This window comes from Pseudomonas sp. BIGb0164 (assembly GCF_024810135.1).
Classification (GTDB): Bacteria; Pseudomonadota; Gammaproteobacteria; order Pseudomonadales; family Pseudomonadaceae; genus Aquipseudomonas.
In genome coordinates, this window is sequence record NZ_JANUEA010000002.1 from 574,189 (window position 1) to 687,753 (window position 113,565).

Consider the following 113,565-nt stretch of genomic DNA (forward strand, 5'->3'; position numbering starts at 1 on the left):
GTACGTACCGGCACTGTGCATGCCCGCGCTTATGAAGCCGACGGCCAAACCCTGGCCGCCGCGCGCGAACGCGTAGCCATGGCCCCGCTGCTCAGCGGTGATGCGGCTAAAAACAACCATGAAGCCATCTGGGCGCTGATTGCCGCCCTGCCGGCCGAGCAGTTGCAAGCCAGTGGCAACCCGACCCTGGACGGTTGGATCACCCTGGCCCAGGCGGTTAAGGGTGCCGGTACCCTGGAACAGCAACAGGCCGCCATCGACACCTGGCGCGCGCAGAACCCGGGCCACCCGGCCGCAGTGGAACTGCCATTGCCGTTGACCAAACTCAAGGAGCTGGCCAGCCAGCCCCTGAACAAGATCGCCCTGCTGCTGCCACAGGACGGCCCGCTGGCCTCCGTCGGCAAAGCATTGCGTGAAGGCTTCATGGCCGCTCACTACCAGGCCGAACAAGCCGGGCAGAAGCCACCAGTCATCGAGTTCTTTGACAGCTCGCGCCTGACCTCCCTTGACGACTTCTACACCAAGGCCAAGGCTGCCGGCGTGCAACTGGTTGTCGGCCCGCTGGAGAAACCACTGGTCAAACAACTCGCTGCCCGCCCTCAGTTGCCGATCACCACCCTGGCCCTGAACTACAGCGAGACCGATCAGAACCCGGCGCAGCTGTTCCAGTTTGGCCTGGCCGCTGAAGACGAAGCCCGCGAAGTCTCGCGTCGTGCCCGCGCCGACGGCCTGCACCGCGCTGCCGCCATGGTGCCGCGTGGCGAGTGGGGCGAGCGTGTCTACAAGGCCTTCCGCCAGGATTGGGAAGCCAATGGCGGCACTGTCGTCGGCGTCGAGTACGTCGACCAGCCAGTGGCCCTCGCCCAGCAGATCGCCGACCTGTTCCAACTACGTAAAAGCGAAGGTCGCGCCAAGAGCCTGCAAAGCACGGTAGGTACAGACGTAGCAGCACAGCCGTCGCGTCGTCAGGACATCGAGTTCATCTTCCTGGCCGTGACCCCGCAACTGGCCCAGCAGATCAAGCCGACCCTGAACTTCCAGTACGCCGGTGATGTGCCTGTCTACGCGACCTCCCACGTGTTCAGCGCCAGCGGCGACAAGAACCAGTACCTGGACATGACCAACGTCATGTTCTGCGAAACCCCTTGGCTGCTCAGCACCACCGACCCGCTGCGCAACCAGGTCGCCGCACAATGGCCGCAAGCCAATGGCAGCCTGGGCCGCCTGTATGCGATGGGCGTCGATGCCTACCGCCTGGCGCCGCGCCTGGGCCAGCTCAAGGCACTGCCGGATACTCGTGTTGATGGCCTGTCGGGCAGCCTGGGCATCAACGCCAACCAGCGCGTTGATCGCCAGATGCCATGGGCGAAGTTCGTGGGCGGCGACATCCAGCGCCTGCCAGACACCCCGCGCTGATGCCCGAGCGGTCCAGCGCACAAAGCGGCAAGGATGCCGAACTACAAGCGCTGAAGCACTTGCAACAACAGGGTCTGCGCCTCCTGGCGCAGAACTGGTTGTGTAAACGCGGTGAGCTTGATCTGGTCATGCTTGACGGCGATACAGTAGTATTCGTCGAAGTCCGCTACAGAAAACACGCACAATGGGGTGGCGCGCTCGCCAGTATCGACGGGCGCAAGCGTCAGAAGCTGATACTCGCCGCGCAGTTTTTCCTGCAAAAAGAGCATCGCTGGGCTGATTCCCCCTGCCGTTTCGATGTGGTTGCCATAGAAAGCACACCGTCTGGTCAGGCTGATCTGAGTTGGCTCCAAGATGCCTTCGACAGCTGATTCACCGGGCACCTTCACCACACACTTTTGCTCTTTGCTTTGCGGGCTGCACATTCCTGTGCCAAACAGCCGCGCTACTTAAGGTCACACAGATGGACATGCAATCCCGAATTCGCCAGCTTTTCCAGGCCAGCATCGACACCAAGCAACAGGCGATGGACGTACTTGCACCGCACATCGAGCAAGCCAGTCAGGTCATGGTCAATGCCTTGCTCAACGAGGGCAAAATGCTTTCGTGCGGCAACGGCGGTTCGGCCGGCGATGCCCAGCACTTCTCCTCGGAGCTGCTCAACCGCTTCGAGCGCGAGCGCCCGAGCCTGCCCGCCATTGCCCTGACCACCGATTCCTCGACGATCACCTCGATCGCCAACGACTACAGCTACAACGAAATCTTCTCCAAGCAGATCCGCGCCTTGGGCCAACCCGGCGATGTATTGCTGGCGATCTCCACCAGCGGCAACTCGGCCAATATTATTCAGGCGATCCAGGCCGCACATGATCGAGAAATGATTGTCGTAGCATTGACCGGCCGCGATGGCGGCGGCATGGCGTCACTGCTGCTGCCAGAGGACGTAGAAATTCGCGTCCCGGCCACTGTCACCGCACGTATCCAGGAAGTCCACCTGCTGGCGATCCACTGCCTGTGCGATCTGATCGACAGCCAACTGTTTGGGAGTGAAGAATGACCGTTAACCGCCTCAGCCTTTTGGCCATCACCCTGTGCCTCGCTATCAGCGGCTGCAGCACGGCCATCACTGCAACACGTGACACCCCTATCCAGGACGACAAGGGCACTCGTACTTTCGGCAGCAAGATCGATGACTCGCTGATCGAAACCAAGGTTGAAGTCAACGTCGCCAAGGCCGCTACCGACCTCGGCAATGGCGCTTCGCGCATCGTGGTCACCAGCTTCAACGGCGTGGTGCTGCTGGCCGGCCAGACGCCGCGTGCCGACCTCAAGGCGCAGGCCGAACAAGCCGCCTCGACCGTGCAGCGCGTGAAGAAGGTGCACAACGAACTGCAGGTCATGGACCCGATCACGCTGCTGGCCATCAGCAACGATGCTTTGCTGACCACCAAGATCAAGGCGCAGATGCTGACCGACAACGCCATTCCCGGCTCGCGGATCAAAGTGATCACCGATAACGGCATCGTCTACATGATGGGCCTGCTGACCCAGGCAGAAGCCACCCGCGCCGCCAACCTGGTACAGGGCGTGTCGGGCGTGCAAAAGATCGTGAAGCTGTTCGAATACATCGACTGATACAGCCGAGCAATAAAAAAGGGCGCCGTGCATTGACTGCACGGCGCCCTTTTTAGTGGCCAGCGTTTACTGGTACTGCTGGTACGGGTTGCCCTGGAACTGGTTGTTCTGCTGTGGCGCCTGTTGCTGCTGTTGGGCAGGCTGGCCATATTGCTGACCAGGGATCGGCCCCAGGTTCACCTCTACACGACGGTTCTGGGCACGGCCATTGACGTCGGCGTTGCTGGCGATCGGGTTATCCGGGCCGGCACCGCGTGCGCTCAGGTTGGTCGGGCTCACGCCTTGGGACGTCAGGTAGTTGGCCACGCTCTGAGCACGACGCTGGGACAGGTCCATGTTCAGTTGGCGACTGCCGGTGCTGTCGGTGTAGCCGACGATCTGGATGGTGTTCTGGTTGAACTGCTTGAGCGAGTTGGCCAGGTTGTTCAGCGGCTGATAGAAGCTGCTGGAGATCGCGTCCGAGTTGGTAGCGAAGGTGATGTTACCCGGCATGATCAACTTGATCTGGTCACCCTGGCGCTGAACTTCAACCCCGGTGTTGGCCATGCTGGCCCGCAGTTTCTTTTCCTGCTGGTCGGCGTAGTAGCCATAACCCGCGCCACCCAGGCCGGCCACGGCGGCGCCAATGAGGGCACCTTTGCCACGGTTGTTATGGTCGATGGCGGCGCCGGCCAAACCACCGGCCAGTGCAGCCAGGCCGCCGTACTTGGCTGTGTTGCTGATACCCGATGAGCCGTTCGCCTGTCCTTGGCTGCCATCGTATGGATTAGGAGACGCACAGCCGGACAACAAGGCAACAGCCGTGGCAACGACAAGCAGACGACGCGAAGTGAACATGAAGGAAGCTCCTACTTTTGCATTCTGTGATGCAGAGGACATTGGCAATGGACCTGTGCCGAGCTTGGAACACGACAAACGGCAAAAATTCCCTGCCCGGCAGACCCCCGCTCCACAACAGGTGGGCACACTAAAACCCTAGCAGACGCTTCCTGAACGGTGATTGTCATTTTCTCTATAAGAGTCGTAGGACAGTCGCCTCTTGGTATCCGGAAAAACACCGAGTCGCGGCCTATGCCCGCACAAAAGGGTTCTCACGCATCTCATCGCCCAACCGCGTGTCCGGACCATGACCCGCCACGACCGTGGCGCCCTCATCCAACGTGTACAGGCGCTGCTTGATCGACCGCACGATAGTCGCCTGGTCCCCACCCCACAGGTCCGTTCGCCCCACGCCACGGCGAAACAGGGTGTCGCCGGCAATCAACAATTTGGCATCGGCAAACCAGAAGCTCATAGAGCCCGGTGTATGCCCTGGGGTATGCAGCGCCACGCCGCAGCCGCAGGCCAGTTCCTCTTCGTGCTCAAGCCAGCGATCCGGGGAAGGCACTGGCGTGTAGGGCACACGAAACATCTGGCATTGCATTTCCAGGTTATCCCAGAGGAATTGATCCTCCTTGTGCAGATGCAAGGTGGCACCGGTCTTCTCTTTCAACTGGCCGGACGCGAGGAAATGATCAAGGTGGGCATGGGTATGGATGATGCTCACCACCTTGAGGCCCAGCGCGTCGAGACGGGCCAGGATCAGTTCATGGTTGCCGCCCGGGTCGACCACGATGGCGTTTTTGGTGATCGGATCGCCAATGATGGTGCAGTTGCACTGCAACGGACCGACGGGGAAGGTTTCGCGAATAAGCGTCGGCAGTTCAGGTTGCATCAGAAGGCCTCAAGTGCAAGTGAATGGGCATTTTCGGGCGTTCTCGCCAGAATAATTGCACCAGTAAACCAGACTGGGCAGCCTCCTTCCTAGCCAATCAACCGCAACTCCTGCGCCCTTGCCACCGCCTGCGTGCGCCGCTCTACGCCCAGCTTGCTGTTGATATGGCTCGCATGGGTCTTCACCGTGTGCAGCGAAATGAACAACCGATTGCTGATTTCCTGGTTGGAACAGCCTTGGGCGATCAGCTGCAACACCGCCAGTTCGCGGGCGCTCAAGGTTTCGTGGCTGGGTGAGGTTTCGACAACCGCAACCACCGGAAGCAGCCCCAACAGGCTTTGATTCAACAAGCCATGGGGGTCTTTGCCCAACTGCTCGCGCATCCAGTCGGGGTGGCTCTCCAGCAAACGCTGGAAGGGTTGCAGCGCACCACCGGCTCCCGCTTCAAGAGCACGGGCCAGCACCGGCCGCGCCTTGGTTTCCTGGCCGGTTTCGAGCAGCAGATGCGCCTGTTGGGTCAGCGCCATCAGGGCAATCATCTGGCGGCCGTCGTTGTGTGCCTGTTGCGCCAGTTCATCAAGCCGTTGCAGGGCGGCGGCAGGTTGATGGCGCGTGGCGTCCAGCGCGGCTTGCTGCAGGCCGATGTGTTGCGGCAGGTGCGGATGAAACTCCGGGGCCGCAGCGGCATGCTCGCCGTTGTAGGTCTGCCCCAACCGCGCCAGCCAGGCATCGGCCAGGTCGGTGCGGCCCTGGGCCAGCCACAGTTCGCATTTGATCAGGGTGATCATCGCCAGGTAGTAGATTGGCGGCACATCCCAGATATGCATCAGGCGCTCGGCTTCGGCGAGTTCGGCGAACGCCGTGGGAAAATCATTGCGCCGCCCTTCGAAGTTGGCGATGACACAATGCCCGATCAGCACACTGATATCCCGGCAGGCACGGGCTTCGGCCAGGCCGGCACGCAAGCGCGCCAAGCCGGTTTCAGGCTGATAGCGCGCCAGCAGCAAATAACCTTCGTAGAGCGATAAGCGCGCACGCACGGCGTACAGCCGCTGGGGCGCCAGGCCATGCAAACGCTGCAGGCCCTGACGCACCTCATCGAGCGAGCGCAGGATTTCGCCCCGGGCCTGCAACACGCGGGCGCGGTCGTAATGGGCCAGGGCTTCGAACAACGGGTTGCCGACGCGCTGCGCCAGCTCCAGGGACTCGCGGTTCAGGCCACGGGCGCGCCACAGGTCGGCGTCGACAATGGCCAGGTTGGACAGCGTCGACAGGCACATCAGGCGCTGGCCGTAGCGCTTTTGCGGCAGGCTTTCCAGGGCCTCGCCGCAATAGCGCTGGGTCAGTTCGCGGTCGCCGCGCCCCCGGGCGATGATCCCGCTCAGTGCCAGCCACTGGGCCAGCATCGACTTTTGCGCGGTGGCCGACGGTGCCGGCAGGAAGCGACTGAGGTAGCCGGACAACTCTTCTGCCGCATCCAGCTGGCACGCCAGCCCCAAGGCCCAGCTGTAGAGCACGATCAAGCGCGGCGTGCTGATCAGCAGGCTGTCGGGCAAGTCCATCTTCCAGCGCAGCAGCATGCCCACGTTCTGCTCGGCCAGCAGTTGCTCTTCGGACAGGTTCTGCACCAGGTTCGCGGCTACGTCGAGATGGCCGGCGCGCAACGCCTGCTCCACCGCTTCATCGATCAGGCCCTGGGCGTTGAACCAGCGGCACGCTCGCAGATGCAGACTGGCCACCGGCAATGTGGCGTTTTTTGCACGACGGGTGCGCAGCAAATCGGAAAACAGATGGTGATACCGGAACCAGTGGCCCTGCTCGTCCAGTGGTACCAGGAATACTTGATGTGCCTGAAGGTAGCGCAGGGTTTCGGCACTGTCGTGGGCATCGCGCACTGCGTCGCACAGTTCGGCGCAAAAACGTTCCTGGGGGGCGGTGTCGTAGAGGAACGCCTGGACTTCGGCAGGCAGGCAATCGATCACCTCTTCAAGCAGGTAATCACGAATCAGCCCTTCCCCGCCGTGCAGGCTCTGCGGCAAGGCACCTTCATTGCCGGCCTCAGAGGCGGCCAGCAACCAGAAACGCAGGCCCGCCACCCAGCCTTCACTGCGCCGGATCAGGTTATCCAGCGCCTCGCCGCGCAGTGAGTTGCTGTGCTGGTGCAATACGGCCAACGACTCATCGTGAGTCAGGCGCAGGTCTTGCTCGTGCAATTCCAGCAGATGCCGTGACAGGCGCAACCGCGCCAGATGCCAATCCGGACGCTGGCGACTGGTGACCAGTACCACCAGGCCGTCGGGCAAATGGTTGAGGAAAAACTGCAGGCAGCGATCCAGCACCGGCCCCTGGGCCAAGTGGTAGTCATCCAGCACCAGCAACAACGGCGCGCGCGTGGAAAGGTGCAGCGTCAGCTCGTCGAGCAAGCCATCGAGCCATTCTTCAAAGGCAAACGGCTGGTGACGCTGGCGCATTTTCAGCAACCCCAGGGATTGGGCGCCGATCTGGGGGAAATATTGCTGCAAGCCGTCGAGCAGGCGCTCGAGGAAACGGCCGGGGTCGTTATCCCGGGGGCTCAGCCCCAGCCACAGGCTTTGCCAATGGGCCGGCAGGCCCTGGCAGAACTCCACCGCCAACGAACTTTTGCCGAACCCCGCTGGCGCGCTGACCAGCAGCAAGCGCCCTTCCAACCCCGCACCCAGCCGTTCGCACAGGCGAGGCCGCAGCACGTAGCCGTCAGGCAGCGGTGGCCTGAAAAAGCGTGCTTCCAGGGTCGGAATCACGACGCTTGCAGGCCCTTGGATTCGGGACAGATCAGTCATCGCCGGGCTCTTGTAGAAGGCTGTTGTCGGCATTGCAGATGTCCGCAGACTAGCGGTAAAAGCGGCGGGTTTGTAGATCTTTGCAACATTTGCCTGAAAAAGAACTGCGACAAAAAATCTCAACACAAACAAATGTGGGAGCTGGGCTTGCCCGCGATGCAGCCACCTCGGTCTGTCAGACCTACCGAGGTGATGCTATCGCAGGCAAGCCAGCTCCCACACAAGCCCAGCTTCTACATTGGCGAATTATCGCGGGTTAGCGGACGCCATCCTGGCGCAGGGCCGCCGGGGTGAAGTCGCTGGTGGTGGCGGTGAAGCCGAAGTCATAGGCCTGTTTCTCTTCGTTCTTCATGCCCAGGGCCAGGTAGCGGCCGGACTGCAGGTCGTAGAGGGTTTCCAGGGCGTACCACGGCACTTGCTTGTCGTAGTAGTTCTCGGCATGGGCTTCGGCGACGCGCCACAGTTGGCCACGGCCATCGTAATGGTCGATCACCGCGGCTTGCCAGGTGTCTTCGTCGATGAAGAAGTCACGCTTAGCGTAGATGTGGCGCTGGCCTTCCTTCAAAGTGGCGACTACGTGCCAGACGCGGCGCAACTCGTAACGCGCCAGGTCCTGGTTGATGTGACCGGCCTTGATGATGTCGGCGTACTTGAGCTTCGGATCGTCGATCTTGTAGCTGTTGGAGGCGATGTAGATTTCTTTCTTGCCTTCCAGCTTCCAGTCGTAGCGGTCCGGTGCGCCGTTGTACATGTCGAGGTTGTCGGAAGTACGCAGGCCGTCGGCGGCAGTACCCGGGCCGTCATACGACACTTGCGGCGCCCGGCGCACACGGCGCTGGCCGGCGTTGTAGACCCACGCCGAACGCGGCTCCTTCACCTGGTCCAGGGTTTCGTGCACCAGCAGCACGCCACCGGCCAGGCGGGCCGGCGCGGTCACTTGCTGCTTGAAGTAGAACAGCACGTTGCCCGGGTTTTTCGGGTCAAAGTCTTTCATCTTGTCGCGGAACACGAACTGGTCTTTGAAATACACCAGGCTGAAGGAGCCGTTGGTTTGCGGCGTGGCCTGGGTTACCAGGCGGGTTACGCTGCCACCGCGATAACGGGTGATGTGGTTCCAGATGACCTCCACGCCGCTTTTTGGAATCGGGAACGGTACGGCGGTTTCGAAATTCTCCAGGCCGTTGCCGCCCGACACCAGGTTAGTGGTGGTGGCGTTCTTCTTGATGGCCGCGAACACATCCGCCGGCACGGTGGCGCCGCGATGGGTCGGGTAGACCGGCATCTTGAAGGTGTCCGGGTAGCGCTTGAACATTGCGTACTGCCCCGGCGCCAGCTTGTCTTTGTACTGTTCGACGTTTGCCGCGGTGATGGTGAACTGCGGTTGTTCACTGGCATACGGGTTGGCCAGGAAACCACGGGCGTCGACTGCGCCGGCGTTGGTGGGCAGCGGCGACCATTTCGGAATGGTGCCCGCCGCGTTACCGGCCATCTCGGCGCCCATCGGCGTCAGGGTCGTGCCCAGCTTGGCGGCTTCATCCGCCGACACTGCCGCCATGACGTTGCTCGCCAGGATCGACAGCCCAAGCACACCCACGTGCAACAGACTTTTGGTTATTTTCATGTTCTGGTCTTCCTGAAATACAGACTGCAAAAAGAGTGTGTGCTTAGAAGTTCACGCCGAAGCTCAGGGCGACAAAGTCGCGGTCATTCACGGTGCTGTAGTCGCCGCCGAAGAAGTTGGTGTAGTTCAGGCTGGCGGTGTAGGTGTTCTGGTATTCCGCATCCAGACCCAGGCTGACCGCTTTACGACCTTCTTCGAAGTTGGCACCAGGACCTGGCGAATAACCTTTGACGTCATGGGACCAGGCAACGCTCGGCTTGAGGTTCACGCCGGCGAACACATCCGGGTATTCCCAGATGGCACGACCACGGTAGCCCCACGAGGTGGACGTGGTGAAACCGTCGTTGTTGCAGTTGGCGGAGACGTTGCTGGCATCGGCCCCCGGGCCTGCACCGGCGACAGTCCGCCCGTTGAGCGTCGGGCAGAAACCATTGGGCAAGGTGCCAGGGCCGAACACTGGATCGCGGCCATAACGCACATCATTTTTGCTTTCCAGGCCACCCACGTGAGTAACCCCGACTTCGCCCACCAGCGTAAGGCGGCTGGCGCCCATGACCTGATCGAAGAAGTGCGTAAAGGTCGTCTGGAACTGGGTGATTTCCTTGCGGTTGTAGCCGTGGAGCAGTTGGCCCGGCGAGCCTTTGATGATCGACGCATCACCCAGGCCTGGCAAAGGCGTAACACCGGCATACAGGATGTCAGTGGAGCTGATTTGAACCGGCGCATTCGGGCGATAGCTCAACTCACCACTCCAGGCGGTGCCGGTAGGCAGCGTGGTGGAGAAACTCAGGCCATAGAGGCGAATATCTTCCGGGTATTCCATGAAGTACCGGGAGTTACCCGCCACGACCAACGGTGCCAATTGGCCCAACGGTGCCGCACTGTTGAACGCCGCCTGGGAAGCCGCTTGCGCGCTGAAGATCGGCGCACGGCTGTGGTAGTTCATGAAGTACGCGCCGAACTCGGTGTCCAGTGGTTCGAAGTTGTAATGCAGCGCCGCGCCCCACTGGCCGCTGTCACGCGCATCGTCGTCGCCACCGCGACGCACCAAGACGCCTTCGTTGTTGATGTCTACGCCACGGGCAGCCAGTGCCGGCAGGAATGCCGTCGGGATGGTCGAGCGCTTGTTCAAGACACGCAGGTTGTTGTTGCAACCGTCGGACACGATATCGGGCTGCGAGAAGAACGTGCCGCAGTTGTCGGTCACCGTCTGGTCCCATTCCAGCTGGTAAAACGCCTCGGCCGACAGGTTGTCGGTGAGGGTTTGCGACACGTAGAACATGTTGACCGGAATCAAGCCTTCCTTGATCTCGGCCCCCGGGCGACGGAATGCGGACACGTCGATCGGGTTGATGGAGTTGATGCCGCCGCCGATGAAGGTACTTTCACCCCAGCTCACCACCTGCTTACCGAAACGCACGTTGCCCGGCAAATCGGCAATGTTGTAGTTGTGGTAGATGAAGGCGTCGAGGATCTGCCCGCCAGAAGACTTGGCGCCTTCCTTGCGGTTGTTGTCGCTGATGTCCTTGAACGGACGGCTTTCGTCCTTGAGTTCGAAGTCGTACCAGTACTTGCCGCGCACAAACACGCCGGTGTCGCCGTATTTCAGTTCCAGGTCATGAATGCCCTTGAAGATCTTCGAGAACGTCTCCCCGCGCTTGAAGTTCAAGTGGCCGTCATCGGAGGTCTGGGACAGGCCCTTGCCGCCGTTGTTGACCCCGATCAGATCCTGGTTGGGTTTGGCCGTCGACCAGCTCGCCCCCACCGACAGGGAGGAGTCAAAGCTGCCTTCGATTTCACCGATGTTGAAACTGACGCCGAATGCGGGCCCGGCGAGCGTAGAAGCGAGACTGACGGCCAAGGGCAGTCTTGCCCGGCGCCAGAACTGGTTTACTGAGGTCATCGACGCTACTCCATGTGCATTATTGTTATGGCAGTGAGCTTTTTCTTACAGATGCATGTAACGGCCGGAATACAACGATTCCAATGCCGGACGGCAACCGAGCCCCCATGGCCCGAAGCGCAACATCCTTGAAAAACTCTGGGAAGGACTATAGCCAGCAGGGGGTATCGCTTGATCCCTCTAAAGTGTGATTTGCATCACCGACCCGTCTGCCGCAACCCTTTCGCCATGCCGACAAAGGTCGGCGGGGCAAGGATGGCTGAAAATCGGCAAATCACAAGTGAAGGCGCCAGATAGAGCATTGCCGCGCCCGAACGGGCGCGGCGGAAAGCATCACAGGGTGGACAGGAACGTACTGTTGTTGGCCTGCCATTCGATGATGTCGATGCGGATACGTTTTTTGTCGAGCTTTCCTACGCTGGTCTTGGGAATTTCAGTAACAACCGCGATCTGGCTCGGAATCGCCCACTTGCTCAGGTGGCCCAATTCAACGAAGGGCTTGAGGTGTTCCTTGAGCTCCCGCGCACCTATCACATGGCCATCACGCACCACCAGCAAGGCAAACGGACGCTCGCCCCACTGCGGGTCGGCAATGCCCACTACCGCTACTTCACGTACCGCCGGGTGTCGGCTGACCAGGTCTTCCAGGGCCAGGGACGAGATCCACTCCCCGCCCGTCTTGATCACATCCTTGATGCGGTCACGGATATCGATCACGCCAAATGCATCCAACGTGGCCACGTCACCGGTGTGCATCCAGCCGCCTTCCCACAGCTCGGCGCCCTTCTGAGGCTCGTTGAAATAACCTTCGCTGAGCCACGGCGCCCGCAGTACCAGCTCGCCCTGGGACTCGCCATCAGCAGGCAGGAAGTTGCCGTCAGCGTCGATGATTGCCGCCTCCACCAGCGGCCCGGGCACACCGGCCTTGATGCGGTAGGTGGTGCGTTCATCCTCGGTGCCGGCCATCAGCTCTTCATTGAGGTGGGCACAGGACACCAGCGGCCCGGTCTCGGACATACCGTACGCGGCCGTCAGCTGAATCCCACGGGCCTTGGAGGCTTCGTACAAGGTCCGATTGAGCGCACTGCCGCCAATCACTATTTTCCAACCACCAAAATCCACGCCCTGGGCCGCCTTGGCATTGAGCACCATCTGCAGGATGGTCGGCACGCAGTGGGAAAACGTGACCTTTTCCTTGCGCCACAGCTCCACCAGGTACTCGGGGTCGTAGCGGCCGGGGTAGACCTGCTTCAAGCCAAGCATGGTCGCCACATACGGCAGGCCCCAGGCGTGTACGTGGAACATAGGCGTGATCGGCATGTACACGTCGTTGGTGCCCAACAGGCGCACGCTGTCGACGCTGCCCATGATCGTCGCCACGCCCATGGTGTGCAGGACCAGTTGGCGGTGGGTGAAGTACACGCCCTTGGGGTTGCCGGTGGTGCCAGTGGTGTAGAAGGTGGTGGCGACCGAGTTTTCGTCAAAATCCTGGAAGTCGTACGTGGGGCTGGCGGCGGACAGCAGGGTTTCGTACTCGCCCACCAGGCCTGGCAGCTCGGCGGTCTTGGCGTCACCGTCGGTGAGCAGCAGGGTCTTGTCGACGGTCGTCAGGTGCCCGGCAATCGCCTGGTAGAGCCCCACGAACTCGCTGTTGACCAGCACGAAGCGGTCTTCGGCGTGGTTCATGGTGTAGAGGATCTGTTCCGGCGACAGGCGCACGTTGATGGTGTGGATCACCGCGCCGATCATCGGGATGGCGAACATGCATTCGAGGTAGCGATGGCTGTCCCAATCCATCACTGCCACGGTATCGCCGGCCTTCACCCCGGCCTCGGTCAGCACATTGGCCAGTCGGGCCACCCGCTCGATCAGGGTGGGGTAGGTGTAGCGCAGTTTGTCGCGGTAGATGATTTCCCGGGTTTTCTCGTAGCGGGTCCCGGACATCAACAGGCGTTTGATCAACAGCGGGTATTGGTACGCGCCTTCGGCGGGTGGGATAACACGGGTCTGCAACATACGAATCCCTTATCTGACTGCACGGTCTTGGCTTGAAGACTTGCACTTTAGAGACCTTATGTTTCAGCCAAATCAGCCAAAGGAATGATTTGCAGCGCCCAATGAATGCTAGCTTTGAGCCATTACCGATACCTTACACAGATCCAATGTGGGAGCGGGCTTGCTCGCGAATGCGGTGTGTCAGGCAATACCTTCATTGCTGATCCACCGTATTCGCGAGCAAGCCCGCTCCCACATTTGGACTGTGCTCATCCAGAGATATCGTTTACTTCATGCTGGTAAACGCCAGCTTCACCCCAATCGCAATCAGCACCGCGCCCATGGTGCGGTCAAACCAGTGGCCCATGCGGGCAAAGCCGGCGCGCACGCGCTGCTGGCTGAACAGCATGGCCACCAGGCAGAACCACAGCGCTGTCGCCACCGCCAGGTACACGCCGTAACCGGCCTGGATCGCCAGCGGGGTGTGCGGGTTGATCACCACCGTGAACAGCGACAGGAAGAACAGCGTGGCCTTGGGATTCAAGCCGTTGGTCACGAAGCCTGCGGTAAACGCGCCGCGCGGGGTGCGCTCGCCCGCTTCGCGGTGCAACTCGCCTTCGACCGGTGGTTTGGCGGGCTGCGCACGCAGGGCCTTGAAGCCGATGTACAGCAGGTACGCCGCGGCCGCCCATTTGAGTGCGTTGAACAGCACGATGGACTGGGACACGATCAAGCCAATGCCAAGCAACGAGTAACCCACATGCAGAAAAATCGCCGACCCCACACCCAGGGCTGTCCAGGTTCCGGCGCGACGGCCATGGGTCACACTTTCACGCACCACCACGGCGAAATCCGGGCCGGGGCTGGCCACCGCCAACAAGTGAATCAAGGCTACGGTCAAAAACTCGGCGACGTACATGCTCACTCCATTAAGTAACTGATTATTTCATCTGATAGGCTCCGGAGATTACGCCTTCAAACCCTGTCGCAAAAGGTACAGTTGATGACGAACAATCGCCGTGCGGTCTTCCTTGATCACCCTTCCCTGGACCTGGGGGACCTTGACCTCAGCGAGCTGCGAGACAGCTTCAGCGAGTTGCAGTTGTACACGGATACCACGCCACAGAACGTGGTTGAACGGGTGCAAGGCGCCCACGTCGTCATCAGCAACAAGATCGCCCTCAGCACCGACACCCTGGCGGCCTGCCCGGAACTCAAGCTGATCCTGGTGTCGGCCACCGGCACCAACAACGTCGACCTCGACGCCGCCCGCGCGCACGGGATCACCGTGAGCAATTGCCAGGGCTACGGCACGCCGTCGGTGGCGCAGCACACGCTCATGCTGTTGCTCAACCTGGCCACGCGCTTGAAGGACTATCAACGGGATGTCAGCGCCGGCAAATGGCAGCAAGCCAAGCAGTTCTGCCTGCTGGACCACCCGATTGTCGAGCTGGAAGGCAAAACCCTCGGCCTGCTCGGCCACGGCGAGTTGGGCGGCGCGGTAGCGCGCCTGGCTGAGGCCTTCGGCATGCGCGTGCTGCTCGGTGCGATTCCAGGGCGCCCTGCCCGCGCCGATCGCGTGCCGTTGGATGAGCTGCTGGCCCAAGTGGACGCACTGACCCTGCACTGCCCGCTCAACGAACATACCCGCGACTTTATCGGCGCCCGTGAACTGGCGCTGCTCAAGCCTGGCGCGTTTGTGGTCAATACCGCACGCGGCGGCTTGATCAACGAACAGGCGCTGGCCGATGCGTTGCGCAGCGGTCACCTGGGCGGCGCGGCCACCGATGTGCTGAGCGTGGAGCCGCCGGTCAATGGCAACCCACTGCTGGCCGGCGATATTCCTCGGTTGATCGTCACCCCGCACAACGCCTGGGGCAGTCGCGAGGCACGCCAGCGCATCGTCGGCCAACTGGCGGAAAACGCCCGGGGCTTTTTCAGCGGCGCACCGTTGCGCGTCGTGAGTTGATAAACTGCGCCCCTTTTCAAGGAGCAGACCATGGATCCGCGCAGTGAAGTACTGCTTCGTCAGGCCGAACTTTTTCAAGGCAACCTGCTGCTGGTCGGGTTGCCTGCCGACGACTTGCTGGGCCGCCTGCCCAATGCCCACGGCTGGAGCTGGCACGCGGGCGACCAGGCAGCCCTGGACGCACGCTTCCCCGAGCGCAGCCAATTCGGCGTAAACGTGCCCGACCGTGCGTTCGATGCCGCCGTGATTTTCCTGCCCAAATCCAAGGACCTCACCGACTACCTGCTCAACGCCGTGGCCGCACGCCTGCCCGGCGCCGAGCTGTTTCTGGTAGGGGAGAAAAAGGCCGGCATCGAAAGCGCCGCCAAACAGATGATCCCGTTTGGCAAGCCACGCAAGCTGGATAACGCGCGGCACTGCCAGTTGTGGCAAGTCACCGTGGCCAATGCCCCGCACGCGGTCGAACTGGAAAGCCTGGCCCAGGTGTTCGATGTGCCGCTGGCCGAAGGCCCCCTCAAGGTGGTCAGCCTGCCCGGCGTGTTCAGCCACGGGCGACTGGATCGCGGCACCGAATTGCTGTTGGAACACTTGGACAAGCTGCCCAGCGGCCACCTGTTGGACTTCGGTTGCGGCGCCGGCGTGCTGGGGGCTGCGGTCAAACGTCGCTACCCGCACAACAACGTGACCCTGCTCGATGTGGATGCCTTCGCCGCCGCCAGCAGCCGCCTGACGCTGGCTGCCAATGGTCTGGAAGCCGAGGTGCTGACCGGTGACGGAATCGACGCCGCGCCAATGGGTTTGAACGCGATTTTGAGCAACCCGCCGTTCCATGTCGGGGTGCACACAGATTATTTCGCTACGGAAAATCTGCTGCGAAAAGCGGCGAAACACCTGGCAAAAGGCGGCGAACTTCGCCTGGTTGCCAACAGCTTCCTCAAGTACCAACCGCTGATCGAAGAGCATCTGGGCGTGTGCGCAATCAAGGCCGAAGGCAATGGTTTCCGCATTTACCGTGCCAAGCGCGGCTGACGGGCGTTTGAAAAAGAAGGCTTGCCGAATGGGTTTTGCCTAGGCAGAATCCGCTCCGTCCTAGGGGAGTAGTCTCCCACGAGCGCCACGCTCGTCCGGCATACGTCAACATACTTGGTCAGCAGACCATGGCGTATGCGACCCAGGAGTCCGCACAGACGGACCGGGGTTTGACAAGACCTATGACACGCACACCTTACCCGGGGCGGGAAGGCTGTACGTGTCATAGCCGTGTCGACCCGCCCCTGGAAACCTACCTGATGCTGGATTCATTACTCGTACCTACCGCAATCGTTGCCTTGGCCGAAATCGGCGACAAGACGCAACTGCTCGCGCTCATCCTTGCCGCACGCTTTCGCAAGCCCTGGCCGATCATCGCCGGCATCGTCGCAGCGACCCTGGCCAACCATGCGGCGGCCGGTGCCGTGGGGGCCTGGTTCGGAAGCTTCTTCTCGGATGCGGTGCTGCATTGGATCCTCGCGGCGAGTTTCTGCGCCACGGCCTTGTGGACCCTGGTACCCGACAAGCTCGACGATGACGAAGCCAGCACCACGCGCAAATTCGGGCCGTTCCTGACCACGTTGATTGCGTTCTTCCTGGCGGAAATCGGTGACAAGACGCAGATCGCCACGGTGATGCTGGCGGCGCAGTACCCGGAGTTGTGGCTGGTGATCATCGGCACCACCCTGGGCATGCTGATTGCCAACGTGCCGGTGGTATTGGCGGGGAATTTCGCGGCGGAGAAACTGCCGCTGACCTTGATTCGCCGACTGGCAGCCACGGCGTTCTTTATCCTGGCCGTGGTGGCGGTGTACAAGGCCATGCAGAGCAGCGGCTGGATCTAGATCTGTAAACCCAATCCAATGTGGGAGCTGGCTTGTCGGGTCGCCGCATCGCTGCGATGCAGGCAACTCGGTCTAGCAGATGAACCGAGCCGATGCTATCGCAGCGGTGCGGCGACCCGACAAGCCAGCTCCCACATTTGGATCATCAGCGAACCTGGAGCATCAGGATTTTTTGGCCTGCTGGTACAGCGGCATCACTTTTGGAATCGCGGCTTGCAACGAAGCGATTCGGCTGTCGGAAGCCGGGTGTGTGCTCATGAACTCAGGAGGCGCGCCTTCCGAAGCCTTGGCCATCTTGTTCCACAAGGTAATCGCTGCGTTCGGGTTGTAGCCGGCACGAGCGGACAACTCCAAACCAATCAAGTCAGCTTCGTTTTCATTGGCGCGACTGTTGGGCAAGGTCATGCCGTACTGAACGGCTGCATCACCGAGTGCCATGCTGTTCTGACCCAGGCCAAAGATCGCGGCAGCACCCTGCTTGGCCATCTCGATACCGTATGCCTTGGACATGGCTTCACGGCTGTGCTCGCGCAAGGCGTGGGCGATTTCATGGCCCATTACCGCCGCCAACTCATCGTCGGTCAGCTTGAGCGTTTCGATCAGCCCGCTATAGACAAAAATCTTGCCGCCCGGCCCGCAGTTGGCGTTGATCTCGTCACTCTTGATCAAGTTCACTTCCCATTGCCATTGCGCCGCATCCGGGCGGAAAGCCGGCACCTGGACGATCAAACGCTTGGCAATGGCCTGCACGCGTTTGGCATTGGCACTGGTCTTGTCGACAACGCCCTTGCCACTGGCCTCGGTCAACGTCTTTTGGTAGGACTGCGCGTACATCTGGTCGACTTCCTGGCTCGACAACATGCTGTACATATATTGCTTGCGCTCAACGCCTACTGCGCCGCCACTGGTGGTGTTGACCGCCTGGCAACCCGCCATGAGCAACGCCGCAACCAAACCACTTACCGCCCAAGACTTCTTCATGAACACGCTCCCTGAAAACATGCCGCGTATCGTAGGCGGTCAATTGTATTGGCGCCAGATACACCAGACGTGTAACCGCTGGATTTCGGATACATCCCACACCTTCACTGCGGCAACGAAAGTCTCATTTGCGACACCCCGCACTATTTTGTAGGACAAGCCTTAAGCCTCCCGACCCCGTGGCCGATACAAAAAAGCAGCCAATCTCCCCCTGCGTCCGGAGCGTTCATGAAATTCAAGTCGATTCAGTTTTCTGTCGCGGCACTGACCGGGGCCATCGTGCTGAGCGTGGTCGCAGTACTGGTGCTCTACGCCTTGTTTGCCGGCGCACGCACCCAGGAAATGGTGCAGGAACGCACCCAGACGCAGTTCGAGCAAATCATCGAACAACGCCTCACCACCCTGGCGCAAACCCAGGCCACGCTGATCCAGCGTGAATTGGAAGCGCCCCTGGTGACGGCCAAGGGCCTGGCCACCACCAATGCCCTGCTCGGCATGAAAGACGCCAAGGGCGAGCCGGCCCTGCAGATCGGCCGCGAACAGTTGATCGGCCTGCTGCATGAAACCGTGGTGCGCAACCCGAAGATCCTCGGCGCCTACATCGGCTGGGAACCCAACGCGATCGACCACAACGACGCTGCCTACATCAACAGCCCCATCGTCGGCATGGCCGCCGACGGCCGCTTCCTGCCGTGGTGGTACCGCAACGCCGATGGCAGCCTGGGCCTGGACAAGCTGGCCGACGTCAACGACCAGAACATCCTCTCCACCGGCGTGCGCGCCAGTGAGTACTACCTGTGTTCCAAGGAAACCAAGAAACCCTGCGCCATCGACCCCGCCCCTTATAAGGTGGGCAACGCCATGGTGATGCTGGCCTCGTTTATCGAACCGATCATGATCGATGGCACCTTCCAGGGCATCGTCGGCGCCGACCTGTCGGTGAACTTCATCCAGGAAATGCTCACCCGCGCCGACCAGAACCTCTACAACGGCGCTGGCGAACTGGCCCTGATCTCCAGCAACGGACGCCTGGTGGCCTATACCAAGGACGCCAGCAAGCTCGGTGAAAAAGCCTCCGACCTGCTCGACAGCAACGAACTGGCCAACCTCAGCCAACTGAAAGTCGGCGAAGTGCGCTACGACATCGACAAGGCACACGGGCACATCGAACTGTTCCTGCCGTTTAACATCGGCCAGGCCGAAGCCCGCTGGACCCTGATGCTGCAACTGCCGCTCAGCGCGGTGATGGCCGACTCGCAGAAGCTGCAAAGCGACCTGCAAGCCCAACGCAAGACCGACACCTTCGGCATGGCCATGGTCGGCCTGCTGATCGCCGGCATCGGCTTGCTGGTGATCTGGCTGGTGGGCCACGGTATCGCCCGCCCGCTCAAACAAATGGTGGCCATGCTCAACGATATCGCCCAGGGCGAAGGTGACCTGACCCGCCGCCTGACCAGCGATCGCGCCGATGAGCTGGGCGCAATTGCCAGCGGCTTCAATACCTTCCTGATCAAGCTTCAGGGCATGATCACCCAAGTGGTGAGTTCGGTGCAGAAGGTCAGCGACTCGTCGGAACATACCGCCGACATCGCGATTCGCACCAACCAGGGCGTGCATAAACAGATGGTGGAGATCGACCAGGTCGCGACCGCCGTGCATGAGATGACCGCCACTGCGCAAGACGTAGCACGCAATGCCACCCAGGCCGCTCAGGCCGCCAGCCATGCCGACCAGGCGGCGAGCCAGGGCATGCGCATCGTGCGCGACACCTCCACCTCCATCGGCGCCCTCGCCGAGGAAATCGGCAAGGCAGTGGGCGTGGTGCAAACCCTGGCCAAAGACAGCGAGAACATCAACGCCATCCTCACCGCGATCCGTGGGATTGCCGAGCAGACCAACCTGCTGGCGCTCAACGCCGCCATCGAGGCGGCGCGGGCCGGCGAGCAGGGCCGTGGTTTTGCCGTGGTGGCTGATGAAGTGCGCAACCTGGCGCAGAAAACCCAGAAGGCCACCGAAGAAATCCAGACCATGATCCAGCAGCTGCAACAAGGCACGCGGGACGTGGTGCGGGTGATGGAAGACAGCCAGAACCGCACCGATGAAAGCGTGCAACATGCGGCCAAGGCGGCCGAGGCGCTGGAGACGATCACTCAGGCGGTGTCGGTGATCAACGACATGAACACCCAGATCGCCAGCGCGGCCGAGGAGCAAAGCGCAGTGGCCGAGGACATCAACCGCAACGTGATCAATATCGGCCAAGTGGCCAATGAAGTGGCGGGCGGCGCGGATGAGTCCAGTGCGGCCAGTGCGGATTTGACCAAGTTGGCGGAGCAGCAGCGGAGGCTGATCAACCAGTTCAAAGTTTAAAGAGCTGCGGCGTTCATCAGGCCGCCTTCGCGAGCAAGCCCGCTCCCACATTTTGATCTGTGAACGCCTTCAAAATGTGGGAGCGGGCTTGCTCGCGAAGAGGCCAGAACAGACAACAGAGAAATTCAAGCCGGGGTCAGGCACTCCGGCCCATTGAGCTTGGGATCATTGACCATATTGGCCAACACCCGTTCGCGCAATGCGAAGGGCTCACTGGCCAGCAACGCTTGCAGCGCATGCAGCGGTGTCTCCGGGTTCAACCAGGCCTCCTGCCCCGCCGCATCCAGGATCAGCGGCCGCCGCTGGTTCTGCGCCGGCTGCGTCACCACCGCCGTGCTCAGCCACACTTGCTCCTGCACCGGGTAGGCTTCCCAGATCGCCGCAAAAAACAGCGTGGAGCCCTCCCCCGGGGTCAGCCAATACGGGCGCTTGCGCTGGGTACCGCGCCATTCGTAGAAGCCATTGGCGGGCAGCAGGCAACGGCGCTGGCGAAAGGCTTCGCGAAACATCGGTTGTTCGGCCAGGGTTTCGGCACGAGCGTGGGCGGGCGTGCGGGAAAGGTCCGTCAGCCACGGCGGCGTGAGGCCCCAGCGTGCACGGGCCAGGGTGCGCTGGCCGTCGATGGCGCGCTGAATCAGCACCGAATCATTCGGAGAAATATTCCACTGGGCCTGCTGGTCGGCCGGAAAGCCCGGCAAGGCGGCAAAGGCAGGGTTCCAGCGAAACAGGGCATAACGTCCACACATGGGGCAACACGACTCTTGGGTAAACCGAACAACAGCCTAACAGACCAGCACGTCGGGGAAGCTGTCGGGTTCATCGCCGGGCAGGGGTTGTGCGCCGATATAGGCCGTGATCAGCTCACGGGCATCGGCCGCACGGTCGTTGTCCACTTCCAGGCCCAGCAGCCCGAAAATCGGCAGCTCGCCGGTGCCGCCGAGCAAATGCCGGCCCACCAGGTGCGCCTCGATGCCCTCGCTGGCGAGCATCTGTTGCAACAGCTCGCCCTCCATCAGGTTTTCCGGCTCGTAGATTCGCTGCATGGGCGTACCTGTCAGTCGTTTTCAGTACGGGTTTCAAGCATCCACTCATCCCCGTGGACCTGCAGATCAAAAACGATCGGCCGACAACAGACCTGGCAGTCCTCGATATAGGTCTGATCCCCTCCAGACAGGTCCACCGTTGTATCGACCGCTTCACCACAATAAGGACAATCGTACGTCGCGTTTTCCAGCATCGCAGCCTCCAAGGTGACTTGTGCGTATAATCGCCGGTCTATTTACAGGGCTATTTTCGGCCGAGCCCATTACTCGGGCCGCACCCTGGTATTTCCTTTACTTACCCTAGCCGTTTCTAACAAGAGAGCATGATGGGCGAATTCGATACCATCCGACCTTACAACGACAGCGAAGTCCCGGCAGTGCTGGCACGTCTGTTCAGTGACAAGGCCTTTCTGGACATCCTGACCCACTTCCGCTTCCCGCGCTTTGCCGGCGCCCTGGGCTGGCTGCTCAAGCCGATGATCGCCCGCAAACTGCGCCGTGAGTTCGCCGGCGTCACCACCGTGGCCACGCTGCAGGACAAAGTCGAGTATTACGTCGACCACACCATCGACCGTGCGACCGACGGCGTGACCTACACCGGGGTCGAGCAGCTCAAGTCGGGCACCGCCTACCTGTTCCTCGCCAACCACCGCGACATCGTGATGGACCCGGCCTTCGTCAACTACGCCGTGTACCACGCCGGCCTGCCAACGCCGCGTATCGCCATCGGCGACAACCTGCTGCAAAAGCCGTTTGTCAGCGACCTGATGCGCCTGAACAAGAGCTTCATCGTGCACCGCTCGATCACCGGGCGAAAAGAGAAAATGGCGGCCTACCAGTTGCTGTCAGCCTATATCAACCACTCTATCCGCAATGACGGCGCGTCGATCTGGATCGCCCAGGCCGAAGGCCGTGCCAAGGATGGGGACGATCGCACTGAGTCGGCGATCCTCAAGATGTTCCACGTCAGCCGCAAGGACGAGCCGTTTGCCGAGGTGATCCAGTCGCTGAACCTGACGCCGGTGTCCATCAGCTACGAATACGACCCCTGCGATTCAGCCAAGGCCCGCGAGCTGTACATCCGCGCCACCACCGGCACCTACAGCAAGGCGCCGGGTGAAGACGACGTGAGCATTGCGCTGGGCATCACCGGCTACAAGGGCCGCGTGCACGTGAACTTCGCGCCGCCGATCACCGAACGCTTCGAGGACACCAAGTTGCTGGCGGTGGAAATGGACCGACAGATTCTCGGCGGTTATCGGTTGTTCCCGGTGCATTACCTGGCTTACGCCCAATGGAGCGACGCCGACCCACAATTGCAGGTGCCGACGGCAGCCGAGGTATTCCCGGCCGATGAGCTGGCCAAGGCCAAGGCGGAGTGGGAGCGACGCTTGAACGAATGCCCGGCCGAGCACCGGCCGTTCCTGGTGGTGCAATATGCAACGCCAGTGCGCAATCAGTATCGGGTGAAGGCAGGAATCCCCCTGTAAACACCGATTCAAACGGTGGGAGCTGGCTTGCTGTGGCGAGGGAGCTTGCTCCCGCTCGACAGCGTAGCTGGAGCCGGCTCTTTGGGGGCGCTTCGCACCCCAGCGCAAGCAAGCTTGCTCGCCACAGCAAGCCAGCTCAGTTGTTTTGTGGTGTTTTTTACAGGCGGGTGCTGATCCAGGAAACAGCCAGCGCCAGGCCCAGGCAGGCAAACCCGATGCGGTAAGCCAACCGGTGCGCCCGCTCGGTGCGCACATCCAGAAACAGCATCGGCTGGTCGATCGCGCGATCTTCGCTCTGGGCGGTCAGGTCGGCCATCGCTCGCTGCTCTCGCAGACGGGTAATAAACAGCAGCGCGGCAGCCGGGCAGGCCACCAATAAAGCAACAGCATTGATCAGCAGTGCGGGCAGCGCCATCGCAAACCTCGGTGAATCAGTATCCAGGTATCAATTCAGATACAAACCTGAACGATAGTCGCCTCCTGCGCCTAACCACTCCGTCCCCCATTAACGGCTAATGTATCCAGTAATTTACATCGTCACCTGAACGTCACCTTAACAAGCCACTCTGTTGCCCTTCGAACGTTCGGGAGCTTGTCATGCTGCATGCGCAAAACCAGGATCGGCTGTATCTGATTGCTCAAAGCGATGAGCAGGAGGCCCTCGTCGGCGGCCTCGCCTTCAACGTTCAGGACCGTCATTGGCTGGTGTATTGCGCGCTCGGCGGACACCAGCACGCCGACCTGCCGGAGCAGGACCTGCTCACTGGCGTGAGTGTGCTGGACTTTTATGTCGAAACGGCTGCATGAACGCTACAGGCGTAAAAAAACCGGGCTCATCACTGAGCCCGGTTTTTTTATAAGCGGTTACTGCGAGCTGAGCAGTTGGCCGATGCTTGGGTCCTTGAACAGGCGGGTCAAGGCATCGCTCAGCACATCGCTAACCAGCTTGGTGTTGGTTTCCTGGTTCGGCGCCATGCCGAAGCGCTGGTTCAGGGACGCACCGTAACGGCCGCTGTAGCGGCGGGTGCCGGCGGAGACGTCGGACTTGAAGGTGGCGCCAATGGACGCCTCGGTCACGTACAGGCCTTCTTTAGGCGACTGGTACTTCAGCTCGGCCAGGGTGATGGTCAGCTGCGGCGCACCCGGCGCATTGGGGCTTGGCGTGAAGCCCAGCAGGCGCACGGCGGCTTCCGCCTGGGCCTGCAGCTTGGGCAGTACGTCCTGGGCATTCACAGAAACCAAAGCGGTTTCAGGGTACAGGCCACCGCGCGAACCGAGGGTAGGCGACGGACGGCCATCGACCACACGCACCGACACCGGCTGGCCATGCCCGACCGGCGCCAGCTGCGAGGTGACTTTCGGCTCTGGGCTGAGTTGTTGCGGGCTGTTGGCGCAGCCAACCAGGGTCAAACTGGTCACAGTGATCAAACCGAACAACAGGCGTTGCAACATACTCATTTCTCCAGGACTAGGCGCAAACAGGCCAGCAGTATAACGGTGCACGCCCGCCACTCACCAGCCATCCTGAACGGCGGCTGAAGCCGGGTTGAAATTACAATTTCGCATAAATCCGTCATTTCAATGTCATGGCACACTGGCAACCTTCGAGCATGTAACGTAATAGGTACAAAGCCATGCGCCTTCTCAAATCGCTGTTCATGCCAAACGCCCGTCATCGCCACTATGCCCTGCTTGACGCACACGGCCATTGCCTGGCGTTCAAGCAATGCAGCTTGCCACCGGTCGGCGAAGGCTGGGTGGAAGTGGCCGAGACCCATCTGGGCTGGATGCACCGTCCGCTGCCGGCCAGCGCCCGGGTGAACACGAGGGTGGCACACGAGCATCCACGTCACGCGCTGGCTTCCTGACCAAAGCCTTAATAAAAGTCATAAAACACGCCCATTTCCTTGGCGTTCTTCGCTACAATCTCCCCCCGATTATAAGGACGTCTCCTGATCGGGCCTCGCAGCATCGTTAATGCCTCGGCATTAACCCCCAATCGCCCACAGAGAGCCGCCCACACAGATCGAATAGAGCTGGCGTGCTTGCTGCTGTCGTTGCACACCACCCCTCTGTATCGCATCTGCCAGAGCTGCCATTGCGCTCGGCCACTTGTGTTGTTTGCCCGTTTTTGCCGCGTGTCGGCAAGGTATCCGGGCCAGGTGCCAGGCTGGGGCAGCCCTTTTTTGAGGTTCACGTCTTCAAAAGAGCGTGAAAAAACGGGTTTTCACAACTTCACAAGAGTGTGGCGAGCAAATGAATAGTTTGGCGTTTGTACAAGCACCATCAGCGTCTGGAACAGCCCAACCACACAGGACCGAGCACGCCTCAACAACCGGAGCTTGAGCCTGTCCGCTACGGATTGGTTGCACGAATCACACGCTTTGACCATAAGTCGAATTGCCACAGGCGCCCATGAATGCGTTCATAGGCAGATTAGCCCGGCAGGAAGCGTGTGCTGAAGGTGCAAGGAATTGCGAATCGGACATGGCGATCCTGGCCATGGGTAATCTGGGGCAACACGTGAACCGCCCCATCACTCCTGGCAGCCATGCCGTCAATTTGGTGCTGCAGATTTTGGAGACGCGTTAAATGGCGCATAACGAAGCAGTCGACGTAGTACTGGTAGGGGCCGGCATCATGAGTGCCACCCTGGCCGTACTGCTCAAAGAGCTCGACCCCGGCCTCAAGCTGGAAGTCGTTGAGCTGATGGATTCGGGTGCCGCGGAAAGTTCCAACCCGTGGAACAACGCCGGTACCGGCCACGCCGGGCTGTGTGAGCTGAACTACACGCCGCAGGCCGCCGATGGCTCCATCGATATCAAGAAAGCCGTGCACATCAACACTCAGTTCGAGGTGTCGAAGCAGTTCTGGGCATACCTGACCAAAAAGGGCACCTTTGGCTCGTCCAAATCCTTTATCAGCCCGGTACCGCACCTGAGCTTCGTGCAGGGCGAAAAAGGCGTGTCCTTCCTCAAGAAGCGTTTTGAATCCCTCAGCCAGCACCACGCGTTTTCGGACATGCACTACACCGAAGACCGCAGCGAGATGGCTGAGTGGATGCCGCTGATGATGCCGGGCCGCCCGCTCGATGAAAAAATCGCGGCCACCCGTGTCATGAACGGCACCGACGTCAATTTCGGTGCGCTGACCAACCAACTGCTGAGCCACCTGACCAGTTCGCCCGACGCGCAGGTCAAGTACTGCAAGCGCGTGACTGGCTTGAAGCGCAACGGTGCCGGCTGGACCGTGAGCATCAAGGACGTGAACAGCGGCAACAGCCGTGAAGTGGATGCCAAATTCGTGTTCCTCGGCGCCGGTGGCGCTGCCCTGCCGCTGCTGCAGGCCTCGGGCATCGAGGAAAGCAAAGGCTTTGGCGGCTTCCCGGTCAGTGGCCAGTGGCTGCGTTGCGACAACCCGGACGTGGTCAAGCACCACCAGGCCAAGGTCTACAGCCAGGCTGCCGTAGGTTCGCCGCCGATGTCCGTGCCGCACCTGGACACCCGCGTGGTCGATGGCAAGAAGTCTCTGCTGTTCGGGCCATACGCTGGCTTCACCACCAAGTTCCTCAAGCACGGCTCGTTCCTTGACCTGCCCATGTCGATTCGCGCCGGCAACATCGGCCCGATGCTGGCGGTAGCCCGTGACAACATGGACCTGACCAAGTACCTGGTCAGCGAAGTGCGCCAGTCCATGGAACAGCGCCTGGAATCCCTGCGTCGTTTCTACCCGGAAGCGAAAGCCGAAGACTGGCGCCTGGAAGTGGCCGGCCAACGGGTGCAGATCATCAAGAAAGACCCGAAGAAAGGCGGCGTGCTGCAATTCGGCACCGAGCTGGTCGCGGCCAAGGACGGCTCGCTGGCCGCTCTGCTGGGCGCCTCTCCGGGTGCTTCGGTGACGGTTTCGATCATGCTGGAGTTGATCGAGAAGTGCTTCCCGCAGAAAGCCGCCGGCGAATGGGCTGCCAAACTGCACGAGATCTTCCCGGCGCGGGAAAAAGTCCTGGAAACGGACGCCGAGCTGTATCGCAAGATCAACGCGCAGAACAACATCAGCCTGGAGCTGGTTGCGCCTGCCGCCGAGACCGAGAGCTACGCTTGAGGCCTTGAAGCCATAAAAAACGCCCCGTCCTCTGCATGAGAACGGGGCGTTTTTTTATGCCTCGGATAATCAGCCGCGAGCGTTTTCGATCAATTCGATGTACTCGTCCGCGTTGCGCTGGTCCTTGATCAGGTCGACGAAGGTCTGGCCATGCTCGTCCTTGCCGTCGAGGTCCAGGCCGGCCTCCTTGAAGAAGCCCAGGAATCGCTCGAAATCGTCGATACGCAGGCCACGGTAGGCCTTGATCAGTTTGTGCAGGGACGGCGACGTCGCATCAACCGGTTCGAAGTCCAGGAACAACTTGATCTGGTCGTCGCCGATCTCGTCACCAATCACCTGTTTCTTATCTTTACGCATTACCGACTCCAGCCTGCAGACATTTACACGGGAAAAGCAGTTTACCTGCGGCGCGCGTGCTTCGGAAACAATGAAGATCCAATGTGGGAGCGGGCTTGCTCGCGAATGCGGAATGTCAGTTAAAGATAAGTTGACTGACCTATCGCATTCGCGAGCAAGCCCGCTCCCACAATTGGATCTACTGTGTTCTGGCTACTGGGTACGCACGGCGCCGGTATGCAGATCCGCCCAGATATGCCCATTGGCGTAGCTCAGGAATTGCACATACACCGTTTCATTGCGCAGCAAGTCGACGATCACACGGTACTGGGCCACGGGGTAGGACAAGGTCAGGGTCTTGCTCTTGTCGTCGTAGGCCGGCTTTTTCAGGCTTTTGCTTTCGGCATCGAAGTTGAGCACCACCTGGGCGATGGTAGCGCCCTTGTTCAAGGACTTGCCCTTGAGGCGGATCATCAGCGGCGAGGTCACCGGAATCGGCTGCTGGGTGGACTGACGCTGGTTGCCGACGACAACCGCGTACTCCGTGACTTGCAACAGTTGCTGCTGGTCGGCAGCCTCTGCGCGCAGGGTCAGGTCGTCGGGCGGCAAAAACTGGCTGTGCATCACCGCAGGCGCAGCCGCCAGTGGCAAGCTGAGGGTCAGCGCCAGGGCAGCGCAGGTGCGTATCAACAGGCTCATGGGCCGCTCCAGAAAAGGTGGCCGAGCACTGTAGCTCAATCGAACTGGGCAAGCATCCAGCGTTGATACTCGGCCACGCCGGCATCGCCTTCGCGAGGCGCCCATTCAGGCTGCTCGCCCTCCCCCACCGGCCGATAGGGGCCGGCCTTGCATTCGAACATCACAGTGCCGGGCTCAAGCACCACCAGGCCGTGGAAAACCCCGGGCGCAAGATCGACACCGGAGCACTCGCCGCCCGCCTGCATCACGCGCTTGGCAATCACTTCGCCGGCTTCGCTGAACACCAGCAGGCCCAGGCGCCCTTGAAGGACCAGCAAGGTTTCTGCCTTGTCAGCCCCCAAGTGTCGGTGAGGCGGAATATAGGTACTGGGCTGCAGCCCCACCGCCATGCGATGGCACGGCTCTTCCATCTGGTGGAAGTTGTGGTGGGTCCGGCCACGGGGGCTGGCGCCCGCTTTCTCGGCCAATTCGGCAAACAGCGTCTGATCAAGAAAGCGAGTCATGGCTTACATCCCTTTGACGGCATAGATACCGTTGGCGTTGCGCCAGTAACCTTTGTAGTCCATGCCGTAACCGAAGATGTAACGGTCGATGCACGGCAGGCCCACGTAATCGGCTTTCAGGTCTGGGCGAGCCTTGCGGTCGTGGTCCTTGTCGATCAGCACGGCGGTGTGCACTTTGCGCGCGCCGGCGTGTTTGCAGAAGTCGATGATCGCGCCCAGGGTGTGACCTTCGTCGAGGATGTCGTCGATGATCAGCACGTCACGGTCGATGAACGAGACTTCTGGCTTGGCTTTCCAGAACAGGTCGCCGCCACTGGTCTCGTTGCGATAACGGGTGGCGTGCAGGTAGGACGCTTCCAGCGGGAATTGCAGGTGGGTCAGCAATTTGCCGGCGAAGATCAGGCCACCGTTCATCACGCAGAAGACCACCGGGTTGGTGTCGGCCATTTCGCGAGTAATGTGTGCGCCGACCTCGGCGATCGCTGCTTCGACTTGCGCTTCGGTGTACAGGCAGTCAGCCTCACGCATGATTTGACGGATATGCTCAAGATCAGCGGACATGGCGCTCTCCAAGGGGGTGCTGTGGCAAGAAAAGCGGGCGAAGGTACGCTTCTCGTGCGCTCCGAGCAAGCCTTAATGGACTAACGTACTAGATGTCTATAGGACAACACCCTCGGATAGATTAATCTAGGCCGGTTTTTTTGCCCGCCGCCGGAGCCTTTCCCATGCCCACTCGCGAGATCCGCCACCCGCTGATCCGACACAAACTCGGCCTTATGCGCCGCGCCGACATCAGCACGAAGAATTTCCGTGAGCTTGCTCAGGAAGTCGGAGCGTTGCTCACTTACGAAGCCACCAAGGATCTGCCCCTGGAAACCTACGAGATCCCCGGTTGGGCCGGTCCCGTCCAGGTCGAGAAGATCGCTGGTAAGAAAATCACTGTGGTGCCTATTTTGCGCGCCGGTATCGGCATGCTCGAAGGCGTCCTCAGCCTGATTCCGGGCGCCAAGGTCAGCGCCGTAGGCGTGGCCCGCAATGAAGAAACGCTGGAAGCCCATACCTACCTGGAAAAACTCGTCCCGGAAATCGACGAGCGCCTGGCCATGATCATCGACCCGATGCTCGCCACCGGCAGTTCCATGGTCGCCACCATCGACCTGCTGAAAAAAGCCGGCTGCAAGGACATCCGCGCCATGGTGCTGGTGGCTGCGCCGGAAGGTATCGCCGCTGTCGAGAAAGCCCACCCGGACGTGCAGATCTACACCGCGTCCATTGATGAGCGCCTGAACGAGCACGGCTACATCATCCCGGGCCTGGGCGATGCCGGTGACAAGATCTTCGGCACCAAGCAGAAGGACGCGTGAGCATGCAGGATGAATTCAACGACCCGCTTTGGCGCCAGATCCTGTCTGGCGCACAAATGCTCTTCGTGGCATTTGGCGCGCTGGTGTTGATGCCGCTGATCACAGGTCTTGATCCAAACGTTGCACTGTTCACCGCCGGCCTGGGCACGTTGTTGTTCCAGCTGGTGACAGGTCGGCAGGTGCCGGTTTTCCTGGCGTCGAGCTTTGCCTTCATCACGCCGATCATTCTCGCCAAGGGCCAGTTCGGCCTCGCCGCGACCATGGGCGGGGTGATGGCGGCCGGTTTCGTTTATACCTTCCTGGGCCTGGCGGTGAAGATCAAGGGCACCGGGTTTATCGACCGGTTGCTGCCCCCTGTGGTCATCGGCCCGGTGATTATCTCCATTGGCCTGGCGATGGCGCCGATTGCGGCCAATATGGCGATGGGCAAGGCCGGTGATGGCAGCGAACTGATCCATTACCAGACGGCAATGATGATCTCGATGCCGGCGCTGCTGACCACGTTGATCGTGGCGGTGTTCGGCAAAGGCATTTTCCGCCTGGTGCCGATCATCTCCGGCGTGCTGGTCGGTTTTGCCATGTCGTTCTACTTTGGCGTGGTCGACACCGCAAAAATTGCCGCTGCACCGTGGTTCGCCCTGCCCCACTTCACTGCGCCGGAATTCAACTGGCAGGCCATCCTGTTTATCGTCCCAGTGGCCCTGGCCCCGGCGATCGAACACATCGGTGGCGTGATTGCGGTGGGCAGCGTGACCGGTCGCGACTACCTGAAGAAGCCCGGCCTGCATCGCACCCTGCTGGGTGACGGCATCGCCACGACGGCAGCCGGTTTGTTTGGCGGCCCGCCGAACACCACCTACGCCGAAGTGACCGGTGCGGTGATGCTGACCAAGAACTACAACCCGAAGATCATGACCTGGGCGGCCATCTTTGCCATCAGCCTGGCGTTTATCGGTAAGTTCGGCGCGTTGCTGCAGAGCATTCCGGTGCCGGTGATGGGCGGGATTCTGTGCCTGCTGTTCGGCTCGATTGCGGCGGTGGGGATGAACACACTGATCCGCCACAAGATCGACCTGGGCGAAGCGCGCAACCTGGTGATTGTGTCGGTGACGCTGGTGTTCGGGATTGGCGGTGTGCTGGTTGGCACCGGCACCGGCCCGGATGATTTCGGCCTCAAGGGCATTGCCCTGTGTGCGGTGGTGGCGATTGGTTTGAACCTGCTGCTGCCGGGCAATGATGGTTGGAAGAACAAGAAGTCGGATGAGCCGTTGATCTAACTGCCTCAACGCAAAACCAAATGTGGGAGCGGGCTTGCTCGCGAATGCAGTGTGTCATTCAGCACATCAGTGACTGAACCACCGCATTCGCGAGCAAGCCCGCTCCCACATTTTTTGATCTTCAGGGAGCTTAGAGCTCGCCCAGGCCGTCGATCAGCGCCTGATTCTGCTCCGGCGTACCGATGCTGATCCGCAGGAACTGGGCAATCCGCTCCTGCTTGAAGTGCCGCACGATCACACCCTGCTCACGCAGTTTGGCCGCCAGGCCGGCAGCGTCGTGCTTGGGATGACGGGCAAAGATGAAGTTGGCCGCCGAAGGCAACACCTCAAACCCCTTGCCTTCCAACTGAGCGACCACCTTATTGCGGCTGTCGATCACCAGTTGGCATGTCTTCTCGAAATACTCACGGTCCTCAAACGCTGCCGCCGCGCCGACAATCGCCAGGCGATCCAGCGGGTAGGAGTTGAAGCTGTTCTTGACCCGCTCCAGCGCTTCGATCAGGTCCGGGTGGCCCACGGCCAGGCCCACGCGTAAACCGGCCAGTGAGCGCGATTTGGACAGGGTCTGGGTCACCAGCAGGTTCGGGTAGCGGTCCACCAGGCTGATCGCGGTCTCACCGCCGAAGTCGATATAGGCTTCATCGACCACCACCACCGAATCCGGACTGGCCTTGAGGATCTGCTCCACCGCATCCAGCGCCAGCACGCAGCCCGTCGGCGCGTTCGGGTTGGGGAAGATGATCCCGCCGTTGGGCTTGGCGTAATCCGCTACCCGGATCTGGAACTGCTCGTCCAAGGGCACAGGGGCCGACCGGATGCCGTACAGGCCGCAGTAGACCGGATAGAAGCTGTAGCTGATGTCCGGGAACAGCAGCGGCAGATCGTGCTGGAACAAACCGTGGAAGATGTGCGCCAGGACTTCGTCGGAACCGTTGCCGAGGAACACCTTGCCGGCATCCACGCCGTAATACTTGGCCACGGCCTGCTTGAGCAGGTCGCTGTTGGGGTCCGGGTACAGGCGCAGGTTGTCGTTCAGCTCGGCCTGCATCGCGGCCAACGCCTTGGGCGATGGGCCGTAGGGGTTTTCATTGGTGTTGAGCTTGACCAGCTTGGTCAGCTTCGGCTGCTCGCCGGGCACGTAAGGCACGAGGTCCTTGACGAAAGGGCTCCAGAATTTGCTCATGTCTCAGTTCCCCTTCTGTTCAAGGATGCGGTATTCGGCGCTGCGGGCGTGGGCACTCAGGGACTCACCGCGGGCCAGTACCGAAGCGGTCTTGCCCAGCTCGGAAGCGCCCTGCGGCGAGCAGAAAATGATCGACGAACGCTTCTGGAAGTCGTACACCCCCAGCGGCGACGAGAAGCGTGCAGTGCCGGAGGTCGGCAGCACGTGGTTCGGGCCCGCGCAGTAGTCACCCAGGGCTTCGCTGGTGTGGCGGCCCATGAAGATCGCACCGGCGTGGCGAATCGACGGCAGCCAGGCCTGAGGGTCGGCCACGGACAGTTCCAAGTGCTCCGGCGCGATACGGTTGGCCACTTCGATGGCCTGCTCCATGTTACGCACCAGGATCAGCGCGCCGCGGCCATTGATCGACTTCTCGATGATCTCGGCGCGCTCCATGGTGGGCATCAGCTTATTGATGCTGGCGGCGACCTTGTCGAGGAACTCGGCATCCGGGCTGACCAGGATCGCCTGGGCGTCTTCGTCGTGCTCGGCCTGGGAGAACAGGTCCATGGCAATCCAGTCCGGATCGGTCTGGCCATCGCATACCACGAGGATTTCCGAAGGGCCGGCGATCATGTCGATACCAACCTGGCCGAACACATGGCGCTTGGCAGTGGCAACGTAGATGTTGCCAGGGCCGACCACCTTGTCGACCTTCGGCACGCTTTCGGTGCCATAGGCCAGGGCCGCAACGGCCTGTGCGCCACCGATGGTGAACACACGGTCGACACCGGCGATGCACGCTGCCGCCAGCACCAGTTCGTTGATTTCACCACGCGGGGTTGGCACCACCATGACCACTTCGGTCACGCCGGCCACCTTGGCAGGAATGGCGTTCATCAACACCGACGATGGGTAGGACGCTTTACCGCCTGGCACATACAGGCCGGCACGGTCCAACGGCGTGACCTTCTGGCCCAGCACGGTGCCGTCGGCCTCGGTGTAGCTCCAGGAGTCCTGCTTTTGCTTCTCGTGGTAGCTGCGCACCCGCGCCGCCGCCACTTCCAGGGCTTCGCGCTGGGGCGCAGTGATGCGCGTCAGGGCCAGCTCCAGGCGTTCGCGGGGCAGGATCAGGTCGGCCATGGACTTGACGTCCAGGCCATCGAACTGGCGGGTGAAGTCCACCAGCGCCGCATCACCGCGCTCGCGCACGGCCTTGATGATGTCGAGCACCCGCCCGTTGACCGAATCGTCGGACACGCTTTCCCAGCTCAGCAGATGATCCAGATGATGGGCGAAATCCGGATCGGCAGCGTTGAGTCGGGCAATTGCAGTGGACGTGGTCATAGCGAGGGCCTCATAGGATTGGCAAAAATGCTCAGGCGCCGAAAGTTAGCAGTCGATCCGCTTGGGCACCTGAGAATTCTGGCTATGAGGCGGATAGACGGGCGCAGCTGTTCAGCTACGCGGGTAAGTCAACCGCGGTGTCGCGACTCCACTGCCTTGCGCAGGGTGTCGATCAACGCCTGGATACGGGCGTGCTGCATCTTCATCGACGCTTTGTTGACGATCAGGCGGGAGCTGATGTCAGCAATGAAATCCTGAGGCTCCAGGCCATTGGCACGCAGGGTGTTGCCGGTGTCGACCACGTCGATGATCTTGTCGGCCAGGCCGATCAACGGGGCCAGCTCCATCGAACCGTAGAGCTTGATGATGTCGACCTGGCGACCTTGCTCGGCGTAGTAACGCTTGGCAACGTTGACGAACTTGGTGGCCACGCGCAGGCGCCCCTTTGGCTCGACATCACCGACACGGCCGGCAGTCATCAGCTTGCACAGCGCGATACGCAGGTCCAGCGGCTCGTACAAACCCTGGCCGCCGTATTCCATCAGCACGTCCTTGCCGGCGACACCCAGGTCGGCCGCGCCATGCTCAACGTAGGTCGGCACGTCGGTAGCCCGCACGATCAACAGACGGACGTCGTCCTGGGTCGTGGGGATGATCAGCTTGCGGCTCTTGTCCGGATTCTCGGTCGGCACGATGCCCGCTTCAGCCAGAAGCGGCAAAGTGTCGTCAAGGATGCGGCCCTTGGACAGTGCGATGGTCAACATGGGAAACGTCAGTCCTTCATCAGGCTATTGCTGTCCGGTCGCGAACGGCGCCAGACACAGTTCGAGGCCATTACAGCCTCGATTTTAAACAAATTCAGCATATTGCTTCTTCAACTTGTAGTGAGCGGGCTTGCCCCGCAACGTGGTGTGTCAGGCGCCTTAACCCTCCCTGATACACCGCGGCGCGGGGCAAGCCCGTTCACTACAAACAGCAACTAGCCCGGTACGCGGCGGATTTTCGCGCCGAGCATCTGCAGTTTCTCTTCGATGCACTCGTAACCACGGTCGATGTGGTAGATGCGGTCGATCAGGGTGTCGCCCTCGGCGATCAGCGCCGAGATTACCAGGCTGGCCGAGGCGCGCAGGTCGGTGGCCATCACTGGCGCGCCCTTGAGCTTCTCGGTGCCGGTCACGATGGCGGTGTTGCCTTCGACCTGGATCTTGGCGCCCATGCGGTGCAATTCGTACACGTGCATGAAGCGGTTTTCGAAGATGGTCTCGATGACCGCACCGGTGCCTTCGGCAATGGCGTTCAGGGAGATGAACTGCGCCTGCATGTCGGTCGGGAACGCCGGATAGGGAGCGGTACGCACGTTGACGGCCTTGGGACGCTTGCCGTGCATGTTCAGCTCGATCCAGTCTTCGCCGGTGGTGATTTCGGCACCGGCTTCGCGCAGTTTCTCAAGCACCGCTTCCAGGATGGTCGGATCGGTGTCCTTGACCTTGACGCGGCCACCGGTGACGGCAGCGGCAACCAGGTAAGTGCCGGTCTCGATACGGTCCGGCATTACTTTGTAGGTGGCCGAGTGCAGGCGTTTCACACCGTCGATGGTGATGGTGTCGGTGCCAGCGCCGGTGATATTGGCACCCATGGCGATCAGGAAGTTGGCCAGGTCGACCACTTCCGGCTCGCGCGCGGCGTTTTGCAGGACGCTGCGGCCGTTGGCCAGGGCAGCGGCCATCATGATGTTCTCGGTACCGGTCACGCTGACGGTATCGAAGAAGAAGTTGGCACCACGCAGGCCGCCTTCCGGCGCCTTGGCCTTGATGTAGCCGCCTTCGACGTCAATGGTCGCGCCCATGGCTTCGAGGCCACGGATGTGCAGGTCAACCGGACGCGAACCGATGGCGCAACCGCCAGGCAGTGCCACTTCGGCTTCGCCGAAACGGGCAACCATCGGGCCCAGTACCAGGATCGAGGCACGCATGGTTTTCACCAGCTCGTACGGAGCGACCAGGGTCTTGATGGTGCGCGGGTCGATTTCGACGGCCAGCTTCTCGTCGATCACCGGCTCAATACCCATGCGACCGAACAGTTCGATCATGGTGGTGATGTCGTGCAGGTGCGGCAGGTTGGCCACGGTAACCGGGCCATCGCACAGCAGGGTCGCCGCCAGGATCGGCAGAGCGGAGTTTTTCGCACCGGAAATGCGAATCTCGCCATCAAGGCGGGCACCGCCGGTAATAATCAATTTATCCATAAGAATCTCGACGCCTTGGGGGCTCAGGTGCGCTCGGCCCAGGCCGCGCGGCTGAAAAATTTCATAGTGACCGCATGGATGCTGCCATCGGTGATCCATGGGTTCAAATGGGCATAGATCTGCTGCTGACGCTTGACCGGGCTCAATGCCGCCAGTTCATCGCTAATCACGTTCAGCTGGAAGTTGCAGCCTTCGCCTTCAACTTCTACGTTCGTATCCGGCAGCTTTCCTTCAAGGAAGCGCTTAACTTCTAGGGCCTGCATGCTCAACCTCTATCGGCGCCCAGTGCGCACGGGTCGCACATCATACAAAAAAGCCCCGCGCCTGCGAACCCCGCATAGCAGGACTCTGACGGGGGGCTTTCCTGAAAATGGCTATTAAGGATGCGCCAACAGCTCGGTCAGGCCAGAAACCTCGGCAATTTCCCGCATGTCCTCGGGCATTGCACGGATGCTGACCGGCTTTTTGATCGCCTCGGCATCTCGGATAAAGCACAGCAATAACGACAAGCCAACGCTGCTGGACTTGGTCACCGCCGAGCAATCGAGCACCAGTGCAGGCGCGGTGCTGGTCTTGATCAGCGCCTGGCCCTGCTTGCGCAGGTCAGGCCCGGTGCGGTAGTCCAGCACGCCGCTGAGGAACAACTCGCCGGCGTCGCCGAGACGAACAGCCGACTCGGTCATTGTGCGGACTTCCCGGCAGCTTGCTTGTCAGTTTCTTCCTTGGCCTTGGCCACTTCACCGGCCCAACCGTTGATGGTCTTGTCCAGGTCGTTGCCGTTGCGCTGCATGGCGTCAGCGAACTGATCACGGAACAGCTTGCCGATGTTGATGCCGTTGATGATCACGTTGCGCAGTTTCCACTCGCCGTTGACCTTCTCCAGCGTGTACTGCACAGGGTAGACCGCGCCGTTGTTGCCTTTGACAGTCATGCCGACGCTGGTACGGTCGCCCGACTCGTCCTTGGCAGGGTCCACGGTGATGCCCTGGTTGTTGTACTCAAGCAGCGCGTTGCCGTAGAACTGGAACAGGCCCTTCTTGAAGTTTTCCTGGAAGGTCTGCATCTGCGCCGGGGTCGCCTTGCGCGAATACTTGACGGTCATGATGCTGCGGGAAATGCCTTCGGCATCCACCACCGGGCCCACGATCGAGTTCAGCGCGTCGTAGAACTTACTCGGGTCCTGCTTGTACTGCTCTTTGTTGGCAGTCAGGTCAGCCAGCATCTTGCTGGTCGTATCCTGCACCAGATCGTGCGCAGAACCTGCCGCGTTGGCCAGCAGCGGCAGCGCTGCAAGCAATACCAGCAGGCCACGTCGCAAGGTAGAGATCATGAACAGATTCCTCATTTGGCGTCTTTATTGACCGTATTGAGCAGGAATTTACCGATCAGGTCTTCAAGCACCAGCGACGACTGCGTGTCGTGGATGGTCGAACCATCCTTGAGCAGGGCTGTTTCCCCGCCCACGCTGACACCGATGTACTTCTCGCCCAGCAGACCCGCTGTGAGGATAGATGCAGTGGAGTCAGTCGGCAGATTATCTACCTTCTTGTCCACCTGCATGGTCACCCGGCCGGTGAAGCTGTCGCGATCCAGATCGATTGCCGTGACCTTGCCGATGGTAACGCCGGCCATGGTCACTTTAGCTCTGACCGTCAAACCGGCGATATTGTCGAAGTACGCATAAAGTTTATAAGTATCGGCGGTGGGGCTGGCCGACAGGCCACTGACCCGCAGGGCCAGCAACAGTAAAGCCAGGATGCCAGCCAGCAAGAAAAGGCCGACACCGATTTCCACAGTGCGGTTTTGCATCAGAAATCTCCAAACATCAAGGCGGTCAAAATGAAGTCAAGGCCCAGTACCGCCAGCGAGGCGTACACAACGGTCTTGGTGGTGGCGCGACTGATCCCTTCTGAGGTGGGCTCACAGTCGTAGCCTTGGAATACGGCGATCCAGGTCACTACAAAGGCGAAAACGATGCTTTTGATGATGCCGTTGAGCACGTCACCACTGAAGGTCACGCTGTTCTGCATGTTGGCCCAGTAGGAACCGTCATAGACGCCCAGCCAGTCAACCGCCACCCACGAACCGCCCCAGATACCGACCACGCTGAAGATCATTGCCAGCAGCGGCAGGGAAATGAAGCCGGCCCACAGGCGCGGGGCGACGATGTACTTGAGCGGGTCCACGCCGATCATTTCCAGGCTGGACAGCTGTTCGGTGGACTTCATGTTGCCGATTTCTGCCGTCAGGGCAGAACCGGCGCGCCCGGCAAACAGTAAGGCGGTGACCACCGGCCCCAGTTCACGCAACAGCGTCAGGGCGACCATCTGCCCCACCGCCTGCTCCGAACCGTAACTGGACAGAATGTTGAAACCCTGCAGCGCCAGCACCATGCCAATGAACACGCCGGAAACGACGATGATCACCAGGGACATCACGCCCACCGAGTGCAACTGCTTGATCAGCAGGCCAAAACCGCCGCCGATGCCGCCACGACCGAGCAAGGCATGAAACAGGAAGAGGGTGGAACGGCCCAGCACTTCGACAATGTCGATGCCCGAGCGGCCGAAAAGGCGAACCTTTTCGATAAGAGATGTCTTGCGCATCAGCGCTTCCCCAGAAGATCTGAGCGGTAGTCCGCTGCCGGAAAATGGAAAGGCACCGGGCCATCAGGATCGCCGGTCATGAATTGGCGAATGCGCGGGTTATCGGCGTTCATCAACTCTTCTGGAGTGCCCTGCCCCAACACCTGGCCATCACCGACGACATAGAGGTAGTCGGCGATGCTCGCGGTTTCGGCCAGGTCATGGGAAACCACGATACTGGTGATACCCAGCGCATCGTTGAGCAATCGAATGAGGCGTACCAATACGCCCATGGCGATCGGATCCTGACCCACGAACGGTTCGTCGTACATGAGGATCTGCGGGTCGAGGGCGATGGCCCGCGCCAGTGCGACACGGCGCTTCATGCCACCGGACAGTTCGTCAGGCATCAGGTCGACGGCACCGCGAAGGCCCACGGCCTGCAGTTTCAGCAACACAATGTCACGAATCATTTCATCGGACAGCTGGGTATGCACCCGCAGCGGAAACGCCACGTTTTCGAATACATCGAGATCGGTGAACAACGCACCGCTCTGGAACAGCACACCCATGTGCTTGCGCGCATCGAACAGGTCGCTGCGCGACAGCGTCGGCAGGTTCTGTCCATTGACCCACACTTCGCCGGCACTGGGCCGCAATTGCATGCCCATCAGGCGCAACAGAGTGGTCTTGCCACAGCCTGAAGGGCCCATGATGCCCGTGACCTTGCCGCGGGGAATGCGAATATCGACGTTATTGAAGATGCTGCGCGTCCCGCGCTTGAAGGTAAGGCCCTTCAGCTCGACCGCGTAGGCGTTATCGGCACTCATCTAAACTCCTTGGGATGCAGCCTCTCACTCAGACACCATGTGTACGACATTCGTTTGCAACGGATGTGCAAGCAGGTAGCCACATGGGTTGGGTGAACCGAACTGGCGGCGAACTATATCACTGCTGGTGCGGCGCCCCCAAGGCCGGAACTGCGCTTGTTCAGATTGACGACAGGGAAAAACATTGCCGACTGTGTTGGGCGGGAGCGGAATCTCTGACGCCTTGTGAATAAAGCCTGACGAACTTGCGTGAGGGAATTGATCATTACCGCTATAATCGCCGACTTTTCGTCAGGCTATACGATTTCAGACATGAGCCAATCCAGCGACCTTATTCAATCCGCACAGCGCACCATCCGCCTCGAGCTCGAAGCCGTAGAGGGCTTGCTGGCCCATATCGACGCGGATTTCGTACGCGCCTGCGAGATGATTCTGGCCAGCAAAGGCCGCGTTGTTGTGGTCGGCATGGGTAAATCCGGACACATCGGCAACAAGATCGCCGCCACGCTGGCAAGCACCGGGACCACCTCGTTTTTCGTGCATCCGGCAGAAGCCAGCCACGGCGACATGGGCATGATCACCAAGGATGACATCATCCTGGCGCTGTCCAACTCCGGCACCACCAACGAAATCGTCACCCTGTTGCCGCTGATCAAGCGCCTGGGCATCAAGATGATCAGCATCACCGGCAACCCGGAATCGACGCTGGCCAAGGCCGCCGAAGTGAACCTCAACGTTCACGTGGCCCACGAGGCCTGCCCGCTGAACCTGGCGCCGACGTCATCGACCACCGCCGCCCTGGTCATGGGTGATGCGCTGGCCGTTGCCCTGCTGGAAGCCCGCGGTTTTACCGCAGAAGACTTCGCTTTCTCCCATCCCGGTGGCGCCCTGGGCCGCCGCCTGCTGTTGAAAGTGGAAAACGTCATGCATGCAGGCGATGAATTGCCTCACGTCCAGCGCGGCACGCTACTGAAGGACGCGCTGATGGAAATGACCCGCAAGGGCCTCGGCATGACCGTTATCCTGGAAGCCGATGGCCGCCTGGCCGGGGTATTCACCGACGGCGACTTGCGCCGCACCCTGGACCGCACCATCGACATCCACACCGCGACCATCGATGCGGTCATGACCCCTCATGGCAAGACCGCACGCCCGGAAATGCTGGCTGCAGAAGCGCTGAAGATCATGGAAGACCACAAGATCGGCGCGCTGGTGGTGGTCAATGAAGATGACCGCCCTATCGGCGCCCTGAACATGCACGACTTGCTGCGTGCGGGAGTAATGTAATGACAGGCGACCTGTTGCAACGCGGCAAGAACATCAAGCTGGCGATTTTCGACGTCGACGGCGTGCTGACCGATGGCCGCCTGTACTTTCTCGAAGACGGCAGCGAATTCAAGACGTTCAATACCCTCGACGGTCAGGGCATCAAGATGCTGATGGCGGCAGGAGTGCAAACGGCCATTATCAGCGGTCGCAAGACCCCGGTTGTGGAACGTCGTGCACAAAACCTGGGGATTCCTCACCTGTATCAGGGCCGTGAGGATAAACTGGTGGTTCTGGACGAGCTTCTTGGCCAACTCAACCTAAGCTATGAGCAGGTCGCCTACCTCGGTGACGACCTGCCCGACCTGCCGGTCATTCGCCGGGTAGGCCTGGGCATGGCTGTCGCCAACGCGGCAGCATTTGTTCGTGAACACGCCCATGGCATCACCACGGCCCGTGGCGGCGAAGGTGCCGCGCGTGAGTTCTGCGAATTGATCCTGCGCGCCCAGGGCAGCCTTGAAGCGGCCCACGCCGCCTACTTATAGAGCGTTTTATGCTGAGCAAAAAGATTCGCAACTTCCTGCTATTCGGGGTCATCGCCGCGCTGTTCCTCGCGGTGGGCTACTGGAATATCAGCCCGGAGCGCTTCCTCGACAAGCCTGTAGCGCAGGTTGACGACGGGGCCATCGACTATTACGCCATCAACGCCAAAAGCGTGCAGTTCCTGCCCGACGGCAAGGTGCAGTACGAAATGACGTCGGACAAGGTCGAGCACTTGAAGGCTACTGAAGTGACCTTGCTGACCAACCCCGACATGAACATCTATCGCGGCACCGAGTTTCCGTGGCACGTCACCAGCAAGCGTGGCGAGGTCAACCCGGACGGCACCCAAGTAGAACTGATCGACTCGGTACGCGTTGCGCGCACTGACGACAAGAACCGCGACACCGTGATCACCACCAGTCGCATGACCGTATTCCCGCAGAAGCAATATGCGCAGACCGAGCAAGACGTTAGAATCGACGGCGCTGGCGGTGTATCGACTGGCAAGGGAATGAAAGCGTATTTGAAAGAAAGCAGGATACACCTGCTATCGAACGTAAGAGGACAGTATGAGGCTCGTTAAAACTCTCCCTATTTTGCTCGGTCTGGGCGCAGCACTGGGAAGCGTGAGCGCCTGGGCTCTGCCGAACGATAGCCAGCAACCGATCCACATCCAGGCTGACGATGCGCAGTTGGATGACAAGCAAGGCGTGGCGACCTACACCGGTGGCGTGATCATTACCCAGGGCTCGATGAAGATCACTGGCAACACGGTGACACTGACCCGCACCAAGAGCGGCGATATCGACGTCGTGACCTCGGTGGGCAACCTGGCCTATTTCGAACAGAAGCAGGCACTTGCCGACACCGCCCCGATGAAGGGCTATGGCAAGACCATTCAGTATCACGCCCAGCAGAACCGCATTGTCCTGATTGACCAGGCCAAGGTCGTCAGCACCGACGGCAACACCACGGAAGGTGAAAAAATCACCTATGACACCGTGAAACAGGTCGCCAACGCCGGTCGCGCCAATGGCAACAAGGTCACCGCACCTCGTCCGCGTATCGACATGGTTATCCAGCCGAAGAAGAAGGCCGAGTAATGGCAACCCTGAAAGCCCAGCATCTGGCCAAGGCCTACAAAAGCCGTCAGGTCGTGCGCGACGTCAGCCTGTCGATCGACAGCGGCCAGATCGTCGGCCTGCTCGGCCCCAACGGTGCCGGCAAGACCACCTGTTTCTACATGATCGTCGGCCTGGTCCAGGCAGATCAGGGCCGCGTACTGATCGACGACCTGGATGTCAGCCACCAGCCGATGCACGGTCGTGCTCGCGCCGGTATCGGCTATCTTCCCCAGGAAGCGTCGATCTTCCGCAAACTGTCGGTTTCGGACAACATCATGGCGATCCTGGAGACCCGCAAGGAACTCGACCGTGACGGCCGCCGCAAGGAGCTGGAAAGCCTGCTGCAGGAATTCCATATCAACCACATCCGCGACAACCTGGGCATGAGCCTGTCCGGTGGCGAGCGTCGCCGTGTGGAAATCGCCCGCGCATTGGCCACCGCGCCGAAGTTCATCCTGCTGGACGAACCGTTCGCCGGCGTCGACCCGATTTCGGTGGGCGATATCAAACAGATCATCCACCACCTCAAGGCCAAGGGGATCGGCGTACTGATCACTGACCACAACGTTCGCGAGACCCTCGATATCTGTGAAACCGCTTATATCGTCAACGATGGCCAATTGATCGCCGAAGGCGACTCCGCCACCATCCTGGCCAACGAACTGGTCAAGGAAGTGTACCTGGGCCACGAGTTCCGCCTGTAAGCGTCGCGGTGTCAGGCCGAACGCCAGCGCGCGCGGGAGTCAATAAAAACCTCAGTTTTTTTATTGTTACCGCGCTCTAGGCAAAGCCCCCGATATCAGGCATATAATTTGCTTATGTTTGGCGCTCACGCGCCCTGTCGTGGATGGCGCATTGCGCCGGCGAATAAGGTGTTAAGCCCCTGCCATGAAACCATCGCTAGTCCTGAGAATGGGCCAGCAGCTGACGATGACACCGCAGCTGCAACAGGCCATCCGCCTGCTCCAATTGTCGACCCTGGACCTGCAACAGGAAATCCAGGAGGCCCTGGAGTCCAATCCGATGCTCGAACGCCAGGAAGAAGGCGACGACTTCGACAATGCAGACCCGCTGGCTGACAACATCGAGCAAAAACCCAATTCCGACGTGCAGGAACCCTCCTATCAGGAAACCGCCCCGACGGTGGACAACCTGGAGGACGGCGAATGGAACGAACGCATTCCCAACGAGCTTCCCGTGGACACGGCCTGGGAAGACGTCTACCAGACCAGTGCCAGCAGCCTGCCAAGCAATGACGATGACGAGTGGGACTTTACCACCCGCACGTCCGCCGGCGAGAGCCTGCAGAGCCATCTGCTGTGGCAACTGAACCTGGCACCGATGTCCGACACCGATCGCCTGATCGCCGTCACCCTGATCGACTGCATCAATAACCAGGGCTACCTGGACGAAACCCTTGAGGAAATCCTTGAGGCATTCGACCCGGAACTGGACATTGAGCTGGACGAGATCGAAGCCGTCCTGCACCGAATCCAGCAATTCGAACCGGCCGGCATTGGCGCCCGGACCCTCAGCGAGTGCCTGCTGCTGCAATTGCGCCAACTTCCGGCCAAGACGCCTTGGCTTGCCGAGGCCCAGCGCCTGGTCAATGACTACATCGACCTGCTGGGCAGCCGCGACTACAGCCAGCTCATGCGCCGCATGAAGCTCAAGGAAGACGACCTGCGCCAGGTCATCGAGCTGGTCCAGAGCCTCAACCCACGCCCCGGTTCGCAGATCGAGTCCAGCGAAGCTGAATACGTCGTCCCTGACGTGATCGTACGCAAGGACAACGAGCGCTGGCTGGTGGAGCTTAACCAGGAGTCGGTACCACGCTTGCGCGTCAACCCGCAGTACGCCGGTTTTGTACGTCGTGCCGACACCAGCGCCGACAACACCTTCATGCGCAACCAGTTGCAGGAAGCGCGCTGGTTCATCAAGAGCCTGCAAAGCCGCAACGAAACCCTGATGAAAGTCGCCACCCAGATCGTCGAGCACCAGCGCGGCTTCCTGGAATACGGCGACGAGGCGATGAAGCCGCTGGTGCTGCATGACATCGCCGAAGCAGTGGGCATGCATGAATCGACGATCTCCCGGGTGACCACGCAGAAATTCATGCATACCCCACGGGGTATTTATGAACTGAAATACTTTTTCTCCAGCCACGTCAGCACCTCCGAAGGCGGCGAATGCTCGTCCACGGCGATCCGCGCGATCATCAAAAAACTGGTTGCCGCTGAAAATCAGAAAAAGCCATTGAGTGACAGTAAGATCGCTGGTTTACTGGAGGCACAAGGCATTCAGGTCGCCCGTCGAACCGTCGCCAAGTACCGCGAGTCCCTCGGGATCGCGCCTTCCAGCGAGCGTAAGCGTTTGATGTGACGGGCGGGCCACAGCGTTCCAGTGGCAGGCACCCCGGCCTGCCGCTTTATGCACTGGCAACGAAGGAGAAGCTGTATGCAAGTCAACATCAGTGGACACCAGCTGGAAGTCACCAAACCCCTGCGTGAATACACCGAAAGCAAGCTGAACAAGCTGGCAGGGCATTTTGACAAGATCACCAACGTGCAGGTCATCATGGAGGTCGATAAGCTCAAGCAGAAAATCGAGGCCACCCTGCACGTACCGAATGCAAAGCTCGTCGCCAATGCGGAGCATGAAGACATGTACGCGGCGATCGACTCGCTCTACGACAAGCTGGACCGCCAACTCATAAAGCATAAGGAAAAGAATCTGCACCTGATGCAAGGTACAGGTCGTTAACTCTCCCCCCATGATCCGACTTGAAACCATCCTGACCCCCGGCCGTTCCCTCGTGAACGTGCCGGGCGGCAGCAAGAAAAAAGCCCTCGAACAAATTGCCAACCTGATCGCGCGCGAAGTGCCGGATCTGGAGATGCAAGATGTCTTCGACGCGCTGATTGCCCGTGAAAAACTCGGCTCCACCGGTTTTGGCAACGGCATCGCCATCCCCCACTGCCGTCTCAAGGGTTGCGAAACACCTGTCAGTGCCCTGCTGCACCTAGAAGCTCCCATCGATTTCGACGCCATCGACGGCGCCCCGGTCGACCTGCTGTTTGTCCTGCTGGTCCCGCAAGCCGCCACCGATGCGCACCTGGAACTGCTTCGGCAGATCGCCAGCATGCTTGACCGCAAGGACGTACGCGACAAACTGCGCGGCGCCAGCAGCAATGAGGCGCTTTATCAGGTTGTCCTGGATGAACAGAACGGGCAGTAATCATGCGTTTGATCATCGTCAGCGGCCGCTCCGGCTCGGGTAAAAGCACCGCCCTCAATGTCCTTGAGGACAACGGCTTTTATTGCATCGACAACCTGCCGGCCGGCCTGCTGCCGGAGCTGGCGGAACGCGCACTGATCCACACCGAGCTGGCCCAGCCCCTGGTTGCCGTTTCGATTGATGCCCGCAACCTGCCCAGCCACCTTGAGCGTTTTCCGCAACTGCTCGAGGAGGTCAGGGCCAAGCATATTCATTGTGATGTGCTGTACCTGGACGCCGACGAAGAAACCCTGCTCAAGCGCTTTTCCGAGACCCGCCGACGTCACCCCCTCAGCAGCCCCCATCGCTCCCTGGCAGAAGCCATCGAGGATGAAACCAAGTTGCTGGGCCCGATCATTGACCTCGCCGACCTCAAGATCAACACCACCAGCCTCAATCTGTATCAGTTGCGCGATGCCATCAAGCTGCGCCTGCTCAACCAACCGGAACCTGGCACGGCGTTTCTCGTGGAGTCGTTCGGCTTCAAGCGCGGCATGCCGGTGGACGCCGACCTGGTGTTCGATGTGCGCTGCCTGCCCAACCCTTACTGGAAGCCGGAACTGCGCGAACAATCCGGGCTGGACTTGCCTGTAGCCGAATACCTGGCCGCGCAGCCGGATGTTGAAGAGATGTTCCAGGATATCTCCAGCTACCTGCTCAAATGGCTACCCCGCTTTGCCGCGAGCAATCGCGCGTACGTCACCATTGCCATCGGCTGCACCGGTGGTCACCACCGCTCCGTCTACCTGACCGAGCGCCTGGGCCAGGTGCTGCAACAAACCCTCAAGAACGTCCAGGTCCGCCACCGCGACCTTAGCTGAAAGGAACACCTGCGCGATGCCCGCTCTGGAAATTGAAATCATCAACAAGCTAGGCCTGCACGCCCGTGCCTCAGCCAAATTCGTCGGCGTGGCCGGGCAGTTTCCTTGCCAGATCCGCGCCGGTCGCACACCGGAATCGATGGTCGACGGCAAGAGCATCATGGCCATGATGATGCTGGCAGCCGGCAAGGGCACCAAGATTCACCTGAAGACGGAAGGCGAACAGGAAGACGAAGCCATGGCTGCACTGGTGGCGTTGATCAACAACTACTTCGACGAAGGCGAATAGCCCCATCCCTTGTAGAAGCCCGGCTTGCCCGGCGATGAGGCCTTTGAGTCAGGTGTTGGACCTGAGGACGCCATCGCCGGCAAGCCGGGCCCCTACAGAAGCGATTTATCCCAAGGCCGTGTCCATCACCATCATCAAGCAGAAGCCGATGCACAGCCCCAGGCTGGCGAGCTTTTCGTGACCATTGCGCCGCGACTCCGGGATGACCTCGTGGGTCACGACCAACAGCATCGCACCCGCCGCCAACGCCAACCCAAGCGGCAACAGCACTTCGGCCAGGCTGACCAGCCAGGCGCAAAGCACCGCGAATACCGGCTCCACCAAGCCTGACGCTGCGCCGATCAAGAACGCCTTGACCCGCGACATCCCCGCGCCGGCCAATACCAATGCAATCACCAGACCTTCGGGTACATCCTGCAAGGCGATGCCCATGGCCAGGCTGTCGGCATCTGGCATGCCACCGCCTGCGGAGACGCCCACGGCCATGCCTTCGGGAATATTGTGGGCAATGATGGCAAACACGAACAACCAGATACGTGGAGGAATCACAGGCTTATCCGGTGTGCCCACCAACATTTCCGGGCTCGCACCGGAGACCTTGCGGTCGACCAGGTACAGCCCGAAGGCGCCCAGCATGATGCCGAAGCTGATCAACCCACTGGCGCCCCAAGGCGAGAGCCCCAGGGTTTCAGCGGCGGCAATGCCCGGCACGATCAACGAAAACGCGGTCGCAGCCAGCATCACACCCGCCCCAAACCCCAATAAGGTATCGCTGAGTGCGACGGGCATCCGGCGAATCACCAACACCGGCACCGCGCCCAATGCGGTGCCGAGCGCGCAAATCGCCCCGCCCTGCAACGCCCGCAGGATGCGCGGTTCGAGGTCCAGCCAGGCCAGCCCGTGAGCCACCAGCAATGCAGTACCTGCCAACAGCAGCAGCGAGCCAAACGCATAACGAAACATTCGCCCGCTGCTGATCGCCAGTGTTTCAGTGCCCATAGTCGGCCTTAGATCTTGTTATTGGATGAATATCAGGCCAATGCGGCCTGGTAGCGTGCGGCGACTTCCGGCCAGTTGATGACGCTGTAGAAGGCGTTGATGTATTCGGGGCGGCGGTTCTGGTAGAGCAGGTAATAGGCGTGCTCCCAGACATCCAACCCCAAGATCGGCGTGTTGCCGCTCATCAACGGGCTGTCCTGGTTGCCGCTGCTTTCCACCACCAATGTCTTTTGCGGGGTGACGCTCAGCCACGCCCAACCGCTGCCGAAACGAGTCAGCGCGGCCTTGGTGAATGCTTCCTTGAAGCTGTCAAAACCACCCAATTGCTCATCGATGGCCTTGCCCAACGCGCCCTCTGGCTTGCCGCCGCCTTTTGGCGACATCACGGCCCAAAACAGTGAATGATTGGCATGGCCACCGCCTTGGTTGATGACCGCAGCCCGCAGTTTTTCCGGTAATTGCTGCACGCTGGACACCAGCCTCTCTACCGGCCAACCCGCAAACTCGGTGCCCTCGACCGCCGCGTTGAGGTTGTTGATGTAGGTCTGGTGATGCTTGGTGTAGTGAATCTCCATGGTTTGCGCATCGATATGCGGCTCAAGGGCGTCATAGGCGTAGGGCAAGGCTGGCAACGTGTAAGTCATCTCAATGGGCTCCGTAATAAGGACTGTGGCGGGTCGACGCATCCGTTTGCGCCGCAGTGCCGCCCAGCAAGCGGTGGGTACGAGGGTACTCACCGTGATCGCTGATGAAATTCAACAGCTCGACATAGGTCTTGCTGCTCTGGCGCAAGGCCGCTTCGCGCAGTTGCGGGCTCAGCCGTGGGTCCTGCATGGTCTGGAGCAGGCGTTGGTGAATAGCGCACAGGTATTCCGCGCTCTCCTCCGGCTGGTTCAGGCGCAAATGCAGGTCCGCCAGGTTGTGATGGGAAATGACGCAAGCCGCCACTGCTTCGTCGGCATCCGCCCAACGCTCGAATAACACTTGAGCCAGGGCCAAGGCTTGCAAATAAGCTTCCCGAGCGTCGACCAACTCGCCCGCCATAAAGCAGCGATTGGCCCGTTCGATCGTGCGTTTCCAGTGCTCCATGGTGAGCCTCCAAAGCAGGGTCGGTGGTTACACGCCGCCAGCCGTGAGCTTTTCCGGGTCCAGCAGGACCTCCAGTTGGCTACGGGGCAAGTCGGTGTGCTCGAGGGCGACATCAATCACCGGGCGGCCTTGCTGATAGGCCTTCTTGGCGATTTCAGCGGCCTTTTGGTAACCGATGATCGGGTTGAGTGCAGTGACCAGGATCGGGTTGCGCGACAAGGCTTCTTTCAGCTTGCCTTCGTTGACCTTGAAGCTCGCAATGGCCTTGTCTGCCAGCAAACGGCTGGAATTGGCGAGCAACTCGAGGCTGCCGAGCAGGTTTTGGGCGATGATCGGCAACATCACGTTGAGCTCGAAGTTGCCTGACTGGCCGGCCACGGTAATCACGGTGTCGTTGCCGATGACTTGTGCGGCCACCATGGCGGTCGCTTCCGGAATCACCGGGTTGACCTTGCCGGGCATGATCGAAGAGCCAGGCTGCAGGCCCTCCAGCTCGATTTCGCCCAGGCCCGCCAGAGGACCGGAGTTCATCCAGCGCAGGTCATTGGCGATTTTCATCAACGAGACTGCCGTGGCTTTCAGTTGACCGGATACGGCAACGGCGGTGTCCTGGGAGCCAATCAGTGCAAACAGGTTTTTGCCCGGGGTGAATGTCACGCCGGTGAGATGGCTCAGTTGCTGACTGAAGCGCGCGGCGAACTCAGGGTGCGCGTTGATCCCGGTGCCCACTGCCGTGCCACCTTGAGCCAATGCCTGCAGGCTTGGCAGCAAATCCTGCAAATGGCCGATATTGGCCTTCAATTGCTGCGCCCAGCCGTTGAGCACCTGGCTCATGCGCACCGGCATCGCATCCATCAGGTGGGTGCGGCCGGTCTTGATGAACGGATGAACCTCTTCGGCCTTCTGCTCGATCACCTGCACCAGGTGCAGCAGGGCCGGCAGGGTTTGCTCGTGCAAGACCAAAGCGGCGCTGACGTGAATCGTGGTCGGGATGATGTCGTTGCTGCTCTGGCCACAATTGACGTGGTCATTGGGGTTGACCGCCTCACCGAGCAAACGGCTGGCGAGGGTAGCAATCACCTCGTTAGCGTTCATGTTGGAGCTGGTGCCGGAGCCGGTCTGGAAGATATCTACTGGGAAATGCGGCATGAAGTCGCCTTCGAGCAGGCCCTGGGCAGCATCGACGATGGCCTTACCCTGCCCTTCGCTGATCTGCTTGAGGTCGACGTTGACCTTGGCGGCCGCTGCCTTGGCCAGGATGAGCGCGCGAATGAATTGCGCCGGCATGCGCTGATGACTGATCGGGAAATTGTTCACCGCGCGCTGGGTTTGTGCGCCATACAAGGCCTCGGCCGGCACTTGCAGTTCGCCCATGCTGTCGCGTTCGATACGGGTGTTACTCATCGTTAGATCCTTGCACCAGGTCGGAGTGAGAAATAGACGGCAGCAATTCGCAGGTTGCCAATTGCCAGGCAAAGGTCTGCCAGCGCTTGAGGCGGCAGGCACAGAGGGAGAGTTTTTCCAGGTCGCGCAGTGGGCGCCAGGCCTGGTCCAAACACAGGGATCGCCAGTGCCAGGGCAGCGCGATATCGGTGGCGGTGTCGATCAGGAGACGGAACGAGGTTTCGGCAATCGTCCACGGATGGGTCGCCGTGCAGCACGCCAGGTATCGCCCCTCATTGAGGTAATGTTCGATCAGGCGAGGTTCATTGGGGTCGAGGCCGCAGCGAATCTGACGACTCATCCAGCGCCAGCTTTCCAGGTACGGATCCTCATGCAGGACAGAACTCATGATCCACACTCATTCGGTAATGATATTTATTATTAAATGATATTGAGAATCAAAACAAGAGTGACACTTTAATCGGACTGAAACGCGGCCATGAAAAAAGGCGCGCCCTCTGCAAGATGGCGCGCCTTTTTGTTTAGCGTGTGAGGATCAACTGCCGGCGACAGTCATCCGCTCGATCAGCACAGAACCCGTACGAATGTTGCTGCGCAGTTCCAGGTCATTACCCACGGCAACGATCTGCTTGAACATATCGCGCATGTTGCCGGCGATGGTCACTTCCTGGACCGCGAACTGAATCTCACCGTTCTCTACCCAGAAGCCCGCCGCACCACGGGAATAATCCCCGGTGACCATGTTCAAGCCGTGGCCCATCAGCTCAGTCACCAACAGCCCTCGCCCCATCTTCCGGAGCAGCGCCGCCTGGTCTTCATCGCCATGGGTGACGAACAGGTTGTGCACGCCCCCCGAGTTGGCAGTACTTGGCAGGCCGAGTTTGCGGCCTGCATAAGTGCCCAGTACGTAGGACACCAATTCACCTTTCTCGACGAACGGCTTGGCATAGGTCGCCAGACCATCACCGTCAAACGCCGAGCTGCCCATGGCACGCATCAAATGCGGACGCTCATCGATGGTCAGCCACTCCGGAAACAACTTCTGGCCGATGGCCCCTTCCAGGAACGAAGACTTGCGGTACAGGTTCCCACCGGAAATCGCCCCCAGGAAACTCCCGAACAAACCACCCGCCAGCTCCGCCGAAAACAGCACCGGCACTTCGCAGGTGGGCACCGGGCGCGCACCCAGGCGGCTCGCGGCACGCTGTGCAGCGCGCTGGCCGATGCTGACCGGATCGGCCAGCAGCTCACCTTGACGGTTCACGTCATACCAGTAATCGCGCTGCATCTGGCCATTGGCCTCGGCGATCATCACGCAGCTCAAGCTGTGACGGGTAGACGCGTACCCACCGATAAACCCATGGCTATTACCATACACACGGCAACCCTGGTGTGTGCTCAACGTGGTGCCATCGGCGTTCTTGATGCGGGTATCAGCGTCGAACGCTGCCGCTTCACAGGTCAGCGCCTGTTCGATGGCCTGCTCCGGCGTGATGTCCCACGCGTGGAACAGATCGAAATCCTTCAAGTCCTTGGCCATCAACGCCTTGTCAGCCAGGCCCGAGCTTTCATCTTCGGAGGTGTGCTTGGCAATCGCCAAAGCGGCAGCGACAGTCTCGCGGATCGCCTCCGGGCCGCTGGCCGAGGTACTGGCAGAGCCTTTGCGCTGCCCAACATACAAGGTGATGCCAAAGCCCTGGTCGCGGTTGAACTCGACGGTCTCTACTTCCCGCTGACGCACTGAAGTCGACAGCCCCTGCTCCAGCGACACCGCCACTTCACAGGCACTCGCCCCCTGGCGCTTGGCCTCGGCAAGGATCTGCTCGACTTGTTCCTGCAGTGCCGGTAACGCTTGCGGACCGACGCTTTGGGCTGCACTCATGGTTTTCTCCACTCAAATTCTGCTTTCGGTTAAGGCCATCGAGCGACCGGGCCGGACAAGCGGCCCCCGACTGGTTATCATGGCGGCGTTTCTTTGCGGACTGCCACCATGGTTGATTCTTACGACGACTCCCTCGATGGGGAGAAAAGCAAATCCCAGGTCAAACGTGAGCTGCATGCTCTGGTTGACCTCGGCGAGCGCCTTACAACGCTCAAGAAGGATTTGATTGCAAAACTGCCACTGACCGACGAAATGCGCCGGGCCCTGGCCGATGCACCCAAGCACACCGCGAATATCGCGCGTAAACGTCACATCGCGTTTATCGGCCGGCTGATGCGTGATCAGGACACTGACGCCATTCTCGCCTTGCTCGATCAAACCGATGCCTCCACCCGCCAGTACAACGAACGCTTCCACAACCTGGAACGTTGGCGTGACCGCCTGATCGCGGGCGATGACGCCGTGCTGGAGAAATTCGTGGCCGAGTACCCGGACGCGGACCGCCAGCAACTGCGCTCCCTGATCCGACAGGCTCAACACGAACTGGCGCATAACAAGGCGCCGGCCACCAGCCGTAAAATCTTCAAGTACATCCGAGAGCTGGACGAGACCCAACGCGGCCTGCGTTGATCCTCTTCCCCGGGTGGCGATCTTCGCCACCCGAAGCTCCACCTTCCTTACGAACCCGTGCCACCCACGGTGATCGCATCAATTTTCAGCGTTGGCTGGCCGACACCCACCGGCACCGACTGCCCATCCTTCCCGCACGTACCCACGCCACTGTCCAGCGACAGGTCATTACCGACCATCGACACCTTGCTCATGGCTTCCGGCCCGTTGCCAATCAACGTCGCCCCTTTGACCGGCGCGGTAATCTTGCCGTCTTCGATCAAGTACGCCTCGCTGGTGGAGAACACGAACTTGCCGCTGGTGATATCCACCTGGCCACCACCGAGGTTGGCGCAATAGATACCGCGCTTTACCGAGGCAATGATTTCCGCAGGGTCGCTTTCGCCACCGAGCATGTAGGTGTTGGTCATGCGTGGCATGGGCAGGTGCGCGTAAGACTCGCGGCGACCGTTACCGGTACGCGCCACACCCATCAGCCGGGCATTGAGCTTGTCTTGCATGTAGCCCTTGAGCACGCCGTTTTCGATCAGCGTGGTGCATTCGGTGGGTGTGCCTTCGTCGTCGACGCTCAGCGAGCCACGGCGACCGGCCAGGGTGCCATCATCGACAATGGTGCACAGCTTGGACGCAACCATTTCCCCCATGCGCCCGCTATAAGCCGAACTGCCCTTGCGGTTGAAGTCACCTTCCAGGCCATGGCCCACCGCCTCGTGCAGCAGCACACCGGACCAGCCCGACCCCAACACCACCGGCAACGTGCCCGCTGGCGCCGGGATGGCTTCCAGGTTCACCAGCGCCTGGCGCAGCGCCTCACGGGCATAGCCCATGGCACGGTCCTCGGCCAGGAAATAACGGTAGTCGGTACGCCCGCCACCGCCATGACCACCGCGCTCGCGGCGACCGTTCTGCTCGACGATCACGCTGACGTTGAAGCGCACCAGCGGCCGCACATCGGCCGCCAGCCCACCATCGGTGGACGCCACCAGGATGCGCTCCCACACGCCGGCCATGCTCACGGTGACCTGCTGGATACGCGGGTCGAGGGCACGCGTGGCGGCGTCGACACGCTTGAGCAGCTCGACCTTCTCGGCACGACTGATCACTTCCAGGGGGTTATCCGGCGCATACAACTGGGCCACATCCTGGGTGCTGAACGCCTGCACTGTGCCATTTTGCCCAGCACGGGAGATCGACCGCGCAGCGCGTGCCGCCAGGCCCAAGGCTTCCAGGGTGATCGCATTACTGTAGGCAAAGCCGGTTTTCTCACCGGATTGCGCACGCACGCCCACACCCTGGTCAAGGTTGAAGCTGCCTTCCTTGACGATGCCGTCTTCCAGGGCCCAGGACTCGGAGATCTGCCCCTGGAAATACAGGTCGGCCGCGTCGATACCCGGCCCGGCCAGATCGCCGAGCACGGTTTGCAAACTTTCGATGGTCACGCCACCGGGTGCCAGGAGGTGTTCACTGACTGAGGACAACAACTCGCTCATAGGTTTGGCCTTAAATTCATCGTTCTGAAGCAGGCCGCTGTGCGCCCTGCGAGAAAAAGCGCCGATGGTTGACCACCGGCATGCGCGCCCGTATCGACGCCTGTTCACTGCTATCGCGTTCGGCCAACAACACCGCTTCGCCTCTATCCTGTTGTGCCAGCACACGCCCCCACGGGTCGACAATCGCCGCATGCCCATGGGTTTCCCGTGGCCCCGGGTGCACACCGCCCTGCGCCGCCGCCAGCAGGTAGCACTGGGTCTCGATGGCGCGCGCACGGATCAGCACATCCCAATGCGCAGCGCCCGTCACTGCGGTAAAGGCCGAGGGCGCGGTGATCAATTCAGCACCGGCTGCACGCAATTCGCTGTACAGCTCCGGGAAACGCAAGTCGTAGCATACCGTCAGGCCCAGGCGCCCCACCGGGGTATCGGCTACCACCACGTTGCCACCAAAAGCATAGTCGTCGGATTCCCGATAACGACCTCGCGCATCGGCGACATCGACATCAAACAAGTGCAGCTTGTCGTAGCGGGCGACGATTTCGCCATGATCATCGACCAGCAGCGAGCAGGCATTGGACTTGGCGTTCGGCTGGTCCTTTGGCGGCAGCGGCAACGTGCCAGCCACTATCCATAAGGTGAGGTCACGGGCGGTCTGTTTCAACCAGGGCAGGATCGGGCCTTCGCCCAGGGCTTCGGCGCGGCCGATATCGGCCACGTCACGACGGCCCATGGCGGCGAAGTTCTCCGGCAGCACTGCCAGCTTCGCCCCACCGGCCGCCGCTTGCTCCAGCAAGCGCCGGGCCTGAGCCAGGTTGGCCAGCACATCACTCTGGCTGACCATTTGAATTACCGCAAAGGACATGGGCCGACACTCCGTAAAAAGCATGGGGCCATGCTACTCCACAGGCTCTCAGTTTGGCTTTTCAAATGGCTTGTCGAAGGTGATTTTTGGATCCTTCCAAGGACCTTCCACTTTGTACTGCACGCTGGCGAAGCGCGAAACACGGTCACCGATCAACTTGTCGATCAGGAACAACGCGCCACCGATGGCGGGCGCGCCGACGATCAACGCGGCAATCGGCAGGTTGTTGGTGACCGGCAAGGTCACCAGCAACTTGGCGTCGACGCGGTCAGCCACCAGGTCCAGGGTGCCATTGAGTTCAAGATTGGTCGACGGGCCCGTCATGGTGATGGGCTCGCGCGTCACGAACACGCCATTGCTGGCCGCCAGCAGCCCTTTGACCCGGTCATAGCTCAAGCCCTTGCCGAGAAGGTCCGAGAAATCCAGGCGCAGGCGACGACCGATGGAATTGAAGTTGAGCAGGCCAAACACCCGCAGGGCCTGGGCGCCGCCCTCCACTTCAACGAACTGGCCCTTGCGGAAGGCGGCGTCGAGGCTGCCGGAGAAGCGTTTCGGCCCGACCCAGGCCGGCGAACCCGGCCAACGGCCATCCACGTCCAGATGGAAGTCTTCGCTGGTCACCGTAGGCGCAAATCCCCAGCCCTTGAGCACATCAGCGATGTTCTTGCCATCCAGGCGACCTTTGTACCAACTGCCGCTGCTGCCTGGCGCACCTTCCCAACCACCGGCGCCCTTGAGCTGCATGCCCTTGAGCCCCAGGTCCAGGTTATTGAAGGCCAGGCCCTTGGCGGTTGGCCGGATCTTCAACGACCAGGCGCCTACCAGATCCGGCCCCTGGAACAGCTGGTCGATGGCAATATCCAGCGCCGGAATATCCTTCGGATCGATGTCGGCCAAGGGGTCCGGCGCGTTTTCGTCAGCCTGCACCGTCGGGTCCACGGCTGGCAACTTCACGTACTGCAGGTTGATAGCGATCGGCGCGCCTTTGGCATCCGGCAGGTTCACCGTACCCTTGGCCTGCTGGCTGTCCAGCTGCAAGCCCCACGCGGCCGGCTTGCGATCCAGCAGCAGGTTGACCTGATCAAACTGGGTGCCAAAGCCGGTGACCTTGCCCACCTTGAAGTCTGCACCGCTGAGCAGTTGCTTGGCGCTGCCGCCCGGGTCATTGCCGGCATAGCGATCAATCAGTTTTTTCCACGGGTCGATGTCCAGCTCCGACAACACGCCGCGAATACGCAGGCCCTTGGCCGCCGGCAATACTGCATCGCCATCGCCGAGGAACAACTCGCCGCGGCCGTCATTGAACTTGTCCGGAGGCGAAGCAAAGGTGAAGTTCGCCAGCTCGCCGTAATCGAACCAGTAGCGGCGCTCGGCGCCCTGCAACGTCATGCGGAACACGCTGTCACGGCCCTGGCTGGCAGGCATGCCAAAGGGCGCCGGCAGGTCGACAGCGACGCCTTTCATGTTGGAGCTGACCATCAACTGGCTGTCGGCCCCGTCCAGGGTGAGCTGCAATTGGTAGGGAATATCGCCGGACACCGGCAGCGGCTGGCTGATTTTCAGCCAGTCGGTGAGCCGCTTGACCGTGACCTGGCCTTTGGCAGTCACGCGGGTGCTGAGATTGCCCGGTTTGCCATCGGCAAAGATCTGCGCGGTAATCGGCCGGTCGAACGCCTGGGCCGTGATGTTCTGCCCACTCAGGCCCTTGGCACTGTCGAAACGGAAATCGCCCTTGAGCTGGGTCAGGTCCAGGGTCGGCTCGGCCAGTTGCAGGCGCGACTTGTCGGTCTGGAAATCCACCACAATCTTCGGCTCGGTGCCTTTGGCCAAGGGTACGTCCAGGTCCAGCTTGCCTTGCAGGTCGCCCTCGCCCTTCCAGCCGGCAAAGGTCGACGCCGTACCGATCGGCGCTTCCTGAAGAATCTTCAAGCCATCGCCCAAGCCACCGGAAAACCCACCCGTCAGCAGCAAATGGCTGTCTTTACCGGCCGGCACGTGGGGAATATTGACGTAGACATCCTTGACCTTGGTGTCGAGCAACTGGCCCTTGCTGGCCAGGATGCGCACGCCGCTCTCCTCGACAAACACTTCGCCGTTGACCTTGCTCACATGCGGCCAACCTGGCTGGAACGCCAGTTCAGCGTCATGCACCTTGAAGAACAGGCTGATATTGCGTGCCGCCGGCAGCGCGTCGTGGTTCAGCGAGCCCTGGTACTGGAAGAACCCCTGGTCCACGGCGCCTTTGAGAATCGCCGTACGCAGCCATTCATCCAACGACGGGCTCAAGACAGCAGGCAGGTACTTGGGCGTGAAACGGCCATCGCCATCGACCATGCCGACCCGCAGGTCCATGTAGTCTTCCTGGTCATGGTCAAAATGCAGGCGGATCAGAAAGTCGGCGGCCACCTTGCCTTCTTCACCCAGCACCTTGATATACGGCGCGATCAGGGTGAAACCTTCTTTGTCCAGCTTCCAGGTCAGGCGCGCATTGGCCTGGATGTACTGCCAAGGCTTGGCGAAAATCGGAAACAGGTGCAAGGAAAAGTCCTTGCTGTCCATGCGTAACTCGCCATGGCCCAGGTCACCGCTGATACTGCCGGACACGTTACGCGCCGCAGGTGCGCCGAAGTAGGCATCAAAACCCACCCGCTCAAGGTTGGCGGCAAAGCTGACCTTGTGGTCGGTGCTGTCCTGTGGGCGGAAATCCACCAGCACGTTACGCAGCAAACCGGTGGCCTTGAGGTGTTCGATGGTCTTGGCAAAGCCCTCTGGCAGTGGCGCCAGGGCATTGAGCAGTGGCGTGATCGGGGTCAGGTCCAGGCGATCGGCCTGCAGCTTCCAGACCTCCAAGTCCTTGTCGGTAGCCAGGGTCTGCTGCAGTTGTACGCGCGACTCCCAGCGGGTGTCTCCCAGGTTCATCGCCAGCGAATCCAGCAGCACTTTCAAGCCTGTGTCACTGCGTTGCAGGTAGGCGGTGAGTGCGAGGTTTTCTATATGGACCGGCTTGCGGTCGGCGTAGCTGCCCTTCACCTGAGGTGAATTCAGGCGTACCACGGCACTTTGCACGGTGCCCTTGGCCCAGGTCAGCCAAAACTCGCCGCCCGCCTTGAACTGGGTGAGTTTCCATTGCTGGGTCAGCTTGGCTGGAATCCACTTGGCCCAATCACTCTGCGGCAGGCTCAGGTAGGCCTGCACCTCTGCATCTTTCCATTGGCTGGCGCGTATGCGCGTGCGCAAGCTCACGGCCAGCGGCTGGCCGTCCGGCAGGGTCAGGCGTGCATCGAGACGTTGCCGACTCATGCCGGTGTGCAAGCTCATGCCCACATAGGTCAGGGTCATGGGCGCCTGGTCGAACGGCTGCAATGTCACTTGGCTATCGAGCAATGACACGCGCTTGACCATCTGCATGCGCGTGAGCAACTGCTGCGGGTCCAGCGGCTGGTCGTCCTGCACTGGCAAGCCTTGCAGCGCCCAGTGGCCGTCCTTGTCTTCCTTCACGCTCAATTGCAGGCCGCTGACTTGCAGATGGGCGATACGCACTTCGCGCGCCATCAGGCTGGCCCACATGTCCGGCACCACTTCGACCTGATCCAGGCGCAAGGCACTGCTGCCCTCGCCCAGCATCACGTCGTGAGCCAGCAACACTGGGGCGAAGCCGCTCCAGCGGCCTTCGAGGCTGCCGATGTGCAGGGGCATATCCACTGCGGCCTGGGCCTTGGCTTCGATTTCGGCGCGGTATTCGGCCACCAGCGGGGTCAACTCACGACCCAGGCTCACGTACACCGCCGCCAACACCAGCAGCAACGCACAGAGGCCCAGGCCCCAACGGGTCAAAGCGGCAAAAAAGCGTATCAGACGCTCCATGTCAGGCGACCCTCAAGGCAGTAGTCGGACGGCAGATCAAGGTCTGCCGGTCTCGTGGAAGTAAGCGAATGGGGATCAGAGCAGCACCACGTCGTATTGTTCCTGGGAATACATGGTTTCGACCTGGAAGCGTATCGTGCGCCCGATAAACCCTTCCAGCTCGGCGACGTTACCGGACTCTTCGTCCAGCAACCGATCCACCACTTTCTGGTTGGCGAGCACCCGATAACCTTCGGCCTGATAGGCTCGCGCCTCACGCAGGATTTCCCGGAAAATCTCGTAGCAAACGGTTTCCGGGGTCTTCAATTTACCGCGCCCCTGGCAGCTGCTGCACGGTTCGCACAAGACCTGCTCCAAGCTTTCGCGGGTGCGCTTGCGGGTCATCTGCACCAGGCCCAGCTCGGTGATACCGATGATGTTGGTCTTGGCGTGATCACGTTCCAGTTGCTTCTCGAGCGTACGCAGCACCTGGCGCTGGTGCTCTTCATCTTCCATGTCGATGAAGTCGATGATGATGATGCCGCCCAGGTTACGCAGGCGCAGCTGGCGGGCAATCGCAGTCGCCGCTTCGAGGTTGGTCTTGAAGATGGTCTCTTCAAGGTTGCGGTGCCCCACGAAAGCGCCCGTGTTGACGTCGATGGTAGTCATGGCCTCGGCCGGGTCCACCACCAGGTAGCCACCGGACTTGAGTGGGACCTTGCGTTCCAGGGCTTTCTGGATTTCGTCTTCGACACCATACAGGTCGAAGATCGGCCGCTCGCCCGGGTAATGTTCCAGGCGGTCGGCAATTTCCGGCATCAGCTCGGCTACAAATTGCGTGGTGCGCTGGAAGGTTTCCCGCGAGTCGATGCGAATTTTCTCAATCTTCGGGCTGACCAAATCACGCAGGGTACGCAAGGCCAGACCCAGGTCTTCATAGATCACGCTGGGCGCGCCGATGGTCTTGATCTGCGCACCAATCTGGTCCCACAAGCGCCGCAGGTAGCGGATGTCCATGAGGATTTCATCGGCACCGGCGCCTTCGGCAGCGGTGCGCAGAATAAACCCACCGGCTTCCTTGATGCCTTCGGCGGCCACGCAGTCGCTGACCACTTTTTTAAGGCGTTCGCGTTCAGCTTCGTCTTCGATCTTCAGCGAAATACCGACGTGGGCCGTGCGCGGCATGTACACCAGGTAGCGCGAAGGAATCGACAGCTGCGTCGTCAGCCGCGCACCTTTGGAACCAATGGGGTCCTTAGTGACTTGCACCACCAGGCTCTGCCCTTCGTGCACCAGCGCGCTGATGCTTTCCACCGCAGGGCCTTCGCGCAAGGAGATTTCCGAAGCATGGATAAACGCGGCGCGGTCCAGGCCGATGTCGACGAATGCCGCCTGCATGCCCGGCAATACGCGCACGACCTTGCCTTTGTAAATGTTGCCAACGATCCCGCGCTTCTGGGTGCGCTCAACGTGCACTTCTTGCAGAACACCGTTTTCTACCACCGCCACGCGTGATTCCATCGGCGTGATATTGATCAGAATCTCTTCACTCATGGCTGGGTCTCGTTCAGGCGTTTTCACAATAGTGACCGATCGCTAAAGGCTTGGCGCTGGAATACGGCGTTCAACGCACGGTAAGGTTTTGCCAACAGGGTATGCCGAATTGGCCGAGCAGTTGCGCGGTTTCACACACCGGCAGGCCGACCACGGCGGAATAACTACCGTTGAGCCCGGCCACGAACACCGACCCCAGGCCCTGGATAGCATAGCCGCCCGCCTTGTCCTGGGGTTCGCCACTGTGCCAGTAGGTTGTAGCCTCTTCGACAGAAATACCGCGAAACCGTACACGACTGCTTACACAAACAGTTTCGCTACGCCGGCCATCCGTCAGGGCTATGGCGGTGAGGACTTCATGCTCACGCCCCGCCAACGCCATCAGCATGGCCAGGGCATCGGCTTGATCCACGGGCTTGCCAAGGATCTTCCCATCGACGATCACAGCCGTATCAGCGCCCAGCACGCAGGCGCCCGGGGTGTTTTCGAGCGCAGCAAAACCCGCCGCCGCCTTGCCGCGCGCAAGGCGCTCGACGTAGGCAACGGCAGGTTCATTGGTAAGAGGTGTTTCATCAATAGTGGCGCTGACCACGGTGAAGGGCACACCGATCTGGGTCAGCAGTTCACGCCGCCTCGGAGAGCCCGAGGCCAGATAAAGCGAATTCATTCCAGACTCTCCCTGTAGGGTTCGATAACCAGGCAGAGCCTCGCAATCCGTTCAATTGATCTTATAGCGACGACGTAACCCACGCAGGCCGAAACTGATCCAAGGCCACAACAGCGCACTGACCAGCGCTGGCAATACCAGCGCTAGGGTGGGCTGGCGGTTGCCGGTCAAGGCGCTCAGCCACAGCTGCACCAGTTGAGCCAGGCCGAAGATCACCAGAATCACCAGGCACTGCTGCCACATCGGAAACATGCGCAGCCGTTGCTGCAACGACAGCACCAGGAAGGTGATCAGGGTAAGGATCAACGCGTTCTGCCCCAGCAAGGTGCCATAGAGCACATCTTCCGCCAAGCCCAGGAACATCGCCGTGACCATGCCGACCTTGTGCGGCAGGTTCAGCGACCAGAAGGCCAGCAGCAGCGCCAGCCAGAGCGGTCGCAGGATTTCCATGAATTGCGGCAACGGCGAAACGCTGAGCAGCAAGCCGATGGCAAAGGTCAGCCAGACGATCCAGCCGTTGCGCGAATGAGTACCGGCCATTATTCCTCCCTCTGCCGTGTGGTTGCCGGGGCGGTCGCCGCAGGCCTGGCCGCAGGCGTCGCGGCCGGTGGCTTGGTCGCTGCCGGTTTAGCCGCACGCGCATTGTGCGCCGCAGGCTTGGCGGGAGTGGCTACGGGCGCCGCCGCAGCAGGTGCAGGCGCAGGCGGCCCGACGAATGCCGGTTTTGGCACGGTTGCAGGCACAATCGGCGCAACACCGTTTTGCTTGTCTTCCGCTTCTTGGGCCTGGGCGGCGTCATTGGCGCGCTCTTCAGGAGTGCGGTTGTCGCTGAACACCAGCAGCAGGTAACGGCTGCGGTTCAAGGCCGCCGTCGGTACGGCACGCACGATGGCGAAGGGCTGGCCGGAATCGTGGATCACTTCCTTGACCGTCGCCACCGGGTAACCGGCCGGGAAACGTTGGCCAAGGCCGGAGCTGACCAGCAGGTCGCCTTCCTTGATATCCGCCGTGTCGGCGACGTGGCGCAATTCCAGGCGTTCCGGGTTGCCGGTGCCGCTGGCAATCGCACGCAAGCCGTTGCGGTTCACCTGCACCGGGATACTGTGGGTGGTGTCCGTCAGCAGCAGAACCCGCGAGGTATAAGGCATCAGCTCCACCACCTGGCCCATCAGGCCACGGGCATCAAGCACCGGCTGGCCGAGGACCACACCGTCACGTTCACCCTTGTTGATGATGATGCGATGGGTAAAGGGGTTGGGGTCCATGCCGATCAACTCGGCCACTTCGACCTTCTCGTTGACCAGCGCGGAAGAATTGAGCAACTCGCGCAACCGAACGTTCTGCTCGGTGAGGGCCGCCAGCTTTTGCATGCGCCCCTGCAGCAGCAGGTTTTCGGTCTTGAGTTTTTCGTTCTCGGCAACCAGCTCGGTGCGGCTGCCGAATTGGCTGGCCACGCCCTGGTAGAGACGTTGCGGCAGGTCGGTGATCCAGTAGGTCTGCATCAACACCAGCGACATCTGGCTGCGCACGGGCTTGAGCAGTGCAAAGCGGGCATCGACCACCATCAGCGCGACCGAAAGCACGACCAGCACCAACAGGCGCACGCCCAATGAGGGGCCTTTGGCGAAAAGCGGTTTAATAAGCCGCTCCTCCCAGGCAAATGTTCTCTTTATTCATACGGCATCTAACCGGCCTGGATGCAGATTGAAGAAGATAAACGCCAACAGGCAGCACTGCAAAGTGCTGCCTGCGGGCGAAACATGGGCTAATCAGCAAATGCTTATTCGCTGGAAAGCAGGTCCATGGTGTGTTTATCCATCATTTCCAGTGCACGACCACCGCCACGGGCAACGCAGGTCAGCGGGTCTTCGGCGACGATCACCGGCAGGCCAGTTTCCTGGGCCAGCAGCTTGTCGAGGTCACGCAGCAAGGCGCCACCGCCGGTCAGTACCAGGCCACGCTCGGCGATATCGGAAGCCAGCTCCGGTGGCGATTGCTCCAGGGCGCTCTTCACTGCCTGAACGATAGTGGCCAGGGACTCTTGCAGAGCTTCCAGCACTTCGTTGGAGTTCAGGGTGAAAGCACGTGGAACGCCTTCGGCCAGGTTGCGACCGCGAACATCGACTTCGCGCACTTCGCCGCCCGGGTAAGCGGTGCCGATTTCCTGCTTGATGCGCTCGGCGGTGGATTCGCCGATCAGGCTGCCGTAGTTACGACGCACATAAGTGATGATCGCTTCGTCGAAACGGTCGCCGCCCACACGTACGGATTCGGCATACACCACACCGTTGAGGGAGATCAGGGCGATTTCAGTGGTACCACCACCGATATCCACCACCATCGAGCCACGCGCTTCTTCAACCGGCAGGCCGGCACCGATCGCAGCCGCCATCGGCTCTTCGATCAGGAACACTTCACGGGCACCGGCACCGAGGGCCGATTCACGGATGGCACGACGCTCAACCTGGGTGGATTTGCACGGAACGCAGATCAGCACACGAGGGCTGGGCTGCAGGAAACTGTTTTCGTGAACCTTGTTGATGAAGTACTGCAGCATCTTCTCGCAGACGCTGAAGTCGGCGATCACGCCGTCTTTCATCGGACGAATGGCGGCAATATTGCCTGGTGTACGGCCGAGCATGCGCTTGGCCTCGGTGCCAACGGCAACGACACTTTTCTGGTTACCGTGCGTCCGAATAGCCACAACCGATGGCTCATTCAGGACGATACCGCGCTCGCGCACGTAAATAAGGGTGTTGGCAGTGCCCAGGTCAATGGAAAGATCGCTGGAAAACATGCCACGCAGTTTCTTGAACATGGGAAAGGGACCCTAGGCAACGCGTGGGTAAAAAAGTGCGGCAAACTCTAACAACGACAGGGATTTTGGGCAAGGCGCCAATGTGCTAAATTGGCCGACTTTCTGTGCACCTAACCCCACAATCGCGGCCGTAAGACCGTAGAAATGCGGTAGTGTTCCGACAATCTAACACACGGACAGCCTCCGTTCTGTTTTCCACTGGAGATTCCCATGACGCTTGAACGCTCCGACGTGGAAAAAATCGCGCATCTGGCCTCGCTTGGCCTCAATGATGCCGATCTTCCACAGACCACTGCAGCCCTGAACAGCATTCTCGGGCTGGTCGACCTGATGCAGGCCGTAAATACCGACGGTATCGAGCCTTTGGCTCACCCGCTGGAAGCCAGCCAGCGCCTGCGCGCAGACGTCGTGACCGAGAGTAATAATCGCGAGGCCTACCAGTCCATCGCGCCAGCGGTCGAAAACGGCCTGTACCTGGTTCCGAAAGTCATCGACTAAAGGGAAAGAGCCTTTCATGCATCACATGACTCTGGCCGAGATCGCCCGCGGTCTCGCCGACAAAAAGTTTTCTTCCGAAGAGCTGACCAAGACCCTGCTGGCGCGCATCGCCGAGCACGATCCGAAGGTCAACAGCTTCATCAGCCTCACCGAAGAGCTGGCCTTGAGCCAGGCCAAGGCCGCCGACGCACGTCGCGCCAACGGTGAAAACAGCCCACTGCTGGGTGCGCCTATCGCCCACAAGGACCTGTTCTGCACCCAGGGCATTCGCACCAGTTGCGGCTCGAAGATGCTCGACAACTTCAAGGCACCCTACGACGCCACCGTGGTGTCCAAGCTGGCTGCCGCCGGGGCCGTGACCCTGGGCAAGACCAACATGGACGAATTCGCCATGGGTTCGGCCAACGAGTCGAGCTACTACGGCGCGGTGAAGAACCCGTGGAACCTGGAGCACGTGCCCGGTGGTTCGTCGGGTGGTTCGGCTGCCGCAGTGGCTGCGCGCTTCCTGCCGGCCGCTACCGCCACCGACACCGGCGGCTCGATCCGCCAGCCTGCCGCCTTCACCAACCTCACCGGTCTGAAGCCAACCTACGGCCGCGTGTCCCGCTGGGGCATGATCGCCTACGCGTCCAGCCTCGATCAGGGCGGCCCCCTGGCACGTACCGCCGAAGACTGCGCGATTTTGTTACAAGGCATGGCCGGCTTCGATAAACAGGACTCCACCAGCATCGACGAGCCCGTGCCGGACTACAGCGCCAGCCTGAACACCTCGATCAAGGGCCTGCGCATCGGCGTGCCGAAGGAATACTTCAGCGCTGGTCTCGACCCACGCATCGCGGAGCTTGTGCACAACAGCGTCAAGGAGCTGGAAAAGCTCGGCGCCGTGATCAAGGAAGTCAGCCTGCCGAACAACGGGCACGCGATCCCTGCGTACTACGTGATCGCCCCGGCTGAAGCGTCCTCCAACCTGTCGCGTTTCGACGGCGTGCGTTTCGGCTACCGCTGCGAAAACCCGAAAGACCTCACCGACCTTTATAAGCGCTCCCGTGGCGAAGGCTTCGGTGCCGAAGTACAGCGCCGCATCATGGTCGGGGCCTACGCCCTGTCGGCCGGTTACTACGACGCGTACTACCTCAAGGCGCAAAAGATCCGTCGCCTGGTGAAGAACGACTTCATGGCCGCCTTCGAAGAAGTCGACGTGATCCTCGGCCCAACCACGCCGAACCCGGCCTGGAAGCTCGGCGCCAAGAACGGCGACCCGGTCGCTGCCTACCTCGAAGACCTTTACACCATCACCGCCAACCTCGCGGGCCTGCCGGGCTTGTCCATGCCTGCCGGTTTCGTCGATGGCCTGCCGGTCGGCGTGCAATTGCTCGCCCCGTATTTCCAGGAAGGCCGCCTGCTCAATGTGGCGCACCAGTACCAGTTGCACACCGACTGGCACACCCGCACCCCTACCGGCTTCTGAGGAGAACACTATGCAATGGGAAGTTGTGATCGGGCTGGAGATTCATACCCAGCTCGCCACCCAATCGAAGATTTTCTCCGGTAGCGCCACCACGTTCGGCTCCGAACCGAACACCCAGGCCAGCCTGGTAGACCTGGGCATGCCTGGCGTTCTGCCGGTGCTGAACCAGGAAGCGGTACGCATGGCCGTGATGTTCGGCCTGGCGATTGACGCCGAGATCGGCCAGCACAACGTGTTCGCACGCAAGAACTACTTCTACCCGGACCTGCCCAAGGGCTACCAGATCAGCCAGATGGAACTGCCGATTGTTGGCAAGGGCCACCTGGATATCCCGCTGGAAGACGGCACCATCAAGCGCGTCGGCGTAACCCGCGCCCACCTGGAAGAAGATGCCGGCAAGAGCCTGCACGAAGAATTCCCGGGCGCCACCGGTATCGACCTGAACCGTGCGGGTACGCCGCTGCTGGAGATCGTCTCCGAGCCGGACATGCGCAGTGCCAAGGAAGCCGTGGCCTACGTCAAGACCATCCACGCGCTGGTGCGCTACCTGGGCATCTGCGATGGCAACATGGCCGAAGGCTCGCTGCGGTGTGACTGCAACGTGTCGGTACGGCCAAAGGGCCAGGTCGAGTTCGGCACCCGCTGCGAGATCAAGAACGTCAACTCGTTCCGCTTCATCGAGAAGGCGATCAACACCGAAGTGCGTCGCCAGATCGAGCTGATCGAAGACGGCGGCAAGGTCATCCAGCAGACCCGCCTGTACGACCCGAACAAAGACGAAACCCGTGCCATGCGCAGTAAAGAGGAAGCCAACGACTACCGTTACTTCCCCGACCCGGACCTGTTGCCGGTGGTGCTTGAGGACGCATACCTCAACGACATCCGCGCCACCCTGCCGGAACTGCCGCAGCAGAAACGCGAGCGCTTCCAGGAGCAGTTCGGCTTGTCGGTCTACGATGCCAGCGTCTTGGCCTCCAGCCGTGAACAAGCCAACTACTTCGAAAAAGTCGTGAGCATTGCCGGTGACGCCAAGCTGGCGGCCAACTGGGTGATGGTTGAACTGGGCAGCCTGTTGAACAAACAGGGCCTGGAAATCGACGAAGCCCCGGTCACCGCCGAGCAATTGGGTGGCATGTTACTGCGCATCAAGGACAACACCATCTCCGGCAAGATCGCCAAGACCGTGTTTGAAGCGATGGCTGCAGGCGAAGGCAGCGCTGACGAAATCATCGAGAAGCGCGGCCTCAAGCAAGTCACCGACAGCGGCGCGATTTCGGCCGTGCTGGATGAAATGCTCGCGGCCAACGCCGAGCAGGTCGAGCAATACCGTGCGGCAGACGAAGCCAAGCGCGGCAAGATGTTCGGTTTCTTTGTGGGCCAGGCAATGAAAGCCTCCAAGGGCAAGGCCAACCCGCAACAGGTGAACGAATTGCTCAAAAGCAAGCTCGAAGGCTGACAGCGGTAAATGGTCCGGGCGGGATTTACCCCCTGCCCGAATACCCTGTGGGAGCTGGCTTGCCTGCGATTGCATCACCTCGGTGTGTTTGAAACACCGAGTCGTCTGCATCGCAGGCAAGCCAGCTCCCACATTTGTCATGGGGGCATCTTGCAATGAAGCGTCTACTTGGCCTCCTGGCCCTGTTCTCTCTGCTGGCCGGCTGCGCCAGCGGCGTCATCAACCCCAACGGCTACGACGAAACCGGCACCGCCTCCTATTACGGTGCCAAGCACCATGGCAACAAGACCGCCAGCGGTGAACCCTTCAACCAGAACGCCCTGACCGCCGCCCATCGGCAACTGCCCTTCGGCACCCAGGTCAAGGTCACGAATCTCGACAATGACAAATCCGTGGTTGTCCGCATCAACGATCGCGGCCCGCATACCCGTGGGCGCTTGATCGATCTTTCACGCAAGGCCGCCGAGCAATTGGGCATGATCAGCAGCGGTACCGCGCGCGTGCGCGTGCAAGCCCTGGGCAATTGACGATGGAGGACCGGTCATTTTCGGATTAACCGCCCTCTCGCCCTGGAGCCTGCTGGAACTGGTCAGCGGCCTGGTGCTGCTGATCGTTGGCGCCGAGATCCTGGTGCGCGCCGCCGTGCGCCTGGCCGCCAGCCTCAAGGTGCGACCGCTGATCATCGGCCTGACCATCGTCGCCTTCGGCAGCAGCGCGCCGCAGATGACCGTCAGCCTGCAAGCCACCCTGGCCGGCAACACCGATATCGCGGTGGGCAGCGTGATCGGCAGCAGCATCTTCAACATCCTGGTGACCCTGGGCCTGTCGGCACTGATTATTCCGTTGCGGGTCTCGCGCCAGTTGGTGCGCCTGGACATCCCGGTGATGATCTTCGCCGGCCTGCTGGTGTTCACCCTCGCCGCCAATGAAGAACTGACGCCGGTCGATGGCCTGGTGCTGCTGGTCGCACTGGTCGCCTACCTCGGCGTGCTGCATTACCAGACGCGCCATTCACGCCGCCCGCGCACACTGGACACCGTGGCCCGCGCCCCCTGGTTCAGCAGCGTGCTGCTGATGCTCGGCGGGTTGTTGATCCTGGTGCTCGCCGGGCACCTGCTGCTCGGCGCAGCGGTGGATGTAGCGGGCGACCTGGGCCTGTCGGAGCGCGTGATCGGCCTGACCCTGATCGGCGTCGGCACCTCGCTGCCGTGCCTGGCGACGTCACTGATCGCCGCCCTGCGTGGTGAGCGCGAAATCGCCGTGGGCAACGTGATCGGCAGCAACCTGTTCAACTTGCTGGGCGTATTGGGGCTGACCGCCCTGCTTGCGCCCTCGCCGCTGTCGGTATCGCCCAATGCCCTGGATTTCGATTTGCCGGTGATGCTCGGCGTGGTGGTGCTGTGCCTGCCGGTGTTCTACACCGGTTACCGCGTGACTCGCGCCGAAGGCCTGGTACTGCTGGGCCTGTACCTCGCTTACGGGCTGCACGTGATGGCGTTCACCACCGGCATGCCCCTGGCCACCAAGCTTGAACACCTGATGCTGTATTACGTCCTGCCAGTGCTGGTGGCTTTTCTGTTGTTCAGCACGCTGCGAGCCTGGCGCCGCCAACACAAGAGGGAATCGCAATGACCGATCAGAAAAAGCCCGGAGTTGAGATGCGTCGCCAGGTCATGGGCGATGTGTTCGTCGACCGCGCCCTGGGCAACGCCACCGAATTCACCCAGCCGCTGCAGGACTTCGTCAATGAACATGCCTGGGGCAGTGTGTGGAACCGCGAAGGGTTGCCGCTGAAGACCCGCAGCCTGATCACCCTGGCGGCCCTCACCGCCCTCAAGTGCCCGCAGGAACTCAAGGGACATGTGCGCGGGGCGTTGAACAATGGCTGCACCGTAGAAGAGATTCGTGAAGCGCTGCTGCATTGCGCGGTGTATGCCGGCGTGCCGGCGGCGATTGATGCGTTTCGGGCGGCGCAGGAAGTGATCGAGGCGTATCAGGCAGATAAGCAGTAACCGTTGGATTGCTATCGCCGGCAAGCCGGCTCCCACCTTTGAATGTGTTCACAAATCAAAATGTGGGAGCTGGCTTGCCTGCGATTGGCCCTCACGGACGGCAGAAAATTCAGATCCACCCCCCCGCCTGCAACACAAAGATCCCGATATTGGTGGTCACCGCTGCCATCAAGGTGGTGATCACGATAATCGCCGCCGCCAGCTCATGATTGCCCTCCGCCGCCCGGGCCATCACGAAACTCGCCGCCGCAGTGGGTGCGCCGAAATACAGGAACAAAATCCCCAGCTCCGGCCCGCGAAAGCCCAACAGCCACGCGCCCAGCGTTGCAAACACGGGCAAGCCGATCATCTTCACCAGGCTGGCACTTAGCGCCATGCTGCCGCTTTTGCGCAACGCCGCCAGAGACAAGGTGCCACCGATGCAGATCAGCGCCAGCGGCAAGGTCATGTCCGCCAGGTACTGGCCGGACGACTCCAGCCAACCGGGCAAACCGATCTGGAACACCGCAAAGGGCGTGGCCGCAATCACGCTGATGATCAACGGGTTGGCCACCACGCTTTTGCAGATGCTCCACGGGTCGGACTTGATCACCGGGCTGTACACCGCCAGCACGATGGTCGACAGGGTGTTGTAGAACAGGATCACCAGCGCGGCGAGGATCGCGCCGAGGGAGATGCCGTAGTCGCCGTACATGCTGGCCGCCAGTGCCAGGCCGATCACCCCGTTGTTGCCACGAAATGCGCCCTGGGCATAAATGCCGCGGTCTTCACGGGGGCAGCGAAAGATCGCCCAGCCCCAGGCCAAGGCAAAGCTCAACAGGGTGGCGACGGCAAAATAGATCAGCAGGCCCGGCTTGAGCGCCGAGTGCAGGTCGGCATGCAGGATGCCCAGGAACAGCAACGCCGGCATGGTGACGTTGAACACCAGGGACGACGCGACGTGGATGAAGTTGTCGTTGATCCAGTTGACGCGCTTGAGCAGCACGCCCAGGAACAGCATGGCAAACACCGGCGCGGTGATGGTCAGGGTGGTGAGGAAAATTGCCAGCATGCCGGGGAGAACCTTGGTGAGCGTCGTTAGGTGGCTAATGATAAGCCATGCTGACCTGTAGCGCCTGGTAAGACGCCTTCGCGAGCAAGCCCGCTCCCACATTATTGATGCGTGAATACCTTTAAATGTAGGAGCTGGCTTGCCTGCGATGGCGGTGTGTCAGCCGATAGATCTGTGACTGACACTCCACTAACGCAGGCAAACCAGCTCCCACAGGGGCCGTGCCAGCCGTCAGGTGATGGGGGCGGGGTTGAACAGGGTGATGTCGTTGTGCAGCTTGTGGCGCTCCGCCCATGTCTGCTTCTTGCCGCTGGCCACATCCAAATAGAAGTGGAACAACTCCCAGCCCAACTCCTCAATGCTCGCCCGTCCGGTGGCGATTCGCCCCGCGTCGATGTCGATCAGGTCCGGCCAGCGCTGCGCCAATTCCGTGCGTGTCGACACCTTCACCACCGGCGCCATCGCCAGCCCATAAGGCGTGCCGCGCCCGGTGGTGAACACGTGCAGGTTCATCCCGGCCGCCAGTTGCAAGGTGCCACACACAAAGTCGCTGGCCGGCGTTGCGCAAAAGATCAGCCCCTTGCCCTTGAAGCGCTCACCGGGGCCAAGCACGCCGTTGATCGCACTGCTGCCGGACTTGACGATGGAACCCAGGGACTTCTCGACAATGTTCGACAACCCGCCCTTCTTGTTGCCCGGCGTGGTATTGGCACTGCGGTCCGCCTCGCCCTTGGCCAGGTAGCGGTCGTACCAGTCCATTTCCCGGACCAGTTCCTCGGCGATTGCTTGGGTCTCGGCACGTGAAGTCAGCAAGTAGATGGCATCACGCACTTCCGTGACTTCGGAAAACATCACCGTCGCCCCGGCCCGCAACAGCAAGTCCGAGGCATAGCCCAGCGCCGGGTTGGCGGTGATGCCGGAAAATGCATCGCTGCCACCGCACTGCATGCCGAGGATCAGTTCCGACGCCGGCACGGTTTCACGGCGGCGCTGGTCGAGCTTTTTCAGGCGGGTTTCGGCCAGCGCCATGATCTGCTCGATCATTTCGGTAAAACCGTGGCTGGAATCCTGCAACCGATACAACCACGGCTCGCTCAGGTCCACCGAACTGTCGTTGTCGTGCATCACCTGCCCGGCCTGCAGCTTCTCGCAGCCCAGGCTGATCACCAGCGCTTCGCCGCCCAGGTTCGGGTTGCGCGCCAGGTTACGCACGGTGCGGATCGGGATATAGGCATCCGTCGCCGTGATCGCCACGCCGCAGCCGTAGCTGTGGGTCAGCGCCACCACGTCATCGACATGCGGGTACTTGGGCAGCAACTCGTCCTTGATGCGCTTGACCGCATGGTCCAGCACGCCCGTGACGCACTGCACCGTGGTGGTAATGCCAAGGATGTTGCGCGTGCCCACGGTGCCGTCGGCGTTGCGGTAACCCTCGAAGGTAAACCCTTCCAGCGGCGCCTGGGTTTCTGGCACTTCGGTGGACAGCGGCAGGCTGTCCAGCGGTGGCGCGGTGGGCATGCGCAACTGATCTTCCTGCACCCAACTGCCACGCGGGATCGGCGCCAGGGCGTAGCCGATGGTCTGGCCATAGCGAATGATCTGCCCGCCTTCCGGGATATCTTCCAGGGTCACCTTGTGGCTCTGGGGGATGAAGTCCACGGTGACCAGACCGTCCGGGAACTCGGTGCCGGCCGGTACGCCCTGGTCGTTCACCACGATCACCACGTTGTCGCGCGGGTGTAAGCGAATCGAGCGCGGCGAATCGGCATGTTCAATCAACTGCATGACATCGCCCCTCAGGAATGCGCTTCGGTAAGGTTAGTCAACTGAGGGCCCTTGGCTGGCGGCTCCTTGAGCACCACACGCTTGATCGGGCCGACAACCACCAGGTAGCTGAACACCGCCAGCAACGCGTTGGCACCCACAAACACCAAGGCCCACTTGAAGGAGCCGGTGGTGCTGATGATGTAGCCGATCACGATTGGTGTACTGATGGACGCCAGGTTGCCAAACATGTTGAACAGGCCACCACTGAGCCCGGCGATTTGTTTTGGCGAGGTGTCAGACACCACCGCCCAACCCAGTGCGCCAACGCCTTTGCCGAAGAAAGCCAGGGCCATGAAGCCCACCACCATCCACTCGATATCCACGTAGTTGCACGCCACGATGCTGCTGGAAATCAACAGGCCACCGATGATCGGCGCTTTGCGGGCGAAGGTCAGGGAATGCCCCTTGCGCAGCAAGTAGTCGGAAATCACCCCGCCGAGCACGCCGCCGATAAAGCCGCAGATCGCCGGCAACGAGGCAATGAAACCGGCCTTGAGAATGGTCATGCCGCGCTCTTGCACCAGGTACACCGGGAACCAGGTCAGGAAGAAATAGGTGATGCCGTTGATGCAGTACTGGCCCAAATAGACACCGAGCATCATGCGGTTGGTCAGCAACTGGCGGATGTAATCCCACTTCGGGCCGTCGGTTTTCTTACCCTTGCCCTTGTCTTGGTCCATATCAACCATCGCGCCATTGGCGGCGATGTGGTTGAACTCCGCTTCGTTGATCATCGGGTGCTGGCGCGGGCCGTGGATCAGCTTCAGCCAGATCAGCGAGAACAGGATGCCGATGCCGCCCATCACGATAAACACGTGCTGCCAGCCGAAGGTGTAGACGATCCAGCCCATCAACGGGGCGAACAACACGGTGGCGAAGTACTGCGCCGAGTTGAAGATCGCCGACGCGGTGCCGCGCTCAGCCGTGGGAAACCACGCCGCTACGATGCGGGCATTTCCCGGGAAGGAAGGCGCCTCGGCCAGACCCACCAGAAAGCGCAGCATGAACAGCGCGACGATCGCGGTGGAGACCCCGAACTCGCCCACATAGCCTTGCAGCACGGTGAACAGCGACCAGGTGAAGATGCTCAGGGCATAGATTTTTTTCGAGCCGAAACGGTCCAGCAGCCAGCCACCGGGGATTTGCCCGGCCACGTAAGCCCAACCGAATGCAGAGAAGATATAACCGAGGGTGACCGCGTCGATGCCGAGGTCTTTTTGCAGGCTGGAGCCGGCGATGGCGATGGTAGCCCGGTCGGCGTAGTTGATCGTGGTCACCAGGAACAGCATGAGCAGGATCAAATAGCGGACGTGGGTCGGCTTGGTCGCTTGCATGAAGAAGTACTCCCACTAATTATTTTTTTTGCGGGTAATCGTTGTGTTTTTTGCCGGTGAAGACTGCTTTATGTGGGAGCTGGCTTGCCTGCGATGGAGGCACCGCGGTGCATCCGTTACACCGCGGTGATGCTATCGCAGGCAAGCCAGCTCCCACACAGACCAGCTCGCACAGGAACCGGTGCCGACAGGTACTGCGTGTTACGAACCGATGTAGCTGGTCTTCACCACGGTGTAGAACTCTTGCGCATAGCGACCTTGCTCACGCGAACCATAGGATGAGCCCTTACGGCCACCGAACGGAACGTGGTAGTCCACGCCGGCGGTCGGCAGGTTGACCATCACCATCCCGGCCTGGGAGTGGCGTTTGAAGTGGTTGGCGTACTTCAGCGAAGTAGTGGCGATGCCCGCCGACAAACCGAATTCGGTGTCATTGGCCATGGCCAGCGCCGCCTCGTAGTCCGCCACGCGCACCACGTTGGCCACCGGGCCGAAGATCTCTTCACGGCTGATGCGCATGGCCGCTTCGCTGTCGGCAAACAGTGTTGGCGCCAGGAAGTAGCCTTCGGTATCGCAGGTCACCAATCCACCACCGCTGACCAGCCGCGCGCCTTCGCTTTGGCCGATGTCGATGTACTTCAGGTCCTGGTCCAACTGCGCCTGGGAGACCACCGGGCCGATGTCGGTGCCGCTTTTGAGCGCGTGGCCGACTTTGATCGACTTCATGCGCTCGGCCATGGCCGCGACGAACTGGTCATGGATGCCCGCCGTCACGATCAGGCGACTGGAGGCGGTGCAACGCTGGCCGGTGGAGTAGAACGCGCTCTGTACCGACAGCTCGACGGCCTGCTTGAGGTCGGCGTCGTCGAGGATGATCTGCGGGTTCTTGCCCCCCATTTCCAACTGCACTTTGGCCTGGCGCGACACGCAGCTGACCGCGATCTGGCGGCCCACACCCACGGAACCGGTAAAGCTGATGCCGTCGACTTTCGGGCTGTTGACCAGCACATCGCCAACCACGCGGCCGCTGCCCATCACCAGGTTGAACACACCGGCCGGGAAGCCGGCGCGGGAGATGATCTCCGCCAGGGCCCAGGCACAACCCGGCACCAGTTCGGCCGGCTTGATCACCACGCAGTTGCCGTAGGCCAGGGCCGGGGCGATTTTCCACGCGGGAATGGCGATCGGGAAGTTCCACGGGGTGATCAGACCGACCACGCCCAAGGCTTCGCGGGTGACTTCAACATTGACGCCCGGGCGCACCGACGGCACGTAATCGCCGGACAAACGCAGGCATTCACCGGCGAAGAATTTGAAGATGTTGCCAGCACGGGTCACTTCACCAATGGCTTCGGGCAGGGTCTTGCCCTCTTCCCGGGCCAGCAAGGTGCCAAGCTCTTCGCGGCGGGCAAGGATTTCGCTGCCGACTTTGTCCAGGGCGTCATGGCGCGCCTGGATGCCGGAAGTCGACCAGGCTGGGCAGGCAGCGCGTGCCGCATCAATGGCAGCATTAACCTGGGCTACATCCGCCTTGGCATATTCACCAATCGCATCGGAAAGCTCCGACGGGTTGATGTTGACGCAGTAGTCGGCACCGGCCACCCACTCGCCGTTGATGTAGTTATCAAAACGTTTGGCTTGGGACACAAATCTTCTCCTGACGCAAAAGGCCGCTGATCTCTCAGCGGCCTTGTTGATGAGTTACTGCGGACCTTGCTTGTCGATCAGCGCGGCCAGGGCTTCGTATTCTTCCGGCAACAGGTCGGTCAGCGGAGTGCGCACCGGGCCTGCGTCGTAGCCGGCGATCTTCGCGCCAGCCTTGACGATGCTCACGGCGTAGCCGGCCTTGCGGTTACGGATGTCCAGGTAAGGCAGGAAGAAGTTGTCGATGATCTTGGCAACGGTGGCGTGATCGTCCTGGGCGATCGCGTGGTAGAAGTCCATCGCGGTTTTCGGGATGAAGTTGAACACCGCCGAGGAGTACACCGGCACGCCCAGGGCCTTGTAGGCAGCGGCGTAAACCTCTGCAGTCGGCAGGCCGCCGAGGTAGCTGAAACGATCGCCCAGACGACGGCGGATCGACACCATCAACTCGATGTCACCCAGGCCATCCTTGTAGCCGATCAGGTTCGGGCAGCGCTCGGCCAGGCGTTCCAGCAGCGGCGCGGTCAGGCGGCAGACGTTGCGGTTGTACACCACCACGCCGATTTTTACCGACTTGCACACAGCTTCAACGTGGGCGGCAACGCCGTCCTGGCTGGCTTCGGTGAGGTAGTGCGGCAGCAGCAACAGGCCTTTGGCACCCAGGCGCTCGGCTTCCTGAGCGTACTCGATGGCCTGGCGGGTCGAACCGCCGACACCGGCCAGGATCGGCACGCTGGTGGCACAGGTATCAACCGCGGTTTTCACCACTTGGGAATATTCGCTGGCGGCGAGGGAGAAAAACTCACCGGTACCACCAGCCGCGAACAAGGCGGTGGCGCCGTAAGGGGCCAGCCATTCCAGGCGCTTGATGTAGCCCGCCTGGTGGAAGTCACCCTGGGCGTTGAAATCGGTCACCGGGAAAGACAGCAGACCGTGGGAGAGGATGGACTTCAGTTCTTGTGGATTCATTATTCGAACACCCTGGGCGAAGACTTTCTGTCGAAAGGTTGTTGTTGGTTTGTTGATGTCGTACGTCATCGTACAACTATAAAAAGATTCGTCAACTGCAATTCATCGACCTTCATTCTTCGAGGTGTTGAGGCAGGGCTTCTTGACGTAGGAATTTTTTACTCTATGCTCGAATTAACTGTATATACATACAGTCATTACGGAAGATTCCTACGACATAGCAAGGAGCTAACATGTCAGATCTTGAACTCGCAGCACCCGAAAAAAACCCGCCAACCCTGCGCTTCGAAGGCGGCGAGCACACCGCCATCGGCGACGACACGCTGCTGCGCTTCGTCAAGGACGCACCGGCCATCCCGGCGCGCCAAGTCGAATTGCACCTGCCCAACGGGCTGGCACTCACCTACGGCCAAGTGATTGCCCTGGGTGGTGACTTCTACGGCATTCCTGGCCAACCCATCAGCGACGGCGCCTCCCCGGCTGATCGCGTGCAACGCTTTACCGCCGCGTTCAACACGTTGGCCGTGCTTCCCGCTTCGCGAGAAGAAGCGCGCAAGATTCTCGCGGTCATGCAAAAGGAGATCAACGCGGTCAACCAGGCGATCAAGGACGGCAAGCAGGCCCATGAAGCCTATGACGCCCTGGGAGATACGTTGTCTGAGGAATGGAACCGCATCACCGGAGGTGGCAGCGCGGTGTCTGCGCTTATCCCGCTGGGGCGCTACTTGAAGCTGGCGGCGGATAACGCCGACCACTTTGGTGAGTGGGCGCTGTCCGCGTACCTGGCCGGCCATACCGCCGCATTGCAACAGGCAGTGGTCGCCCATCAGACCGGCACCGACCAGGCACTGGAACTGGCGTATGCCATGAACAGTTTTGCGGATCACTTCCTGACCGACCTGTTTTCTGCCGGCCATCTGCGGGTGCCGCGCAAACAACTGGCGGCGGTGGTGACACCGGGTGAGCTGGGTTCGCTGATCAGCCGCTTCATGCACGACGAAGACAGCAAGTTCGGGCTCAAAGTGCGTAACGCCATGGGCGATCAGTGGCGTGCCTACGGCGACAAGCGCTACTTCGACGCGATTGATGCGGACAACCGCGTGCAGGTCAAACGTGCGGTGCAGGCGTCGGCCGATGAGATCTTCGACACGTTCATCAGCGGTGTTGCGCCCTCCCCGGCCAACTTCAAGGCGCCGCTGTATGTGCCGGACTTGAATGCCGCGCAGAACCCGGCGAACAACTTCTCGCCGCTGTTCAAGATGGAGGGTGACAAGGTGCTGCGCCGCAAGGACGTGAATGACCTGAACGACAAGCACTGGACCAATGATTGGTGGGGGTGGAGCACTTACCTGTTGCTCAAGGACTATAAGCCCAACCAACCTGCCAACTAAATAAATACGTCATTCCAGACACTGGAGATCAAAATGTGGGAGCGGGCTTGCTCGCGAAGGCGCCTTTCAGTTGATGCAGGTGCAGACTGACACACCGCATTCGCGAGCAAGCCCGCTCCCACAATTAGATCGATTTACATCCGGCACAACTCGGTTGCCTTCTTTTAACCGCGTTGCGCTTCTGCCTCTTCATGGGCATGGCGCAGCCGCTCACGGCTGTTGGTCAAATGCAAACGCATGGCCGCTCGTGCCGCGTCCGAATCCTGGCGGGCAATCGCCTCGTAGATCTCTTCGTGCTCGCGGCTCAGGCGGCCCATGTAGTGCTGCTGGTCATCATGGGCCAGGCGTGCCGAGTTCAAACGCGTGCGCGGAATAATGCTGGTGCCCAGGTGGGTCATGATGTCGGTGAAGTAACGGTTACCCGTGGACAGGGCAATTTCCAGGTGAAATGCAAAGTCAGAGGCCACCGCATCGCCGGCGTGGGCCGCGCTTTCATTCAACGCATCGAGCGCTGCACGCATGGCCGCCAGTTGCTCATCACTGCGACGTAACGCAGCCAGACCTGCAGACTCCACTTCCAGGCTGATCCGCAGTTCCAGGATCGCCAACACATCACGCAGCGTCACCACCGTGGCCGGGTCGATCCGAAAGCCGCTCGGGCTCGGCGTATCCAACACAAACGTGCCGATACCGTGACGGGTTTCCACCTGCCCCGCCGCCTGCAATCGCGAGATCGCTTCGCGCACCACCGTACGACTGACGCCATGGGCATCCATGATCGCCGACTCGGTGGGCAGTTTATCGCCACGCTTGAGCTGGCCGTCGCGGATCTGCTCGGACAACACCGTGACCAATTCCTGGGCAAGGCTACGGCGCTTGCGGGGAAGACGAGGGGCGGTGTTGGCGTTTTCCATGATGAATCATCTTTCTCGGTGAGCTTGAGCACGCATCATAGCCCATGGTGGTTGTACGATCACCGTCCGGGCGCGACTTTCATCTATATCCTTCGCGCAAAAAAATGCCCCGACACAGGTCGAGGCATTCTTTCAGCGCTCCCCCGAGGGAAAGCCCGTTACTTCACCACTTTCAGGCTCGGCCGGCCGCTTGGGCGCGGTGGCTCGGCATCCGGTGGCGGCAGGTCATCACCGTCTTCGCTTTCGATCGATTCGTCGTCCTCGAAAGGCGACTCCAGATCAAACACCATGCCCTGGCCATTTTCCCGGGCGTAGATCCCGAGGATGGCACCAATAGGCACGAACAGCGTATGCGGCACGCCGCCGAAACGCCCTTCGAAGCTCACGGCTTCGTTGTCCATGTGCAGGTGTCGCACAGCACTGGGTGACACGTTCAGGACGATCTGTCCGTCACTGGCAAACCCCTGCGGTACCTGAACCGCAGGGAATTCGGAATTGACCAGCATGTGCGGGGTGCAATCGTTGTCCACAATCCACTCATAGAGCGCGCGGACCAAGTAGGGTCGACTGGAGTTCATCAGCGGCTCCTTAAGCCTTAGCGCATATCGCGTTCGACGCCAGACAGACTCGCCTGGAAAGCCTCACGCGCAAACTGGCGCTCCATGTAATCAAGCAGCGGCTTGGCAGGCCGCGGCAGTTCAATACCGAGAATCGGCAAACGCCAGAGTATCGGTAATAGGCAGCAATCCACCAAACTTTGTTCCTCGCTGAGGAAAAAAGGTTTATCGGCGAACAACGGCGAAACGCCGGTCAGACTTTCGCGCAATTCCTTACGCGCCTGCACGCGGACCGCTTCTTTTGTACGCGAATCCAGAATCACATCCACCAGCCCGCACCAGTCACGCTGGATCCGATGGATCAGCAGGCGGCTGTTGGCACGCGCCACCGGGTACACCGGCAGCAAAGGCGGATGCGGGTAACGCTCATCCAGGTATTCCATCACCACGGTCGACTCCCACAACGCCAGGTCACGATCGACCAGGGTGGGCAAGCTGCCGTAAGGGTTCACTTCGATCAGTTTTGGCGGCTGACGGCCCGCCTCCACACTGATGATCTCGGCGCTGACACCCTTCTCCGCGAGCACGATACGCACTCGGTGGGAATAGTGGTCGGCGGGGTCGGAGTAACAGGCCAACCGATTGGTCACGCCCATGGCGGTCCTCCTCGCTTGTTGAAATTATCGAAAGCTCAAAAACGAGCGCGCCCAGAGAGCATCTCTGTATCGCCTGGTACAACCAGAGCGCTACGTGTTCAGAGATGCCGCTGGGCGCGCAAGATTAACAGCAATTGCTTACGGTTGGATCAATGCACATCCTTCCAGTATTCGCGTTTGAGCAGATAGGCGAATACGAAGAAGAAGGCCAGGTACAGCAGCACATAAGTGCCGATGCGCTGGTGCTGCAGTTTGACCGGGTTGGCAGAGTACGCCAGGAAGGTCACGAGGTTCTTGACCGTCTCGTCGAACTGCGCCTCGGTCTGGGCACCGGGGGTCTCAATCTTCAGCTGATCGCACGCTTCATGGGTCAACGGCGTGCCGGTCAGTGGATCGTATTGCTTCTTGCCGTCTTCAACGACCTGGATCTGCTTGCATCCTACCACTTGCTTGCCTTGCAGGCCGACCAGAACGTTCGGCATGCCGACGTTCGGGAACACGCGGTTGTTGGCACCCAGCGGGCGTGCCGGGTCGTCGTAGAAGGACTTCAGGTAGCCGTAGAGCCAGTCGGTGCCACGTACACGGGCGACCAGGGTCAGGTCGGGCGGCGCAGCGCCGAACCAGACCTTGGCGTCAGCCGGCTGCATGCCGATGCTCATGTGGTCGCCGATCTTGGCACCGGTGAACACCAGTTTTTGCAGCATCACGTCGTGGGGGATCCCCAGGTCGTCGGCCACACGCTCATAACGCTGGAACTTGGCGCTGTGGCAGCCCATGCAATAGTTGGCGAACGTCCGTGCGCCGTCTTGCATGGCCGCTTTGTCAGACACGTCGATGTCGACTTTTTCCAGCTCCGGGCCACCGTGCTCGGCAGCGAAGGACAGTAGCGGCAGGGCCGCAAGCATCAATGCAACGAATAATTTTTTCATCAGCCAGTCACCCTTTCCGGAACCGGTTTGGTCTTCTCTAGCCGGGTGTAGAACGGCATCAGAATGAAGTAGGCGAAGTACAGGAAGGTGCAGACCTGCGACAGCAACGTACGCTCAGGGGTGGGCGCCAATACGCCCAAGATACCCAGGATCACGAACGCGATGCAGAACACCCACAGCCAGATCTTGCTCAGCCAGCCTTTGTAGCGCATGGATTTGACCGGGCTGCGGTCGAGCCATGGCAACACGAACAGCAGCGCGATCGAGGCGCCCATCGCCATCACGCCCATGAGCTTGTCGGGGATCGCCCGCAAGATGGCGTAGAACGGCGTGAAGTACCAGACCGGGGCAATGTGCTCAGGTGTCTTGAAGGCGTTGGCCTGTTCGAAGTTGGGTTTCTCCAGGAAATAACCGCCCATCTCCGGGAAAAAGAACACGATCGAGCAGAAGATGAACAGGAACACCACCACGCCGACAATGTCTTTCACGGTGTAGTACGGGTGGAACGGAATGCCGTCCAGCGGTACGCCGTTTTCGTCTTTGTGCTTCTTGATGTCCACGCCATCGGGGTTGTTGGAGCCCACTTCGTGCAGCGCAAGGATGTGCAGCACCACCAGGCCCAGGATCACGATCGGCAGGGCCACAACGTGCAACGCGAAGAAGCGGTTCAGGGTAATGCCGGAGATCAGGTAGTCACCGCGGATCCACTGGGTCAGGTCGTTGCCAATCACGGGGATCGCACCGAACAGCGAGATGATCACCTGGGCACCCCAGTACGACATCTGGCCCCACGGCAGCAGGTAACCCATGAAGGCTTCGGCCATCAGCGCCAGGTAGATCAGCATGCCGAAGACCCACACCAGCTCGCGGGGCTTCTGGTACGAACCGTAGAGCAGGCCACGGAACATGTGCAGGTAGACAACGATGAAGAACGCCGAGGCGCCGGTGGAGTGCAACAGGCGCAGGATCGAGCCGTACTCGACGTCACGCATGATGTATTCGACGGACGCAAACGCTTCTTCCGCCGATGGCGTGTAGCTCATGGTCAGCCAGACGCCGGTGACGATCTGGTTGACCAGCACCAGCAGGGCCAGGGAGCCGAAGAAGTAGAAGAAGTTGAAGTTTTTAGGCGCGTAGTACTTGCTGAGATGGTCTTCCCACATTTTGGTCGCAGGGAAGCGCGCATCCACCCAATCCATGAACTTGCTCATCAGGCCTTCTCCCCCTGGTCGACGCCAATGATAACGATGCTGTCCGTCTCGTATTGGTGCGGCGGAACGGGCAGGTTCAAAGGTGCGGGTTGTGACTTGTAGACGCGACCGGCCAGGTCGTAGTGGGAACCGTGGCAGGGGCAGAAGTAGCCACCGACCCAGTCCTTGCCAAGGTCGGCAGGAGCAACTTCCGGGCGGAAGGTAGGCGAGCAGCCCAAGTGGGTGCAGATACCGATCAGCAGCAGGATCTCTGGCTTGATCGAACGGATTTCCTTATCGACGTAGGCGGGTTGGTCGGAATTCTTCGAGTCGGGATCAGAGAGCTGACCCTCGATTTTCTTGAGATTTCCCAGGATTTCCTCGGTACGACGAACAATGAAGACCGGCTGGCCGCGCCATTCAGCAATCATCTGCTGGCCTGGCTCGATTTTGCTGATATTCACCTTCACCGGTGCACCCGCGGCTTTCGCCTTGGCACTGGGAAACCATGACCCCACGAACGGGACCGCAGCCCCCACCGCTCCTGCAGCACCCACCACGGATGTGGCTGCTACCAAGAAGCGACGCCGGCCTGCATTCACGCCGTCATTGCTCATTCAGTCCTCTCCCATCAGCTTTTTGGCCTGTTAAATCAGGCGTCTACTAAGTATTGAATCTTTGCTTATAAAAATTTTGTCGGATGGTAATGAAAAGCCCCACGTATGACAAGGGAATTGCCCGGGGCTCCGCCCTCAGGCCTTGTAGTATAGGGGGTCTACGGATGTGGCAAGTTGTCACGCGCAAATTTGTGCATAAATCGCAGGCAATAAAAAACGCCCAGCTCCGTGAGGAGGCTGGGCGTTTTTGTGGAACGTAAAGCGAATTAACGCTTCGAGTACTGCGGACGCTTACGCGCTTTACGCAGACCGACTTTCTTACGTTCAACTTCACGGGCATCGCGAGTCACGAAGCCAGCTTTGCGCAGAGCGCTACGCAGGGTTTCGTCGTAGCTCATCAGTGCGCGAGTGATACCGTGGCGGATTGCGCCAGCTTGACCACTTACACCGCCACCGATAACGGTGACGTAGATGTCGAACTTTTCAACGGTCTCGGTCAGTTCCAGCGGCTGACGAACTACCATGCGGGCAGTTTCGCGGCCGAAGAAGTTGTCCAGGGAGCGGTTGTTGATCGAGATGTTACCAGTGCCCGGACGCAGGAAAACGCGTGCGGTTGCGGTTTTGCGACGGCCAGTGCCGTAATTTTGAGTCGCCGACATAATGAACTATTCCGTTAAAACTTCAGTTCTTGGGGCTGCTGAGCAGCATGAGGGTGTACAGCGCCCGCATAGACTTTCAGCTTGCGAAACATATCGCGACCCAGTGGGCCCTTAGGCAGCATGCCTTTGACCGCGATTTCGATCGGGGCTTCAGGCTTCTTGGCAATCAGGCCTTCGAAGTTGGAAGACTTGATACCGCCTGGGAAACCGGAGTGACGGTAGTACATTTTGTCGCTTGCTTTGTTGCCGGTTACACGAACCTGCTCAGCGTTGATGATGACGATGTAGTCGCCGGTATCAACGTGCGGGGTGTACTCAGGCTTGTGCTTGCCACGCAGACGGCTGGCGACTTCAGTGGCCAGACGACCCAGGGTCTGACCAGCGGCGTCGACGACAAACCAGTCGCGCTGAACTGTTTCCGGTTTTGCAGTAAAAGTTGTCATTCTTTAATAGCCTCAGGGGCCGCCTGTAAATTTAGACGGCGGATCTTACTGAATAGTGCGTACTTTGACAAGGTCAAAGGCAGCCGGATACAGACGCTATCGGGGGCTCGGGTCGGCGCGTCCGTTCAACGGCAAGATTCTTCGGCAGGCGGCGCATCACTTCCACTGCAGAAAGAGGTGGGCAATTATGCAGATTGCCAAAAAAAATTCAACCTGCTTTTATGATTGTTTTCCCCGAAGGAGTACCCGATGGATTATCGACAGCTGGGCCGTACGGATCTGAACGTGAGCGCGATAGCCTTGGGCACCATGACCTGGGGCGAGCAGAACAGCGAGGCAGAGGCCTTCGCACAGATCGAGCGGGCCAAGGCCGCGGGGATCAACTTCCTCGACACCGCCGAAATGTACCCGGTGCCGCCCAAGGCCGACACCTACGCCACCACCGAACGCTACATCGGTAACTACTTCAAAAGCCGCGGCGACCGTGCCGACTGGGTCCTGGCCAGCAAGATTGCCGGCCCCGGCAACACCATCGACTACATCCGCGACGGCCACCTGCGCCATAACCGCAAGCACATCGTCGAAGCCCTGGATGCCAGCCTCAAGCGCCTGCAGACCGACTGGATCGACCTCTATCAGCTGCACTGGCCGGAGCGCAGCACCAACTTCTTCGGCCAACTGAGCTACAAGCACAAGGACGAAGACAACCTCACCCCACTGGAAGAAACCCTTGAGGTGCTGGACGAGCAGGTCAAGGCCGGCAAGATCCGCCACATCGGCCTGTCCAACGAAACCCCGTGGGGCACCATGAAATTTCTGGCCCTGGCCGAAGCTCGTGGCTGGACCCGCGCCGTGTCGATCCAGAACCCCTACAACCTGCTCAACCGCAGCTTTGAAGTGGGCCTGGCGGAAGTCGCCATTCGTGAACAGTGCGGCCTGCTGGCCTACTCGCCCCTGGCGTTCGGCATGCTCAGCGGCAAGTACGAGAACGGCGCACGCCCGGCCAAGGCACGCCTGACCGAATACAGCCGCTTCAGCCGCTACTTCAACCCGCAGTCGGAAGCGGCCTGCAGCCGTTATGTGGCACTGGCGCGGGAACATGGGCTGGACCCGGCGCAGATGGCGTTGGCGTTTGTGACGCAGCAACCTTTTGTGACCAGCAACATCATTGGCGCCACGTCGCTTGAGCAACTGGACAGCAACATTGCCAGTGCCGACCTGAAATTGTCGAAAGAGGTGTTGGAGGGGATTGAGGCGATTCAGAAGGATCATCCGAACCCTGCGCCTTGATTGATCTTTAAGCCGCCATCGCAGGCAAGCCAGCGCCCACATTTGAATGTATTCACAGTTCAAAATGTGGGAGCTGGCTTGCCTGCGATGAGGCCCTCAGCAACACCAAAAAAATCAAAGCGCCCGCGCAATAATCTCTTTCATGATCTCATTGGTCCCCGCATAAATCCGCTGCACCCGCGCATCCGCCCACGCCCGCGCAATCGGGTATTCCCACATAAAGCCGTAACCACCGTGCAACTGCACGCACTCATCGAGCACCTTGCATTGCAAATCCGTGGCCCAGTATTTGGCCATCGCCGCCGTGGGCACATCCAGCTTGCCCTCCAGGTGCAACGCGATGCACTTGTCCACAAACACACGCCCGATCTGAATCTCGGTGGCCATCTCCGCCAGCTTGAACCGGGTGTTCTGAAAATCGGCAATCGCCTTGCCAAACGCCTTGCGCTCGCGGGTGTACTCCAGCGTCCACGCCAGGGCCGCCTCGGCTGAAGACACGGCGCCAATCGCCACGGTCAGCCGTTCCTGGGGCAACTCCTGCATCAAGTACGCGAAGCCCATGCCGGCCTGGCCCAGCAGGTTTTCCTTGGGCACTCGCACGTCCTGGAAGAACAGCTCGGAGGTGTCCTGGGCTTTCATGCCCACCTTTTCCAGGCGCTTGCCCTTGTCGAAGCCTGGCGTGTCGGCCTCCACCAGGAACAGGCTGGTGCCCTTGGCACCGGCCTTGGGGTCGGTCTTGGCGACGACGATCACCAATTCGGCCAGGTAGCCATTGGTGATGAAGGTCTTGGAGCCGTTGATCACATACTCATCACCGTCCAGCACCGCGGTGGTCTTGACCCCTTGCAGGTCGGACCCGGCGCCCGGCTCGGTCATGGCAATCGCGGTGACCATCTCGCCGGAGATCAACTTGGGCAGGTATTTGTGCTTCAGCGCCTCACTGCCGTAATGCAGGATGTACGGTGCCACGATGTCCGAATGCAGGGAGAAACCGATGCCGGTCAGGCCCAGTCGGCTGATCTCTTCGATCACCACGGCGCTGTACAAAAAGTCCGCGCCCAAGCCGCCGTATTCTTCCGGCAGATGGGAACACAACATCCCCGCCTCCCCCGCCTTGCTCCACAGGCCACGGTCGATATAGCCCTGTTTTTCCCATTGCCCATGGAACGGCGCGGCGTCTTTTTCGAGGAAAGTGCGCACGCTGTCGCGGAAGAGTTCGTGCTCCGGGCTGTACAAGGTTCTGGGAATCATGGGTCACCTGCGTGGATTGTCGGACAAGGACGAGCCCACAGAGACTATGCCGCGAAAGCATCACGGGACACTGGACACATGCGACAAAAAATAAGACGATCCAGCCGTCTGGTGACCACTTTCCCCTATAAGAATAAATGAAATTATGTCTAACCAAATCTCCACGCCGTTGCGGCGCGTCAGCATTTTGGCCATTGATCGGGTATTCGCTTCCACCCTCATGCAAGCCAAGGATTTCTTCCACCTCGCCAGCCTGCGTTACGGCAAACAACAAGGCCTGGGCCTCACCCCCGCATTCGAAACACGCCTGGTCAGCCCCGACGGGCAATCGGTACGCAGCTTCAGCAATGTGATCATGCCGGTGGACGGCGGCCTGGAAAACGCCGACATCATCGTATTGCCGGCCTTCTGGGATGATTTCGACGCGCTGTGCGCACGCTACCCGCAAGTGTTGCCGTGGCTGCGAGAACAACACGCGCGTGGCGCCGTACTCTGCGGCGAAGCCACCGGGGTGTTCTGGCTGGCTGAGGCCGGCCTGCTCGATGGCAAGGAAGCGACCACCTACTGGCGTTTCTTCAACGCCTTCAGCGAGCGTTTCCCCCGAGTCCAGCTCAATCAGGACAAGCACCTCACCGACGCCGACAACCTGTATTGCGCCGGCGGCACCACGTCGGCGTGCGACCTTTATATCTACCTGATCGAACGCTTCTGCGGCGCCAACATCGCCCAGGCCGTGGCCCGCGACATCCTTTACGAAGTGCAACGCAGCTACTCACCAGGACGCATCGGGTTTGGCGGGCAGAAGCTGCACCAGGACGTGATCATCCTGCAGATCCAGCACTGGCTCGAAGAGCACTTTGCCGACAAGTTCCGCTTCGAAGACGTGGCCCGGGAACACGGCATGAGCATCCGCAACTTCATGCGCCGCTTCCAGACCGCCACCGGTGACAAGCCATTGCACTACCTGCAACGCCTGCGCATCGAGACGGCCAAGGGCCTGCTCTCGGGCAGCCGCAAGAGCATCAAGACCATCAGTTATGAGGTGGGTTACGACGATGCGAGTTTCTTTGCGCGGTTGTTCAGGCAGCACACGGAACTGTCACCGAACCAGTATCGGCAGCAGTTCCAGCAGGCCGCATAAGAAAGGTTGACGCAGTAAACAATGTGGGAGCGGGCTTGCTCGCGAATGCGTTGGATCAGTCACCATTTCCAGTGCCTGACACTCCGTATTCGCGAGCAAGCCCGCTCCCACATTTGATCTACAGCGTTCTTAGGGCTTGTGACCGCGCGACAGGAACTCGTGGGACTGCATTTCCAGCAAGCGGCTCAGCGTACGTTGGAACTCGAAGTTCAAGCGACCACCGGTGTACAGGTCCTTGAGCTCAACTTCCGCCGAGATGATCAGCTTCACGTTGCGGTCGTAGAACTCGTCGACCATGTTGATGAAACGGCGTGCAATGTCGTCGGTGGTGACGCTCATCTGCTCCACGCCACTCAGGATCACCGCGTGGAAGATCTTGCCCAGCTCGATGTAGTCGTTCTGGCTGCGCGGGCCGTCGCAGAGGGCGCGGAAGTCGAACCAGGCCACGTCATCACAGGTGCGCAAGGCGATGATTTCGCGGTTCTCGATCATCAGCTTGTCGTTTTCCACTGCCTGGGTGCATTCCGGCGTCAGCGCACGGAAGCTCTTTTTCAGGCTCTCGTGGGCCGCTTCGTTCAGCGGGAAATGGAACAGCTCCGCTTGCTCCAGATGGCGCAGGCGGTAATCGACGCCACTGTCGACGTTGACGATCTCGGTGTTCTGCTTGATCAGCGCAATGGCGGGCAAGAAGCGCGCACGTTGCAGGCCATCCTTGTACAAACCATCAGGCACGATGTTCGAGGTGGCGACCAGGGTCACGCCGTTCTTGAACAGCTCTTCCATCAGGGTGCCGAGGATCATGGCATCGGTGATGTCGGAGACGAAGAATTCATCGAAGCAGATCACCCGCGCTTCTTCGGAGAAACGCTTGGCGATGATCGTCAGCGGGTTCTTCTCGCCCGGCAGGGTCTTCATTTCTTCGTGCACGCGCTTCATGAAGCGGTGGAAGTGCGTCCGGACCTTTTCCTTGAACGGCAGCGCTTCGAAGAAGGTGTCTACCAGGTAAGTCTTGCCCCGGCCGACGCCGCCCCAGAAGTACAAGCCTTTGACCGGCGTGTGGTCTTTCTTGCCAAACAGCTTGCTGAACATCCCTGGCTTGTTTTGCGAAGCGGCGATCAGGTCGTCGTACAGGCGCTGCAAATGGCGCACCGCATTTTCCTGAGCCGCATCATGGAAGAATTCAGGGCGTTTCAGATCAGCTTGATATCGTTCTAGGGGCGTCATAATTTCGTTAGCAAGGCAACAAAAACGGGCCGTCACTGTAACGACGGCCCTGGATAATGGCAATCAACCCTTGGTCGGGTTAATCCTCGATAGGGGTCAACGCAACGCGCAGGGCGTCGATGGCCGCATCGCGCGACGCTTCGTCGGCGAACTCGGCGCTGTCGGCCACCGCAGCGCCGTCCAGCCATACGCTGAAGCCCTGGGCTTCGTTGCGTACGTCCAGGGCGTCGCCACTTTGCAGCTGCTTGGTCACCGCGCCAGCGGCTTTACCGTCGGCAAAGTTGCGCGACAGCAGCAGTTGTTCGCCATCGGCGGCCAGCAGACGGAAGCGGAAGCTGCCGTCAGCTTCACGGAAGCTCACGAAGCGCGCCGCTTTCGCAGCTTTCTTCTTGGCCGCCACCGGCGCTGCCGCTTGATTGACGAACGAGCGCAAGCCCACCGCTTCACGCAACTCAGCCAGGAACGGCGCCGCCACGGCACGGGCTTTCTTGGCACCGATCAGCAGCAGGTCTTCCATGTCGGACGGGCGCGACATCAATTGATGGTAACGCTCGCGGGCTTCACCCAGTTGACCGTCGAGCAGTTGGAACAGGCGGTTCTTCGCCTCGCCCCAGCCCAGACCTTGCAGCAATTCAGCGCGGAACTCTTCTTCCTGAGCCTTGCTGGCAAACGCCTGGTACAAGGTGAACAGGTGCGAGTTGTCCGGGTCTTTGGCTTCGCCCGGCGCGCGGGAGTCGGTGACGATGCGCGAGATGGCGTCTTTCATGTCCTTGGCGCTGGTGAACAACGGGATGGTGTTGTCGTAGCTCTTGGACATCTTGCGGCCATCCAGGCCCGGCAAGGTGGCGACGCTTTCTTCGATCAGCGCCTCGGGCATGGTGAAGAATTCTTTACCGTTGCCGAACAGGTGGTTGAAGCGCTGGCCGATGTCGCGGGCCATTTCCACGTGCTGGATCTGGTCGCGGCCGACCGGCACCTTGTGCGCGTTGAACATCAGGATGTCCGCCGCCATCAACACAGGGTAGCTGTAAAGGCCCATGCTGATGCCCGCATCCGGGTCTTCGCCGGCGTCCACGTTCTTGTCCACCGAGGCTTTGTACGCATGGGCGCGGTTGAGCAGGCCCTTGGCGGCCACGCAGGTGAGCAGCCAGGTCAGCTCGGGGATTTCCGGGATGTCCGACTGGCGATAGAACGTCACCCGGTTCACATCCAGGCCACCGGCCAACCAGGTCGCAGCGATTTCCATACGCGAGCGCTGGATGCGCTGCGGGTCATCGCACTTGATCAGGGCGTGGTAGTCGGCCAGGAAGTAGAAGGAGTCGGCATTGGCATCCTGGCTGGCAAGGATCGCCGGGCGGATCGCGCCAGCGTAGTTGCCCAGGTGCGGCGTGCCGGTGGTGGTGATGCCGGTGAGGATACGGGTACGAGTCGTCATGGGTAATCGCTTATCAGACTGCTATCAATTCGAGAGGCGCGGCAGCACCAGATCCTTCAGATCGGTGAGCTTGCCATGAAAAAAGTGCCCGCATTCTGCCACTTTCAGCAGCTCATGGGGGCGTTTCAGGGCGGCGGACCAGTCGTAGACGGTCTGCGGGTCGACCACTTCGTCGGTTTCCGGCTGGATCAGGGTCAGCGGGCAGCCCTGTGGCAGCACGTCGGTATCACGCAGGCGCATCACCGCCGCGGCCACCATGAACAGGTGCGCGAGTTGTTCGCCCTTGGCTTCCAGGCGTCCGCCGAGGCTGGCCGCCACATAGCCGCCGAAGGAGAAACCGAGCAAGGTGATCGGCAAATCCGGGTGTTTTTCCCGCAGCCAGGTGGCGGCCGCTTCGGCGTCATCCACTTCACCGGTGCTCATGTCGTGAGTGCCGGCACTGGCGCCGACGCCACGGTAATTGAAACGCAAGGTAATCAAACCGGCATCGCGGGCGGTACGTTGCAGGGTCGAAACGACTTTATTGAGCATGGTCCCACCCTGCACCGGATTGGGGTGGCAGATCAGCGCCAGGCCACGTGGCTCGGGGTGATCCAGGTACAGGGCTTCCAATTGGCCCACCGGGCCATCGATCAAAACGGGGGTTTCACGCATGAGCAAGGAATGAACTCCGTGACCTCTCAAAGGGTCGACTCGTCTAGCTAAAAGTCTGTGCATGGCATCATTGCGAGCTTAATCGCGGTATACAGCGCAGGTCCGAGCCGTTAACGTAAAGCAAAGCCGTTTATAGAGGAAGGACTCGTGGAACACTCGCTCTTAGTTTGGTTGTTGCCGACTCTTGCCCTGGTTGCCGGTGTCGCCATTGGTTTCCTGGTTGCTCGCTTGCTGCCCAATGCCGCGCCTAACCGCACGCAGCGTCAGCTGGATGACATCCAGGAACGTTTTGACAGTTATCAGAACGAGGTTGTTACCCACTTCAACAGCACCGCGACCCTGGTCAAGAAACTCACCCAGAGCTACCAGGAAGTACAGGATCACCTCGCCGATGGTGCCAACCGCCTGGCCCTCGACGACATCACCCGTCAGCGCCTGCTGGCCGCGTTGCATTCCGATGCACCGCAAACCCCACGGGAGCGCCTGACCCCACCCCGGGAAAACCAGGAGCCGCCACGGGACTACGCGCCAAAAACGCCGAACGCCCCAGGCATGCTGGATGAGCATTACGGCTTGAAGAAGTAACTTCTCTTCACGCACAAATAAGCCCGGCTGATCGATGATCAGCCGGGCTTTTTGTTACCTGCTCATTCTCAAGAACACTGGAAACCCAACGTGGGAGCGGGCTTGCTCGCGAATGCGTTGTGTCAGTCACAGCAACTACAACTGACACAACGCATTCGCGAGCAAGCCCGCTCCCACAGTTTTGACCGCATGCGGCCTTAAGCCACGGGTTGCTCCCGCAACAACCCGCTCTCGATCCGCACATGCCGCCCATGGAAGCGCTTTAGGCTGCTGCGATGGCCGACGCTGACGATGCTCAGCCCCGGCAACTCATCGATCAACGCCTGGTACAACGTCGCCTCGTCCTCTTCATCCATGGCCGAGGTGGCTTCGTCCATGTACAGCCATTGCGGTGCGAACAACAACGCGCGGGCAAACGCCAGGCGCTGCTGCTCACCCGGCGAGAGCATGCGCTGCCAGTGATTGGCTTCGTCCAGGCGCGCCACCAGATGCGGCAGGCGACAGGTCTCCAGCACCTGTGCATAACGTTCGGCCGGGTAGAGGCTGTCCTCCTGTGGATAACTCAACACCGCCTTCAGCGTGCCAATCGGCAGGTAGGGCTTTTGCGGCAGGAACAGGTAGCGCGCCGCCGGCAGGCGAATGCTGCCGTGGCCTGCGGGCCATAAATGCCCCATCGCCCGCAGCAACGTACTTTTGCCACTGCCGGAACGACCACTGAGCATCACGCGCTGGCCCGGCTCCACCGTCATGTCGGCATGGGTGAGCAAATGGCGGCCGTCGGCCAGGTCCATGCCCAGGTCTTGCACCACCAGGCGCTCGCCTTCCGGGCGCACGTCGATGGCCGGCGCGCGCTGCTCGTTCTCGCTCATGGCCTGGTGGAAGCTCAACAGACGATCACTGGTGGCGCGCCACGACGCCAACTCCGAATACGCGCTGATAAACCAACTGAAGTTCTCTTGTACATTGCCGAAGGCCGAGTTGATTTGCATCAGCTCGCCCAGCTCGATCTTGCCGGTGAAGTAGCGCGGCGCGGCGACGATGAACGGGAAGATGATTGCGATCTGGCTGTAGCCGGCGGTGAAGAACGTCAGGCGCTTGGACACTTTCATGATGTCCCAGAAGTTGTGCCAGACCTTGCCGAAACGTGCGCTCAGGCGCTGGTTTTCATTCGGCTCGCCGTTGTACAGCGCAATACTTTCGGCGTTCTCACGCACGCGCACCATGGAGAAACGCAGGTCCGCTTCGAAACGTTGTTGTTGGTTGCTCAAGCCGATCAAGCGACGGCCGATCAAGTGCGTCAGCCAACTGCCGACGGCGGCATACAACAGCGCGCACCAGAACATGTAGCCGGGGATGGTGATGCCAAACACTTCGATGCTGCCCGACACGCCCCACAGGATGATGGAGAACGACACCAGGCTGACCACGTTACGCAGCAACCCGAGGCCCAGGCTCAAGGTGCTGGAAGTGAAGTTATTGAGGTCTTCGGAAATCCGCTGGTCCGGGTTATCGGTGTAGCCGCCCTGCTCCAGCTGGTAGTAGTTCTTGTCGGCGAGCCACCGCGCGAAGTGTTTCTCGGTGAGCCAGGCACGCCAGCGGATGGTCAGCATCTGGGTCAGGTACAAGCGATACACCGCGCCCAGAATCGCCACGGCGGCGATCCCGCCGAAATAGCCAATCAGTTGCCAGAAGGCATCGGTGTCCTTTTTCTCCAGAGCGTTGTAGAAATCCTTGTACCAGTGGTTGATCCACACGGAGATCGCCACGCTGAACAGCGACAGGCCAATCACCGCCGCCAGCAACAACCAGGCCTTGCCCTTCTCTTCGCTGCGCCAATACGGTGTGATCATCGCCCAGGTTCGGCGGAAGAATTGCCCACGCACCGCGTCGTTGACCGCGGAATACTCAGCGTTATGGTTCATTGTTCAGGCTCGGTCGAAAAAAAATGAATGACACCGGTTCGATCATAGTGGATCAGCCCGATAGGCCACGCGGTCTGAAACATATCGTTCAGTCAACGTTCAGTTCATGAATTTTATTTAATGTTTGCCCTCCCTACTCGGTCGGACCGCGCAGGAAAAGACTGCACATACAAGGCCAGGAACTTAAGCGCCAATTTCACCAACTTACCGGCTCAGCATTCAATATGCACCTAGCCAGGACGGCACTTCAGAGAATATGAAAGCATGCCGAGATCCCAGAGCGTCCCCTTCGTTTCCTTTTTCCCAACCGCCTCGCACTACGCAACCACGAGAACGCCGCAGCCGATAACCGACGTACGGGAGAAAAAGCCGAGTTCACCGGGGCGCCCTACTGACGTTTATCACACGCAATTGCCGCACAGCAGCGAGGACGTGCAGCGCTATATAAAGAACAATGTGAGCAGCCTGTTGACGCCTGCGCAGGAAGTTTCAAAATTGATCGCACGTGCCCTGCACAAAAAATTCGGCATGACGATCAACCCTGACACAACCTATATCGTCACCACTAACTACGACCTTTCCAAAGGCAAACCACGTGACGGCAAGATGCTCAACAGCATCAGTCTTACTGATGCAGCGCTTACCAACATGCGCACCCTCAACACCGACGACAACACGCTCTCATCTGCCCAAAAAACCAACAAAAAAGTGCTGGATATCATTGGCAAATTCTCGGTCGTTGGCGGCCTCCTTAATTTATTTAGAGCCCCCTCGCCCCCCACCCTGCCCAATCCTGACAACATGTTTGAATACGTCGTGGGGAGTATTGCGAACCAAAAAACACCATCACCGGATCTATCCTCAAAACTCCCGTTTGCCCCCCAAGCGTTCCGTGATCTCGTTTGGAATACGGAACTCGCCGCCCCGTATAAAAAGTATCTGGACAGTTTCTGGCGGTCCCATGAAACCACCTACCAGCAATTGAGCAAGATCGCGTTTGCCCAAGCCGCCCATACACAGGCGCAGGAAGGCAGCCTGAGTGAACAGGATGCACACCTGGCAATGCGGGCTGCCGGGCTTGCACCGGGCAAGCCCTGGCTGGAAACCAGTATGAAAAACCTGGAGGCCACCTATGCCAAGGATCCAAAACTTGAGATCGGCCTGCTGTCTGTCAACGGTGATAAGTCCACCGACTTGATGTATGTCATCGACAAAACAGTCCGGCAGGACGCCAATGGCAAAGACATAAAGGCCACCCTGCTGCATATTCCCGGTAACGCCTCCCCCATCCACCGGTTTGACAGCCCCGAAGAGATGAAAACCTGGGTCGCGGATCAAGCGGCTGACCCGAAAAAGCGCGCGGCCTTGCGCGCTCACTTCAAAAAATCCGATCAGGACGACAAGTATTTTTCCGACGGTGTGGACCAATCCCTGAAAGGCCTCGGTGGCTGGACCGAGGCCCATAAACCAGACCCCCTGGGTTTCACATCACCCAATGGTTGGGACCCCCAACGCTATATCACGCTGGAGCCCATCGAGGGCTGCCCCTTCAACACCATTACCCTAAACCAGAAAGAGCGCTCCTACGCCGACGCCAATCACAACATTACCACCGACTCCGACGTCAACAAGGCGACCTTATTAAGGGTTACGGAGGCGGCAACCGCCACGGCCCTGATGCTGACCCCCCTGGCATTTCTGATGCCGGAGATTGGCTTGGCACTGGACGTCCTTTACGCCGGCGCAGGTCTCATGGAAACAGGTATTGGCATTGATGACCTGGCCCACGGAAAATCGGCCGGGACAGACCGGATCGTGTTTGGCTTACTCAATGCGGCCCCCGGGATCGCAGGCGGAGCATCCAGGCTGGGCAAAGGCGCAGAGACCGTCGAAATAGCGTTTGCGGACAACGTTGCCGAACCCACTTCCGACAGCCTTATGCCGCTAGCTGAAGAGCACACACCCTGGGAAACGTTCAACCGCTTACGCCCGCAAGCGTCGGGCAATATCAGCGCCTATGCCGTTACAGATGGCGAAAGGCTTATCGACGGTATACCACGCAACGCCAATCACATTTATCAGGTTCCCGGTGCTGACGGAATGGACCGCTGGCTGATCAAACATACCGATCATTCTGCGATCGTACACATCTATGAAATCAAATCGACGTTCAAACTTAGCGATGGCTATGTAGAGATTATTGACCCTGCTTCCAGGCAATCCGTCATGACGGTGCATTTGAATACCGCCGGCGAGTGGGTACGGTTTGAAGGCGCCGGAGGAATGAAGTTTCCATGGCAGCGCAGCCAGCCCTCTGCAAAAGCACAGCTTAACGAGGCGATTGCAAACATTAACCGGGACAGTAGTTCATTCAGCGAGGCCGAGACCACGCAAATACAGGATGATTTATCCAACCTGATCCGGGCGTCCAAAGCGGAGCTCTCTGAAAGCCTGAATGAATATACCGAAGCGGGATCGGACGAAATAAACAGTGAACTGCGCCGTCAGCCGGATGAGCGTCAATACTCTGAACAACTGCAAGCGTTCCTGGCGGATTTCGACAGCCAAGCGGATTACACCGGTAAAGCCTATCGCTACGCCTATGTCACTGCCGATGGCGAAGCCGCATTGAAAAACGGAGTGGGGAAAGTGTTCAGAGACGCAGCTGTTCAATCAGCCTCCACCCAAGCCTTCAATGCAAAGAGTTGGGGAGCCTGGGCGAAAAACGCTTCAGGCGCTTCGAATAACAAGCCCGTGGTCTATGTGTTCGACGAATCAGTTCCGAAAAAGAACCTGTCCAGCAGCTTCTTATTTGACCATGTGGCCGTCGAGCCGGAAGCCTCATTGGAGGTCAAAGCGACAAAAACACAAGACGGGGTTTTATACGTGTACTTGGAGTCCCCGGCAAAAATGCCAGATCAACGCTACAACCTGTTCGACGGCAGTGTTGCGCGCCCGTACTAAGCAGCCGACACCCATGGGACGGTATCGGCTGTGGTCGCGCAAAAGGCACTAGCCGATACCGTTCAGCGGCGTACCGGACGCTTTTGCAGTTTGCGCTGCAAAGTGCGGCGATGCATACCCAGGGCCCGGGCGGTGGCGGAGATATTGCCTTCGTGCTCGGTCAGCACGCGCTGGATGTGTTCCCACTGCAGGCGGTCCACCGACATCGGGTTTTCCGGCACCAGGGTGTCGAGGTCGGCGTGCTCGGAGAGCAAGGCAGCGAGCACGTCATCGGCGTCGGCCGGCTTGCACAGGTAGTTGCAGGCGCCACGCTTGATCGCCTCGACGGCCGTGGCAATGCTGGAATAACCGGTGAGGATCACCACGCGCATTTCCGGGTCGAGTTCCAGCAATTTGGGCAGTAGTACCAGGCCTGAGTCGCCGTCCATCTTCAGGTCGAGCGCGGCGTAGTCCGGCAGGTCGGCCTGGGCGATGGTCAGGCCTTCTTCGGCAGAACCTGCGGTGCTTACGCGAAAACCGCGACGGCTCATGGCGCGCGCCATCACCCGGGTAAAGGTGGCGTCGTCATCTACCAGCAGCAGGTGCGGCAGTTCTTCGCCTTCGACTTGGATCTCGTCACTCATCGATATCTCCTCGTGCGACACGGGGCAGGCGCAGCTCGGTGAGCGTGCCGCCTTCCTCATGACTATAGAGCTTCACTGAGCCGCCCGCGCGGGTCACGCTGGCCTTGCTCAAGAACAGGCCCAGGCCGAAGCCTTTGCCCTTGGTGGTAAAGAAGGGTTTGCCGATCTGCTCGGCAATGGCCAGCGGCACGCCCGCGCCGTGGTCACGAATACTGATGGTGACGTTTTCCGCGTCCCAATCCAGTTGTACACCCAACCCTTCGGGGCAAGCGTCGGCTGCATTGTTCAGCAGGTTGAGCAATGCCTGGGTCAGGTCGGGCGGCGGTGCCATGCGCGGCACAGTGCCCTGCCCTAATAGATGAAAACGATAGCTGGCTTCGGGGCGCATCAGGTGCCAGCGGTTCAGGGCCTCGTCGAGCCACTGGGTCACGTCCTGCATCTCCACCGCCAGGCGGCGATTGGCTTCGGCGGCGCGCACCAGTTGCTGCAAGGTCTGCTTGCACTGCTTGACCTGTTCGCGCAGCACGCCGAGGTCCTCTTGCAACACAGGGTCGTGATGGTCCTGGGTCATTTCGTTGAGCAACACGCTCATGGTCGCCAGCGGTGTGCCCAGTTCATGAGCAGCGCCGGCAGCCTGAGTGGCGACGGCCAACAGTTGCTGGTCGCGCAGGCCCTCTTCGCGGCGGATGGCGCGCAATTCTTCCTGGCGGCGCAGCTCTTCAGCCATGCGCGCGGCAAAGAAGGTGATGACCGCGGCAGATAGGGCAAAGCTCAGCCACATCCCGTAGATCTGCAGGTTTTCCCGGGCGATGGGGAAAGTTTGCAGTGGGTAGAAGCGTGCCAGCAACAGGGTGTACAGCGTCAGGGCAATGCCCGACAGCACCACCGAATAGCGCCACGGCAACGTCACGGCGGCGATGGTCAGGGGCACCAGGTAATAGGAGACGAACGGGTTGGTGGAGCCACCGGAGAAATATAGCAACACACTGTGGATAAACAGGTCGCAGGCCAACTGCAGGGCGTACTCCAGCTCGGTGACCGGCCAGGTGGTGCGCAACCGGATCGCGGTAAACACACAAAGCACGATGGAGAAACCCAGGGTCACGCCCAGTTGCAGCCATGGCAGCGGCAACAGGTCGAACCAATAGGCAAGCCCGACGGAACCGGCCTGTGCGGCCAGCACCAGGGTGCGGATGAACGTCAGGCGCCAGAGGTTCTGGCGGGTGGCGGAAGTCAGTTTTACGGCGGCGAGCATGAGCTCTCCCGGTGAGCGCTGCAGGCGGATCGGCAGGAGTATAAACGAAGCAGGCCCCCTGCCACGGCCTGTGTGGCTCTTTGACGCAGGCCGGGCAAATGACCGTTCGTCGGCACCGCCACAACTTGTAGGTAATGTGTAAACCCGAAGAACCCGATGTCACCGTCTACAGTCATACCGAACACGCACACCCCCAAGGAGCTTCCATGTCTCGTTTCACTCGCAGTGCAGCCGTTATCACCCTCGGCGTCGCCACCCTTGCCAGCCTCCCCGCCCTGGCCGCCGAAGGCCTGAACTACAACCAGATTTCCCTGCGCGCCGAGGTCAGCCAGGAGGTTGCCCGCGACAAGATGATCGTGACCCTCTACACCGAATCCCAGAACAGCGACCCGGCCAAGCTCGCCGCTGAAATCACCAACACCCTGAACAAGGCTCTTGGCGAAGCCCGCGAAGTCAAAGGCGTGACCCTGCGCCAGGGCAGCCGCAACAGCTACCCGATCTACGACAACAAGAACCAGAAGATCACCGGCTGGCGTGAGCGCGCCGAACTGCGCCTGGAAAGCGCGGACTTCCCGGCGCTGTCCAAGCTCACCGGCGAATTGCTGAACACCCTGAAAATGGAAAACATGGACTTCGCCATCGCCGACGCCACGCGCAAGGCCAGCGAAGATGCGCTGCTCAAAGACGCCGTCGCCGCCTTCAAGGCCCGCGCGCAACTGGCAACCGACGCGCTAGGCGGCAAGGGTTACAAGATCGTCAACCTGAACTTCAACACCAACGGCTACCCGATGCCCTACGCGCGCAATGGCGGGATGATGATGAAAGCCGCCATGGCCGATTCGGCGCCCACGCCTGAAGTGGAAGCCGGCACCAGCCAGGTCAATATGAGTGCCGATGGTGTGATTGAAGTACTGCAATAAACGTTTCTAGGTATCAACGAAAACGGCGCGGCCTCAGGTACGCGCCGTTTTTTTTGGAGTAGCGCGCCAACCGCAAACATGAGGGGTAACAGACGAAGGGGAACGCCTGCAAACACATATCCCACACAAGTATCGGAATCTTAAACGGCGAGGGATACGCATAACTGCTCCAGAGATCGATACCCGATGATAACAACTACGCACAACACCCCTGCTTTCCAACCACTCCAAGTCAATAATCGTACCCAGCCGCCACAAGCAGCTGCTGAACTGCCACGCAAAAAAAGCCCAAAACGACGCAACCATCACCAACCGTTGATCCCGGGGCTGCCTTACAACCCTGCCGTAGACCGCTATGTCGGCCGTGCTACCGAGGGTTTCAAGACAGCCAGCCAAAGCACATCAGAAATCATACGGGCCGAACTGAAAAAGCGCTGGGGCAAGGACATTGACCCGGACAATACCTTCATCACCACCTTCAACTACGACCCCAAGCTGCGAAAACCGCCTGGGGGGAAAGTCTTGAACCAAATCAGCCTGACCGACGCCGCATTGCACAACATGCGCCACAAGAACAAACACAATGAGCACCAGACGGCCGACGAAAAAGCGCAGTCGACCTTGCACAAATGGATCAATAGGCTCGCGCCCCTGGCCGCGGCGCCCATCGCCATCTACAACATCGTCCACAAGCTCAACGAACCCAAGACCTATGAGGGCATATTTGTCGGCCCCCAACCCGGTGGTCGCCAGGTCTACAACTCGACCACCCAACTTGCGCAAACGCCCGCCACCTTTCGCGACATCGTGTGGAACACCGAACTGAGCAAGCCCTACGCCGAGTTCCTCAACGGTTTTTGGTCAGCGCATGAGCAAAAGTACGCCCAACTGAGCAAGGCCGCCTTCGTCGGCGCCGCCCTGGCGCAATTTGACAACGACAGCCTCAGCGAAAGCGACGTGAGCCTGGCCATGCGCGCAGCAGGCCTGCCAACAGACAAAACCTGGTCGGGCATGACCCTCAACGACCTGGACGCCGCCACACAAAAAGACCCTAACGTAGAAACCGGCCTGCTGAAGATCAATGGCTTCAAGTCCACGGATTTGATGTACATCACCGACAAGCAGACCAAAACCACCCTGCTGCACATCCCCGGCAACTCGTCGCCGATTCATCGTTTCGACAGCCAGGAGCAGATGAAGAACTGGCTGGCCGAGCAAGCCGCCGACCCTGTGAAACGCGAAGCCTTGTCGATGCATTTTCCACTGCGCGATCAAGCCGACCGGACACTGTCCGAGGGCGTCAACCAAACCCTGGTAGGCCTCAGCGGGTGGCCGAAAAAGGATGCATCGGATGCCGGTGTGCTGGAGCGACTGAACCAGTACAACCCGCAAACCTTCATCACGACCGAGCCTCTCGACGAAGACCCGTTCAAGGCCATGACCACGCGGCAAAAAGAACGCTCCTATGCCGATGCAGAAACCCAAATCACCACCGACGGTGACGTCACTAAGACAACGATCCTGGAGGCACTGGAAACAGCGACCAAGGTTGCCGTGCTGATGACTCCACTGGCCTTGGTCATGCCCGAAGTGGCGGCTGCCCTTGAGGTGTTTTACCTGGCCTCCGGCGCGGCTGAAGTCGGGATCGGCGCGGACAATATCAAGCATGGCAAACCGGGTGGTACTGACCAAGTAGTGTTCGGCGTATTGAATGCACTGCCGGCTGTGGTCGGGGGCGCGGACAGAGTGGTCAAGGGGCTTGAAACGGGAGGAGTCGCGACGGGTAAAGTCGTGGATGAAGCCGCCGAGACACCCGTGATAAAACCTGTTGAGTCGCCCCCCAAGGGCCCGGTTGGCGTTGAGCCCGTAGTTGATCGCATCCTCCCGTCGCAGTCGTCGGACATCAGTGCTAACGCCGTGCCCAATGGCGAGCAATTGATTGAAGGTGCTACCCGCAATTCAAAAGGTATATACCAGGTCAAAAACGGTACTGGCGCGGACCGGTGGCTTATTCGCTACAACCACGCGACCGGCCAACCAAAGGTGTATGAAATTCGCAGTGACTTCAAACTGCGCGACGACTATGTACAGATCATTGACCCTGAGACACGCAAGCCGGTGATGACCGTGCACTCTACCGCCGACGGTGAGTGGGCCCGCGAGATTGGCCAGGGGGGCGCGCGCAAGTGGCCATGGCAGCGAACGCCGTCGCCAACCCCGAGTGACGAGTTGAAGTCACCACCAAAACTTTCAGACCTGTTCGTGGAAGGTGACGGATCAAAAATGGAGGGCACAGCGCCCTTGGACGATTACTTCGAGTTCGACAAAAACACGGACTACGTACTGTCCTCGGTCGGCTATGAAGAAAACGCCGTCATCAAGAAACGCCTGTATGTTTCCTGGACCCTCGAGGAAAAAAATTATGCCGTACTACCCGCTGAGAAGGCAGGTCCCTCCGACTATGGTTCAAATGATTACTCACACAACTTCATCAACGACATCAATCGTGATCGCTACACGGTAGAAATAAACGTTTCCGGCAAAAAAACGCAGCACCCCCTGACCAGTGCGGCGAAGAGTGAGCCTGACATAAAAACGGACAAGATCAATCAACTCGAACAGCTCATTCCAGCCCCCGAACTGCGCACCCTCATTTCCGAGGTTGCGCACCAGGGATCGATGGAGCCCGCGATGAAAGACTTTCTGGGTTACAGCCTGAGTAATGGGGACCTGAAAAAAGGAATACTGATCAATGACACCTTCATCGCGAATGATGTTTCGAAGTACCACATCGAATATGACCCAGCGAACAACGTCACGCGCGTGACTTCCGCTGGCGAATATCGTCTCAGCCGCCCGGATGAAGGCAAGTTGGGCAATGTAAAAATAACCATCAGCAGAACATTCACTATTCATCACACTGGCAATGTGGAGACCCCCTATGTCCTCGACAAGAACGCACCGACCAAAATAGAAGTTGCAGTTACCCCCTCTTAATTATTGATGACCGATGAGGGCTAAATCAGAGAGCTCTATCGGCCCCTGTCAGATAAACGCGAACGGCGGTAACCTCGGTTCCGCCGTTTTCGTTTGGACGGCTTTTATAAGCCTGCCACTTCAGGGGTCTCCATGGAAAGAATCGCCTTCAAACCGCTCCTCCTGGCTGCAGGCCTGCTGGCTTTCATGCCGATGGCCCACGCGGCCACTGCCCTGGTCTACTGCTCCGAAGCCAGCCCTGCCGGTTTCGACCCCAGCCAGTACACCAGCGGCACCGATTTTGATGCTTCCGCCGAAACCGTGTTCAACCGCCTGACCCAGTTCAAGCGCGGCGGTACCGAAGTCGAACCTGGCCTGGCCACGCGCTGGGACATTTCCAAAGACGGCCTGACCTACACCTTCCACCTGCGCGATGGCGTCAAGTTCCACACCACCGATTTCTTCACCCCTACCCGCGACTTCAACGCGGATGACGTGTTGTTTACCTTCAATCGCCTGCTGGACGCCGAGAGTCCGTTCCGCAAGGCGTACCCGTCCGAGTCGCCGTACTTTACCGACATGGGCTTGAACACCACGATCAAGAACATCGAAAAACTCGATGACCACACCGTGCGCTTCAACCTGAACAACGTCGATGCGTCGTTCGTGCAGAACCTGGCCATGAGTTTCGCCTCGGTGCAGTCGGCCGAGTACGCCGCGCAGCTATTAAAGGAAGGCAAAGCCGAGGACATCAACCAAAAACCCGTCGGCACCGGGCCGTTCGTGTTCAAGCGTTACCAGAAAGACTCGCAGATTCGCTACGCGGCCAATAAACAATATTGGAAGCCCGAGGACGTGAAGCTCGACAACCTGGTGTTCGCCATCACCCCGGACGCCGCCGCACGCCTGCAGAAACTCAAGGCCGGCGAATGCCAGGTCAGTGGTTACCCGCGCCCCTCTGACATTGAAGTAATGAAGCAGGACCCGAACCTGCGCGTGCTGCAACAGGCCGGTTTCAACCTGGGCTTCCTCGCCTACAACGTGACCCATCCGCCACTGGACCAGCTCAAGGTACGCCAGGCCCTGGACATGGCGATCGACAAGCCGGCGATCATCAAGGCCGTGTACCAGAGCGCCGGACAATTGGCGCAGAACGCCCTGCCTCCGGCGCAGTGGTCTTATGACCCCAACATCAAGGATGCGCCCTACGACCCGACCAAGGCACGGGCGCTACTAAAAGAAGCAGGGGTTGCACCTGGTACCACCATCAACCTCTGGGCGATGACCGTGCAGCGTGCCTCCAACCCGAACGCGCGGATGTCGGCACAAATGATCCAGCAGGATTGGGAGAAGGTCGGGATCAAAGCCAACATCGTCAGCTATGAGTGGGGCGAATACATCAAGCGCGCCAAGAATGGCGAGCACGATGCAATGATTTATGGCTGGACCGGAGACAATGGCGACCCCGATAACTGGCTCGGCGTGCTCTACAGTTGTGCCGCGGTCAAGGGCAGCAACTACGCCAAGTGGTGTAACCCGGCCTACGACAAACTGGTGCAGCAGGCTAAGGTCAGCAACGACCGTGACCAGCGCATCAAGTGGTATCAACAGGCGCAGAAAATCCTTAAGGAACAAGTACCTATAACGCCTATTGCGAACTCGACGGTTTTCCAGCCACTTCGCAAGGAAGTACGCGACTTCAAAATCAGCCCGTTTGGCCTGACGCCCTTCTATGGCGTGAGTCTAGATAAGTAACAGCAACGCCCCAACCGAGTGCGCTAGACGCCTCGGTTGGTCTTTTTTGGTGCGTCTCGTGCACCGAAAAAAACCTCTATATATATGCATTTATGTACAAACTTTCATAAATGCGACATTCCTGTACGTTCGTACCACACTTTCATCCTTGCAAGGGTTCAGCATCTTGCATTGGGTATGGCCCCTGCATAAGTATCCGCAGGTCGACTCACGAGGTCGCCCTCACTACCAAAAATGACAACAAATCATGAGGCCAACATGCTTAAACACGCAGTCCTTCCGCTTTTAGTTAGCGCTGGCCTTATGGCCGCAGCTCCTTTTGCCCACGCGGCGACTAACCTGGTGTTCTGCTCCGAAGGGAGCCCGGCCGGTTTTGACCCAGGCCAGTACACCACCGGAACAGACTTCGATGCCTCGGCCGAAACCGTGTTCAACCGCTTGAGCCAGTTCGAACGTGGCGGCACCGCCGTGGTTCCTGGCCTGGCCACCCGTTGGGACGTTTCCCCGGATGGCCTGACGTACACCTTCCACCTTCGTGAAGGCGTCAAGTTCCACACCACCCCGTATTTCAAGCCGACTCGTGAATTCAATGCCGATGACGTGCTCTTCACGTTCAACCGCATGATCAACAAGGACGACCCGTTCCGCAAAGCCTACCCCACCGAGTTCCCGTACTTCTCCGACATGGAGATGGACAAGAACATCAAGAACATCGAGAAAGTCGATGACCACACCGTCAAGTTCACCCTTGGCACCGTGGACGCCGCTTTCATCCAGAACCTGGCAATGAGCTTCGCTTCCATCCAGTCGGCCGAATACGCCGCCCAGCTGTTGAAGGAAGGCAAGGCCGCAGACATCAACCAGAAGCCAATCGGCACTGGCCCGTTCGTGTTCAAGAGCTACCAGAAAGACTCCAACATCCGTTTCACCGGCAACAAGGATTACTGGAAGCCTGAAGACGTCAAGGTCGACAACCTGATCTTCTCGATCTCCACCGACGCCTCGGTGCGTATCCAGAAGCTGAAGAAAAACGAGTGCCAGATCACAGCCTATCCTCGCCCGGCGGACATCAAGCCCCTGGAAGCGGACAAGGACATGAAGATGCCGCACCAAGCGGGCTTCAACCTCGGCTACATCGCCTACAACGTGATGCCTGTGCTCAAGGGCCAGACCACGCCAAACCCATTGGCTGACCTGCGCGTTCGCCAAGCCTTGGACATGTCGGTGAACAAGCAGCAGATCATCGACTCCGTGTACCAGGGAGCAGGCCAACTGGCGGTCAACGCCATGCCGCCGACCCAATGGTCCTACGACACCACCATCAAGGATGCCAAGTACGACCCAGCCAAGGCGCGGGAACTGCTCAAGGAAGCGGGCATCAAGGAAGGCACCGAGATCACCCTGTGGGCGATGCCGGTTCAGCGTCCGTACAACCCGAACGCCAAGCTGATGGCTGAGATGCTGCAGAGTGACTGGAAACAGATCGGCCTGAAGGTCAACATCGTGAGCTACGAGTGGGGCGAGTACATCAAGCGTTCCAAAGGTGGCGAGAACCAGGCCATGATCATTGGCTGGAGCGGTGACAATGGTGACCCGGACAACTGGCTGGGCACCCTCTTCGCCTCTTCGGCGTTGAACGGTAACAACTTCTCCAAGTTCACCAACAAGCAGTACGACGACCTGATCAGTCAGGCCAAGTCGACCACGGACGTCGCCAAGCGCACTGAACTGTACAAACAGGCGCAGCAACTCCTCAAGAAAGAACTGCCTTACACACCTATCGCGCACTCGACGGTGTATCAACCCATGCGCAACACCGTGCAGGACTTCAAGATCAGCCCGTTTGGCTTGAACTCCTTCTACGGCGTTAGCGTCAGCGGCAAGTAAGGATCGATGACGGCGACGCTTCATAGCGTCGCCGTTATTGCATCCGCCTAGACCGTAGGAATCAGACCACGCCCGCACTCATTGTTGTCCTACAGCAATGAACTGCGATCTGCGGCTCCGCTGCCTACAAGGTCAGTCAGATTTGATGCATTTACTGCAAGGTCCACGACCCATAACGTCGCAGGACAGCAGAGGCTTCAGTCTGAGAAAGGCACTTGCTGTGTGTGGGATCAGTGATGTCCCCAGGCTGTACGCCTGGGTGATTGCTCGCTGATGACAAATACAACTAGGGATCGGGATCGTCATGCGCCATACCACCGTTCTACCTGCACTGTTTGCCGCCAGCCTGCTGGCTGTGGCCACCACCGGCTACGCCGCCGAGAAAAAGAGCCTGGTGTTCTGCTCCGAGGGCAGCCCGGCGGGCTTTGATACTGCGCAGTACACCACCGCCACCGACAACGATGCGGCCGAGCCGCTGTACAACCGCTTGGTTGAATTTGAAAAAGGCGCAACCAACGTGGTGCCAGGCCTGGCGACCAAGTGGGACATTTCGCCAGATGGCCTGACCTACACCTTTCACCTGCGTGAAGGGGTGAAATTCCATAGCAACAAGGAATTCAAGCCGACGCGCGACTTCAATGCCGACGACGTGCTGTTCACCTTCAACCGCATGCTTGACCCCGAACACCCGTTTCGCAAGGCCTACCCCACCGAGTTTCCGTACTTCAACGGGATGAGCCTGAACAAGAACATTGCCAAGGTCGAGAAAATCGACCCGCACACCGTGGTGATGACCCTGAACTCGGTCGACGCCGCGTTCGTGCAGAACATCGCCATGAGCTTTGCCGCGATCCTCTCGGCCGAGTACGCCGAGCAGTTGCTCAAGGACGGCAGGCCCAGCGACATCAACCAGAAGCCGATCGGTACCGGTCCGTTTGTGTTCCAGCGTTACCAGAAGGACTCGCAGATCCGCTACGTCGCCAACAAACAGTACTGGGACCCGAGCAAGGTGCAACTGGACCAGTTGATTTTCGCGATCAACACCGACGCCTCGGTGCGTGTACAGAAGCTCAAGGCCAATGAATGCCAGGTGACCCTGCACCCCCGCCCGGCCGACGTCGACGCCCTCAAGGCCGACCCCAACCTGCAACTGCTGACCAAGCCCGGCTTCAACCTCGGGTACATCGCCTACAACGTGCGCCACAAACCCTTCGACCAACTCGAAGTGCGCCAGGCGCTGGACATGGCGGTGAACAAGCAAAGCATCCTGAACGCCGTGTACCAGGGCGCGGGCCAACTGGCGGTCAACGCCATGCCGCCGACGCAGTGGTCCTACGACGACACCATCAAGGACGCCGCCTACAACCCGGAAAAAGCCAAGGAACTGCTCAAGGCGGCCGGCGTGAAGGAAGGCACCGAGATCACTCTGTGGGCGATGCCGGTGCAACGGCCGTACAACCCCAACGCCAAGCTGATGGCTGAAATGCTGCAGAACGATTGGGCCAAGATCGGCTTGAAAGTGAAGATCGTCAGCTACGAATGGGGCGAGTACATCAAGCGCACCAAGAACGGTGAGCACGATATCAGCCTGATCGGCTGGACCGGTGACAACGGTGACCCGGACAACTGGCTGGGCACCCTCTACAGCTGCGACGCCATCGGCGGGAACAACTACTCCATGTGGTGTGACCCGGCGTACGACAAGCTGGTCAAGCAAGCCAAGGTCGTGACCGACCGCGAACAAAGGACTGTTCTGTACAAACAGGCGCAGCAACTGCTCAAGCAGCAGGTGCCCATCACGCCAGTCGCCCACTCGACGGTCAACCAGCCGTTAAGCGCCAAAGTCGAAGGCTTCAAAGTGAGCCCCTTCGGCCGCAACGTATTCTCGGGCGTCAGTATCAACCCATAAGAAAATAACCGGATTGCGCAGGGCGAAGTCTGCCCTGCTGCAAACGTGCAGCCTTTTATTGGGAAATTTCCTACGGCAAACGTTTGCAAAGGCTTGAACGAGTTACACACCCAATAGCCGGTTCACCTAAAAAGACTGGCATTAAAAAAGAGAACCAAAGGAGCTTCATCAAATGAAACTGAGCAGCAAAGCGCTTCTGGCCCTGGCCATCAGCAGCATCACGGCAACCGCCTTCGCTGAAACCCAGAGCCAGGACTTCGTTCCTACCACCCTGGCCGGCACCAGCGCCCAAAGCGAGGCCAAAGGCTTTATCGACGGTCAAAGCCTGGGCGGTACAACGCGTAACTGGTTCTCCAGCGAGAATAAATTCCGTGGTCAGCGTTTCTCCTACGAGAAGCACGGTCAAACGCGCACCGACGCGAACCGTACCAACTGGGTACAAGGCACCATCCTCAACTACTCCTCGGGCTTCACCCAAGGCACCGTAGGCGTGGCAACTGAAGTGGCGGCCTACAACGCCGTGGTGCTGGACCGCAGCAAGCGCGACATCAAGGGCGGCTCCAACCGTACCCTGGCTGACTCCGACGGTGACGCAGTAGGCCAGTGGAGCAAACTGGGCCTGGCTAACGTCAAGTTCCGTGTGTCTAACACCACCTTGACCGCCGGTCGCCAGAACTTCAGCAGCGGCATCGTCGACACCATCGGTAACCGTGCCCTGCCTTCGAGCTTTGAAGGTGTGAGCTTCAACAGCGAAGAGTTCAGCAACCTGTCCTTCCAGGGCGGCGTGTTCGATCGCGTGTCCCCACGTACCGAGCAGAGCCTGTCGAAATTCCGTTCCGAGTACGGCAACGGCCAGGAAACTGACAAGGTCAACACCTTCGGCGTTAACTATCAGCCGTTCAAGAGTCTGAAAACCAGCCTCTTCGCCGCCAACGTCGAAGACTTCTGGAACCAGTACTACTTCGGCGCAACCCACGAATTGGGTGATGCTCAGACCCTGGCACTGACCACCGGCCTGAACTACTACAAAACCACCGATACCGGCAAAAAGCTGATGGGGAATATCGATAACGATACCTACTCCCTGTCCCTGGGCCTGACTCACCAAGCCCACAGCCTGACCTTCTCCTACCAGGCGATCAACGGTAACGAGTACTTCGATTACCTGCACGAAACCAACGGCATCTACCTGGCCAACTCCCTGACGTCCGACTTTAACGGACCGAACGAGAAGTCCTTCCAGGTTGCCTACGGCCTGAACATGGCTGAGTACGGCGTGCCAGGCTTGAAGTTCAACGTGTACTCGGCTCGCGGCTGGGGCATCGACGGTACTCACTACACCGGCACCGCCTACGGCGAAGCTGGCAAATCGCGTAGCGACCTGCGCCTGATGGACGGCGAAACCCACCAGGAATACGGTGTTGGCGCGTCGTACGCCCTGCAAAGCGGCCCGCTCAAGGCCACCACCATCCGTGGCACTTACGTCACTCACCGTGCCAGCGCCCAACAGGCTGACGGCAACATCCGTGAGTTCCGTCTGGTGACCACCATCCCGTTCAACATTCTTTAATTAGCGCCAGGTAGACGGCGGGCTCAGGACGAGCCTGCCGTCTACGCTTGTCTGGTTCAATCGATTGCAGAGGGCTCTGAATGAAAATGCTCCCACTCCAAGCCGCCATGGCCGCTGCGCTGCTGAGCGTTGCGATCGGCGTTTCGGCCAAACCACTGGTGGTCTGCACCGAAGCCAGCCCGGAAGGCTTCGACCCGGTCCTGTACACCACGGCCGTCACCGCTGACGCCGCCGCTGAAACCATGTTCAACCGCCTGGTGGACTTCAAGCCCGGCACCACCGAAGTGATCCCCGCACTGGCCAAGGCCCTGCCGGAGATCAGCGCCGATGGCCTGACCTACACCTTTCACCTGCGTGACGACATCAAGTTCCACACCACCGACTACTTCAAACCCACGCGCAACCTGAACGCCGACGACGTGCTCTGGAGCTTCCAGCGCCAGCTGGACCCGAATCACCCGTGGCACAAAAAGTCCAGCGTGGGCTTCCCGTACTTTGAAAGCATGGGCTTCAAGGAACTGCTCAAGAGCGTAGAAAAGACCGACGATCACACCGTGGTCTTCACCCTGACCCGTCCTGAAGCACCGTTCTTGGCCGACCTGGCCATGGCGTTTTCCTCGATCCACTCCGCCGAATACGCCGACCAGTTGCTCAAGTCCGGCAAGACCGACGACCTGAATGCCAAGCCGATCGGCACCGGCCCGTTCATCTTCACCCGCTACGCCAAGGACGCCCAGGTGCGCTTCAAGGCCAACCCGGATTACTTCCGTGGCAAGCCGCCGGCTGACCCACTGATCCTGGCGATTACCACCGACAACAACGTGCGCCTGCAGAAGCTCAAGGCCAACGAGTGCCAGATCGCGCTGTACCCCAAGCCCGATGACGTGCCGAGCGTCAAGGCCGACCCGAACCTGAAGGTCGATGAACTGGCGGCGATGACCACCAGCTACACCGCACTGAACACCACCCACAAGTACATGAGCGACGCGCGGGTGCGCCACGCGATCAACATCGCCTTCGACAAGGCCGGCTACACCGAAGCCCTGTACGGCAAAGGCAATGCCGTGGTCGGCACCGGCCCTTACCCGCCGACGCTGCTGGGCTTCAACGACCAGTTGAAGAACCCGCCACGCGACCTGGACAAGGCCCGCGCCCTGCTCAAGGAAGCCGGCGTACCGGAAGGCACTGAGTTCACCCTGTTCACCCGCAACGGTGGCGGCCCGACCAACCCCAACCCGATGCTCGGCGCCCAGCGCATGCAGGCGGACCTGGCGCAGATCGGCCTGAAAGTGAATATCAAAGTCATGGAATGGGGCGAAATGCTCAAGCGTGCTAAAAACGGTGAGCACGACATGGTTTCAGCCGGCTGGGCCGGGGATAACGGGGACCCGGATAACTTCCTTACCCCGAACCTGAGTTGCGATGCTGCCAAAAACGGCGAAAACTACGCCCGCTGGTGTAACAAAGAGTTTCAAGACTTGATCGACAAGGCGCGTGCCATCGCTGAACCTGGCCAGCGCGCTGAACTCTATCAACAAGCCCAGGAGGTTTTCGAGAAAGACCAACCCTGGATTCCAATGGCGTATCCGAAAATGTTCACCGCCATGCGCAAAAACGTCGAGGGTTATACCCAAAGCCCTCTGACCACAAATAACTTCGCCACCACCCAGGTGAAGTAAATAAGAGACGCTCGGCACCGTCGACACTGATGGTGCCGGACCTGCCTAACCGGCTGATTGAGGTACACAACAAGATGTTTAGTTTTATTGCCCGCCGATTGGGGTTATTGATCCCCACGTTCTTCGGCATCACGTTGCTCACGTTTGCGTTGATACGCATGATCCCTGGCGACCCCGTTGAAGTCATGATGGGCGAGCGGCGCGTCGACCCCGAGATGCACGCACAGGCAATGGAACGCCTTGGCCTTAACAAGCCGCTGTATGCGCAATACCTGGATTACGTCGGCAAGCTGGCCCAGGGCGACCTTGGCGAGTCCCTGCGTACCCGTACCAGCGTGTGGACCGAGTTCACCGCACTGTTCCCCGCGACCCTGGAACTGTCCATGGCCGCCCTGTTGTTCGCCGGCGTCCTGGGCCTGTTGGCCGGGGTGATCGCGGCACTCAAGCGAGGATCCCTGTTCGACCATGGGGTGATGGGCATCTCCCTGGCGGGGTATTCGATGCCGATCTTCTGGTGGGGCCTGATCCTGATCATGTTCTTCTCGGTGAGCCTGGGCTGGACCCCGGTGTCCGGGCGGATCGACCTGCTCTACGACATCGAGCCGCGCACCGGCTTCATGCTGATCGACACCCTGCTGGCTGACGAGCCGGACGCGTTCTTCGACGCCCTGCACCACCTGATCCTGCCGGCCATCGTGCTCGGCACCATCCCGCTGGCCGTGATCGCGCGGATGACCCGTTCGTCGATGCTCGAAGTGCTGCGCGAAGACTACATCCGCACCGCCAAGGCCAAAGGCCTGTCGCCGGCGCGCGTGGTGTTCGTGCACGGCCTGCGTAACGCGCTGATCCCGGTACTGACCGTGGTCGGCCTGCAAGTCGGTACCCTGCTGGCCGGTGCGGTCCTGACCGAAACCATCTTCTCGTGGCCCGGCATCGGCAAATGGCTGATCGAAGCCATTGGCGCGCGGGACTACCCGGTGGTGCAAAACGGCATTTTGCTGATCGCCTGCCTGGTGATCCTGGTGAACTTCGTGGTGGATATCCTCTACGGCTTCGCCAACCCACGCATCCGTCACCAGCGCTGAGATCATGACCATGACCACACCTACCCAAGCGTCGGCAGTCGATCAAAGCCTGCTGTACCCGTCCCCATACAAAGAATTCTGGCAAGCCTTTTCCAAGAACAAAGGCGCGGTTGCCGGCCTGCTGTTCATGCTGCTGATCGTGTTCTGTGCAATTTTCGCCCCGTGGGTCACCCCGCATAACCCGAGCGAGCAGTACCGCGACTTCCTGCTGACCCCACCGGCCTGGCTGGAAGGCGGGCAGATGCAATTCTTGCTGGGCACCGACGAACTGGGCCGTGACTTGCTCTCGCGCCTGATCCAGGGCTCGCGCCTGTCGTTGCTGATCGGCTTGTCGTCGGTGGTGATGTCGCTGATCCCGGGCATCCTGCTGGGCTTGTTCGCCGGGTTCTTCCCGCGTTTGCTCGGCCCGACCATCATGCGGTTGATGGACATCATGCTGGCCCTGCCGTCGCTGCTGCTGGCTGTCGCGATTGTCGCGATCCTCGGCCCTGGCCTGATCAACACTGTGATTGCGATTGCGATCGTGTCCCTGCCGTCCTATGTCCGCCTGACCCGCGCTGCGGTGATGGGCGAACTGAACCGCGACTACGTGACGGCCGCCCGCCTCGCCGGCGCCGGCCTGCCACGCCTGATGTTCATCACCGTGCTGCCCAACTGCATGGCACCGCTGATCGTGCAGGCCACCTTGAGCTTCTCTTCGGCGATTCTCGATGCCGCCGCACTGGGCTTCCTGGGCCTTGGCGTACAACCGCCAACCCCTGAGTGGGGCACCATGCTGGCTTCGGCCCGCGACTACATCGAACGCGCCTGGTGGGTCGTGAGCCTGCCTGGCTTGACCATTTTGCTCAGCGTGCTGGCAATCAACTTGATGGGTGACGGCCTGCGCGACGCGCTGGACCCGAAACTCAAGAACGCCGCCTGAGGAGATTCCCATGTCACTGTTAGAAATCAAGAATCTCAACGTGCGCTTTGGCGACAAGACCGCCGTGCCGGTGGTCGATGGCCTGGACCTGTCGGTCGACAAAGGCGAAGTACTGGCAATCGTTGGCGAGTCGGGCTCGGGTAAATCCGTGACCATGATGGCGCTGATGGGCCTGATCGAGCACCCCGGCATTGTCACCGCCGACTCGCTGACCTTCGACGGCAAGGACATGCTCAAGCTGAGCAGCCGCCAGCGTCGCCAGATCGTCGGCAAGGACCTGGCCATGGTCTTCCAGGACCCGATGACCGCGCTGAACCCGAGCTACACCGTGGGTTTCCAGATTGAAGAAGTGCTGCGCCTGCACCTGAAAATGTCTGGCAAGCAAGCCCGCAAGCGGGCCATCGAGCTGTTGGAAAAAGTGGAGATCCCGGGCGCTGCCAGCCGTATGGATGCCTACCCGCACCAACTGTCCGGCGGTATGAGCCAGCGTGTGGCCATCGCCATGGCAATTGCCGGCGAGCCAAAACTGCTGATCGCGGACGAACCGACCACCGCGTTGGACGTCACGATCCAGGCGCAGATCATGGAACTGCTGCTGGCCTTGCAGAAAGAACAGAACATGGGCTTGGTGCTGATCACCCACGACCTCGCCGTCGTGGCGGAAACCGCCCAGCGCGTGTGTGTGATGTACGCCGGCCAAGCCGTGGAAGTCGGCCAGGTGCCACAGTTGTTCGACATTCCGGCACACCCGTACAGCGAAGCCCTGCTCAAGGCGATCCCCGAGCACAGCCTGGGCGCCACGCGCCTGGCCACGCTGCCGGGTATTGTTCCGGGTCGTTATGACCGCCCGCAGGGTTGTCTGTTGTCGCCGCGCTGCCCGTATGTGCAGGAGTCCTGCCGCGCCCAGCGCCCGGGCCTTGATCCAAAAACCAACAGCCTTGCGCGCTGCTTCTACCCCTTGAACCAGGAGGTGGCGTAATGGCCGTCGTTCTTACCGCCCGCGACCTCACCCGTCACTACGAAGTGTCCCGTGGCCTGTTCAAGGGCCATGCCACCGTGCGTGCTC

The 113,565-nt window shown here is 60.2% G+C and carries 108 protein-coding genes, 1 pseudogene and 1 riboswitch (2 of these 110 cut by a window edge); of the genes and pseudogenes, 48 read left to right on the forward strand and 61 right to left on the reverse strand.

What is annotated here, in order from left to right:
• From M2394_RS06530 to M2394_RS06545, 4 genes are all read left to right on the forward strand, one after another.
• Positions 1 to 1,416: the 3' portion of a penicillin-binding protein activator gene (locus M2394_RS06530; protein ID WP_178922760.1), read on the forward strand. The gene continues 396 nt to the left of window position 1, outside the view; only the last 1,416 of its 1,812 coding nucleotides appear in the window; its start codon lies beyond the left edge, outside the window; it ends in the stop codon at positions 1,414 to 1,416.
• Entirely contained in the window at positions 1,416 to 1,787 is a 372-nt protein-coding gene (locus M2394_RS06535) for a YraN family protein (protein ID WP_259171935.1), read from the forward strand. The genes M2394_RS06530 and M2394_RS06535 overlap by 1 nt, the downstream gene beginning before the upstream one ends.
• A 92-nt stretch (positions 1,788 to 1,879) precedes the next feature.
• A complete protein-coding gene (locus M2394_RS06540; RefSeq protein WP_024073509.1) occupies positions 1,880 to 2,473 on the forward strand; it encodes a phosphoheptose isomerase in 594 nt (197 codons plus the stop codon).
• A complete protein-coding gene (locus tag M2394_RS06545) occupies positions 2,470 to 3,051 on the forward strand; it encodes a BON domain-containing protein (RefSeq protein ID WP_178922757.1) in 582 nt (193 codons plus the stop codon). The genes M2394_RS06540 and M2394_RS06545 overlap by 4 nt, the downstream gene beginning before the upstream one ends.
• A 66-nt stretch (positions 3,052 to 3,117) precedes the next feature.
• Here the strand turns inward: M2394_RS06545 and M2394_RS06550 are convergent, their stop codons facing one another.
• From M2394_RS06550 to M2394_RS06580, 7 genes are all read right to left on the reverse strand, one after another.
• Positions 3,118 to 3,888, reverse strand: a complete 771-nt coding sequence (locus tag M2394_RS06550; protein WP_178922755.1) for an OmpA family protein — start codon at positions 3,886 to 3,888, stop codon at positions 3,118 to 3,120.
• A gap of 232 nt (positions 3,889 to 4,120) precedes the next feature.
• Positions 4,121 to 4,765, reverse strand: coding sequence for an MBL fold metallo-hydrolase (locus tag M2394_RS06555; protein WP_178922754.1), 645 nt, complete (start codon positions 4,763 to 4,765; stop codon positions 4,121 to 4,123).
• Positions 4,766 to 4,854: 89 nt separating this feature from the next.
• A complete protein-coding gene (locus tag M2394_RS06560; RefSeq protein WP_259171936.1) occupies positions 4,855 to 7,584 on the reverse strand; it encodes a LuxR C-terminal-related transcriptional regulator in 2,730 nt (909 codons plus the stop codon).
• A 256-nt stretch (positions 7,585 to 7,840) separates the two neighbouring features.
• On the reverse strand, positions 7,841 to 9,205 hold the full coding sequence (locus tag M2394_RS06565) for a DUF1329 domain-containing protein (protein WP_178922750.1): 1,365 nt from the start codon (positions 9,203 to 9,205) through the stop codon (positions 7,841 to 7,843).
• A 43-nt stretch (positions 9,206 to 9,248) separates the two neighbouring features.
• Entirely contained in the window at positions 9,249 to 11,108 is a 1,860-nt protein-coding gene (locus M2394_RS06570) for a DUF1302 domain-containing protein (RefSeq protein ID WP_178922748.1), read from the reverse strand.
• 333 nt (positions 11,109 to 11,441) lie between these two features.
• Positions 11,442 to 13,124 carry a fatty acid--CoA ligase gene (locus M2394_RS06575; protein ID WP_259171937.1) on the reverse strand — a complete coding sequence of 561 codons (1,683 nt, stop codon included), beginning with the start codon at positions 13,122 to 13,124 and terminating at the stop codon, positions 11,442 to 11,444.
• 265 nt (positions 13,125 to 13,389) lie between these two features.
• Positions 13,390 to 14,022, reverse strand: coding sequence for a LysE family translocator (locus M2394_RS06580; protein WP_176995052.1), 633 nt, complete (start codon positions 14,020 to 14,022; stop codon positions 13,390 to 13,392).
• 84 nt (positions 14,023 to 14,106) lie between these two features.
• Between M2394_RS06580 and M2394_RS06585 the strand changes: the two genes are divergently transcribed.
• The 3 genes from M2394_RS06585 (at position 14,107) to M2394_RS06595 (ending at position 16,946) form a co-directional block, all read left to right on the forward strand.
• Positions 14,107 to 15,072: a 2-hydroxyacid dehydrogenase gene (locus tag M2394_RS06585; RefSeq protein WP_259171938.1), complete on the forward strand. Its 966-nt coding sequence runs from the start codon at positions 14,107 to 14,109 to the stop codon at positions 15,070 to 15,072.
• 30 nt (positions 15,073 to 15,102) lie between these two features.
• Entirely contained in the window at positions 15,103 to 16,101 is a 999-nt protein-coding gene (locus M2394_RS06590; protein WP_259171939.1) for a class I SAM-dependent methyltransferase, read from the forward strand.
• Between the two features lie 51 nt (positions 16,102 to 16,152).
• Positions 16,153 to 16,272, forward strand: a riboswitch (yybP-ykoY riboswitch).
• Between the two features lie 89 nt (positions 16,273 to 16,361).
• Positions 16,362 to 16,946 carry a TMEM165/GDT1 family protein gene (locus M2394_RS06595; protein ID WP_101266603.1) on the forward strand — a complete coding sequence of 195 codons (585 nt, stop codon included), beginning with the start codon at positions 16,362 to 16,364 and terminating at the stop codon, positions 16,944 to 16,946.
• Positions 16,947 to 17,108: 162 nt separating this feature from the next.
• Here the strand turns inward: M2394_RS06595 and M2394_RS06600 are convergent, their stop codons facing one another.
• A complete protein-coding gene (locus M2394_RS06600; RefSeq protein WP_178922737.1) occupies positions 17,109 to 17,927 on the reverse strand; it encodes a M48 family metallopeptidase in 819 nt (272 codons plus the stop codon).
• A 1,314-nt stretch (positions 17,928 to 19,241) separates the two neighbouring features.
• On the opposite strand from M2394_RS06600, the pseudogene M2394_RS30435 reads away from it, so the two are divergent.
• Both M2394_RS30435 and M2394_RS30440 read left to right on the forward strand, forming a co-directional pair.
• A pseudogene (locus M2394_RS30435) lies at positions 19,242 to 19,436 on the forward strand (HAMP domain-containing protein); the annotation flags it as partial.
• Between the two features lie 114 nt (positions 19,437 to 19,550).
• Positions 19,551 to 20,294 carry a methyl-accepting chemotaxis protein gene (locus M2394_RS30440; RefSeq protein WP_371319328.1) on the forward strand — a complete coding sequence of 248 codons (744 nt, stop codon included), beginning with the start codon at positions 19,551 to 19,553 and terminating at the stop codon, positions 20,292 to 20,294.
• A gap of 125 nt (positions 20,295 to 20,419) precedes the next feature.
• On the opposite strand, the gene M2394_RS06610 is transcribed toward M2394_RS30440, so the two are convergent.
• From M2394_RS06610 to M2394_RS06620, 3 genes are read right to left on the reverse strand one after another with little or no spacing between them, the layout of a single operon-like run.
• Positions 20,420 to 21,040: an SOS response-associated peptidase gene (locus M2394_RS06610; protein WP_259171940.1), complete on the reverse strand. Its 621-nt coding sequence runs from the start codon at positions 21,038 to 21,040 to the stop codon at positions 20,420 to 20,422.
• Between the two features lie 36 nt (positions 21,041 to 21,076).
• Entirely contained in the window at positions 21,077 to 21,337 is a 261-nt protein-coding gene (locus tag M2394_RS06615; protein ID WP_095183856.1) for a putative signal transducing protein, read from the reverse strand.
• An 11-nt stretch (positions 21,338 to 21,348) separates the two neighbouring features.
• Positions 21,349 to 21,531, reverse strand: a complete 183-nt coding sequence (locus tag M2394_RS06620) for a CPXCG motif-containing cysteine-rich protein (protein WP_259171941.1) — start codon at positions 21,529 to 21,531, stop codon at positions 21,349 to 21,351.
• Positions 21,532 to 21,663: 132 nt separating this feature from the next.
• Here M2394_RS06620 and M2394_RS06625 point away from each other — a divergent pair, with 132 nt between their 5' ends.
• Positions 21,664 to 22,827 carry a 1-acyl-sn-glycerol-3-phosphate acyltransferase gene (locus tag M2394_RS06625; RefSeq protein ID WP_176995060.1) on the forward strand — a complete coding sequence of 388 codons (1,164 nt, stop codon included), beginning with the start codon at positions 21,664 to 21,666 and terminating at the stop codon, positions 22,825 to 22,827.
• Between the two features lie 157 nt (positions 22,828 to 22,984).
• Here the strand turns inward: M2394_RS06625 and M2394_RS06630 are convergent, their stop codons facing one another.
• Positions 22,985 to 23,242, reverse strand: coding sequence for a hypothetical protein (locus M2394_RS06630; RefSeq protein ID WP_176995061.1), 258 nt, complete (start codon positions 23,240 to 23,242; stop codon positions 22,985 to 22,987).
• A 182-nt stretch (positions 23,243 to 23,424) separates the two neighbouring features.
• On the opposite strand from M2394_RS06630, the gene M2394_RS06635 reads away from it, so the two are divergent.
• Positions 23,425 to 23,634 carry a hypothetical protein gene (locus M2394_RS06635; protein WP_176995062.1) on the forward strand — a complete coding sequence of 70 codons (210 nt, stop codon included), beginning with the start codon at positions 23,425 to 23,427 and terminating at the stop codon, positions 23,632 to 23,634.
• Positions 23,635 to 23,691: 57 nt separating this feature from the next.
• Here the strand turns inward: M2394_RS06635 and M2394_RS06640 are convergent, their stop codons facing one another.
• Complete coding sequence (locus M2394_RS06640) at positions 23,692 to 24,279, reverse strand: YajG family lipoprotein (RefSeq protein ID WP_178922727.1); 588 nt, start codon at positions 24,277 to 24,279, stop codon at positions 23,692 to 23,694.
• Positions 24,280 to 24,461: 182 nt separating this feature from the next.
• Between M2394_RS06640 and M2394_RS06645 the strand changes: the two genes are divergently transcribed.
• Positions 24,462 to 24,695: a hypothetical protein gene (locus M2394_RS06645; protein ID WP_178922725.1), complete on the forward strand. Its 234-nt coding sequence runs from the start codon at positions 24,462 to 24,464 to the stop codon at positions 24,693 to 24,695.
• Between the two features lie 724 nt (positions 24,696 to 25,419).
• Entirely contained in the window at positions 25,420 to 26,928 is a 1,509-nt protein-coding gene (gene mqo, locus M2394_RS06650) for a malate dehydrogenase (quinone) (protein WP_178922723.1), read from the forward strand.
• Positions 26,929 to 26,997: 69 nt separating this feature from the next.
• Here the strand turns inward: mqo and M2394_RS06655 are convergent, their stop codons facing one another.
• From M2394_RS06655 to M2394_RS06670, 4 genes are all read right to left on the reverse strand, one after another.
• Positions 26,998 to 27,285, reverse strand: a complete 288-nt coding sequence (locus tag M2394_RS06655; RefSeq protein WP_016976601.1) for a PA4642 family protein — start codon at positions 27,283 to 27,285, stop codon at positions 26,998 to 27,000.
• Between the two features lie 192 nt (positions 27,286 to 27,477).
• Entirely contained in the window at positions 27,478 to 27,963 is a 486-nt protein-coding gene (locus M2394_RS06660; protein ID WP_178922721.1) for a hypothetical protein, read from the reverse strand.
• Positions 27,964 to 27,998: 35 nt separating this feature from the next.
• On the reverse strand, positions 27,999 to 28,466 hold the full coding sequence (locus M2394_RS06665) for a WbuC family cupin fold metalloprotein (RefSeq protein ID WP_259171942.1): 468 nt from the start codon (positions 28,464 to 28,466) through the stop codon (positions 27,999 to 28,001).
• 3 nt (positions 28,467 to 28,469) lie between these two features.
• A complete protein-coding gene (locus M2394_RS06670; protein ID WP_176995068.1) occupies positions 28,470 to 29,027 on the reverse strand; it encodes a hypoxanthine-guanine phosphoribosyltransferase in 558 nt (185 codons plus the stop codon).
• A 164-nt stretch (positions 29,028 to 29,191) separates the two neighbouring features.
• Between M2394_RS06670 and upp the strand changes: the two genes are divergently transcribed.
• Both upp and M2394_RS06680 read left to right on the forward strand, forming a co-directional pair.
• The gene (gene upp / locus M2394_RS06675; protein ID WP_105520868.1) at positions 29,192 to 29,830 is read left to right on the forward strand and encodes a uracil phosphoribosyltransferase; all 639 of its coding nucleotides are present in this window, start codon (positions 29,192 to 29,194) and stop codon (positions 29,828 to 29,830) included.
• A 2-nt stretch (positions 29,831 to 29,832) separates the two neighbouring features.
• Positions 29,833 to 31,107: a uracil-xanthine permease family protein gene (locus tag M2394_RS06680; protein ID WP_016974275.1), complete on the forward strand. Its 1,275-nt coding sequence runs from the start codon at positions 29,833 to 29,835 to the stop codon at positions 31,105 to 31,107.
• 130 nt (positions 31,108 to 31,237) lie between these two features.
• Here the strand turns inward: M2394_RS06680 and hisC are convergent, their stop codons facing one another.
• The 10 genes from hisC to M2394_RS06730 all read right to left on the reverse strand — a co-directional run bounded on the left by hisC (position 31,238) and on the right by M2394_RS06730 (position 39,276).
• Positions 31,238 to 32,290: a histidinol-phosphate transaminase gene (gene hisC / locus M2394_RS06685; RefSeq protein WP_259171943.1), complete on the reverse strand. Its 1,053-nt coding sequence runs from the start codon at positions 32,288 to 32,290 to the stop codon at positions 31,238 to 31,240.
• A gap of 3 nt (positions 32,291 to 32,293) precedes the next feature.
• Positions 32,294 to 33,616 (reverse strand): histidinol dehydrogenase, encoded by a 1,323-nt coding sequence (hisD, locus tag M2394_RS06690; protein ID WP_259171944.1) that lies wholly within the window; start codon positions 33,614 to 33,616, stop codon positions 32,294 to 32,296.
• Positions 33,617 to 33,744: 128 nt separating this feature from the next.
• Positions 33,745 to 34,380 carry an ATP phosphoribosyltransferase gene (gene hisG, locus M2394_RS06695; RefSeq protein WP_003188599.1) on the reverse strand — a complete coding sequence of 212 codons (636 nt, stop codon included), beginning with the start codon at positions 34,378 to 34,380 and terminating at the stop codon, positions 33,745 to 33,747.
• A 215-nt stretch (positions 34,381 to 34,595) separates the two neighbouring features.
• A complete protein-coding gene (gene murA, locus M2394_RS06700; protein ID WP_178922713.1) occupies positions 34,596 to 35,861 on the reverse strand; it encodes a UDP-N-acetylglucosamine 1-carboxyvinyltransferase in 1,266 nt (421 codons plus the stop codon).
• A gap of 23 nt (positions 35,862 to 35,884) precedes the next feature.
• A complete protein-coding gene (locus M2394_RS06705) occupies positions 35,885 to 36,124 on the reverse strand; it encodes a BolA family protein (protein WP_178922711.1) in 240 nt (79 codons plus the stop codon).
• Positions 36,125 to 36,238: 114 nt separating this feature from the next.
• Positions 36,239 to 36,544 carry a lipid asymmetry maintenance protein MlaB gene (locus M2394_RS06710; RefSeq protein ID WP_178922709.1) on the reverse strand — a complete coding sequence of 102 codons (306 nt, stop codon included), beginning with the start codon at positions 36,542 to 36,544 and terminating at the stop codon, positions 36,239 to 36,241.
• Positions 36,541 to 37,191 (reverse strand): phospholipid-binding protein MlaC, encoded by a 651-nt coding sequence (locus tag M2394_RS06715; protein WP_176995074.1) that lies wholly within the window; start codon positions 37,189 to 37,191, stop codon positions 36,541 to 36,543. The genes M2394_RS06710 and M2394_RS06715 overlap by 4 nt, the downstream gene beginning before the upstream one ends.
• Positions 37,192 to 37,202: 11 nt before the next feature.
• A complete protein-coding gene (mlaD, locus tag M2394_RS06720; protein WP_005784855.1) occupies positions 37,203 to 37,670 on the reverse strand; it encodes an outer membrane lipid asymmetry maintenance protein MlaD in 468 nt (155 codons plus the stop codon).
• Positions 37,670 to 38,467, reverse strand: coding sequence for a lipid asymmetry maintenance ABC transporter permease subunit MlaE (gene mlaE, locus M2394_RS06725; protein ID WP_178922707.1), 798 nt, complete (start codon positions 38,465 to 38,467; stop codon positions 37,670 to 37,672). The genes mlaD and mlaE overlap by 1 nt, the downstream gene beginning before the upstream one ends.
• Positions 38,467 to 39,276 carry an ATP-binding cassette domain-containing protein gene (locus M2394_RS06730; RefSeq protein WP_053254426.1) on the reverse strand — a complete coding sequence of 270 codons (810 nt, stop codon included), beginning with the start codon at positions 39,274 to 39,276 and terminating at the stop codon, positions 38,467 to 38,469. Before M2394_RS06730 ends, mlaE begins: the two co-directional genes overlap by 1 nt.
• A gap of 312 nt (positions 39,277 to 39,588) precedes the next feature.
• Here M2394_RS06730 and M2394_RS06735 point away from each other — a divergent pair, with 312 nt between their 5' ends.
• From M2394_RS06735 to M2394_RS06780, 10 genes are all read left to right on the forward strand, one after another.
• Entirely contained in the window at positions 39,589 to 40,563 is a 975-nt protein-coding gene (locus M2394_RS06735; protein ID WP_178922705.1) for a KpsF/GutQ family sugar-phosphate isomerase, read from the forward strand.
• Entirely contained in the window at positions 40,563 to 41,087 is a 525-nt protein-coding gene (locus M2394_RS06740) for an HAD family hydrolase (RefSeq protein ID WP_178922703.1), read from the forward strand. The genes M2394_RS06735 and M2394_RS06740 overlap by 1 nt, the downstream gene beginning before the upstream one ends.
• 8 nt (positions 41,088 to 41,095) lie before the next feature.
• On the forward strand, positions 41,096 to 41,668 hold the full coding sequence (gene lptC, locus M2394_RS06745; protein WP_178922701.1) for an LPS export ABC transporter periplasmic protein LptC: 573 nt from the start codon (positions 41,096 to 41,098) through the stop codon (positions 41,666 to 41,668).
• Positions 41,655 to 42,188, forward strand: coding sequence for a lipopolysaccharide transport periplasmic protein LptA (gene lptA / locus M2394_RS06750; RefSeq protein ID WP_259171945.1), 534 nt, complete (start codon positions 41,655 to 41,657; stop codon positions 42,186 to 42,188). The genes lptC and lptA overlap by 14 nt, the downstream gene beginning before the upstream one ends.
• The gene (gene lptB / locus M2394_RS06755; RefSeq protein WP_016974288.1) at positions 42,188 to 42,913 is read left to right on the forward strand and encodes an LPS export ABC transporter ATP-binding protein; all 726 of its coding nucleotides are present in this window, start codon (positions 42,188 to 42,190) and stop codon (positions 42,911 to 42,913) included. The genes lptA and lptB overlap by 1 nt, the downstream gene beginning before the upstream one ends.
• Before the next feature lie 184 nt (positions 42,914 to 43,097).
• Positions 43,098 to 44,591: an RNA polymerase factor sigma-54 gene (locus M2394_RS06760; protein WP_176995080.1), complete on the forward strand. Its 1,494-nt coding sequence runs from the start codon at positions 43,098 to 43,100 to the stop codon at positions 44,589 to 44,591.
• A gap of 75 nt (positions 44,592 to 44,666) precedes the next feature.
• Entirely contained in the window at positions 44,667 to 44,972 is a 306-nt protein-coding gene (gene hpf, locus M2394_RS06765) for a ribosome hibernation-promoting factor, HPF/YfiA family (RefSeq protein ID WP_003171804.1), read from the forward strand.
• Positions 44,973 to 44,982: 10 nt separating this feature from the next.
• Positions 44,983 to 45,447, forward strand: a complete 465-nt coding sequence (gene ptsN, locus M2394_RS06770; protein ID WP_259171946.1) for a PTS IIA-like nitrogen regulatory protein PtsN — start codon at positions 44,983 to 44,985, stop codon at positions 45,445 to 45,447.
• Between the two features lie 2 nt (positions 45,448 to 45,449).
• Complete coding sequence (gene rapZ, locus M2394_RS06775; protein ID WP_178922695.1) at positions 45,450 to 46,307, forward strand: RNase adapter RapZ; 858 nt, start codon at positions 45,450 to 45,452, stop codon at positions 46,305 to 46,307.
• 16 nt (positions 46,308 to 46,323) lie between these two features.
• Entirely contained in the window at positions 46,324 to 46,596 is a 273-nt protein-coding gene (locus M2394_RS06780; RefSeq protein WP_010213120.1) for an HPr family phosphocarrier protein, read from the forward strand.
• Positions 46,597 to 46,701: 105 nt separating this feature from the next.
• On the opposite strand, the gene M2394_RS06785 is transcribed toward M2394_RS06780, so the two are convergent.
• The 6 genes from M2394_RS06785 to pmbA all read right to left on the reverse strand — a co-directional run bounded on the left by M2394_RS06785 (position 46,702) and on the right by pmbA (position 51,970).
• Positions 46,702 to 47,595: a ZIP family metal transporter gene (locus tag M2394_RS06785; protein ID WP_178922693.1), complete on the reverse strand. Its 894-nt coding sequence runs from the start codon at positions 47,593 to 47,595 to the stop codon at positions 46,702 to 46,704.
• A gap of 32 nt (positions 47,596 to 47,627) precedes the next feature.
• Positions 47,628 to 48,239 (reverse strand): superoxide dismutase, encoded by a 612-nt coding sequence (locus tag M2394_RS06790; RefSeq protein WP_176995083.1) that lies wholly within the window; start codon positions 48,237 to 48,239, stop codon positions 47,628 to 47,630.
• Position 48,240: 1 nt separating this feature from the next.
• Entirely contained in the window at positions 48,241 to 48,684 is a 444-nt protein-coding gene (locus tag M2394_RS06795) for a hypothetical protein (protein ID WP_178922691.1), read from the reverse strand.
• A gap of 27 nt (positions 48,685 to 48,711) precedes the next feature.
• Positions 48,712 to 50,088 carry a lyase family protein gene (locus M2394_RS06800; protein ID WP_259171947.1) on the reverse strand — a complete coding sequence of 459 codons (1,377 nt, stop codon included), beginning with the start codon at positions 50,086 to 50,088 and terminating at the stop codon, positions 48,712 to 48,714.
• A complete protein-coding gene (locus M2394_RS06805) occupies positions 50,081 to 50,476 on the reverse strand; it encodes a FagA protein (RefSeq protein ID WP_178922688.1) in 396 nt (131 codons plus the stop codon). The genes M2394_RS06800 and M2394_RS06805 overlap by 8 nt, the downstream gene beginning before the upstream one ends.
• A 147-nt stretch (positions 50,477 to 50,623) precedes the next feature.
• On the reverse strand, positions 50,624 to 51,970 hold the full coding sequence (gene pmbA, locus M2394_RS06810; RefSeq protein ID WP_178922687.1) for a metalloprotease PmbA: 1,347 nt from the start codon (positions 51,968 to 51,970) through the stop codon (positions 50,624 to 50,626).
• Between the two features lie 108 nt (positions 51,971 to 52,078).
• On the opposite strand from pmbA, the gene yjgA reads away from it, so the two are divergent.
• Positions 52,079 to 52,600, forward strand: a complete 522-nt coding sequence (gene yjgA / locus M2394_RS06815) for a ribosome biogenesis factor YjgA (protein ID WP_176995088.1) — start codon at positions 52,079 to 52,081, stop codon at positions 52,598 to 52,600.
• A gap of 47 nt (positions 52,601 to 52,647) precedes the next feature.
• Here the strand turns inward: yjgA and tldD are convergent, their stop codons facing one another.
• From tldD to mreB, 8 genes are all read right to left on the reverse strand, one after another.
• Positions 52,648 to 54,090, reverse strand: coding sequence for a metalloprotease TldD (gene tldD / locus M2394_RS06820; RefSeq protein ID WP_017529090.1), 1,443 nt, complete (start codon positions 54,088 to 54,090; stop codon positions 52,648 to 52,650).
• 16 nt (positions 54,091 to 54,106) lie between these two features.
• Positions 54,107 to 54,955: a carbon-nitrogen hydrolase family protein gene (locus M2394_RS06825; RefSeq protein WP_178922685.1), complete on the reverse strand. Its 849-nt coding sequence runs from the start codon at positions 54,953 to 54,955 to the stop codon at positions 54,107 to 54,109.
• Between the two features lie 48 nt (positions 54,956 to 55,003).
• Positions 55,004 to 58,819 (reverse strand): YhdP family protein, encoded by a 3,816-nt coding sequence (locus tag M2394_RS06830; RefSeq protein WP_259171948.1) that lies wholly within the window; start codon positions 58,817 to 58,819, stop codon positions 55,004 to 55,006.
• 75 nt (positions 58,820 to 58,894) lie between these two features.
• Entirely contained in the window at positions 58,895 to 60,352 is a 1,458-nt protein-coding gene (rng, locus tag M2394_RS06835; RefSeq protein WP_010213134.1) for a ribonuclease G, read from the reverse strand.
• Positions 60,353 to 60,422: 70 nt separating this feature from the next.
• Complete coding sequence (locus M2394_RS06840; protein ID WP_178922683.1) at positions 60,423 to 61,019, reverse strand: nucleoside triphosphate pyrophosphatase; 597 nt, start codon at positions 61,017 to 61,019, stop codon at positions 60,423 to 60,425.
• 51 nt (positions 61,020 to 61,070) lie between these two features.
• Positions 61,071 to 61,559 carry a rod shape-determining protein MreD gene (mreD, locus tag M2394_RS06845; RefSeq protein ID WP_003171788.1) on the reverse strand — a complete coding sequence of 163 codons (489 nt, stop codon included), beginning with the start codon at positions 61,557 to 61,559 and terminating at the stop codon, positions 61,071 to 61,073.
• A complete protein-coding gene (gene mreC / locus M2394_RS06850; protein ID WP_259172026.1) occupies positions 61,559 to 62,659 on the reverse strand; it encodes a rod shape-determining protein MreC in 1,101 nt (366 codons plus the stop codon). The genes mreD and mreC overlap by 1 nt, the downstream gene beginning before the upstream one ends.
• Before the next feature lie 140 nt (positions 62,660 to 62,799).
• Positions 62,800 to 63,837 carry a rod shape-determining protein MreB gene (mreB, locus tag M2394_RS06855; protein WP_002555108.1) on the reverse strand — a complete coding sequence of 346 codons (1,038 nt, stop codon included), beginning with the start codon at positions 63,835 to 63,837 and terminating at the stop codon, positions 62,800 to 62,802.
• 210 nt (positions 63,838 to 64,047) lie between these two features.
• Here mreB and gatC point away from each other — a divergent pair, with 210 nt between their 5' ends.
• The 6 genes from gatC to M2394_RS06885 all read left to right on the forward strand — a co-directional run bounded on the left by gatC (position 64,048) and on the right by M2394_RS06885 (position 69,271).
• Positions 64,048 to 64,335, forward strand: a complete 288-nt coding sequence (gene gatC / locus M2394_RS06860) for an Asp-tRNA(Asn)/Glu-tRNA(Gln) amidotransferase subunit GatC (protein WP_178922682.1) — start codon at positions 64,048 to 64,050, stop codon at positions 64,333 to 64,335.
• A 16-nt stretch (positions 64,336 to 64,351) separates the two neighbouring features.
• Positions 64,352 to 65,803, forward strand: coding sequence for an Asp-tRNA(Asn)/Glu-tRNA(Gln) amidotransferase subunit GatA (gene gatA, locus M2394_RS06865; RefSeq protein WP_259171949.1), 1,452 nt, complete (start codon positions 64,352 to 64,354; stop codon positions 65,801 to 65,803).
• A 10-nt stretch (positions 65,804 to 65,813) separates the two neighbouring features.
• Complete coding sequence (gene gatB / locus M2394_RS06870) at positions 65,814 to 67,259, forward strand: Asp-tRNA(Asn)/Glu-tRNA(Gln) amidotransferase subunit GatB (protein WP_178922678.1); 1,446 nt, start codon at positions 65,814 to 65,816, stop codon at positions 67,257 to 67,259.
• Between the two features lie 155 nt (positions 67,260 to 67,414).
• Complete coding sequence (locus M2394_RS06875; RefSeq protein ID WP_176995095.1) at positions 67,415 to 67,786, forward strand: septal ring lytic transglycosylase RlpA family protein; 372 nt, start codon at positions 67,415 to 67,417, stop codon at positions 67,784 to 67,786.
• Positions 67,787 to 67,844: 58 nt separating this feature from the next.
• A complete protein-coding gene (locus M2394_RS06880; protein ID WP_259172027.1) occupies positions 67,845 to 68,891 on the forward strand; it encodes a calcium/sodium antiporter in 1,047 nt (348 codons plus the stop codon).
• Entirely contained in the window at positions 68,888 to 69,271 is a 384-nt protein-coding gene (locus M2394_RS06885) for a carboxymuconolactone decarboxylase family protein (RefSeq protein WP_065875108.1), read from the forward strand. Before M2394_RS06880 ends, M2394_RS06885 begins: the two co-directional genes overlap by 4 nt.
• A gap of 109 nt (positions 69,272 to 69,380) precedes the next feature.
• On the opposite strand, the gene M2394_RS06890 is transcribed toward M2394_RS06885, so the two are convergent.
• The 5 genes from M2394_RS06890 to kdgD all read right to left on the reverse strand — a co-directional run bounded on the left by M2394_RS06890 (position 69,381) and on the right by kdgD (position 76,096).
• Entirely contained in the window at positions 69,381 to 70,322 is a 942-nt protein-coding gene (locus M2394_RS06890; protein WP_178922677.1) for an AEC family transporter, read from the reverse strand.
• Positions 70,323 to 70,553: 231 nt separating this feature from the next.
• The gene (gene garD, locus M2394_RS06895; protein WP_178922675.1) at positions 70,554 to 72,107 is read right to left on the reverse strand and encodes a galactarate dehydratase; all 1,554 of its coding nucleotides are present in this window, start codon (positions 72,105 to 72,107) and stop codon (positions 70,554 to 70,556) included.
• Between the two features lie 11 nt (positions 72,108 to 72,118).
• Positions 72,119 to 73,483: an MFS transporter gene (locus M2394_RS06900; protein WP_259171950.1), complete on the reverse strand. Its 1,365-nt coding sequence runs from the start codon at positions 73,481 to 73,483 to the stop codon at positions 72,119 to 72,121.
• Positions 73,484 to 73,684: 201 nt separating this feature from the next.
• Positions 73,685 to 75,130 carry an aldehyde dehydrogenase family protein gene (locus M2394_RS06905; protein ID WP_259171951.1) on the reverse strand — a complete coding sequence of 482 codons (1,446 nt, stop codon included), beginning with the start codon at positions 75,128 to 75,130 and terminating at the stop codon, positions 73,685 to 73,687.
• Positions 75,131 to 75,184: 54 nt separating this feature from the next.
• Positions 75,185 to 76,096: a 5-dehydro-4-deoxyglucarate dehydratase gene (kdgD, locus tag M2394_RS06910; RefSeq protein WP_017138261.1), complete on the reverse strand. Its 912-nt coding sequence runs from the start codon at positions 76,094 to 76,096 to the stop codon at positions 75,185 to 75,187.
• A 233-nt stretch (positions 76,097 to 76,329) separates the two neighbouring features.
• On the opposite strand from kdgD, the gene M2394_RS06915 reads away from it, so the two are divergent.
• Entirely contained in the window at positions 76,330 to 77,487 is a 1,158-nt protein-coding gene (locus tag M2394_RS06915; protein ID WP_259171953.1) for a phospholipase, read from the forward strand.
• Between the two features lie 164 nt (positions 77,488 to 77,651).
• Here the strand turns inward: M2394_RS06915 and M2394_RS06920 are convergent, their stop codons facing one another.
• From M2394_RS06920 to rplM, 8 genes are all read right to left on the reverse strand, one after another.
• Positions 77,652 to 78,401: a FadR/GntR family transcriptional regulator gene (locus M2394_RS06920; RefSeq protein ID WP_016976230.1), complete on the reverse strand. Its 750-nt coding sequence runs from the start codon at positions 78,399 to 78,401 to the stop codon at positions 77,652 to 77,654.
• Between the two features lie 158 nt (positions 78,402 to 78,559).
• Positions 78,560 to 78,979: a ClpXP protease specificity-enhancing factor gene (locus M2394_RS06925; protein ID WP_176995101.1), complete on the reverse strand. Its 420-nt coding sequence runs from the start codon at positions 78,977 to 78,979 to the stop codon at positions 78,560 to 78,562.
• 17 nt (positions 78,980 to 78,996) lie between these two features.
• Positions 78,997 to 79,614: a glutathione S-transferase N-terminal domain-containing protein gene (locus M2394_RS06930; RefSeq protein WP_016971566.1), complete on the reverse strand. Its 618-nt coding sequence runs from the start codon at positions 79,612 to 79,614 to the stop codon at positions 78,997 to 78,999.
• Between the two features lie 149 nt (positions 79,615 to 79,763).
• Positions 79,764 to 80,543 (reverse strand): cytochrome c1, encoded by a 780-nt coding sequence (locus tag M2394_RS06935; RefSeq protein WP_176995103.1) that lies wholly within the window; start codon positions 80,541 to 80,543, stop codon positions 79,764 to 79,766.
• Complete coding sequence (locus M2394_RS06940) at positions 80,543 to 81,754, reverse strand: cytochrome bc complex cytochrome b subunit (RefSeq protein ID WP_178922669.1); 1,212 nt, start codon at positions 81,752 to 81,754, stop codon at positions 80,543 to 80,545. The genes M2394_RS06935 and M2394_RS06940 overlap by 1 nt, the downstream gene beginning before the upstream one ends.
• The gene (gene petA / locus M2394_RS06945; protein WP_122720920.1) at positions 81,754 to 82,350 is read right to left on the reverse strand and encodes a ubiquinol-cytochrome c reductase iron-sulfur subunit; all 597 of its coding nucleotides are present in this window, start codon (positions 82,348 to 82,350) and stop codon (positions 81,754 to 81,756) included. Before petA ends, M2394_RS06940 begins: the two co-directional genes overlap by 1 nt.
• A gap of 266 nt (positions 82,351 to 82,616) precedes the next feature.
• Complete coding sequence (gene rpsI, locus M2394_RS06950) at positions 82,617 to 83,009, reverse strand: 30S ribosomal protein S9 (RefSeq protein ID WP_016971570.1); 393 nt, start codon at positions 83,007 to 83,009, stop codon at positions 82,617 to 82,619.
• Positions 83,010 to 83,023: 14 nt separating this feature from the next.
• Complete coding sequence (gene rplM / locus M2394_RS06955; protein ID WP_003188508.1) at positions 83,024 to 83,452, reverse strand: 50S ribosomal protein L13; 429 nt, start codon at positions 83,450 to 83,452, stop codon at positions 83,024 to 83,026.
• Positions 83,453 to 83,701: 249 nt separating this feature from the next.
• On the opposite strand from rplM, the gene M2394_RS06960 reads away from it, so the two are divergent.
• Positions 83,702 to 84,742 (forward strand): NADP(H)-dependent aldo-keto reductase, encoded by a 1,041-nt coding sequence (locus M2394_RS06960; RefSeq protein ID WP_176995105.1) that lies wholly within the window; start codon positions 83,702 to 83,704, stop codon positions 84,740 to 84,742.
• 114 nt (positions 84,743 to 84,856) lie between these two features.
• Here M2394_RS06960 and M2394_RS06965 read toward each other — a convergent pair whose 3' ends face one another.
• Positions 84,857 to 85,993 (reverse strand): acyl-CoA dehydrogenase family protein, encoded by a 1,137-nt coding sequence (locus M2394_RS06965; RefSeq protein WP_176995106.1) that lies wholly within the window; start codon positions 85,991 to 85,993, stop codon positions 84,857 to 84,859.
• A 220-nt stretch (positions 85,994 to 86,213) separates the two neighbouring features.
• On the opposite strand from M2394_RS06965, the gene M2394_RS06970 reads away from it, so the two are divergent.
• Positions 86,214 to 87,134 (forward strand): GlxA family transcriptional regulator, encoded by a 921-nt coding sequence (locus M2394_RS06970; RefSeq protein ID WP_259172028.1) that lies wholly within the window; start codon positions 86,214 to 86,216, stop codon positions 87,132 to 87,134.
• A gap of 129 nt (positions 87,135 to 87,263) precedes the next feature.
• On the opposite strand, the gene zapE is transcribed toward M2394_RS06970, so the two are convergent.
• From zapE to M2394_RS06985, 3 genes are all read right to left on the reverse strand, one after another.
• Positions 87,264 to 88,358, reverse strand: coding sequence for a cell division protein ZapE (gene zapE / locus M2394_RS06975; RefSeq protein WP_176995107.1), 1,095 nt, complete (start codon positions 88,356 to 88,358; stop codon positions 87,264 to 87,266).
• Between the two features lie 79 nt (positions 88,359 to 88,437).
• Positions 88,438 to 89,793, reverse strand: coding sequence for a tryptophan--tRNA ligase (locus tag M2394_RS06980; protein ID WP_259171954.1), 1,356 nt, complete (start codon positions 89,791 to 89,793; stop codon positions 88,438 to 88,440).
• A 24-nt stretch (positions 89,794 to 89,817) separates the two neighbouring features.
• Complete coding sequence (locus M2394_RS06985; RefSeq protein WP_176995109.1) at positions 89,818 to 90,447, reverse strand: alpha/beta hydrolase; 630 nt, start codon at positions 90,445 to 90,447, stop codon at positions 89,818 to 89,820.
• Positions 90,448 to 90,594: 147 nt separating this feature from the next.
• Between M2394_RS06985 and M2394_RS06990 the strand changes: the two genes are divergently transcribed.
• A complete protein-coding gene (locus tag M2394_RS06990; protein ID WP_003171734.1) occupies positions 90,595 to 91,032 on the forward strand; it encodes a YhcB family protein in 438 nt (145 codons plus the stop codon).
• Between the two features lie 197 nt (positions 91,033 to 91,229).
• On the opposite strand, the gene M2394_RS06995 is transcribed toward M2394_RS06990, so the two are convergent.
• On the reverse strand, positions 91,230 to 92,954 hold the full coding sequence (locus M2394_RS06995; RefSeq protein WP_259171955.1) for an ABC transporter ATP-binding protein/permease: 1,725 nt from the start codon (positions 92,952 to 92,954) through the stop codon (positions 91,230 to 91,232).
• Positions 92,955 to 93,218: 264 nt separating this feature from the next.
• On the opposite strand from M2394_RS06995, the gene M2394_RS07000 reads away from it, so the two are divergent.
• Positions 93,219 to 95,918, forward strand: a complete 2,700-nt coding sequence (locus M2394_RS07000; RefSeq protein ID WP_259171956.1) for a dermonecrotic toxin domain-containing protein — start codon at positions 93,219 to 93,221, stop codon at positions 95,916 to 95,918.
• A 62-nt stretch (positions 95,919 to 95,980) separates the two neighbouring features.
• On the opposite strand, the gene M2394_RS07005 is transcribed toward M2394_RS07000, so the two are convergent.
• Both M2394_RS07005 and M2394_RS07010 read right to left on the reverse strand, forming a co-directional pair.
• Positions 95,981 to 96,541, reverse strand: a complete 561-nt coding sequence (locus M2394_RS07005; RefSeq protein WP_003171731.1) for a response regulator transcription factor — start codon at positions 96,539 to 96,541, stop codon at positions 95,981 to 95,983.
• A complete protein-coding gene (locus tag M2394_RS07010) occupies positions 96,534 to 97,796 on the reverse strand; it encodes an ATP-binding protein (protein ID WP_176995111.1) in 1,263 nt (420 codons plus the stop codon). Before M2394_RS07010 ends, M2394_RS07005 begins: the two co-directional genes overlap by 8 nt.
• A 206-nt stretch (positions 97,797 to 98,002) precedes the next feature.
• Between M2394_RS07010 and M2394_RS07015 the strand changes: the two genes are divergently transcribed.
• The 11 genes from M2394_RS07015 to M2394_RS07065 form a co-directional block, all read left to right on the forward strand.
• On the forward strand, positions 98,003 to 98,716 hold the full coding sequence (locus M2394_RS07015; protein ID WP_178919089.1) for an SIMPL domain-containing protein: 714 nt from the start codon (positions 98,003 to 98,005) through the stop codon (positions 98,714 to 98,716).
• Positions 98,717 to 98,902: 186 nt separating this feature from the next.
• A complete protein-coding gene (locus M2394_RS07020) occupies positions 98,903 to 101,713 on the forward strand; it encodes a dermonecrotic toxin domain-containing protein (RefSeq protein ID WP_259171957.1) in 2,811 nt (936 codons plus the stop codon).
• Between the two features lie 132 nt (positions 101,714 to 101,845).
• Entirely contained in the window at positions 101,846 to 103,447 is a 1,602-nt protein-coding gene (locus M2394_RS07025) for an ABC transporter substrate-binding protein (RefSeq protein WP_178919093.1), read from the forward strand.
• 258 nt (positions 103,448 to 103,705) lie between these two features.
• Positions 103,706 to 105,334, forward strand: coding sequence for an ABC transporter substrate-binding protein (locus M2394_RS07030; protein WP_259171958.1), 1,629 nt, complete (start codon positions 103,706 to 103,708; stop codon positions 105,332 to 105,334).
• Positions 105,335 to 105,638: 304 nt separating this feature from the next.
• The gene (locus tag M2394_RS07035; protein ID WP_259171959.1) at positions 105,639 to 107,243 is read left to right on the forward strand and encodes an ABC transporter substrate-binding protein; all 1,605 of its coding nucleotides are present in this window, start codon (positions 105,639 to 105,641) and stop codon (positions 107,241 to 107,243) included.
• 172 nt (positions 107,244 to 107,415) lie between these two features.
• A complete protein-coding gene (locus M2394_RS07040; RefSeq protein ID WP_178919098.1) occupies positions 107,416 to 108,813 on the forward strand; it encodes an OprD family outer membrane porin in 1,398 nt (465 codons plus the stop codon).
• 80 nt (positions 108,814 to 108,893) lie between these two features.
• On the forward strand, positions 108,894 to 110,492 hold the full coding sequence (locus tag M2394_RS07045) for an ABC transporter substrate-binding protein (protein WP_259171960.1): 1,599 nt from the start codon (positions 108,894 to 108,896) through the stop codon (positions 110,490 to 110,492).
• 74 nt (positions 110,493 to 110,566) lie between these two features.
• The gene (locus M2394_RS07050) at positions 110,567 to 111,577 is read left to right on the forward strand and encodes an ABC transporter permease subunit (protein WP_176995119.1); all 1,011 of its coding nucleotides are present in this window, start codon (positions 110,567 to 110,569) and stop codon (positions 111,575 to 111,577) included.
• Positions 111,578 to 111,587: 10 nt separating this feature from the next.
• The gene (locus M2394_RS07055) at positions 111,588 to 112,499 is read left to right on the forward strand and encodes an ABC transporter permease subunit (protein ID WP_176995120.1); all 912 of its coding nucleotides are present in this window, start codon (positions 111,588 to 111,590) and stop codon (positions 112,497 to 112,499) included.
• A 10-nt stretch (positions 112,500 to 112,509) separates the two neighbouring features.
• Positions 112,510 to 113,478: an ABC transporter ATP-binding protein gene (locus M2394_RS07060; protein WP_178919104.1), complete on the forward strand. Its 969-nt coding sequence runs from the start codon at positions 112,510 to 112,512 to the stop codon at positions 113,476 to 113,478.
• Positions 113,478 to 113,565, forward strand: partial view of a peptide ABC transporter ATP-binding protein gene (locus tag M2394_RS07065; protein ID WP_016971590.1) — the 5' portion only. It continues 884 nt past the right edge of the window; 88 of the gene's 972 nt are visible here — the first part of the coding sequence; it begins with the start codon at positions 113,478 to 113,480; its stop codon lies off the right edge, out of view. Before M2394_RS07060 ends, M2394_RS07065 begins: the two co-directional genes overlap by 1 nt.

Bases quoted from the DNA above. Each gene is read 5' to 3' on its own strand.
- M2394_RS06535 (WP_259171935.1), top strand. From the start codon at position 1,416: ATGCCCGAGCGGTCCAGCGCACAAAGCGGCAAGGATGCCGAACTACAA.
- M2394_RS06540 (WP_024073509.1), top strand. From the start codon at position 1,880: ATGGACATGCAATCCCGAATTCGCCAGCTTTTCCAGGCCAGCATCGAC.
- M2394_RS06545 (WP_178922757.1), top strand. From the start codon at position 2,470: ATGACCGTTAACCGCCTCAGCCTTTTGGCCATCACCCTGTGCCTCGCT.
- M2394_RS06550 (WP_178922755.1), bottom strand. From the start codon at position 3,888: ATGTTCACTTCGCGTCGTCTGCTTGTCGTTGCCACGGCTGTTGCCTTG.
- M2394_RS06555 (WP_178922754.1), bottom strand. From the start codon at position 4,765: ATGCAACCTGAACTGCCGACGCTTATTCGCGAAACCTTCCCCGTCGGT.
- M2394_RS06560 (WP_259171936.1), bottom strand. From the start codon at position 7,584: ATGACTGATCTGTCCCGAATCCAAGGGCCTGCAAGCGTCGTGATTCCG.
- M2394_RS06565 (WP_178922750.1), bottom strand. From the start codon at position 9,205: ATGAAAATAACCAAAAGTCTGTTGCACGTGGGTGTGCTTGGGCTGTCG.
- M2394_RS06570 (WP_178922748.1), bottom strand. From the start codon at position 11,108: ATGACCTCAGTAAACCAGTTCTGGCGCCGGGCAAGACTGCCCTTGGCC.
- M2394_RS06575 (WP_259171937.1), bottom strand. From the start codon at position 13,124: ATGTTGCAGACCCGTGTTATCCCACCCGCCGAAGGCGCGTACCAATAC.
- M2394_RS06580 (WP_176995052.1), bottom strand. From the start codon at position 14,022: ATGTACGTCGCCGAGTTTTTGACCGTAGCCTTGATTCACTTGTTGGCG.
- M2394_RS06585 (WP_259171938.1), top strand. From the start codon at position 14,107: ATGACGAACAATCGCCGTGCGGTCTTCCTTGATCACCCTTCCCTGGAC.
- M2394_RS06590 (WP_259171939.1), top strand. From the start codon at position 15,103: ATGGATCCGCGCAGTGAAGTACTGCTTCGTCAGGCCGAACTTTTTCAA.
- M2394_RS06595 (WP_101266603.1), top strand. From the start codon at position 16,362: ATGCTGGATTCATTACTCGTACCTACCGCAATCGTTGCCTTGGCCGAA.
- M2394_RS06600 (WP_178922737.1), bottom strand. From the start codon at position 17,927: ATGAAGAAGTCTTGGGCGGTAAGTGGTTTGGTTGCGGCGTTGCTCATG.
- M2394_RS30440 (WP_371319328.1), top strand. From the start codon at position 19,551: ATGGTGGAGATCGACCAGGTCGCGACCGCCGTGCATGAGATGACCGCC.
- M2394_RS06610 (WP_259171940.1), bottom strand. From the start codon at position 21,040: ATGTGTGGACGTTATGCCCTGTTTCGCTGGAACCCTGCCTTTGCCGCC.
- M2394_RS06615 (WP_095183856.1), bottom strand. From the start codon at position 21,337: ATGCAGCGAATCTACGAGCCGGAAAACCTGATGGAGGGCGAGCTGTTG.
- M2394_RS06620 (WP_259171941.1), bottom strand. From the start codon at position 21,531: ATGCTGGAAAACGCGACGTACGATTGTCCTTATTGTGGTGAAGCGGTC.
- M2394_RS06625 (WP_176995060.1), top strand. From the start codon at position 21,664: ATGGGCGAATTCGATACCATCCGACCTTACAACGACAGCGAAGTCCCG.
- M2394_RS06630 (WP_176995061.1), bottom strand. From the start codon at position 23,242: ATGGCGCTGCCCGCACTGCTGATCAATGCTGTTGCTTTATTGGTGGCC.
- M2394_RS06635 (WP_176995062.1), top strand. From the start codon at position 23,425: ATGCTGCATGCGCAAAACCAGGATCGGCTGTATCTGATTGCTCAAAGC.
- M2394_RS06640 (WP_178922727.1), bottom strand. From the start codon at position 24,279: ATGTTGCAACGCCTGTTGTTCGGTTTGATCACTGTGACCAGTTTGACC.
- M2394_RS06645 (WP_178922725.1), top strand. From the start codon at position 24,462: ATGCGCCTTCTCAAATCGCTGTTCATGCCAAACGCCCGTCATCGCCAC.
- mqo (WP_178922723.1), top strand. From the start codon at position 25,420: ATGGCGCATAACGAAGCAGTCGACGTAGTACTGGTAGGGGCCGGCATC.
- M2394_RS06655 (WP_016976601.1), bottom strand. From the start codon at position 27,285: ATGCGTAAAGATAAGAAACAGGTGATTGGTGACGAGATCGGCGACGAC.
- M2394_RS06660 (WP_178922721.1), bottom strand. From the start codon at position 27,963: ATGAGCCTGTTGATACGCACCTGCGCTGCCCTGGCGCTGACCCTCAGC.
- M2394_RS06665 (WP_259171942.1), bottom strand. From the start codon at position 28,466: ATGACTCGCTTTCTTGATCAGACGCTGTTTGCCGAATTGGCCGAGAAA.
- M2394_RS06670 (WP_176995068.1), bottom strand. From the start codon at position 29,027: ATGTCCGCTGATCTTGAGCATATCCGTCAAATCATGCGTGAGGCTGAC.
- upp (WP_105520868.1), top strand. From the start codon at position 29,192: ATGCCCACTCGCGAGATCCGCCACCCGCTGATCCGACACAAACTCGGC.
- M2394_RS06680 (WP_016974275.1), top strand. From the start codon at position 29,833: ATGCAGGATGAATTCAACGACCCGCTTTGGCGCCAGATCCTGTCTGGC.
- hisC (WP_259171943.1), bottom strand. From the start codon at position 32,290: ATGAGCAAATTCTGGAGCCCTTTCGTCAAGGACCTCGTGCCTTACGTG.
- hisD (WP_259171944.1), bottom strand. From the start codon at position 33,616: ATGACCACGTCCACTGCAATTGCCCGACTCAACGCTGCCGATCCGGAT.
- hisG (WP_003188599.1), bottom strand. From the start codon at position 34,380: ATGTTGACCATCGCACTGTCCAAGGGCCGCATCCTTGACGACACTTTG.
- murA (WP_178922713.1), bottom strand. From the start codon at position 35,861: ATGGATAAATTGATTATTACCGGCGGTGCCCGCCTTGATGGCGAGATT.
- M2394_RS06705 (WP_178922711.1), bottom strand. From the start codon at position 36,124: ATGCAGGCCCTAGAAGTTAAGCGCTTCCTTGAAGGAAAGCTGCCGGAT.
- M2394_RS06710 (WP_178922709.1), bottom strand. From the start codon at position 36,544: ATGACCGAGTCGGCTGTTCGTCTCGGCGACGCCGGCGAGTTGTTCCTC.
- M2394_RS06715 (WP_176995074.1), bottom strand. From the start codon at position 37,191: ATGATCTCTACCTTGCGACGTGGCCTGCTGGTATTGCTTGCAGCGCTG.
- mlaD (WP_005784855.1), bottom strand. From the start codon at position 37,670: ATGCAAAACCGCACTGTGGAAATCGGTGTCGGCCTTTTCTTGCTGGCT.
- mlaE (WP_178922707.1), bottom strand. From the start codon at position 38,467: ATGCGCAAGACATCTCTTATCGAAAAGGTTCGCCTTTTCGGCCGCTCG.
- M2394_RS06730 (WP_053254426.1), bottom strand. From the start codon at position 39,276: ATGAGTGCCGATAACGCCTACGCGGTCGAGCTGAAGGGCCTTACCTTC.
- M2394_RS06735 (WP_178922705.1), top strand. From the start codon at position 39,589: ATGAGCCAATCCAGCGACCTTATTCAATCCGCACAGCGCACCATCCGC.
- M2394_RS06740 (WP_178922703.1), top strand. From the start codon at position 40,563: ATGACAGGCGACCTGTTGCAACGCGGCAAGAACATCAAGCTGGCGATT.
- lptC (WP_178922701.1), top strand. From the start codon at position 41,096: ATGCTGAGCAAAAAGATTCGCAACTTCCTGCTATTCGGGGTCATCGCC.
- lptA (WP_259171945.1), top strand. From the start codon at position 41,655: ATGAGGCTCGTTAAAACTCTCCCTATTTTGCTCGGTCTGGGCGCAGCA.
- lptB (WP_016974288.1), top strand. From the start codon at position 42,188: ATGGCAACCCTGAAAGCCCAGCATCTGGCCAAGGCCTACAAAAGCCGT.
- M2394_RS06760 (WP_176995080.1), top strand. From the start codon at position 43,098: ATGAAACCATCGCTAGTCCTGAGAATGGGCCAGCAGCTGACGATGACA.
- hpf (WP_003171804.1), top strand. From the start codon at position 44,667: ATGCAAGTCAACATCAGTGGACACCAGCTGGAAGTCACCAAACCCCTG.
- ptsN (WP_259171946.1), top strand. From the start codon at position 44,983: ATGATCCGACTTGAAACCATCCTGACCCCCGGCCGTTCCCTCGTGAAC.
- rapZ (WP_178922695.1), top strand. From the start codon at position 45,450: ATGCGTTTGATCATCGTCAGCGGCCGCTCCGGCTCGGGTAAAAGCACC.
- M2394_RS06780 (WP_010213120.1), top strand. From the start codon at position 46,324: ATGCCCGCTCTGGAAATTGAAATCATCAACAAGCTAGGCCTGCACGCC.
- M2394_RS06785 (WP_178922693.1), bottom strand. From the start codon at position 47,595: ATGGGCACTGAAACACTGGCGATCAGCAGCGGGCGAATGTTTCGTTAT.
- M2394_RS06790 (WP_176995083.1), bottom strand. From the start codon at position 48,239: ATGACTTACACGTTGCCAGCCTTGCCCTACGCCTATGACGCCCTTGAG.
- M2394_RS06795 (WP_178922691.1), bottom strand. From the start codon at position 48,684: ATGGAGCACTGGAAACGCACGATCGAACGGGCCAATCGCTGCTTTATG.
- M2394_RS06800 (WP_259171947.1), bottom strand. From the start codon at position 50,088: ATGAGTAACACCCGTATCGAACGCGACAGCATGGGCGAACTGCAAGTG.
- M2394_RS06805 (WP_178922688.1), bottom strand. From the start codon at position 50,476: ATGAGTTCTGTCCTGCATGAGGATCCGTACCTGGAAAGCTGGCGCTGG.
- pmbA (WP_178922687.1), bottom strand. From the start codon at position 51,970: ATGAGTGCAGCCCAAAGCGTCGGTCCGCAAGCGTTACCGGCACTGCAG.
- yjgA (WP_176995088.1), top strand. From the start codon at position 52,079: ATGGTTGATTCTTACGACGACTCCCTCGATGGGGAGAAAAGCAAATCC.
- tldD (WP_017529090.1), bottom strand. From the start codon at position 54,090: ATGAGCGAGTTGTTGTCCTCAGTCAGTGAACACCTCCTGGCACCCGGT.
- M2394_RS06825 (WP_178922685.1), bottom strand. From the start codon at position 54,955: ATGTCCTTTGCGGTAATTCAAATGGTCAGCCAGAGTGATGTGCTGGCC.
- M2394_RS06830 (WP_259171948.1), bottom strand. From the start codon at position 58,819: ATGGAGCGTCTGATACGCTTTTTTGCCGCTTTGACCCGTTGGGGCCTG.
- rng (WP_010213134.1), bottom strand. From the start codon at position 60,352: ATGAGTGAAGAGATTCTGATCAATATCACGCCGATGGAATCACGCGTG.
- M2394_RS06840 (WP_178922683.1), bottom strand. From the start codon at position 61,019: ATGAATTCGCTTTATCTGGCCTCGGGCTCTCCGAGGCGGCGTGAACTG.
- mreD (WP_003171788.1), bottom strand. From the start codon at position 61,559: ATGGCCGGTACTCATTCGCGCAACGGCTGGATCGTCTGGCTGACCTTT.
- mreB (WP_002555108.1), bottom strand. From the start codon at position 63,837: ATGTTCAAGAAACTGCGTGGCATGTTTTCCAGCGATCTTTCCATTGAC.
- gatC (WP_178922682.1), top strand. From the start codon at position 64,048: ATGACGCTTGAACGCTCCGACGTGGAAAAAATCGCGCATCTGGCCTCG.
- gatA (WP_259171949.1), top strand. From the start codon at position 64,352: ATGCATCACATGACTCTGGCCGAGATCGCCCGCGGTCTCGCCGACAAA.
- gatB (WP_178922678.1), top strand. From the start codon at position 65,814: ATGCAATGGGAAGTTGTGATCGGGCTGGAGATTCATACCCAGCTCGCC.
- M2394_RS06875 (WP_176995095.1), top strand. From the start codon at position 67,415: ATGAAGCGTCTACTTGGCCTCCTGGCCCTGTTCTCTCTGCTGGCCGGC.
- M2394_RS06885 (WP_065875108.1), top strand. From the start codon at position 68,888: ATGACCGATCAGAAAAAGCCCGGAGTTGAGATGCGTCGCCAGGTCATG.
- M2394_RS06890 (WP_178922677.1), bottom strand. From the start codon at position 70,322: ATGCTGGCAATTTTCCTCACCACCCTGACCATCACCGCGCCGGTGTTT.
- garD (WP_178922675.1), bottom strand. From the start codon at position 72,107: ATGCAGTTGATTGAACATGCCGATTCGCCGCGCTCGATTCGCTTACAC.
- M2394_RS06900 (WP_259171950.1), bottom strand. From the start codon at position 73,483: ATGCAAGCGACCAAGCCGACCCACGTCCGCTATTTGATCCTGCTCATG.
- kdgD (WP_017138261.1), bottom strand. From the start codon at position 76,096: ATGAATCCACAAGAACTGAAGTCCATCCTCTCCCACGGTCTGCTGTCT.
- M2394_RS06915 (WP_259171953.1), top strand. From the start codon at position 76,330: ATGTCAGATCTTGAACTCGCAGCACCCGAAAAAAACCCGCCAACCCTG.
- M2394_RS06920 (WP_016976230.1), bottom strand. From the start codon at position 78,401: ATGGAAAACGCCAACACCGCCCCTCGTCTTCCCCGCAAGCGCCGTAGC.
- M2394_RS06925 (WP_176995101.1), bottom strand. From the start codon at position 78,979: ATGAACTCCAGTCGACCCTACTTGGTCCGCGCGCTCTATGAGTGGATT.
- M2394_RS06930 (WP_016971566.1), bottom strand. From the start codon at position 79,614: ATGGGCGTGACCAATCGGTTGGCCTGTTACTCCGACCCCGCCGACCAC.
- M2394_RS06935 (WP_176995103.1), bottom strand. From the start codon at position 80,543: ATGAAAAAATTATTCGTTGCATTGATGCTTGCGGCCCTGCCGCTACTG.
- M2394_RS06940 (WP_178922669.1), bottom strand. From the start codon at position 81,754: ATGAGCAAGTTCATGGATTGGGTGGATGCGCGCTTCCCTGCGACCAAA.
- petA (WP_122720920.1), bottom strand. From the start codon at position 82,350: ATGAGCAATGACGGCGTGAATGCAGGCCGGCGTCGCTTCTTGGTAGCA.
- rpsI (WP_016971570.1), bottom strand. From the start codon at position 83,009: ATGTCGGCGACTCAAAATTACGGCACTGGCCGTCGCAAAACCGCAACC.
- rplM (WP_003188508.1), bottom strand. From the start codon at position 83,452: ATGACAACTTTTACTGCAAAACCGGAAACAGTTCAGCGCGACTGGTTT.
- M2394_RS06960 (WP_176995105.1), top strand. From the start codon at position 83,702: ATGGATTATCGACAGCTGGGCCGTACGGATCTGAACGTGAGCGCGATA.
- M2394_RS06965 (WP_176995106.1), bottom strand. From the start codon at position 85,993: ATGATTCCCAGAACCTTGTACAGCCCGGAGCACGAACTCTTCCGCGAC.
- M2394_RS06970 (WP_259172028.1), top strand. From the start codon at position 86,214: ATGCAAGCCAAGGATTTCTTCCACCTCGCCAGCCTGCGTTACGGCAAA.
- zapE (WP_176995107.1), bottom strand. From the start codon at position 88,358: ATGACGCCCCTAGAACGATATCAAGCTGATCTGAAACGCCCTGAATTC.
- M2394_RS06980 (WP_259171954.1), bottom strand. From the start codon at position 89,793: ATGACGACTCGTACCCGTATCCTCACCGGCATCACCACCACCGGCACG.
- M2394_RS06985 (WP_176995109.1), bottom strand. From the start codon at position 90,447: ATGCGTGAAACCCCCGTTTTGATCGATGGCCCGGTGGGCCAATTGGAA.
- M2394_RS06995 (WP_259171955.1), bottom strand. From the start codon at position 92,954: ATGAACCATAACGCTGAGTATTCCGCGGTCAACGACGCGGTGCGTGGG.
- M2394_RS07000 (WP_259171956.1), top strand. From the start codon at position 93,219: ATGCCGAGATCCCAGAGCGTCCCCTTCGTTTCCTTTTTCCCAACCGCC.
- M2394_RS07005 (WP_003171731.1), bottom strand. From the start codon at position 96,541: ATGAGTGACGAGATCCAAGTCGAAGGCGAAGAACTGCCGCACCTGCTG.
- M2394_RS07010 (WP_176995111.1), bottom strand. From the start codon at position 97,796: ATGCTCGCCGCCGTAAAACTGACTTCCGCCACCCGCCAGAACCTCTGG.
- M2394_RS07015 (WP_178919089.1), top strand. From the start codon at position 98,003: ATGTCTCGTTTCACTCGCAGTGCAGCCGTTATCACCCTCGGCGTCGCC.
- M2394_RS07020 (WP_259171957.1), top strand. From the start codon at position 98,903: ATGATAACAACTACGCACAACACCCCTGCTTTCCAACCACTCCAAGTC.
- M2394_RS07025 (WP_178919093.1), top strand. From the start codon at position 101,846: ATGGAAAGAATCGCCTTCAAACCGCTCCTCCTGGCTGCAGGCCTGCTG.
- M2394_RS07030 (WP_259171958.1), top strand. From the start codon at position 103,706: ATGCTTAAACACGCAGTCCTTCCGCTTTTAGTTAGCGCTGGCCTTATG.
- M2394_RS07035 (WP_259171959.1), top strand. From the start codon at position 105,639: ATGCGCCATACCACCGTTCTACCTGCACTGTTTGCCGCCAGCCTGCTG.
- M2394_RS07040 (WP_178919098.1), top strand. From the start codon at position 107,416: ATGAAACTGAGCAGCAAAGCGCTTCTGGCCCTGGCCATCAGCAGCATC.
- M2394_RS07045 (WP_259171960.1), top strand. From the start codon at position 108,894: ATGAAAATGCTCCCACTCCAAGCCGCCATGGCCGCTGCGCTGCTGAGC.
- M2394_RS07050 (WP_176995119.1), top strand. From the start codon at position 110,567: ATGTTTAGTTTTATTGCCCGCCGATTGGGGTTATTGATCCCCACGTTC.
- M2394_RS07055 (WP_176995120.1), top strand. From the start codon at position 111,588: ATGACCACACCTACCCAAGCGTCGGCAGTCGATCAAAGCCTGCTGTAC.
- M2394_RS07060 (WP_178919104.1), top strand. From the start codon at position 112,510: ATGTCACTGTTAGAAATCAAGAATCTCAACGTGCGCTTTGGCGACAAG.